Raw genomic sequence first — 115,343 nt, 5'->3', positions numbered from 1 at the left:
TGCGTGTCGTAGGAGGCGACCATGACTTCCTTCAAGGTGATCACCAAGTATTCCACGCTATTATCGCCTCCAGCCTTGCGCACCACGATGCGCGCCTCGGGATAATGCTTGCCGGTTGCGCAAGCCATCATCAGGTTGGGCGAGGATTTATCCAGGGTCTTTTCAATCGCAATATTGGCCATATCAACCTTGCCAGCACCACCGCCTGTGCCACTGTGCATCGAGCCTGACTGGGTCATCCTCCAGCCCCAGCGGGAAATATCGATTTCATCGCGATGCGCCTGGTCCCTGGACTCGCCCTTGATGTCCCCCAGCTTCAAAAACATATCGGTTGCCATGTCCGCTCCTTGTCTTGTCATCCGCCGGTAGTGGCGCGGGGCGTACTTTTCCGATTCCGACGATTGACCGCAAGACGCTAAGACGAGAACGGGAAGTGTCTGTCCACAAAAAGGAAACTTTCCGACATTCTTGCCAGATATTGATTCTTTACGCTCTGCGCTCTTGTGAATTCAGGAGTTAAGGAATGGCGACCAGTATATTGAAGGACGGTTTCCCCAGTGCCCACCTCACTACGCGTGAACGGGTGGAAAGCAGCATTGATCTACGCCGGTTGTTTGCGGCTATCGACGCCGATCCGGCGATTGCCGGGGCGGGGGTGGTGTATCTCGATTCCAATCTGTGGCCGGTGACGTTGCGTGAGTTTCAACCGATTTGCAGCGTGTTGCCCAAGCGGTTGATCTTGCGGGAAATGCCGGCTTCGATGGCAAGGTTGGATTTTGTGCGCAGGTTGGAGCATGAGCCACGAGAGTCGGAGCTTGTATTCGAGGCAATCAATGCGTCCTTGTCTTGCGGGGCGGCGGTGTTGGGTTGGATCGTTGTTTTGAGTGGATCAGTGGCGATTCCGTTTACAGCGGGGGTCAGCAGTTTTGTAGTCGCCGCAGGAGCCGCTGCGGCAATTGCCAGTTCTACCCAATGCGTGATTGGGTCGATTCGAACCTTCAACGAGCAGTACCGTCCGGGCGAAAACGATCATATGGATGATTCCGATTGGTACAACACGGTCACCCCCATACTGGATGGCGTTTCGCTGATAGGTATTGGAGCCAGTACGTTGACGACCGTGCGGCTATTAAAAGCGACGAAGAAAACGCTAGGTAAAAGCTGGTTTGAGCTACTGCGCGGCCTTTCTCGTCAAGAGCGCAAGAAGCTGACCACTGAACTTTTGACCTTGAGGGATCCAAGCTTGACCGCAAAAATACTCAAATTAAAGCGGCGAGCAGGCGTATTGCCGAAAAGTTACAGCGCTGGTCAAATTCGGCATGCAACTTTAACGCAGTTAAAAGACGCTCTGGGCGGCATCTTGGGGCTGGCGGGAAGTTATCAAAATGGTCACGTTGGACATGCAACGACGCTTGTTGTTGGCCTGTACGAGGAAGTTTCAGAGTGAATGAGTCACTTCTCAGTTTTCTCCTCCGCTACTTTCCAGTGTTCATGGGCACGATATTCATGGCTATCTTCTCAACCGCTATGGTGGTCGTGCTGGTTGATGATCACTATTTGGGCAGGCTTGAGCCGTCATTGAGAACCGAATCTACGGGTTGGGGGCTTCTGTCCCTAACGTTTTTTTTCGGGGTTTCCAATTTTATGATTGCGCGAGGCTACCGATGGGCCGCCGGACTCTTTGTGGGCTATTTTGCTTTCTGTCTGATGCTGGTGGTACCAACGATTCAATACCGCCCGCATACAGTGGCGTTTTCTTTGGGCGTTTTGTTTCCAGTGCTGGGGTTGCTACTGCTCAATACCGAACGTCATCGAGAAATGCGGCAAAAACTGTTTGAGGTCCGCATTCAACGAAATGCGGCGAAAGCGATTTACAAAAAACACGTCAGTAGACTCAAGGCTGGAGAGCACAAGGAAAGGTAAGGCTAGCTCCCACGTCAAACACGTGGGAGTCATGCAATGCCAGCCTACCGCTCGATCGACCGACTCCACCGCGCATTCCACTCCGGCCGCGCCTGGTTCACCTGGTCCCAGTCGATCGAAATTGCCGTCTGCAAGTAACCCTGCATCGCTTCCACCCGCGCACGGGTCTTGTCGGTGGTCGGCGTGGTCGGGTTCGACGGAATCTGGTCGCCTTCTTCCAGCGCCGGTGCCTGGGCTTCGGCGGTCAGCAGGAAGGCCGCGAGTTTCTGCGCCAGTTCTGGCTGGTCATTGCGGGCGATCACGCATTCGGCCACGTTCAGCACCACGGCGCCTTCCTTGGGCTGCGCGTATTCCATGGGCACGCCGAGCAGTTTCTGGGTGGCGACCTGGGTTGGGGTCAAAGGAAAGATCGCGGCTTCGTCGGTCTGCACCATCTCGGAGATTTTTGCCGAGCTGGCGATGTATTCCAGCACATTGGGGCCGACGGTTTTTGGCCAGGCCTTGAAGCCGGGCTCCACGTTGGTTTCGTCGCCGCCCTGGATGCGGTTGAACATCAGGAAGCCGTGCAGGCCGAAGGTGGACGACGCCAGGGACTGGAACACCACTTTCTCCTTGAAGCGCGGGTCGCCCAGGTCCATCCACGAGGTGGGCGCGGCCCAGCCTTTTTCCTTGAACATCCTGGCGTTGTAGCCCAGGCCGGTCACGCCGAGGGTCACGGCCACGGCTTCGTCCTTGATCTTCGCCTTGGCCGGGATCTGTTCCAGGGTCGGGCTCGGCGCCAGTTTGTCGCACAGGCCCATGGAGATCGCGCGGTACATGATGCCGTCGTCGAGGAACATCACGTGCATCTGCGGGTTGTCTTTGTTGGCCTGGACCTTGGCGAGGATGTCCGACGAGGTGCCGGGCACGATCACCACCTTGACGTTATTGGCCTTTTCGAACGCAGGTAGCACCTTGTCGGCATACACCCGTTCCATGGTGCCGCCGTTCATGCCCAGGTACAGCGTGGGTGCGGCGTGCGCCGTTGAGGCGAGCAGGGCGAGGGACAAGCAGGACAGCGCAATACGTGGGTTCATGGATGTTTTTCCTCTCAGGCTTGGAAACGACGGATGGAAAACGCTTCGATGGGGTGGCGGCTGGCCCCGGCGCAGACGATCTCTGCCAGGGCTTCACCGACCGCGGGACCGAGCTGGAACCCGGCGCCGGCAAAGCCGAAACCGTGGAGCAAGCCCGGTTGGGTACTGCTGGGGCCGATCACCGGTTCGTGATCGGGGAGGTAACCTTCGGTGCCGCTCCAGGTGCGGATGGCCTGGGCACCTTTGAGAAAGGGGTAGAGTTCGCCGGCGTTGCGCAGGATCTCCAGCACCGCCGCCTGCCCTGGGCGCGCGGTCAACGGGCCCAGGGCAAAGCCGCGACCGCCGCCCAGGATGCAGTTGCCCCGGGCGACCTGGCGCGCATAAATCCCGCCGCCTTCAACGCCGGTACTCACGTTCATCACCACCGGCAACGGCTCGGTGACCAGCATCGCCGGGTGCGCGGAGGTGATCGGCACCGCTTCGCCAAACTGCGCGGCGACGCTTCCGGCCCAGGCGCCGGCGCAGTTGAGCAGCCACGCTGCCTGCAGGTGCAGGCCGTTGGCGCAATGCACCTGGAACCGGCGGCTGTCATGCTCGATGCGGATCACCTCGGCTTGCTCGTACACGGCGGCGCCACAACGCTGCGCGGCACGGGCGAAGGCAGGAGATACCAGGCGCGGATTGGCATGCCCGTCTTCCGGGCACAGCGAGGCGCCCACGGCAATATCGCCGACCCAGGGGAAGCGTGCGCGCAACTCGGCGTAGTCCAGCAACTGCAGGCCCAGGCCAAAGCCGCGCGTCTGCTCGGCATACGCCTGCAACGCGGCGAAGTCGGCATGACTGCGCGCCAGCTTCAAATGCCCGGAGCGCACGTATTCGCCGTCGATGCCGATCAACCCCGGCAAGTCGGTCCACAGTTGATGGGCGCGCTGTGACAAGGGCAGTTGGTGCAGGGGGCGACCCTGGCGTCGCACGCCGCCATAGTTGACGCCACTGGAATGGGAACCGCAGAAATCCCGCTCCACCAGGGCCACGCGCTGGCCTTTCTGCGCGAGCATCAAGGCTGCCGAGGCGCCGACGATGCCGCCGCCGAGGACGATCACATCGATCATGGCTGCACCTCGACGCCAAACGGCAGCGGCTTGATCGGTGCCTGGCCGCGCAGGCGGCCCACCTGTTCAATCCCGCGACCGCTGCGCTCGGCGACGATTTCCGCCGCCGCCAGCCCACACATCCGGCCCTGGCAACGCCCCATGCCAACGCGACAGTGAGCCTTGACTCGGTTGAGCTCCCAGTGGCCCTCATCCACCACCGCGCGTATCTCGCCGACGCTGACTTCTTCGCAGCGGCACACCATCAATGCGTCCGGCGCTTGGGCCGCCCACTGCTCGGGGAAGGGGAACGCGGTTTCCAGCCCATGACGAAAACGCTGGATGCCCGCCAGTTGCTGCTCCAATACGGCGGGGCGGCGCTGATCAATCGCCACGCCCGAATCTTCCAGCACCGCCAGTGCCGCACGCTCACCGGCCATCTTCGCGGCGTCCGCGCCCATGATCCCTGCGCCGTCGCCGGCCAGGTACACACCGTTGACGCTGCTGCGCCCGGCGTTGTCCCGTTGCGGCAACCAGGCACGGTTCAAGGTGTTCCAGGCGAACTCACAGCCGAGCAAGTCCGCCAGTTGGGTTTCACTGCGCAGGGCATGAGCGAAAGCGACGGCATCGCACGCCAAAACATGGTCATCCCAGCGAATACCGCTGACTCGCTGTTCTCCGTCGATTTTCTGCAGCGTGGCACCCTGATGCACGGGAATCCCATGGGCCGTCAGCCAGGCGCGGTAATACATGCCCTTGGCCAGGGTCAGTGGCTGCCCAAGCAGCGCCGGCAACGCACGGCACTGCGCACTGAACGGCGCGCTGTCGAGTACCGCCACCACCTTGGCTCCGGCCTTGGCGTATTGGTAGGCGACCAGATACAGCAACGGCCCGCTGCCGCAGAACGCCACGCGCTCACCGATGGCGCAGCCCTGGTATTTCAAGGCGATCTGCGCCGCGCCCAGGCTGTACACGCCGGGCAGGGTCCAGCCCGGTACTGGCAGGATACGGTCGGTGGCGCCGGTCGCGACAATGATCCTGGCGTAGTCGACGCTCTCGGCACGGCCGTTGTCGAGCAGGTCCAGGCGACCGTCCTCGGCATTCCACACCAGGGTTTGCGGTCGATAGTCGATCAGCGGCGCCAGCTCATCCATCGTGCGGTGCGCGGCTTGCGCCTTGCTCGCTTCAAAGCCATAGATCTGCCTGGCACTGCGCTGAAAGCCCAAGGGTTGCCGCCGATAGATCTGCCCGCCGCCGCGCAGGTTTTCATCGATCAGGCACGGTGTGACGCCATGGTCGAGCAGGGTGCGCGCCGCGCTGATCCCGGCCGGGCCTGCGCCCACAATCACCACCGGCTTCATGGCTGGCGCCCCGGGTCGCGGCTGATCGCCTGGCCTTCTTCCAGCAGCGTCGAGCAGGCGCGCACGCGGCGACCGTCTTCAAGGCGCACCCAGCAATCCTGGCAGGCGCCCATCAGGCAGAAACCGGCGCGGCGCTCGGCGCTGAAGTCACTGCCGCGCAGGTGCTCGGCGCAGGTCAGCATGGCGGTGAGCAGGGTATCGCCGAGCAAGCCGCTGGCGGGTTGGCCGTCCAGAGTGAAGGACAGGGCAGGGCGCGCGGTCTCGGCCAAGCGTTTGAACAGGGCCATCAATGTTTCCCCACCAGCACGCGGTCCAGGCCGTAGACCCGGTCCAGCAGAATCATGGTGGCCGCCGTCAGCGCAATCACCAGCGCCGACACCGCCGCCATCATCGGGTCGATGGACTCGGTGGCGTACACGTACATGCGCACCGGCAGGGTTTGCGTGGCTGGCGAGCTGACGAAGATCGACAACGTCACCTCATCGAAACTGTTGATGAACGCCAGCAACCAGCCGCCAGCGACACCGGGCAGAATCATCGGCAGGGTGATCTGGCGAAACAGCGTAAAGCGGCTGGCCCCGAGGGATTCGGCGGCCTGCTCGGCACTGCGATCAATACCGATGGCGGCCGCCAGCACCAGGCGCAGCACATACGGCGTGATGATCACCACGTGGGCCAGCATCAGCCAGGTAAAGCTGCCGTTGACCCCCATCAGCGCGAACAACCGCAGCATCGCCACCCCCAGCACCAGGTGCGGGATGATGATCGGCGACAAAAACAACGCACTGAAAAAATTACGCCCGGGAAACGAATACCGGCTGATCGCCAACGCTGCCGGCACCGCAATCAATGTGGCCAGGCTTGCCGCAGTGAAGGCCAGCACCAGGCTGTTATAGAACGCCTGGATAAAATCCGCACGCTCGAATACCGCACGAAACCAGCGCAGGGAGAAGCCCGAGGTGGGCAGACTCAAGGTGTTTTCCGGGGTGAACGCCACCAGGCACACCACCACCAGCGGCGCCATCATGAACAGCACCACCAAGCCGTGGAAACCGAGGGCCAAAGGACCGTTTCTGGACATGCGCTTAAACCCCCAGGGACTTTTTATAGCGGCCTTCGACCATGCGGTTCCAGCTCAGCATGATCAGCAGATTGACCAACAGCAGCACCACCGCGATGGTCGCGCCCATGGGCCAGTTGAGTTCCGAGAGGTACTGGTCGTACACCACGGTGGCGACCATTTTCAGGCGGCGCCCGCCAAGCAGGCCGGGGATCGCAAAGGAGCTGGCGGCCAGGCCGAACACGATCAGCGTGCCGGACAGCACGCCAGGCATGACCTGCGGCAGCACGATCCTGCGCATCACTGTGGCCTGGCTGGCCCCCAGCGATAACGCGGCCTGTTCAGCCGACGGGTCGAGTTTTTGCAGGGAGGTCCACACCGGGATGATCATGAACGGCAACATCACGTGCACCAGCGCGATGATCACCGCGAAGGGCGTGTACAGCAGCTTCACCGGGCGCCCGCCGAGCAGTTGGATCAGTTGATTCACCAAACCATCGGCGCCCAAGAGCAGGCTCCAGCCGAAGGCGCGCACCACCACCGAAATCAGCAATGGCGTGAGGATCAGGATCAGGAAGATCGAGCGCCACGGCGTACCCATGCGGCTGAGGATGTAGGCCTCGGGCACACCGATCACCACGCAAAGCAGGGTCACCAGCGCGCTGATCCAGAAGGTGCGCCAGAAGATCTCGTAGAAGTAGGAGTCGCTGAACAATGACAGGTAATGGGCCAAGGTCCATTCATCGGCCTTCACGCCCACCTGGTAGTCGAACACGTTGAACGACAGGACCAGGGTCAGACCCAGCGGTAAGATCAGCAGCCCGGCAAACAGCACCAGCGCCGGCAACGACAGCAGGTAACCACGACTCATGCATGCACCTCGTCGGCTGCCAGCACGCGCAGCAGGTCCGCATGCCAGTCCAGGCCCACCGCCGCGCCGCAGCCCAGCGGTGCGCTGCCATCGTTGCTGCGCACCACGGTGATTTCGCCGAGGTCGGTGTGGACGCGGTACAGCCATTGGCTGCCAAAGAAGTAACGATCGAGCACCTTGCCTTGCAGGCGACCGGCCCCCGCGTCCACCAGGGTGATTTTTTCCGGGCGCAGGCTCAGGACCAGCTCGCCGTCGCCGCCTTGATGCCGCACTTGCGGCGTTCCCAGTGGGTCGTAATCGCCGGCCAGCAGGTTGGCCTTGCCGACGAAGTCCGAGATGAAGCGCGTGCGCGGGTGTTCGTAGAGCTTGTACGGTGCGTCGATCTGGGTCACGCGCCCGGCCTGCATCACCACCACGCGGTCGCTGATGGACAGCGCTTCGGCCTGGTCATGGGTGACCATCAAGGTGGTGATGCCGACGGCGCACTGGATGCGGCGGATCTCGAACTGCATCTCTTCGCGCAGGTTGGCGTCGAGGTTGGACAGCGGCTCGTCGAGCAGCAACACCGGCGGCTCGATCACCAACGCACGCGCCAGGGCCACGCGTTGGCGCTGGCCGCCGGACAACTCCCGTGGGTAGCGCTCGGCGTGGGGGGCCAGGCGCACCAGTTCCAGCACGGTTTTCACCTTGCTGACGATCTCTGCGGCCGGCACTTTGCGCATCTTCAGGCCGAAGGCGACGTTGTCGCGCACGCTCATGTGGGGGAACAGCGCATAGCTCTGGAACACCACGCCCAGGCCACGGCTGGCCGGCTTGGCGTGGGTGATGTCGCGGCCGTCGAGCAGGATCTGCCCGCCGCTCACGTCGACGAAGCCGGCGATCATTTGCAGGGTGGTGGTCTTGCCGCAGCCCGAAGGGCCGAGCAGGGAAACGAACTCGCCTTTTTCCACCGCAAGGTCGGTGGCGACCACCGCGTCGACGGCGCCGTAGCGTTTGCTCAAGGCGTTGAGTTGGAGAAATGCCATGTCTGCGTTCCACCTTTTTTGAGTCGCGTCGAAACGCGCTTTTTTGTTTTGGGCAGATGCGAATGAGGTGTTGCCGGTGCGTTGGCGCTCGATCTTGAGTCGGCTGCCGGTTGTTGTTCATTTCGCCCCTGTGGACGCAGATTAGGACGAAGACTAGGATGGGCGGAAGAAGGAATTTCACTGAACGGACTATTATTTTCAGATTTATTCACTCACCGGAATTTACAAAGAGATTGAGTGTTATGGATTCCACTAATCGAAACGAAAGTAGCAAAGAAGTCGGGGCGGGCGGGGTGTCTCGTCTGTTCGCGCTATTGCGCACCTTGGGTAAAGTGCCGGAGGGCGGCGAACGCGTCACTCAACTTGCGCAACAGGTCGGCCTCTCGCAGCCCACTACCCACCGCCTGCTGCGCAGCCTGATGGACGAAGGCATGGTCGAACAGGACGCACGCAGCAAGCGCTATCGCCTGAGCCTGGAGTTCTTCGCCCTGGCGGCGAACGCGGGCAAGACCGGCAACCTGCGCGACCTGGTGCGCCCGAGCATGCTGCGCCTGAGTGCGTCATTGGGCGACTCGCTGTTCCTGCTGGCGCGCAGCGGTTTCGATGCGATCTGTCTGGACCGCAGCGAAGGCCCGTACCCGATCCGCACCTTCACCGGCGATATCGGCGGGCGCGTGGCATTGGGGGTGGGGCAGGGCAGTTTGGCGATCCTGGCCTTTCTGCCGGAGGAAGAGCGCGAAACCGTGATCCGCTACAACCTGCCACGGCTCAAGGACTTCCACCTGTATGACGAAGTGCTGTTGCGCTCGGAAGTGGAGAACGTGCGCAACCTGGGGTATGCGGCGCGCAATACCGGGGTGCTGGAAGGCATGGCCGGGTTGGCCGTGCCCATCCTCGATCGGGACGGGCACGCGGTGGCGGCGCTCAGTGTGGCGACCATCAGCGATCGCCTGGGGCCGAGCCGGTTGCCGATGGTGGTGGAGTTGCTCAAGCGCGAAGCGGCGGCGATCGGGCCCAGGATCAATCCGTTTGATCCGACGTTACGCAGGCCCTCACAAACCTTTGGTAGGTAGTTCAGATGGCGGTCAACACTACCGACCTGGCCGTCGTGTCGTACTGAACATACACATGGGTGCGAATTAGTTATCCAGCAGGTAAGTTTTTTTGTTCATGTTTAATGGAACTGTCCTTTTACATGTTGCCACAGATGGATGTTGACTTAATGCTAACTGGCGCGTTGGTCGGCTTATTCGCATCAACTATCTGAGGTATTGCAATGACTACTCTTTACGGTTCGTTCATACAAAGTCCCTGCCCTTACTCTAATCTGTTGGACAGGGGCGCCAGGTTTGGTAATGAGCCCGCAATGAGGACCTTACTGGGGACCTCTCAGCTGCCTCCCCCTTCCACAGTTGCACGGGCCTTTGTCGACGCCTTCCCTTATTTCCAGGGAGAATCTGGTTTTGTCACGAGGGCAACGCTTGAGCATGCTGCCAATCGTCTACCGACCGGGGATCCGTATCACGATCGAATGACACAGCTGGCAAGGGACGTTCTTAGCCGTCCAGGAATGTTTGAGTCACTCGATGGTATCAACCATGGCGGCCATGAAGATGGTCTGATCAGCCTGGGTGATGCGCAGGCGGTGGTCTTTGAGTACGAAGACCAGGAGGGAGCGTACATGCTGGGTGGACCGGATGCGTATAACGGTGGCATGCGAGTTGGGCCAGGAGGGAATTATGGTGGTATGCAAGGAGCGCCGGTGAATTATTACGGCGATATGCAGAGCCAGCAAGAGGGGTATTACGGTGGCATGCAGCGCAGTCGTTTTGAAAATGGATATGGCGCCAATGGGGCACGCAATTATTATCCGGCAGCGAGCGGCATGAGCCCGCAGAATGCTGAGGTCGCAAATAATTTCAAACAGGCCAAAGACTCAGATTTAACGACGGAGTTGGGTAATAACTTTGATTACTTCAAGCCAAACGAGCATGGCAAGATCACTCAGAAATCGCTTCGTGAAGTTGCAAATCGTCCTTTGACTGATAACCCTGTGGATGACCGAATGACCCTGTTGGCCAAGGAAATCATCAGTCGGCCGGGGCTCAATAGAAAACTGGATTCCGACCATAATGCTGACATTCCTGACGGGAAAATCGGGCGCGACACTATTGGAAGGGTATCCGAGCGGGATGCAGCGCCAAGCTATAAAAAAATGAGTGATGTTGACCTGCTTCAGGCCCTTGAGGAAAAGTTCAAACAGTACTGGGGGGCGGATAACTACATCAGCTTCGATAGTTTAAAGCGTGAGGCTGAAAAGAGCCCACCGACAGATATGTCTGAACTCGCGGCTGAACTTCTCAAGCGCCCGGGCCTGATGAAGGAGCTCGATATTGGCACTGATGGCAAAGGCGGTAGGGGCGCAGAAGATGAAAGGTTTAACTGGGTCAACGTCGACCACGTAATAAGAGAAAAACAAGCGCATTCGTCGCGTGGTTGATTGTGGGCCGCCACATTCCGTGACCAGTCGGGGCTGATCATTCTTTCCGGCTGTACCTGTCGCTCATACTCTTCGGCGGTGATCAGTCCCAACTGCACCGCCGTCTTTCGGGTAATTTGCGCCACACAGTCATAACCCAGCAGCGGATTCAGCACTGTCGCTATCAAATCATCCGCCAGTATCGTGATGAGGATGGCGGGCTGATTGCGGTGTCGGAAACGGTCTATCCAGCATGCCGTTTCACCTGACCCTGCAAATGAAGCGCGACAACCTCTGACCCATACGACAATAACCTTGCATCTGGTAAAACTTTGGCTAATATGATCCGGGTAAAACACATATCACCCGGGTAATAACCATGCCTACGCACCCCCTTCCTGCTTGCACAGCCTTTGTTCGCCACCAACGTGTGGCGGCAGGTTCCTATGCCGACGTCGCCACGACGCTCGCCGAGCTTGACCAGCCCGCGGGCAGCTTCCTGGTCTTCGACGATGCCACCGGCAACCAGGTCGACTTTCCCTGGCCTGAGGGCTATGCGCCCGAACCACCTGCCCAGGTCGACATGACTGACGAGCCTCCCGCTCCCCCCTCGGTCGGGCGCCCGAAGCTGGGGGTGGTCGCGCGGGAAGTCACGCTGTTGCCGCGTCATTGGGAATGGCTGGGCCAGCAACGCGGCGGTGCTTCGGCGGCGTTGCGGCGGCTGGTGGATGAAGCGCGCACTGCCCATGCTTCCCGTGACCGGATACGCCAGGCCAAGGAAGCCGGCTATCGGTTCATGAGCGCCATCGGCGGTGACCTGCCCGGCTTCGAAGACGCCTCGCGTGCGTTATTTGCCTCTGATGCGGCGGATTTTTCGAGCAAGATCGCGCACTGGCCGGTAGACGTGCAGGCCTACCTGGCCTGGCTGTCGCGCGACGCGTTCCCTGTCTGATAACAACTCCTGGATCCGAACCCTCATGGAAGTCACCCAGCAACGGCCGTTGTGGCAGATCTACCTGATCTTTCTGGCACCGATGGTGCTGTCCAACTTCCTGCAAAGCTTTTCCGGCACCCTCAACGGTATCTACGTCGGGCAGATGCTCGGCACCCAGGCGCTGGCGGCGGTATCTGGGATGTTTCCCATCGTGTTCTTTTTTATCGCCCTGGTGATCGGCCTGGGGGCGGGCGCCTCGGTACTGATCGGCCAGGCCTGGGGCGCACAGGAAACCGCGTTGGTCAAGGTGATCACCGGCGCCACACTGACTCTGGGGGCGTTGGTGGGGGTGATCGCTGCGGTGCTCGGCAGCCTGTTTGCGCGCCCGGCCTTGCAGGCACTCGGCACGCCGGTCGATGTGCTCGACGACGCCGTGGGTTATGCACAGATGATGATGTTGATCATGCCGCTGCTGCTGGTCTTTATCCTCTACACCCAATTGCTGCGTGGTGTCAGCGACACGATCTCGCCGTTGCTCGCGCTGATGGTTTCGACCCTGGTGAGCCTGCTGCTGACACCGGCGCTGATCCGCGGCTGGATCGGCCTGCCGCCCTTGGGTATCCAGAGCGCGGTGTACGCCGGGTTGGTGGGTAACGCGGCAGCGATGCTGTTTCTGATAATGCGGCTGCGCCACAAGAACCATGTGATGGCGCCGGACCGTGAATTGTTGGCGGCCCTGCGCCTGGATCGGATCATTCTCGGCAAGGTCCTGCGCATCGGCTTGCCCACGGGCTTGCAGATGGTGGTGTTGTCGCTGTCGGAGCTGGTCATCCTCGCGCTGGTCAACGGTCACGGTTCCCAGGCCACGGCGGCCTATGGCGCGGTGACGCAGATCGTCAATTACGTGCAGTTCCCGGCGCTGTCGATTGCCATCACCGCATCGATCCTCGGGGCCCAGGCGATTGGCGCCGGGCGTCTGGAGCGCATCGGCCCGATCCTGCGCACCGGCCTGCTGATCAACACCTGCCTGACCGGTGGCCTGATTGTGCTGGGTTATGTCCTGTCCCACTGGCTGCTCGGCCTGTTCATCACCGATGACGCGGCCCGGGTCAATGCCGAACACCTGTTGCACATCATGTTGTGGAGCATTTTGGTATTCGGCTTCCAGGCCGTGATCGGCGGGATCATGCGCGCAAGCGGCGTGGTGTTGATGCCGGTGGCGATCTCGATCTTCTGCGTGCTCTGCGTGGAACTGCCGATGGCGTACCTGCTCAACGCCCACTTCGGCCTGGAAGGGGTGTGGATGGCATTTCCGGTGACCTACCTGGCCATGCTGGCGTTGCAGACTGCGTATTATCGGCTGGTGTGGCGACACAAGCAGATCAAGCGGTTGGTGTGATAAAAGGTTGCGCACCTTAAGGACAGAAGGTTTCTGAGCCATGGCAAACCCTTACGCCGAATTGTTCCAGGTCCCTGGCGCCCGGGCTTTTGTACTGGCGGGGATGCTGGCGCGCATGCCGGTCTCGATGACGGGGATCGGCTTGATCACCATGCTCTCGCAGGTGCACGGCGGTTACGGACTGGCGGGCTCGGTGGCGGCGGTATTTGCCCTGGCCACGGCGTTTTGCGCGCCGCAGGTATCCAGGCTGGTGGACCGCTACAGCCAAGGGCGGGTGTTGCCGGTTGCCGCGTTGATCGGCGGCGGGGCGTTGCTGATGTTGCTGCTGTGCACCCGCTTGCAGGCACCGAACTGGACGTTGTTCCTGTTCGCCGCCCTGGCCGGTTGCATGCCCAACATGTCGGCCATGGTGCGGGCGCGCTGGACCGAGTTGTACCGAGGCCAGCCCAAGTTGCAGACCGCATTTGCCCTGGAGTCGGTGCTGGATGAGGTGTGCTTCATCATCGGCCCGCCGATCTCGGTGGGTTTGTGCGTGGTGCTGTTCCCGGAAGCCGGGCCGCTGGTGGCTGCGTTGTTGCTGGCGGTGGGCGTCACCACCTTTGTGTTGCAGCGTGAGACCGAGCCGCCGGTGCACGCGCATCACGGGCATCACGGTCGCTGGCTGATCGCCTCGCCCTCGGTGCTGATCCTGATGATTCTCCTGCTGGCCATGGGTGTGATCGTCGGCGTGGTAGATGTGGTCAGTGTCGCCTTTGCCCAGCATCAAGGCCAGCCGGCGGCTGCCAGTATCGTGCTGTCGGTGTACGCCATCGGTTCGTGCCTGGCGGGGCTGGCGTTCGGCACCCTCAAGCTCAAGGCGCCGTTGCCCCGGCAGTTCCTGTTGTGCGGCATCGCCACGGCGTTGACCACTTTGCCGTTGCTGCTGGTGACCAACATCGCAGGGCTGGCGGTGGCGGTCTTTGTCTCCGGGCTGTTCTTCGCCCCCACACTGATTGTGTCCATGGCCCTGGTGGAACAGGTCGTGCCCGCCAGCCGACTGACCGAGGGCATGACCTGGCTGATCACCGGCCTCAGCATCGGCGTGGCCATAGGCGCGGCCAGCTCCGGGTGGATGATCGATCACTTTGGCGCCACCAGCGGGTTCTGGGTGGCGCTGGCGGCGGGGGCGGTCGTGTTGGGGGCTGCGGTGTCGGGGTATCGGCGGCTGGGATGATCAGTTGATCGCAGGGCAAGCGTCTGCGCTGTGATGCTGCAGAAACTCGTTCAACGCCTGGCGCGTCAGGTCGTTGAGCGTCACTTTCTTGCGCGTCGCCTCAAGGGCGGCAGCAAGATGCAGATCATGGCCGACCCGGACGTTGAAGGAACCTTTGCAAGGTTTCTCTGGTGCATGCCCCAGGGTCTGGCAGGTGGCGAGGTAATCATCCACCGCCTCCCGAAAGGCCTTATCCAGTTCGGCGACGGTTTTCCCTTCGTAGCTCACCAGCGCCTTGATGAACAAGACCTTGCCGAACAGGCAGTTGTCTTCGAGGCTGGCTTCGATGGAGCCGATGTAGCCGTTGTGTTTCAGTTGGTTGTTCACTGAATCAGCTCTCCTGATTTCAATTGTTCGATGATCTGGCGCCGAATGTAGTGTTTCAACTCGTTGCCAGGGTGAGGCTTGTGCAAGGTGATCATTGCACTGGGGTCGCCGATGTCGCATTTGACGCGGCTTCCAGCCCCTTCAATCTGCGTGTAGCCCAGTCGTCGCAGCAGCGTGACGAGCTCGGGCCAGGTAAATGTCATTTGCTCGTTGAGCAGTTTGGCCAGCAGCTTTTCATTTTTAGACACGGCGTTCCCTGCGTGTAACTAAATGTAGTTGCAAAAAGTAGTGTTCTTCAATGCTAGCTGCTGTTCGGGTGGTCTTCCCGAGATTGATGTAACCCTTGATGACACTGTGCGCCGCGCCTCCCATCCCCCGCTAATTTTTCCCTCTCCGGTTCGTTTTATAGGGACGACGTGCCTTTGTGCTTCCTGCCTACTGCTCCGGACTCCAAGAAATGAATGCTGAAGACTCCTTGAAACTTGCTCGCCGGTTTATCGGGTTGCCCCTGGAAAAACGCCAATTGTTCCTGCAGGCCCTGCAGAAAGAAGGCGTGGATTTTTCCCGGTTCCCCATTCCGGCGGGGGTGGAAGTGGAGGATCGCCAAGCGTTGTCCTACGCGCAGCAACGCATGTGGTTTCTTTGGCAATTGGACCCGGCCAGCGGCGCCTATAATCTGCCGGGAGCGGTACGGCTCAAGGGGGCGTTGAGCCTCGGCGCGTTGGAGCAGGCCTTTGCCAGCCTGGTCGCGCGCCACGAAACCCTGCGCACAGTATTCCAGCGCCAGGCGGACGAGCGCCTGATGCAGGTGCCGGCAGACACGTCGTTGACCGTCGAGCACCTGGACCTTAGCCACCTGGTCGCCGCCGAGCGCGAACAGGCCGTCAACGAGGCCGCGACCCGTCAATCGCTGCTGTCGTTCGACCTGGAAAACGGTCCGTTGCTGCGCGTGCAATTGCTCAAGCTCGACGCGCAGGAACACGTGCTGCTGTTGACCCTGCACCACATCGTCTCCGATGGCTGGTCGATGAATGTGCTGATCGACGAGTTCATCCGCTGCTACGACGCCCACGAGCGCAACGAAACCCCGCAACTGCCGGCCTTGCCGATCCAGTACAGCGACTACGCCCTGTGGCAGCGCCGCTGGCTGGAAGCGGGGGAGCAGACGCGCCAACTGGATTACTGGCAAGCACGCCTGGGCGATGAGCACCCGGTGCTGGAGCTGCCCACCGACCGCCCGCGTCCGGCGATGCCGAGCTACCAGGGCACGCGCCACAACTTCATGATTGAACCTGAGCTGGCCATACAGTTGCGTAGTTGCGCGCAAAAACACAACGTCACCCTGTTCATGCTGTTGCTCGGTGCTTTCAACGTGTTGCTGCATCGCTACACCGGGCAGGGCGATATCCGCGTCGGTGTGCCGATCGCCAACCGCAACCGCACTGAAGTCGAAGGGTTGATAGGCTTCTTCGTCAATACCCAGGTCTTGCGCACCGAGCTGACCGGGCAAACCCGCATCACTGAGCTGCTACACAGCATCAAGGAGCACGCCCTCGGTGCCCAGGCTCATCAGGAATTGCCCTTCGAACGCCTGGTGGAAGCCCTCAATGTAGAACGCAGCCTGAGCCATACGCCGCTGTTCCAGGTGATGTACAACCACCAGCCGGTGGTGGCCGACATTGCCAGCGTCAGCACCGCCTCCGGCCTGGAGCTGGCGCTGGTGGAATGGCAAGGCCGCACCACCCAGTTCGACCTGACCCTCGACACCTATGAAAAATCCGGCACCCTGCATGCCGCGTTGACCTACGCCAACGACCTGTTCGACGCGCCAACCATCGAGCGCATGGCCGGGCATTGGCTCAGCCTGTTGCAGGCCATGGTGGCCGACGGTGAACAGCGCATCGGCGAATTGCCGATGTTGGCGGCGGATGAGCGGCAGGTGCTGGTCCACGCATGGAACCAGACCGCCGAGGCGTACCCGACCGAGCGCGGCATTCATCACCTGATCGAAGACCAGGCGCAGGCCACGCCGGATGCACCGGCGCTGGTGTTCGGTGCAACCACGCTGACCTACGCCCAGCTCGACACCCGCGCCAACCAGCTGGCCCACGCCTTGCGCGAGCAGGGCGTCGGCCCTGACACGCTGGTAGGGATCTGCGTCGAGCGCTCCATCGAAATGGTGGTCGGCTTGCTCGCCATTCTCAAGGCCGGCGGCGCCTATGTCCCGCTGGACCCTGAATACCCCCGGGAACGCCTGGCCTACATGATCGACGACAGCGGCATCCAGTTGCTGCTCAGCCAGCGCGACCTGTTGCCATTGCTGCCCACCGAGGGCATCCAGGTGATTGCCCTGGACCAGCCCGCGAGCTGGCTCGACGGTTACAGCCGTCAGTCGCCACGCGTCGACCTGCAGGCGCTGAACCTGGCCTACGTGATCTACACCTCCGGCTCAACGGGCAAGCCCAAGGGGGCCGGCAACAGCCACCGTGCGTTGGTCAACCGTTTGTGCTGGATGCAGCAGGCCTACGGCCTGGACGCCAGCGATGCGGTGCTGCAGAAAACCCCGTTCAGTTTCGACGTCTCGGTGTGGGAGTTCTTCTGGCCGCTGATGACCGGCGCCCGCCTGGTCGTCGCTGCGCCCGGTGAACACCGCGAACCGGCGCGGTTGATCGAGACCATCGGGCAACACCGCATTACCACCTTGCACTTCGTACCGTCGATGCTTCAGGCGTTTATCCATGAGCCGGGCGTGCAAGCCTGCAACACGCTGCGACGCATTGTCTGCAGCGGCGAAGCCTTGCCGCTGGATGCGCAGTTGCAAGTGTTCGCCAAGTTGCCACAGGCGGGCTTGTTCAACCTATACGGCCCGACCGAAGCCGCCATCGACGTGACCCACTGGACCTGCGTCGACGAAGGCGCCGACAGCGTGCCCATCGGTCGACCCATCGCCAACCTCGGTACGTACGTGCTCGATGCCCAGATGAACCCGGTGCCTGCGGGCGTCAGCGGTGAGCTGTACCTGGGCGGCGCCGGCCTGGCACGCAGTTACCACCGGCGCCCGGCACTGACCGCCGAACGTTTCGTGCCAAGCCCGTTCGGTGACGGTGTGCGTCTGTATCGCACTGGTGACCGCGTGCGCCAGCGTGCCGATGGGGTGATCGAATACCTGGGTCGCCTCGATCATCAGGTCAAGCTGCGTGGCCTGCGTATCGAGCTGGGCGAAATCGAAACGCGCCTGATGCAACACCCTTCGGTGCGCGAAGCCGTGGTGCTGGTGCAAGGCGGCAAGCAACTGGTGGCCTACCTGGTACTGGCCGACGAAACGCCTGCCGACCTCAAGGCCTGGCTGCTCGAAAGCCTCCCGGAATACATGGTGCCGACCCATCTGGTGCACCTGGCCAGGCTGCCGGTGACCGCCAACGGCAAGCTCGACCGCAAGGCCTTGCCATTGCCGGATGCTGCGCCCCAGCAGGCTTATGTCGCCCCGGAAAGCGACGTGCAAAAAGCCCTGGCAGCAATCTGGAGCGATGTGCTCGGTGTGGAACACGTCGGCCTGGAAGACAATTTCTTCGAACTGGGTGGCGATTCGATCATCTCCATCCAGGTAGTCAGCCGTGCGCGCCAGGCGGGCATTCGCCTGAGCCCGCGGGACCTGTTCCAGTACCAGAGCGTACGCAGCCTGGCGCTGGTGGCGACCTTCGAGCAGGCGACCCTCATCGACCAGGGGCCGGTCACCGGCGAGGTGTTCCTCACGCCAGTGCAACACAGCTTTTTCGAGCAGGCGATCCCGGCGCGCCAGCACTGGAACCAGTCGTTGCTGCTGACTCCGCGTGAGGCGCTGGAGCCCATGCGCCTTGAGGCCGCCTTGACCCGCTTGATCAACCATCACGACGCCTTGCGCCTGCGTTTTGTGCAACAGGCGGACGGTTGGCGCCAGGCCCACGCCGAGCCGGTTGCATCGGCTTCGTTATGGCAGTCCCAGGTCGCCGGCGAGGCTGAGTTGGCCGCACTGTGCGACGAGGCTCAACGCAGCCTTGATCTTGAACAGGGCCCGCTGCTGCGTGCGGTCCTGGCAATGATGGCCGACCGCACCCAGCGCCTGTTGCTGGTGGTGCATCACCTGGCAGTGGACGGCGTATCGTGGCGTATCCTGCTCGAAGACCTGCAACAGGCCTACGTCAACGCCGCATTGCCGGCCAAGACCAGCGCCTACCAGCAGTGGGCGCATCGGTTGCAGGCCCACGCGCAGACGCTGGACGCGCAACTGCGGTATTGGCAGGCACAGACCGCAAGCGCTGACCTGCCGTGCGACAACCCCCAGGGCGGCCTGCAAAATCGCCTGGGCAGTACACTCGAAATCCGCCTCAGCGCCGACCACACCCGCCAACTGCTGCAAGACGCTCCGGCGGCCTACCGCACCCAGGTCAACGACCTGCTGCTGACTGCGTTGGCGCGGGTCATCAGCCGCTGGAGCGAGCAACCTGCCGCACTTATCCAGCTGGAAGGCCATGGTCGCGAAGACCTGTTCGACACGCTCGACCTGAGCCGCACCGTGGGTTGGTTTACCAGCCTGTTCCCGGTGCGCCTGCAAGCCGAGGGTGAGCTGTCGGCTGCGATCAAGTCGGTGAAGGAGCAACTGCGTGCGGTGCCGCATAAAGGTATCGGCTATGGCCTGCTGCGCTACCTCGGCGCACCCGACGCACGTGAGGCCTTGTCCAAACAGTCCATGCCGCGCATCACCTTCAACTACCTGGGGCAGTTCGACCGCCAATTCAACGAGGCGGCGCTGTTCGTTCCGGCTGACCAGGGCAGCGGACAGGCCCAGGACCCCGAGGCACCGCTGGCCAACTGGCTGACGGTGGAAGGGCAGGTGTACGGCGGTGAGCTGGCCCTGCGGTGGGGGTTCAGTCGTGAGATGTTCGAGGTGGCGACCGTCCAACGCCTGGCGGATGACTATGCCGCTGAACTCCAGGCCTTGATTGAACACTGCTGCGCCACGCCGGCGGGGCAGGTCACGCCTTCGGACTTCCCCCTGGCGCGCCTGACCCAGCAGCAACTGGACGCCTTGCCCATCGCCGGGCCGGCGATTGCCGATCTCTATCCGTTGTCGCCGATGCAGCAGGGTATGTTGTTCCATACCCTGTATGCGCCCGAGGCCGAGGCTTACATCAACCAGTTGCGCCTGGACATTGAAGGCCTGGACTTGCTCGCATTCGGCCGTGCCTGGCAAGCCGCGCTGGATCGCCATGACATCCTGCGCAGCAGCTTCCACTGGCTCGGCCTGGACAGTGCCCATCAAGTGATTCAGCGTCATGTCGATGTGCAGTTGCAAGTGATCGAAGATGTCGATGCTGATTTTGATGCATTCGCCGCTGCCGAACGCGAGAAGGGATTTGCGCTGAATGCTGCGCCGCTGTTTCGCCTGATGCTGGTGCGCGGTGCCGGCGGTGCCTGGCACCTGATCTTCACCAGCCACCACATCCTCATGGACGGCTGGAGTAACGCCCAGTTGCTCGGCGAAGTGATCGCCCATTACGCCGGGCAAACCGTGCCGGTGCCGCAGGGGCAGTTCCGCGATTACCTGGGCTGGCTGCAACAGCAAGCGTCGGGCGAGGCGTTCTGGAAGTCTGCGCTGGCGCCGCTGCAAGCGCCAACCCTGCTTGCGCAGGCGCTGCGTGTGCCGTTCGAAGGCAAGGGCATGGCTGACCATCAGGTCGTGCTGAGCGACGACTTCACGCGTGCCCTGGGTGAGTTTGCCCGCCACCACAAAGTCACCCTCAACACCTTGCTCCAAGGCGCATGGAGCGTGCTGCTGCAACGCTATACCGGGCAGGACTGCGTGGCCTTTGGTGCCACCGTCGCGGGACGCTCGGCACCATTGCCGGGGATCGAACAGCAGTTGGGCCTGTTCATCAACACGCTGCCGATCATCAATGCAGCGTCGCCGGCCCAGCCGGTGGCCGACTGGCTGAGTGAGCTGCAAGCCCTCAACCTGAGCCTGCGCGACCATGAACATGTGCCGCTCTATGACATCCAGGGATGGGCAGGACAGCAGGGCAGCGCGCTGTTCGATACCTTGCTGGTGTTCGAAAACTTCCCGGTGGCCGAGGCCTTGAAGCAGGGCGCGCCTGCCGGCCTGACGTTCGGCCGCCTGCATAACCACGAGCAGACCCATTATCCACTGACCCTGGGCATTGAGCTGGGCAGTTGCCTGCGCCTGGAGTTTGGTTATGACCAGGCGTGCTTCAGTGCTCGGCAGGTCGCTCAATTAAGCCGCAACCTGCACCACCTGCTGGTGCAGATGCTCGCGGATGCCCAGGCGCCCATTGGCAACCTGCTTCTGCTCGACCAAGCCGCACGGCGCGACATGCTTGCCCTCAGCCAGTCGCCCAGCCAGGCCCAGCGTCACCTGCGCGTGCACGAGCGTATAGCCGCCCAGGCCAGCGCCACACCCGACGCGATGGCCGTGCAGGCGGGTGAGGCACGCCTGAGCTACGCCCAGCTCAATGCTCGCGCCAACCGGCTTGCCCATCGCCTGCTGGAACTGGGCGTTGGCCCAGGCCAGCGCGTCGGCCTGGCGGCACGACGTGGTCCGCAGTTGATCGTCAGCCTGCTGGCGGTGCTCAAAAGTGGCGCCGCCTATGTGCCGCTGGACCCGAACTACCCCGCCGAACGCCTGGCCTACATGCTGACAGACAGCCGGCTCGACCTGCTGCTCAGCGAAACCGGGCTGCTGGCCGACCTGCCGTTGCCCCAAGGGCTGGCGCGCGAGAGTTTCACCGCGTCCGGCGAAGAACTGGCAGGCTACCCGTCGACCAATCCAACCAATCATGCCGCCGCTGCCGACCTGGCCTATGTGATCTACACCTCGGGCTCCACCGGGCTGCCCAAGGGTGTGGCCATCGACCATGCCGCCCTCGGCCAGTTCTGCGACAGCGCCGAGGCCTATAGCCGGTTGAGCGCGGCGGATCGCGTGCTGCAATTTGCCACGTTCAGCTTCGACGGCTTTGTCGAGCAATGCTACCCGCCGCTGTGTGTGGGCGCAGCGTTGGTCATGCGCGGCGATGAGCTATGGGATGCCGGGCAATTGGCGCGGGAAATCGTCGAGCAGGGCGTGACCCTCGCCGACCTGCCCGCCGCCTACTGGTATTTGCTCGCCAAGGAGTGCGCCCTCGACCAGCGCACCCTGGGCAACCTGCGTCAGGTGCATGTCGGCGGCGAGGCGATGTCGGTGGAAGGGCTGCGCGCTTGGTACGCCGCCGGGTTGGGTGACGTGCGTTTGGTCAACACCTACGGGCCCACCGAGGCCACCGTGGTGTCCAGCGTGCATGACTGCCAATTGGTGGATGCCAGCGATGCGTTTGGTGTGCCGATTGGTCGGGCCATCGACGGTCGCTCCTTGTATGTGCTGGACAGTGGTTTCGAATTATTGGCCACCGACGGCGTGGGCGAGCTGTGCATCGGCGCCGAACACGGTTTGGCCCAGCGTTACTTCGATCGCCCGGCGCTGACCGCCGAGCGCTTTTTGCCAAACCCGTTTTCCGCCGTGCCCGGCGCGCGGCTTTACCGCAGTGGCGACCTGGCGCGCTATAACCAGGCGGGTGCGCTGGAGTATGTCGGGCGCATCGATCATCAAGTGAAGATCCGCGGGTTCCGCGTGGAAATGGGTGAGATCGAAGCCAGCCTGCAAGCCTTGCCGCAGCTGCGTGAAGCGGCCGTCATCGCACAATCGAGCCCGACGGGCACGCAATTGGTGGCATATGTGGTCGCCGCCAACGGGCAAAGCGTGGGCACCCCGGCATTGGCGGCCACCTTGCGCCAGTCCTTGCCGGATTACATGGTGCCGGGGCACTGGGTTGTCCTCGACGCCTTGCCGTTGAACAACAATGGCAAGCTTGACCGTCGCGCACTGCCGGCACCGGACCTGAACCAGGCGCGCCAGGCTTACCGGGCGCCGCAAACCCCGCTGCAAACGCGCTTGGCCGCCATCTGGCAAGCGGTGTTGCAAGTGGATCAGGTGGGGCTCAATGACCACTTCTTCGAACGTGGCGGTCATTCGTTGCTGGCGACCCAAGTCATTTCGCGGGTGCGCCACGCACTGCAACTGGAAGTGCCGTTGCGCACGCTGTTCGAACAACCGACGCTGGAAGCGTTCGCAGCCGCTTGCGCCGGGTTGCAGACCGCCAGGGAGCTGCCGCTGGTGGCTGTGACGCGGGACCAGCCGCTGGCGCTGTCGTTCGCCCAGGAGCGCCAATGGTTCCTCTGGCAACTGGACCCCACCAGCGCGGCTTACCACGTGCCGAGTGCAATGCATCTGCGCGGCCCCTTGGACGTCGCGGCGCTGGAGCGGGCGTTCCAGGCCCTGGTACAGCGCCATGAGCCGCTGCGCACCACCTTTGTAGAAGAGGACGAGCACACCTGGCAAGTGATTCATCCGCGCATGGCGATGCCGATCGAACACCAGCGGGTCGCGGCCTCGGTGATCGAACAAGCGGTGGCGCAGGAAATCCAGCGCCCGTTCGACCTGGTCAATGGCCCGCTGATGCGCGTCAACTTGCTGGAGGTCGAGGTCGAGCACCATGTGCTGGTGATCACCCAGCATCACATCATCTCCGACGGCTGGTCGATGCAAGTCATGGTCGACGAACTGGTGGCGCTCTATCAGGGCCAGTCCCCGTTGCCTGCGCCGCCGATCCAGTACGTCGACTATGCCCAGTGGCAACGTGACTGGATGGCGGCCGGTGAAAAACAGCGCCAACTCGACTACTGGCGCACCCGTCTGGGCACCGAGCATCCGGTGCTTGAGCTGCCGCTGGATTACCCGCGGCCGGCGCTGCAAAGCCATCGTGGCGCACGCCGCCAAGTCCAGCTCGACAACGCGCTGGTCACTGAGCTCAAGGCCCTGGCCCAGCGTCAGGAGGTGACTCTGTTTGTCGTGCTGCTGGCGTCGTTCCAGACCTTGCTGCATCGCTACAGCGGCCAGTCCCGGATCCGCGTCGGCGTACCGATCGCTAACCGTAATCGCCTGGAAACCGAGCGTCTGCTGGGCTTCTTCGTCAACACCCAGGTGCTGCAAGCCGACGTGCACGGGCAGATGGCCTTCGATCAATTGCTCGCCCAGGTCAAGCAGCACGCCCTGGACGCCCAGGCGCATCAGGACCTGCCGTTCGAACAACTGGTCGAAGCCCTGCAACCGGAGCGCAGCCTCAGCCATAACCCGCTGTTCCAGGTGATGTTCAACCACCAGGACAACCTGCGTGCAGCCCCGCTGCAGTTGCCGGGCCTGGACCTGCAAGCGGTGGATTGGGCCGGGCACAGCACCCAGTTCGATCTGAACCTGGAAACCGAAGAGTCCGCCGAAGGCCTGTGGGCGTCCCTGACCTACGCCACCGACCTGTTCGACGCCACGACCGTCGAGCGCCTGGCCGAGCACTGGCAGAACCTGCTGCGCGCCGTGGTGCACGATGCATCCCAGGCTGTGGATGAGCTGGCGATGCTCAGTGCGCCGCAATGGCAACAGATGGTCGAGGCCTGGAATGACACGTCGGTTGATTACCCCCGCGAGCGTTGCGTGCACCTACTGTTCGAGGCCCAGGCCCTGGCACACCCGGACGCGCTGGCGCTGCAGTTCAATGGCCAGGGTCTCAGCTACGGCGAACTCAACCGTCGCACCAACCGCCTGGCCCATCGCCTGATCGCGGCGGGCGTAGGGCCGGACGTACTGGTGGCGGTGCATGTCGAGCGTTCGCTGGACATGGTGATCGGCCTGTTGGCGACCCTCAAGGCGGGTGGTGCCTACGTGCCGCTCGACCCGCAATTCCCGGCGGACCGCCTGGCCTTCATGCTTGAAGACAGCCGTGCGCAAGTCTTGCTGACCCAGCCGCACTTGGACGGCAGCTTGGCGCACTCGCAGGGTGTGCAGGTGCTGATGGTCGAGGCGGATGACAATGCCGCCGAGCACAACCCCCAGGTCAACGTCACGCCGGAACACCTGGCCTACGTGATCTACACCTCCGGCTCCACCGGCAAGCCCAAGGGTGTGATGGTGCGCCACCAGGCGCTGTGCAGCTTCACCTGCGGCATGGCCGGCACCCTGGACATCGGTGCTGACGCCCGCGTGTTGTCGCTGACCACCTTCTCGTTCGATATCTTCGCCTTGGAGCTGTACGTGCCCCTGATGGTGGGTGCCACGGTACTGCTGAGCGGCCAGGAGCTGGCCCTCGATCCGGAAGCGATCATCGATCTGGTCCACAGCCAATCGGCCAACGTGCTGCAAGCCACACCGTCGACCTGGCGCATGCTGCTGGAAAGCCCACGCGCCGAGCTGCTGCGCGGTATCAAGAGCCTGTGCGGCGGCGAAGCGCTGCCGGCCGACCTGGCGCAGCGCATGCTCGACCTGCAAGGCCCGCTGTGGAACCTCTATGGCCCCACCGAAACCACCATCTGGTCGGCTGCCCATCGCCTGCACGAAGCACGGCCATTTGTGGGGCGGCCTATCGCCAATACCACGTTGTTCATCCTCAATGCCGGTTTGACGCCCAGCCCGGTGGGGGCCGCCGGTGAACTGCTGATCGGCGGCGTCGGCCTGGCTCGCGGTTACCACGAGCGCCCCGCGCTGACGGCCGAGCGCTTTGTGCCCAACCCGTATGGTGCGCCGGGAGAACGCCTGTACCGCACCGGCGACCTGGCCCGCTACCGTGCCGATGGCGTGGTGGAATACATCGGCCGCGTCGACCATCAGGTCAAGGTGCGTGGGTTCCGCATCGAACTCGGCGAAATCGAAGCGTGCCTGCGCGAGCGCGCCGGGGTGCGCGAAGCCGTGGTCCTGGCCGACAACGACCGCTTGATCGCCTACCTGGTCAGTTCCGCACCCGACACGCCAGAAGTCTACAGGGCGGCCCTGCGCGAGCGCCTGCCGGACTACATGGTGCCGGCGCACCTGGTGTTCCTCGATAGCCTGCCCCTGACCCCCAACGGCAAGCTCGACCGCAAGGCATTGCCGGCGGTGGACGCGGCGCTGTTGCGCACAGGTCATGTGGCGCCCGTGACGCCGCGTGAACAGCAGGTCGCGGCGATCTGGGCCGAGGTGCTGGAGCTGCCGCAGGTCGGCCTTGACGATCACTTCTTCGAACTCGGCGGGCATTCGCTGCTGGCCACCCGTGTTGTCTCGCGGGTTCGCCAGGTGCTGGCGCTGGAAGTGGCGCTCAAGACTCTGTTCGAACACCCGCTGCTGGGTGACTTCGTGCAGGCCTTGGGCGAGGAGGGAGTGGTTGCGCCGGCCTTGCTCAAGGCCGACCGCCACCAACCGCTGCCGCTGTCCTATGCCCAGGAGCGCCAATGGTTCCTCTGGCAACTGGACCCGCAAAGCACGGCGTATCACATCCCCAGCGCATTACGTTTGAAAGGGCCGCTTGACCTGGCCGCGCTGCAATGCAGTTTCGACACCTTGCTGGCACGCCATGAAAGCCTGCGCACCTATGTGCGCCAGGACGCTGGCGGCGCAGTTCAGGTGATTGAAGACTCGGGCCTGATCGAGATCAGCCTGCTCGACACCGAAGAAGACAGCCTCAAGGCGCGGGTCGCAGAAGTGGTTGCGCAGCCATTCGACCTGCTGCGCGGGCCGCTGTTGCGGGCCAGGTTGCTGCGCCTGGCTGTTGATGAGCACGTACTGGTGCTGGTGCAGCACCACATCGTCTCCGATGGCTGGTCGATGCAACTGATGGTCGAGGAACTGGTGCAGCTGTACGCCACCTTCAGCCAAGGCCACGTGCCAGACTTGCCAGCCTTGCCGATCCAGTACGCCGACTACTCCCTGTGGCAGCGCAACTGGATGGAGGCCGGCGAGAAGGCCCGCCAACTGGCGTACTGGCAGGCCCAGTTGGGTGGCATGCAGCCGGTGCTGGAGTTGCCTTTCGACTACCTGCGCCCCGCGGTACAAAGCCACCGTGGCGCCCGCCTGGGCATTGAGTTGCAAACGCAGCTTCTGGCCGGTTTGCGCCGCTTGGCGCAAGCCGCCGGTGTGACGTTGCCGATGGTACTGCTGGCGTCCTACCAGGCGTTGCTGCACCGCTACAGTGGCCAGGAAGACGTGCGTGTCGGCGTGCCGATTGCCAACCGCAATCGCCTGGAAACCGAAGGGCTGATCGGCTTCTTCGTCAACACCCAGGTACTCAAGGCCGATATCCACGGGCAGATGAGCGTCGTGCAACTGCTGCAACAGGCACGCCAGCGTTCCCTGGAGGCCCAGGCCCACCAGGACCTGCCGTTCGAGCAACTGGTAGAAGCCCTGCAACCCGAGCGCAGCATGAGCCTGAGCCCGCTGTTCCAGGTGCTGTTCAACCATCGCGTGACCTCGGCCGCCAATCACTTGCAACGCCTCGCCGAACTGGATGTCGAGGTGCTGGGTTGGGATGAAGGTGTGGCGCAGTTCGACCTGGCGCTGGATGTGGAGGAAAGCCAGGCGACGCTGCGTGCGTCCCTGAGTTATGCCACTGATCTGTTTGCCCCAGCCACGATCGAGCGCATGGCCGGCCACTGGCAGAACCTGTTGCAGGCGATGGTTGCCGATCAACAGCAACCCATCAGCCAACTCAACCTGCTGGGCGAGGATGAGCAACAGCACATCCTGCAATTGTGGAACCAGACCGATGCCGGCTTCTCGGCCGAACGCCTGGTTCACCAGTTGGTGGCCGACCGCGCCCGGGAAAACCCGGATGCAGTCGCCGTGAAATTCGACGCACAAACCCTGAGCTATGGCGAACTGGACCGCCAGGCCAACCGCCTGGCCCATGCGCTGATCGCCCGTGGCGTCGGCCCGGAAGTGCGCGTGGCGATTGCCATGCCGCGCAGTGCCGAAATCATGGTGGCGTTCCTGGCGGTGATGAAGGCCGGTGGCGTCTATGTGCCGCTGGATATCGAATACCCGCGTGACCGCCTGCTGTACATGATGCAGGACAGCCGTGCCCAGTTGCTGCTGACTCATAGCAGTGCCTTGCAGCAACTGCCGATTCCCGAGGGTCTGGACAGCCTGGCGATTGATCGCACCGAGGAATGGTCCGGTTACAGCGACACGGCGCCTGATGTGAAACTGGACGGCGACAACCTCGCCTATGTGATCTATACATCCGGTTCCACGGGTCTGCCCAAGGGCGTGGCGGTATCTCACGGTCCACTGGTAGCCCATATCATCGCCACCGGCGAGCGTTATGAAACCTCGCCCGCCGACTGCGAACTGCACTTCATGTCGTTCGCCTTCGACGGCTCCCATGAAGGCTGGATGCACCCGCTGATCAACGGCGCCAGTGTGTTGATCCGCGACGATAGCCTGTGGCTGCCGGAATACACCTACCAGCAAATGCACCGCCACAACGTGACCATGGCGGTGTTCCCACCGGTGTACCTGCAACAGTTGGCCGAGCATGCCGAGCGTGACGGCAACCCACCGAAGGTGCGCGTGTACTGCTTCGGTGGCGATGCCGTGGCGCAAGCCAGCTACGACCTGGCCTGGCGCGCACTCAAGCCGACCTATCTGTTCAACGGCTACGGCCCGACCGAAACCGTGGTCACGCCATTGCTGTGGAAAGCGCGCAAGGGCGACCCGTGCGGTGCCGTCTACGCTCCCATTGGCACGCTGCTGGGCAACCGCAGCGGCTACGTGCTGGATTCACAACTCAACCTGCAACCCATCGGCGTAGCCGGTGAGCTGTACCTGGGCGGCGAAGGCGTGGCCCGTGGGTATCTGGAACGTCCGGCACTGACCGCCGAGCGCTTTGTGCCGGACCCGTTCGGCAAACCGGGTAGCCGCGTGTATCGCAGCGGTGACCTGACCCGTGGGCGCCCGGATGGCGTGGTGGATTACCTGGGGCGCGTCGACCATCAGGTGAAAATCCGTGGTTTCCGTATCGAGCTGGGTGAAATCGAAGCGCGTCTGCGCGAACAGGACAACGTCGGTGAAACCGTGGTGGTCGCCCAGGAAGGCCCGACCGGCAAGCAGTTGGTGGCTTACGTAGTGCCCGCAGACGGCAGCCTGATCAACGAAACCGAGTTGCGCGACACCCTGCGCCGCGCCCTGAAAACCCACCTGCCGGACTACATGGTGCCGACACACTTCATGTTCCTGGCGCAAATGCCGCTGACCCCCAACGGCAAACTCGACCGCAAGGGCCTGCCCGAGCCGGATGCGAGCCTGCTGCAACAGGCCTATGTGGCCCCCGAAACCGAGCTGGAACGGCAGATCGCCGCGATCTGGGCCGATGTCCTGCGTCTGCCGCAAGTGGGTCTGAACGACAACTTCTTTGAAGTGGGCGGCCATTCCCTGCTGGCGATCCAGATCACCTCGCGGGTCCAGGCCGAACTGGGCCTGGAAGTGCCGCTGGTGGAAGTGTTCCAGACCGAAACGCTGCGTGCCTATGTGCAGGCCGCCGCCACCTTCCGCGCCGGCAGCGCGGAAGACTTTGATGATCTTCGTGACTTTTTGAGCGAACTAGAGGCGATTTGACCCATGCTTTCCAACCCTAATATCGATCTGGTTTCGCGCTTTCTTCGCCTGCCTCTGGAACAGCGCCAGCAGTTTTACCAGCGCCTGCAAAGCCGGGGCATGAGCTTCGCCCAGCTGCCGATTGCCTCGATCCGTGAGGACGGCCAGAGTCTGCCGTTGTCCTACGCCCAGGAGCGCCAGTGGTTTCTCTGGCAACTGGACCCGGACAGCGCTACTTATCATATTCCCGGCGCACTGCGTCTGCAGGGCCGACTGGACCTGGCGGCCCTGCAACGCGCGTTCGACAGCCTGCTGGTCCGCCATGAAAGCCTGCGCACACGCCTGGTACAGGACGGCGAGCGCCTGCTGCAAAACGTAGCGCCCGAGGCGCGCATCGAGATACACCAGGACGTTTCCGACGAACACCAACTGATCGCGCGCATCGAAGCCGAGATAGCCCGGCCTTTCGATTTGCAGGCGGGGCCGTTGTTGCGCGTGACCTTGCTGCAACTGGCCGAAGACGAGCATGTGCTGGTGATGGTGCAGCACCACATCATTTCCGATGGCTGGTCGATGCAGGTCATGGTCGAGGAACTGGTGCAGTTCTACGCCGCGCACAGCCAAGGCCAGGAGGTGCAATTGCCGGGCTTGCCGATCCACTATGCCGACTACGCGCTGTGGCAGCGCAGCTGGATGGAAGCCGGGGAGAAGGCCCGTCAATTGGCCTACTGGCAGGACCTGTTGGGCGGTGAGCAACCGGTGCTGGAGTTGCCCCTCGACTATTCGCGCCCGGCGCAGCAAAGCCATCGCGGCGCCAGCTTTCAGGTGCATCTGCCGGCGGACCTGGTGGCTGGTATCAAGCGCCTGGCCCAGCAAGAGGGCGTGACCCCGTTCATGCTGTTGCTGGCCTCGTTCCAGACCCTGCTGTTTCGCTACAGCGGCCAGTCGGACATCCGCATCGGCGTGCCGAATGCCAACCGCAACCGCGTGGAAACCGAGCGGCTGATCGGCTTTTTCGTCAACACCCAAGTACTCAAGGCCGACCTCGACGGGCAGATGAGCTTCGCCGAACTGCTGCAACAGGCCAAGCGCCGCGCCCTGGAAGCCCAGGCGCACCAGGACTTGCCGTTTGAACAATTGGTGGTGGCGCTGCAACCTGAACGCAGTCTGAGCCATAACCCGCTGTTCCAAGTGATGTTCAACCACCAGACCGACGCCCAGGGCGGGCGCGATGACCAGCCATTGCCTGGCCTGCGGGTGGCGGAGCTGAATTGGGAGAGCCGGACCACGCATTTCGACCTGAGCCTGGACACCCATGAGTCCGGCAAGGGCCTCTGGGCGGCGCTGACCTACGCCACCGACCTGTTCAAAAGCGCAACCATCGAACGCTTGGCGCAGCATTGGCAGAACCTGCTCCAGGCGGCAGTGAGTGCACCACGCAGCCGTCTTTGCACGCTGTCGATGCTCGATGCACCCGAACAACAGCGGATGCTCAAGGACTGGAATGCCCCCGCCACCGTCGCCGCACCGCATGCCGTGCACCAGTTGTTCGAGGCGCAGGCCCGCGAACATCCGGCGCGCCAGGCACTGGCCTTGGATAAGCAAACGCTCAGCTACGGTGAACTGAACCGCCAGGCCAATCGCCTGGCGCACTACCTGATCGCCCAAGGCGTAGGCCCGGAAGTGCTGGTGGGGATCGCGGTCGAGCGCTCTTTTGCCATGGTGGTCAGCCTGTTGGCGGTGCTCAAGGCGGGTGGCGCCTACGTGCCGCTTGACCCTGAATACCCGCGTGAACGCCTGGTGCATATGCTCGACGACAGTGGTGTGCGACTGGTGTTGACCCAATCCCACCTGCGCGACCGCTTGCCATTGCCGGCCGATCTGACGGCGCTGGACATCGACCTGGCCGACGCGCAGTTGGCGCAGTGTGCCGAGCACAACCCGCCTACCGCGTTCGAGCCCCGCAGCCTGGCGTATGTCATCTACACCTCCGGCTCCACCGGCAAGCCAAAAGGCGTTGCCATCAGCCATGCGGCATTGAGCGAATTCGCCGGTATCGCGGCCGAGTATTCGCGCCTGGTCGCGGACGACCGCGTACTGCAGTTCGCGACCCTGAACTTCGATGGTTTTGTCGAGCAGCTGTACCCGGCCCTGACCCTGGGCGCGACGGTCGTGTTGCGCGGGCCGCAGTTGTGGGACGGCGCTGACCTGTACAGGCAGATTATCGACCAAGGCATCACCCTGGCCGACTTGCCCACCGCCTATTGGAAACTGTTCCTGCAGGATTGTCTGGCAGCGGGGCCACGGCCCTATGGCGCATTGCGGCAGGTGCATATCGGCGGCGAAGCGATGCCGCTGGACGGCCCGGTGTTGTGGCAGCGCGCGGGGCTGGGGCATGTACGGCTGCTCAATACGTATGGGCCGACCGAGGCCACGGTGGTATCCAGCGTGCTCGATTGCAGCGACGACAACGCCGTGATTGGCGCCACTGCCAGCCCGATTGGCCGCGCGTTGCCGGGGCGCGGTCTGTATGTGTTGGACCGTGACCTTAACCTGTTGCCGGTTGGCGCCGTGGGTGAGCTGTACATTGCCAGTGCCAGTGGCTTGGCCCGTGATTACCTGCAACGCCCGAGCCTGACCGCCGAACGTTTTGTCGCCGACCCGTTCAGCACCCTGGGTGAGCGTCTTTACCGCACCGGTGACCTGGCGCGTTATCGCGCCGACGGGGTGATCGAATACGTCGGTCGCGTCGATCATCAGGTCAAAATCCGCGGTTTCCGAATCGAGTTGGGTGAGATCGAAGCGCTGCTGTTGGCCCAGGAGGCGGTGCGCGAAGCCTTCCTGCTGGCGGCCGACAACCAGTTGGTGGCTTACCTTGTGCCAGCCCAGCCGTTGTCCGCCGCCGAGCATGCGGCAGCGGGCGAAACGCTCAAAGCCACCTTGAGTGAGCAACTGCCCGATTACATGGTGCCTGCGCACCTGATCTTTCTCGACCGCATGCCGTTGAACCCCAACGGCAAGCTTGACCGCCAGGCGCTGCCCAAACCCAATGGCAGCGCGGTGCAACAGACCTGGCAGGCACCGGTTACGCCACTGCAACAGCAGGTTGCGGCGATCTGGGCCGATATTCTTGGCGTCGAGCGTGTGGGCCTGACCCACCACTTCTTCGAACTGGGCGGGCATTCGCTGATGGCCATGCAAGTGGTCTCGCGCATTCGTCAGGCATTGAAGCTCGAAGTGCCGCTCAAATTACTGTTCGAAAAGCCGCGCCTGGAGGGGTTTGTCGCCGCACTGACCACCCAGGCCCCAGGCGCGCCGAACGCGCCCGCGCTGTTGCCGGTAGGGCGGGACCAGCCGTTGCCGCTGTCCTACGCCCAGGAGCGCCAATGGTTTTTATGGCAACTGGAGCCGCAAAGCGCCGCGTACCACATCCCCAGCGCCTTGCGTTTGAAAGGGCAGCTTGACCTGGGTGCCCTGCAACGCAGTTTCGATACCTTGCTGGCCCGGCATGAAAGCCTGCGCACCCATTTGCGCCAGGAGCGCGACCGCACGGTTCAAATCATTTCACCGCAGGTGTCGTTGCCGATAGCGCACGCCGAGGTGCAGGAAGCGCAGCTCAAGGCGCGGGTCGAGGCCGAAATAGCCCAACCCTTCAATCTGGAACAAGGGCCTTTGCTGCGGGTTTCGTTGCTGCGCATCGCCGCTGATGAACATGTATTGGTATTGGTGCAGCATCACATCGTGTCCGATGGCTGGTCGATGCAGCTGATGGTTGAAGAGCTGGTGCAACTGTATGCGGCCTACAGCCAGGGACAGGTGTTGCAATGGCCGGCGCTGCCGATTCAGTACGCCGACTACGCCGTATGGCAGCGCAACTGGATGGAGGCGGGCGAGAAGGCCCGTCAACTGGCGTATTGGCGCGACATGCTCGGCGGTGAGCAGAGCGTGTTGGCGTTGCCGTTCGACCACCCGCGTCCTGCTGTGCAAAGCCATCGTGGCGCGCGCCTGGCATTCGAACTGCCCGGCGCGTTGACTAAAAGCCTCAAGGCCTTGGCCAAGCAGCAGGACGTGACCTTGTTCATGCTGCTATTGGCCTCGTTCCAGACGTTGCTGCATCGCTACAGCGGCCAGGAAGAGATCCGTGTCGGTGTGCCGATCGCCAACCGCAATCGCAGCGAGACCGAGCGTCTGATCGGCTTCTTCGTCAACACCCAGGTGCTCAAGGCCGATCTCCACGGGCAGATGAGCGTCGTGCAACTGTTGCAACAGACCCGGCAACGGGCGCTGGACGCCCAGGCTCACCAGGACCTGCCCTTCGAACAACTGGTGGAAGCGCTGCAACCCGAGCGCAGCCTGAGCCACAACCCGTTGTTCCAAGTGATGTTCAACCACCAGACCGACGTGGGCCAGGCTCAGGTTCAGCAGCAACTGACGAATCTTTCGGTAGAAGGGCTGGAATGGGAAAGCAAGACGGCGCATTTCGACCTGGACCTGGATATCCAGGAATCCACCGAAGGTATCTGGGCCACGCTCGGCTATGCCCAGGACCTGTTTGAGGCGAGTACCGTGCAACGCATGGCGCGACACTGGCAGAACCTGTTGCAAGGTATGGTTGCCGACCCACGGCAGAATCTCAGCCAATTAAACCTGCTGGACAACGCCGAACGGCAACAGATTCTTCAACTGTGGAACCAGAGCGACGCCGGCTTCTCGGCCAAGCGCCTGGTGCACGAGTTGGTGGCCGACCGCGCCGGGGAAACCCCCGAGGCGGTGGCGGTGAAATTTGGCGAGCAACAGCTGACTTACGGCGAGCTGGACCGCCAGGCCAACCGCCTGGCCCATGCGTTGATCGCCCGTGGTGTCGGCCCCGAAGTGCGCGTCGCGATTGCGATGCCGCGCAGCGCCGAGATCATGGTGGCGTTCCTCGCGGTGATGAAAGCCGGTGGCGTCTACGTGCCGCTGGACATCGAATACCCGCGTGATCGCCTGCTGTACATGATGCAGGACAGCCGTGCCCGGTTGCTGCTGACCCACAGCAGTGCCTTGCAGCAACTGCCGATCCCCGACGGCCTTGATTGCCTGGCGATTGATCGTACCGAGGAGTGGGCAGGCTTCAGCGACACGGCGCCGCAGGTGAAACTGGACGGCGACAACCTCGCCTATGTGATCTATACATCCGGTTCCACGGGGCTGCCCAAGGGAGTGGCGGTATCTCACGGTCCACTGGTAGCCCATATCATCGCCACCGGCGAGCGTTATGAAACCTCGCCCGCCGATTGCGAACTGCACTTCATGTCGTTCGCCTTCGACGGGTCCCACGAAGGCTGGATGCACCCGCTGATCAACGGCGCGAGCGTGTTGATCCGCGATGACAGCCTGTGGCTGCCGGAGTACACCTACCAACAAATGCACCGTCACAACGTGACCATGGCGGTGTTCCCGCCGGTGTATCTGCAACAGTTGGCCGAGCATGCCGAGCGTGACGGCAACCCGCCGAAGGTGCGGGTGTACTGCTTCGGTGGCGATGCCGTGGCCCAGGCCAGCTATGACCTGGCGTGGCGCGCGCTCAAGCCGACTTATCTGTTCAACGGCTACGGCCCGACCGAAACCGTGGTCACGCCGTTGCTGTGGAAAGCGCGCAAGGACGATCCCTGTGGTGCCGTCTACGCGCCGATCGGCACACTGTTGGGCAACCGCAGCGGCTACGTGCTGGATGCGCAACTCAACCTGCAACCCATCGGTGTGGCCGGTGAGTTGTACCTGGGCGGCGAGGGCGTGGCCCGGGGTTACCTGGAGCGTCCGGCCCTGACCGCCGAACGCTTCGTACCGGACCCGTTCGGCAAGCCCGGCAGCCGGGTGTATCGCAGCGGCGACCTGACCCGTGGCCGCCCGGATGGCGTGGTGGATTACCTCGGCCGTGTCGACCATCAGGTGAAAATCCGTGGCTTCCGTATCGAGCTGGGCGAGATCGAAGCGCGCCTGCGCGAGCAGGACAGTGTCGGCGAAACCGTGGTGGTGGCCCAGGAAGGGCCGAGTGGCAAGCAACTGGTCGCCTATGTGGTGCCGCTGGACCCCTTGCTCGTCGACGACGCAGTGGCGCAGTCGACCTGCCGCGAAGCCTTGCGCCGCGCCCTGAAAACCCGTTTGCCGGACTATATGGTACCCACGCACCTGATGTTCCTTGAGCGCATGCCGCTGACGCCGAACGGCAAGCTCGACCGCAAGGGCCTGCCGCGCCCGGATGTCAGCCAGATGCAGCAGGTGTACGTGGCGCCACAGAGTGAGCTGGAGCAGAAGATCGCGGCGATCTGGTCCGACGTGCTGCGTCTGCCACGTGTCGGTTTGCACGATAACTTCTTCGAGTTGGGCGGTGACTCGATCATCTCGATCCAGGTGGTCAGCCGTGCCCGCCAGGCCGGTGTGCGCTTCACGCCCAAGGATCTGTTCCAGCACCAGACGGTCCAGAGCCTGGCGGCCGTGGCCCGGGAAGGCGAGGGCGCGGTGGTGATGGATCAGTCTGCATTGACCGGCGAGTTGTTGTTGCTGCCCGTCCAGCAGGCGTTTTTTGCCGATGACATTCCCCAGCGTCACCACTGGAACCAGTCGGTGGTGCTACAGCCACACCAGGCGTTGCAGGCGCCGCTGCTGGTGGCGGCGCTGCAGGCGTTGATCGTGCATCACGACGCCCTGCGCATCGGTTTCGTCCAGGGCGCGGCAGGCTGGAGCGCGGCGTATCGCGGGCCGCAGCAGCATCAGGCCGAGCAGGTCCTGTGGCAGACCACCTTGAATGCAGTCGAAGAGTTAGAGGCCCTGGGTGAGGAAGCCCAGCGCAGCCTCGACCTGAGCGAAGGGCCGCTGCTGCGAGCAGTGCTCGTCGACCTCGCCGACGGCTCCCAGCGCCTGCTGCTGGTGATTCATCACTTGGTGGTGGACGGTGTGTCCTGGCGCATCCTGCTGGAAGACCTGCAAACGGCTTACCGCCTGCTTGCCCAAGGTGCCACGGTCGTGTTGCCCGCCAAGACCAGTGCGACCCGTGCCTGGGCCGAGCGTCTGCAAACCTATGCACGCAGCGCCGCACTGGCGCAGGAACTGGCCTGGTGGCAGACGCAGTTGCAAGGCAGCCCTACCGGACTGCCGGGGGCCGATCCAAACGCCAGCTTGAGCAACCGGCATGCGCTGAGCGTGACCACCCATCTGGATCAGGCCTTCACGCGGCGTCTGTTGCAGGACGCCCCCAGTGCTTACCGCACCCAGATCAATGACCTGTTGCTGACTGCACTGGCTCGCGTCGTTGTGCGCTGGACCGGTGACGCGTCGATGTTGATCCGCCTGGAAGGCCATGGCCGTGAAGACCTGTTCGACGAGATCGACTTGACCCGTACCGTCGGCTGGTTCACCAGCCTCTACCCGGTGAAGCTGGTGCCGACCGATTCGTTGGGCGGCTCCCTCAAGCAGATCAAGGAGCAGCTGCGCGCGATTCCCGACAAGGGCCTGGGCTTTGGTGCCCTGCGTTACCTGGGGAATGCCGACGCTCAACAGGCCCTGAGTGAACTGCCGCGCCCACGCATCACCTTCAACTACCTGGGGCAATTCGATGGCAGTTTTGACGGCGGCGAACAAGAAGGCTTGTTCGTCCCCTCCGGTGATGGCAGTGGTTCCGAACAGAGTGCCGAGGCACCGCTGGGTAACTGGTTGGAAATCAACGGCCAGGTCTACGCCGGTGAATTGAAGTTGAACTGGAGCTTCAGCCAGCAGATGTTCGATGAAGCGACCGTACAACGCCTGGCGGATGACTACGCGACGGAACTCAAGGCGTTGATCGAGCACTGTGGTGTCAACCGGGGTGTCACGCCCTCGGACTTCCCGTTGGCGCGCTTGTCCCAGGCGCAACTGGACAGCTTGCCGGTGACGGTGGCTGATATCGAAGACGTTTACCCGCTGTCGCCGATGCAGCAAGGCATGTTGTTCCAATCGTTGTACGGCGAAGGCTCGGGTGACTACATCAACCAGATGCGCATTGATGTCGAGGGCCTGGATGTACCGCGCTTCCGCCAGGCCTGGCAGGCGGCGCTCGACAGCCATGAGATCCTGCGCAGCGGTTTTCTCTGGCAGACCGAGCTTGAGCAGCCGTTGCAGGTGGTCTACAAGCAGATGCAAATGCCGTTCGCCGAGCTGGACTGGCAAGGTCGTCCTGACAGCAGTGTGGCACTCGATAGCCTGGCCGAGTCGGCGCGGGCCCAGGGGTTTGTGCTGGAGCAGGCGCCGTTGCTGAGCCTGACGGTAGTCCGTACGGGGGCGTCCCGTTATCACTTGATCTACACCAACCACCACATATTGCTGGACGGCTGGAGTGGTTCGCAGTTGTTTGGCGAGGTGTTGCAGCATTACGCCGGTGAACCGCTACGTGCGCCCATCGGGCGTTACCGCGATTACATTGCCTGGCTGCAGGCGCAGGACAAGTCGGTCAGCGAGGCATTCTGGAAAGAGCAACTGCTCAACCTGCAAGAACCAACCCGCCTGGCCCGTGGCCTACAGGCTGCGCACAGCGAGGCGCTGGCCGTCAACGGCGAGCATCGTCTGAACCTCGACGCCAGCCAGACCGCTCAGCTCAAGGCCTTCGCCCAGCGCAATAAAGTCACCCTCAATACGCTGGTGCAAAGCGCCTGGCTGCTGCTGTTGCAGCATCACACCGGGCAGTCCACCGTGGCGTTCGGCGCCACCGTGGCAGGCCGTCCGGCGCAATTGCGCGGTATCGAACAACAGGTCGGTCTGTTCATCAACACCTTGCCCGTCGTGGCCACGCCGGATGCACAGATGACGGTCAGCCAGTGGCTGCAGCAGATCCAGGCGCAAAACGTGCGCTTGCGTGAGCAGGAGCATACGCCGCTGTTCGAGATCCAGCGTTGGGCCGGGCTGGGTGGCGAGGCGCTGTTCGACAGCATTCTGGTGTTTGAGAACTACCCGGTGTCCGAAGCGCTGGAGCAGGGCGCACCTTCGGGGCTCACGTTTGGCGCCGTCCACAGCCTGGAGCAAACCCACTATCCGTTGACGGTCTTGCTGGGCATCGGTGACACCTTGGGCCTGGAGTTCAATTACGACCGCCAGGCATTCAGCGCGGCGCATATCGAACGGTTGGCCGAGCACTTCCAGCAGGTGTTGCAGGCATTGGCAGTGGATGGCGCCCAGCGTCTGGCAACGTTGCCTTCGCTGGCCCGTTCCGAGCGCGAAACGGTCCTGCATGCCTGGAATGACACGGCCACGGACTACCCGCTGCACCTTCCGGTGCATCAGTTGATCGAAGCCCAGGTGGTGCGCACGCCGGACGCACCGGCGCTGGTATTTGCCGGGCAGGTATTGAGTTACGCCGCGCTTAACCGCCGGGCAAACCGCCTGGCGCATCGCCTGATGGCGGCCGGCGTGGGGCCGGATGTCCTCGTGGGGCTGGCGGTTGAGCGTTCGATTGAAATGGTCGTTGGCCTGCTGGCGGTACTCAAGGCAGGTGGCGCTTATGTGCCGCTGGACCCGGAATACCCCCGCGATCGATTGGCCTACATGCTGCAAGACAGCGACGTGAAGCTGTTGTTGACCCAGGCGCATTTGCTGGAGCAACTGCCGATTCCAGCGGGCTTGCACAGCCTGGTGCTGGAGCAGGGCGATGAGGGGTTGCAGGCCTACGCCGAGCGGAATCCGCAGGTCGCCGTCGATGGCGAAAACCTTGCCTATGTGATCTACACCTCGGGCTCCACCGGCCAACCCAAAGGTGCGGGTAACCGCCATTCGGCGCTGACCAACCGGCTGTGCTGGATGCAGCAGGCGTATGGCCTGGACGGCAGTGATACGGTCTTGCAGAAGACGCCGTTCAGTTTCGACGTGTCGGTGTGGGAGTTCTTCTGGCCGCTGATGACCGGTGCGCGCCTGGTGGTGGCCGCGCCGGGCGACCATCGTGACCCGGCCAGGCTGGTGAGCCTGATCAACGCCGAGCAAGTCACTACGTTGCACTTTGTGCCATCCATGCTCCAGGCCTTCTTGCAGGATGCCGGCGTCGGCGCCTGTCACAGCCTGCAGCGCATTGTGTGCAGCGGTGAAGCGCTGCCGGTGGATGCTCAGCAACAGGTGTTCGCCAAACTGCCGCGTGCCGGGTTGTACAACCTGTATGGGCCGACCGAAGCGGCAATCGACGTGACGCACTGGACCTGCGTCGACGAAGGGGGTGACGCCGTGCCGATTGGTCGGCCGATCGCCAACCTGGGCTGCTACGTGTTGGACGGCAACTTGGAACCGGCACCCGTTGGCGTGTTGGGTGAACTCTATCTCGGCGGCGTCGGCCTGGCGCGCGGTTATCACCGTCGGCCGGCGCTGACCGCCGAACGCTTTGTGACCGATCCGTTCGGCAGTGGCACCCGTTTGTATCGCACCGGGGACCTGGCGCGTTATCGCGACGATGGGGTGATCGAGTACGCCGGGCGCATCGATCACCAGGTCAAGCTGCGTGGCTTGCGCATCGAATTGGGTGAAATCGAGGCCCGCCTGCTGGAGCACGCGTGTGTGCGTGAAGCGGCGGTGCTCGCCGTGGACGGCACGCATCTGGTGGGCTACCTGGTGCTGCAGGCGCCGAGCGAGGATTGGAAAGCACAGGTGGCGATGCACCTGGCGGCGCAGTTGCCGGACTACATGGTACCGGCGCAGTGGGTGGTGTTGACACAGATGCCGCTGAGCCCCAATGGCAAGCTGGATCGCAAGGCGTTGCCTAAACCGGAGGCGCAAGGCGCGGACGCTTATCAGGCCCCGCAAAGCGCCGTCGAGCAGCAAGTCGCGGCGATCTGGCGTGATGTCCTCGGTGTCGAGCGCGTAGGGCTGAACGACAACTTCTTCGAGTTGGGCGGTCACTCCTTGCTGGTGCTGATGCTCAAGGAGCGTATCCGTAAAGTCATCGGTGTCGGCTTATCCGTCAGCCAGTTGATGCTTAACCCGACGGTACGCAGCCAGGTCAACTGCTTGAAGGGCGACGCGCGCAGCTCGTTGATCGTCAAGCTCAACAGCCAGACCGAAGGCACACCGTTGTTCATGTTCCACCCAAGCTTCGGTTCGGTGCATTGCTACACTGCGATTGCCCTCGCGCTCCGGGAGCTGCGTCCGGTGTTCGGGGTGATTTGCCGTGCATTGGCCGAAGACGGTGCAGCGGTGCCCCAATGGCAAGCCATGGTCGAGGATTACGCCGAGCAACTCCTGTTGGCCCAGCCCCAGGGCCCCTTCCGCCTGGCAGGCTGGTCGTTGGGTGGCAACCTGGCGATGGAAGTCGCCTACGTGCTGGAGCAAGCGGGACGCGACGTCGAGTTTGTCGGCTGGATCGACTCCGCGCCGCCGCAGTGGCTCACGCCCTATTGGCAGGCGGTCGTCACCGAGGATGACCGTGAAGTCTCGGCGAACGAGCGGCGTGCGGCGTTGTTGGGCGTGATGTTCCCGGCGTTTGCCGAGCGGATTCAGGCGGCCTGGCAGCAATGTCAGCGCGATGCCCAAGACGAAGATGGGCAATGGCAAGGGTTTATCGCCTGGGCCGAGCAGACCCTGGGCGACACCTTTACCGGTATCAAGAACGAGTTGCTGCGTGGCAATGAGGCGCAGATTTCCTGGGAGGTCGACCGCGCGCTCAGTGAGCGTCTGTCGGCGGCGGACTTCAAGCCGATCAAGGCCCCGGTCAGTTGCTGGTGGGCGTCCATGAGCCGCGCCGGGCAGTTCAAGGAGCTGATCGAGCAGCACATGGCAAGCACCCTTGTTCAGGGGCGGATCGAGCGTTCAGTGGTGATCGAGACTGATCACGACGGGATCATCGACAGTGCCGAGTTCATTCGTAGCCTGGTGGCCGCCATGGAATAACACCTCAAGTGATGAACACTGAACCTGTGTCGAGGGGGCAAGCTCTCTCGCCACAGGGGACTCGCCACAGGGGAGGGCGGGGCACAAAAAAGCCCGATGAAAGCAGCGCTTCCATCGGGCTTTTGGTTGATCGCCGCCAGGGCGATCAAGGCATCACATCAGAAGTCCCAGCGGGTGCTGAACATCACGTTGCGCGGCTCGCCATAAGCGGCCGAGTTATAGAAGCCCACGTTGGTGTAGTAGGACTTGTCGAAGATGTTGTTGAAGTTGACAGTCGCCGAGAGGTTCTTGGTGACCTGGTAGCGGGTCATCAAGTCCACCAGCCAATAGGACTCCTGGGTGATGTCCTGGTTGGTGTTGAGCGGCGAGTTGTAGATTTCATTCCAACCCTTGCTCTGCCAGCGCAGGCCGCCACCGATGGTGAACTTGTCGAGGTCGCCCTTGAGTTTGTAAGTGGTGTTCAGGTTGACCTGGTGCTCAGGTTCGAAGGTGGAGATCTTCTTGTCGTCTGCGTCCCGCACGATCTTGTGGGTGTAACCGCCTTGTACTTGCCAGCCGGGCGCCAGCTCACCTGAGATTTCTGCTTCGTAACCCTTGGTGACGGCCTTGGAGCTCTTGAACGCATAGTTTTGCGGGGAAGGAGTCTGGTTGTTATAGGCATCGTCCGGGATGGCACGGTTGTCTTCATGCACTTCGAAGTAGGCAATGCTGGTGTTCAAGCGACCGTCGAGAAACTCGCCCTTCAGGCCCAGCTCGTAGTTTTGGCCTTCGTCTGGTTCCAGCAACGTCTGGTTGCGGTCTTTGTACGTGCTTTCCTGGGGTTGGAAGATATCGGTGTAGCTGGTGTACACCGAGAGATTGTCGTTCAGGTCGTAGATCACGCCGGCATACGGCACGAACCGGCCGGTTTCCTTGTAGGAAGGGTTGATACCGGTGACGTGGTAGTTGGCGACGCGCCCACCGAGGATCACGTGCAGGTCATCCATCACGTTCAAGCGTGTGGTCACGTAGTAGCCGGTCTGGCGGATGGTATCGTCGATGTATTGCTGGACAGGGCCGTAGATCGGCTTGGCAATGTGGCCATTCCAGTTATAGAAATCGACTTTGTTGCCGCCTGGCCATTCCGGCGACCAGTACCCCTTGCCTTGCCAGCGCGACGTGCCGATCGAGCCGCCCACCACCAGTTCATGTTCGCGGCCAAACAGGCTGAAAGGCCCGGTGGCGTAGAGGTCGGCGGAGGTGCTTTTGGTTTCGCCGGTGTATTTCTGACCGTTGACCTCGGCGGTGCCATCGGCTGCCGGCTGGACAAACTGGATCGAACCGAGGTCGGCATGGTAGCTGTTGATCTTGTGGTCGAGCTGGAATTTGGTGACCCAGCCGTCACCCATATCATGCTCAAGCATGGCAAAGGCGGTGCGGGTGTTCTGTTCCCAGGAGCTCCAGGTGGCGCCGTTGTTGTAGGAGCGTGGCATCTTGTTGATGCTGCCGTTGGAGTTGACCAACGGGAACGAACCGGACCAGCTGGAGCCTTTCGGAATATTGTCCTGATAGTCGAAGCCGACGGTCAACATGGTGTCGGGGGACAGGTCGAACTCGGTAATGCCGTAGTAGGTTTCGGTCTTGCGCGAGTAGTGGTCCATGAAGGATTTTTTGTCCTGGTACGCCGCCACTGCACGGCCCCGGACATTACCGCTGTCGGTCAACGGGCCGCTCACATCCACTTCGCTGCGATAGTTGTCCCAGGAGCCGGCGCCCAGTTGCACATGGCCCTTGAACTCCGACGTCGGCTTCTTGCGGATCAAGTTGATGGTCGCGCCCAGGGAGCCGGCGCCGTTGAGCAGGCCGGTGGCACCCTTGAGCACTTCGACGCGGTCATAGATCGCCATGTCGCTGAGGGTATTCCCGGCCGAGTAGCCGACGTTGCGCACGGTGGACGGAATACCGTCGTACTGGAAACTGTTGACCGAGAACCCCCGCGAGTAATAGTTGGTACGGTCGGTGTCATAGGCCGATACGGTGATGCCAGGCGTGTGGCGCATCACGTCATCGACGTTGTTGAGGCCGAAGTCCTCGATATGTTGGCGGGTAATCACCGTGATCGACTGCGGGGTTTCCCGCGGGGTCAGGGTCAGCCGCGTGGCCGTGGCAATGGTGCCCGGCGTGTAGGAGCCGGAGCCCTCGGTGATGTTGCCCAGCACGTTGCCGGTCACTTGGGTCGGACTCAACTCCAGCCCGGCGGACGCGCCGGCGGCGGTAACAGTCAGCGCGTTGCCACTGAGGCTGTGAGTGGTCGAAGTGCCTGCCAGCAAGGTGTTGATCGCCTGCTGCGGATCCAGTTTACCTTTGATCGCCGTGCTGTTTTTTCCCGCCACGTCGGTCGGGCTGTACAGCACCTGCAGGTTGGCCTGGCGGCCGAATTCCTGCAGTGCACTCCCCAGTGCCTGTGCTGGAATATCCAACTCGATCTCCTGTGCCTGCACATAGCCGGCAACCGGCAGCGATACCGCTAGGGTAAGCGCTCTCGGCAGAAGGTTGATGTTCAGGGCCCTGGTTAGCGCTTTGCTCAGTGGGCTGAGACCGAGTCGTGCTGACATGGATGGTTTCTCTTCTATGTTTTAAGTGGGCAAATTCTGATGTTTATTGAGGTTAGTTCTCATTACCACTAGTGAGACGTTCCTACCTCGGAAAACCGGAAAAGAAAATTTCATGCAGGCTCCATTTCATGCACTACCTGGCCGGCGCGCAGCCGTACCAGTTGATCGGCGATGTGGAAATAGCGGTCGTCATGGCTGATCACGATGATGGTTTTGCCCAGGCGCTTGAGGTCCGGCAGCAGCTCGGTATAGAAAATCCGGCGGAAGGCCGGGTCCTGGTCGGCGGCCCATTCGTCGAACACCAGCACCGGGCGTTCTTCCAGCCAGGCGTTGACCAGTGCCAGGCGCTTGCGCTGGCCGGTGGACAGGTCGGTGGTGCTGAACACACCGTCCTTGACGCTGACCTTGTGCGCGATCTCCAGGCGTTCCAGGTATTTAGTGGCGCTGTCCAGTGACTGGGTGGCGCTGCCCTGGACCAGGTCGTCGAACAGGTAGTAGTCGGCGAATACCGTGGTGAACAATTGGCGATAGTCATCGCGCTCGGGGTCGGTCACGGCCTCGCCGTTGAGCAGGATTTCGCCGGACTGCGGCGGGTAGAGCCCCAGCAGCAATTTGATCAGCGTGGTCTTGCCACTGCCGTTTTCGCCGACGATAAATACGATGTCGCCTTGGGCAATGCTCAGGTTGATCAGCCCCAGGTGAAACGGCTCGCTGCCTTCCACGGCCGGAGGGCTGTAGCTTACGTTTCGCAGCTCAAGGCTGTTGACGATCGGTGTCGGCGCCTCGCTGTCATCCATCAGCAGGTGCGGTTCAGGAGAGGAGAAGCGCTCCGACAACTCGCTGATACGCCCGAAGGCAATCTTCGCCTTGCCCACCACGGGCAGGTAACCCAGCAGGTGTTCCAGCGGGCCTTTCATGTACAACAGCACCAGCACGAAACCGGTAATCACGGTCGGGTCCGGGTTCGGGTTATAGGCCTGCATCGCCAGGGCCAAGCCGATGACCACGAAGAACAGCATTGAGCCGAAGGTCTTGGCGAGGATGTAGATGTTGACCGAACGCACCTGAATATCGCTGATGCGGTCCGCCGTTTCCTGGATACGGTGGGTGTTCATGCGAAAGCGCCGTGGCCGATGCATGCGCAGTTCCTTGGCGCCGGACGCGATGGCGTTGTAATAACGCTGCAATTCGTCTTCATGGCTGCGTGCGAGGTCGAAGCCTTGGATACCTTTGCCGCCGGCGATGAACTGCACGGCGCTGCCAATCACGATGGCGACGACCATCATCAGGAACATCGGCACCGACAGGTACGCCAGGTAGCCCAGGCAGCCCAGCGTCACCGTGGCGGCAATGGCCAAGGGCGTGAACGCGAAGGAGAAGTCGCTGATGGTGTCGACATCGTGGGTAAGCACCGGGATCAGTCGGTGGGAGCGGTAGCGCTCGATTTGCCCGATGGGCGCCGACAGCACCTTTTCACCCAGCTCTTTGCGCAGGGCGGCAATGATCCGTTGGCCGACGTAGTTGGTGCCGATGTCGGAAATGATCGAGCTGACCAGCGCCAGCACGCACAAGGCTGCAAAAGTCAGGATCACGCCCTGGGTCATGCCTTGTGGCGAGTGCAGGGCATTATTGATCGTCGCCAGCAACAACGTGATGGCCAGGCCGCCGGCCATGCCCAGGGCGACGGAGACGGTCACGATGGTGCGAAAAGGCCTGAGCAATGCGAGCAAACCTTTGAAGGCGCCGCGCTTGGGGTCGGTCATAAATACTTCCCGGAAAGTGAACAAGAGGGGGCTGGGCACACAGACCCTTACCCATGACAAACGAAAGATTGGCGCGACTATTTAGCGCGGCGCGCCCGGCGGTGGCGCGCGGATGGATAAATTAGGCGGGGCCTGGTTCGTTCTTGTGGAGTAGCCGCACGCGTTTTGGCGCGTGCCTGATCTATCCAGCGAGAGCGAAACAATGACGAAAAGGAATCTGGTGTACGTGTGGTCACTGCGCAATGCCGCCGCCGACAAGGCCGGGCAGCCAGTGGCCTACAAGGACCACGAACGCTACATGATGTCGGTGCTGGAATCCCTGGCAGGGGCGCTGAACGACACGCCGCTGGGCGAGGCCTACAACCTGGTGGGCGTGGTGTACGACGATGACGCGCAGAATCCGCGTGACCAGCAACTCGTCCGCGACTACGGCTTTGCCTACCAGCCGGGCCGCCAATGGCTGTACCCGGCCGACCTGCGCGTGCAGGGGCGGCTGGTCAATGACCTGCTGCTGAGTGTGCCGTCCACCTACCGGCGCTTGCCACGGGGCAGCGCAGAACACATTGCCGGCAAGCAGGACTTCGAGCGCCGCCTGCACGACACGCTGGTGGAATTGAAGGCGGACATCGTGGTGCTCGACGGCCTGCTGGTGATCCTGGATGAACTGGTGCGCCCTGGCGCGCCGTTTGCCGGCCGCATCATGAACATCCATCCCGGCATTACCCGCATCGAATCGCCGTACGAGCGCCGTGGCGCCTATGCCACCTGGAACGCGCTGTACGGCGCACGGGGGCTGACGGTCACGGATTGGTCGACCAAGGCCACCACGCCATCCGAGCCGCTGTACCTCACCGGTGCCTCGTTCCACTACGTGGACAACGGCATAGATTCGGGTGAAGTGTTCCACGACGTGCTCAAGACCGAGATCGCGCCGGACGACACCATCCTTGAGTTGCGCTGGAACAACTTCAACAACAGCCTGTTCCCGGCGTTGCATGAAGGGTTGGCGTTGTTGGCGCAGAAGGCAACCTAAAGCAGGCACGGATAAACATGTGGGAGGGGGCTTGCCCCCGATGGCGGTAGTGACTGATACACCGCCATCGGGGTGCAAGCCCCCTCCCACAAATGGATTTCCAGTGCGGTTAGAGGTCGCGCACCACGCGAAACCCAATCCAATCCCCCCGCGTCTGCGGGTAGATGTTGTTGCGGTTGCCCGAGCGCGAAAACACCGGCGCCTCGCCCCAGTCATTGCCGCGAATCATGTAGCCCTCGCAGTTCGGCTCCATCCACGCACTGCCGTCGGTGGGCGCGCCGATGTAGTTGGGGTGTTCGCAGTCGGCCACGCGCTCGTAGACGTTGCCATGCATGTCGTACATGCCGAAGGCATTCGGCGGGTAGCTGCCCACCGGCGATGAATAGCTGTAGCCATCGGCCGGACCATAGGTGTTGGCGTGCTTGGCGATGCTGTAGCCCTTGCCCTCATCGAACGGGAAGGGGAACGGTCCGGTGGAGCCGGCGCGCGCGGCGTATTCACGTTGGGCTTCGCTGACCATGTGGTACTGCTGGCCGGTTTTCTTCGACAGCCAGGCCACGTACTGCTTGATATCGTCCATGTCCATGCACACTGCCGGCTGGCGCGGGCCCTGGGGGTAGCGCGGCTTGCTGGCGATGCATTCGCGGCCGGGGCGGGTATCGCCGTCGGCGATCTTCACGCCGGTCTGGCGGATATAGCTGTCCCACTCGCCGGCGGTGATGTGGAAGCGGCTCATGGCGAACGGCTTGGCGAAGGTCACCTCGTGCATCGGGCCTTCATCCGGCTCGCGGCCGACTTCATCCTCGGGGGTGCCCATGGTAAAGGTGCCAGCCGGCAGCACCACCATCTCCGGGCAGTCCTTGCAGTCCTTGAACACTTTGCCAGGTTGCGGCGTGGCGGCGTGGGCCGGGTTGGGCAGCAAGGCGCCGCACAGGGCGGTGAGTGCCAGTGCCGTGAGGGGTTTGTTCATGGGGGCCTCTCATTCAAAGTGGAAAAGCGGTGCGTTACACCCGTTGGCCCAGCACCGTCATGAAGCGCTGGATCTCATCGGAGGAATTAAGCAGGCCGGGCGAGGTGCGGATCACCGGGCCGACATCACGGTCCACCGCGTCGATCACCACGCGGTTTTTCATCATGTAGGCGGCCACGGCATCGCTGTCCTGGCCCTTGACCCGGAAGAAGGTGAAGCCGGCCGACAGCTCGGGACTGCGTGGGGTGACCAGTTCGATCTGCGGATGCGCCAGCAGGTGGTCTTTCAGTTCGGTATTCAGGGCGTGGATGCGCGCCTGCACCTGCGCCTTGCCCAGTTGCAGATGCAGCTTGAAGGCCTCATCCGCCGCCCAGCGATGCTCGAAGGCGTGAAAGCCGCCCGGGGTCATGGTGGTGGCGAAGTCCTGGTCTTCGGAGAAGGTCGGCACCATCGGGGTTACGTACTGGTTTTGCGGGTCGCGGGCGCACACCAGTCCGGTGCCTCGCGGGCCGAACATCCACTTGTGGGTGCCGGCGATGAAAAAGTCGCAGTGCATGTCCGGGAAGTCGAGGTTTTCCACGCCGAAACCGTGCACACCGTCCACCACATAGAGCATGCGGTCCCTGTCGTCTCGGTTGCGGTTGTGTTCTTCCACCAGCTTGCCGATCTCGCTGATGGGCAGTTTCACGCCGCTGCCGGACTGCACCCAGGTCATGCCGAGCACGCGGGTGTTGGGGCGGATATTGCGCTGGATATTGCCCAGCACCTCGTCGACGGACACGCGATTGGCGTTTTCAAACAAGCGAATCTTGCGGACCTGGGTCTGCTCCTTGCGCACCCGGAAGTCCAGGCTGAACTCGGTGGCGTAGTGTTCGTGGACGGTAGTGAGGATCTCCTGGTCGGGTCGTACCTTGATTCCGCCATAAATCATCGCCAGCCCCTCGGAGGTGCTGCCGGTGAGGGCGATCTGCGCCGGCGTGGCCTTCAGGTAGCGGCCGGCCCACTCGCGTACCTGGCCTTCACGCTTCCAGGTTTCCTGTAGGCCCCAGTCCATGGCCAGGCCTGGGTTGCGGTCGATCTGTGCGCGATAGCGCTGGATGGCTTCGCGTACCGGCTTGGGGTGCGTGGCCACCAGGAAGTTGGAAAAGTGCAGGTAGTCCGGGTCCTGGTTGAACAGTTGCTTGAAACCCGTCCATGGGTCATTCGATGCAGGGGCGGCGATGGCCTGGGGCAGCAGGGCGGCGCCCAGTGGCAGGCTGGCGGCAAACACCCCGGCCTGCTTGAGGAACGTACGGCGGTCGGTCATGGACTGGCTTCTGGATGATTAACGGTTGGCCAACGGCTTGGCGGCTTTTTGTACCTGGTCCCACACCCGCAGGAAGTTGCCGCCCCACAGCTTGGCGATATCGGCTTCGGAGTAACCGCGCTGGATCAGTTCGGCGGTGACGTTGCGGATTTCACCGACGTTGTTCCAGCCCTGCACGCCGCCGCCGTCGTTGAAGTCGGAGGCGAGGCCGACATGGTCGATGCCGATCTTGCGCACGGTGTAGTCGATGGCGTCCCCCAGGTCCTTGAGGGTGGCCTTGGGTTCTTCATCGAGGATGCCGTACAGCGCGCTGGCGTATTCGCCGAATTTGTGTTCCGGCCAGGCGGCGATGATCGCGTCGCCCGGCATCAAGGCCACGGCCAGGTTGGGCAGGGGCGGCAGGTCGAAGCGCGCACGCAGGGCGTTGAGCTTGTCCCGGGTCGGCTGGCTCAGCGGGCGCAGGTAGGCGGAGAAACCCACGATCTGCACCACGCCGCCACTCTGCTTGATCAGTTGCAGCTCTTTGTCGCTCAGGTTGCGCGGGATATCCACCGACGCGCGCGGCGCCGAGTGGGACGCCACCATCGGCGTGCGGCTCAACTGCGCGACCTGCTCCAGGGCCTTGGTCGACATCTGCGATACATCGATGATCACCCCCAGGTCATTGAGGCGGTGCACCGCTTGTTTGCCGATGTCCGACAAACCGTCGAGAGCGTCGGTGGAGTCATTGAAAAACGGCAGCGGGCGCGACGAGTCCGACCAGGCGTTGTTGCCCACATAGCTGAAGCCGAACATGCGCATGCCGCGCGCCGCCCACAGGTCCAGCAGGTTCAGGTCGTTGCCCAGCGGGTAGGCGTTGAGCATGCTGATGAAGATCGCGAACTTGCCTTCGCCATGCAGGCGCCGGAAATCATCCGGGGTGTAGGCGATGGCGACCTGGTTGGGGTAGTCGCGCACCATGCCGCTGATGATCTTGTAGCGCACTTCCTGCTCGTTGCGGGCTGCTTCGACAAAACCATCGGTGGGCTTGTGCGGGGCATTGGGGCCGTTCCAGATTTCCGGCCAGCCGAAAATCGTCAGTGCCGCACCGGACAGGCGCCCGCGTGCCGCCTTGGCCAGGTCGAACTGGCCGCTGCCGTCCTTGTCCGCCTCGTTGCCGGCGGTGCCGAAATCGATGGGCACGGTGATATGGCTGTCGAACGACAACAGCCGGTCCTGCATTTCATTGGCCTGCTTGATCACCTCCAGCGGGTAACCGGCATTGCCCTTGAACCAGTGATCCCAGACCAGGAAACCGGCCCCGGCACCGATGGCCAGTGCCAACGGCAAGCCGATATACAGCGCCTTTTTCGAACGTGGTTTTGTCATTGCCATCTCAGTCAGTTGAGGCCTTCGCTATCAGGGAGGAACGAGTGATGGGCGGGGAAATTTAGGCGGGCAGGGCGCGCCGGTAAATTTCCCCGGCGTGCAAACGTTCTAGCTCTGATAAAGCCGTTTCCTAAGGTAGACAATGACCATCTCTCGACGTGGGTTCATCGCAGGCCTGGCGCTGACCGGCGCCGCTGTGCCGGCCGCCTTCTATGCCCATCGCGAGTTGACGCGCGAAGAAGAATTGCCCATCACTCCCGGCGAAGCCACGGTGGACCTGGCCGACACCGCCGGCCAGCACCTGGCGAACATGCTGCGTGGGGTGTGGAGCCTGCGCCTGGAAGGCCGCGACGCCGGCCTCAAGGGCCTGCCGTTGGAAGGTCTGGAGCTGCTGCTCGACATCGCCCCGCGTGGACGTGGCTTGCGAGGGTACCTGGACACCGCTGGCAACCTGCGCGCCGAGGGCGAGCCGCGTTACCGCGTGCTGGGTGATCTGCTGACAGGCGAGAGCGCCGTGCTCTACTGGCGCCTGATCGACCGCGACTCGATTGACGGCGCCCCGGCCTATGAATTCAAGATGACCCTTGACGAGGTCTGGGCGGATTTTGCCAATGCCGGCAGCAGCACGCTCAGCGGGCAGATCCTTGACCTTGCTCGGCCATTGGCGCTGGTCGAGCGCGACAACCGCTTCATCGCCCGCAAACAGTGGTTCCCCGAGGCGCGGCAACGCATCGGCCTCAACCCGACCCTGCTGGCCTGGCTGATTTCCCCCGAACACCGTCTGTTCCACCAACTGTGGCACGCTACCCGTGACCAGTGGCACAAACTCTCCGAAGAAAAGCGCGACGCCCTGCGCGGCATCGGCTGGCAACCCGGGCCACGGGGCCAGGAACGCGACGCCCGGGGCAAGCGCAAGGACCGCAACGGCTCGGGCATCGATTTCTTCTTCATGCACCGCCACATGCTCGGCACCGCGCGCTCCATGCAGGACCTGCCCTCATGGCCGCAATTCCCCGAGCCGCAACCGGCCCTGGAGCGTGATCGCCTGGGCTTTCTGCGCTATTTCGACAACCACGACGGCTTTGCGCTGCCGCCGACCTGGTCGGCGCCGGACGACAGCGACTACACCCAGTGGGTCAGCGACATCAAGAGCGCTGAGACCTACCACAGCAACTTCCAGGTGTGGGAGTCGCAGTACCGCGACCCACGCTACCTGGCCAGATTCACCCTGGGGCAGCTCGGTTCCGAAATGGAGCTGGGCCTGCACGACTGGCTGCACATGCGCTGGGCCTCGGTGCCCCGCGACCCGTCCAACGGTGCGCCGGTGCCCATGGCCCGTGACCCCTCCGACTTTGCTGCGCGCTGGTACGCGGCGGAAAACGATTTCCTCGGCGATCCGTTTTCCTCCCACGTCAACCCGGTGTTCTGGCACTTCCACGGCTGGATCGACGACCGCATCGAAGACTGGTTTCGCGCCCATGAGCGTTTCAATCCAGGGGAAGTCCGCCGCATGGAAGTCAACGGCGTAGCCTGGTTCGCGCCGGGCCGCTGGGTGGAAGTCGGCGATCCCTGGCTGGGCCCGGATACCCATGGCTGCAGCACCACGCCGGGGTTGCAGATGGGGCGTTCGATGGAGATGGATCCGGAGACCATGAAGCTGGCGTTGCGCATCACTTTCGGTGAAGACGAGAACATGCTGCAGGGGCTGTTCAAGCGGGTGCCGAGACGACCGTGGTATGCCCGTCACCTGAAACTTGCCTGAAGCTGGAGTGAGCAGGCTTGCTGTGGTGAATGGGGCTGTTGTGGTGAGCAGGCTCGCCACAGCAAGCTAAATTGAACCAACCCCCTCCCGCCTTGTCCCCGCTTCCCATGTCACCCCCCGTCCGCCAAATCCCGTAATTTTCCAAGCCTGCCGGAAGCCTCTCCAGGCCCCCGGCTGCGCCCGCTTTTTTTAATGGCGGGCGTCCAGCAGACCCGATCCAAGCGGCAGCTGAAAACGGACTTTCTCCTCAACCGTGACTTATCAGGCAGGTTACCCCCATGCAGTTCAGCGAATTATTGGCAGCGATTTCCACCCATGCGATCCGTCTGCAACGGGAAGAAGGTGACCTGGTCATCCTGGGTGACGACGAGGCGCTGGACGATGCGCTGTGGGACCAACTGATCGCCCACAAGCCGCGCCTGCTGGAGCTGGTCGCCGAACATGGCGGTGACTGGCTGAGCCCGGCCTACCGCATCACGCCGGCCATGCTGCCGCTGGTCAGCCTCGACCAGGCGGCCATCGACCGTATCGTCGCTGCCATCCCCGGTGGCGCGGCGAATGTGCAGGACATCTACCCGCTGGCGCCGCTCCAGGAGGGCATGCTTTACCACCATCTGTCGGCGGAACAGGGCGATCCCTACGTGCTGCACGCGCAGTTCGAGTTCGATAGCCACGCACGTTTGCAGGCGTTTGCCGAAGCCTTGCAGTGGGTGATCGATCGCCACGACATCCTGCGCACTTCGATGGTCTGGGAGCGCCTCGACGAGCCGTTGCAGGTGGTGTGGCGCAAGGCGACCCTGGCGTGCGAGGCCGTTGGCTTCGAGGCGCGCACCGATCGCATGGACCTGGGCCAGGCACCGCTGCTGCGCCTGGTGTATACCGCAGATCCAGCGGACGGGCGTGTGGCGGCAACGTTGCTGTTTCACCACACCATCCTCGACCACACCGCCCTTGACGTAGTGCGCCACGAGATCCAGCTGTACCTGGCCGGCGAGCAAGCCCAGGCCGGTGAGCCGGTGCCGTTCCGCAGCTATATTGCCCAGGTGCGCCATGGCGTCAGCGAGCAGGCCCATGAGGCGTTTTTCCGCGAGATGCTGGCGGATATCGACGGGCCGACCCTGCCGTTCGGTTTGCAGGATGTGCAGGGCGATGGTCTGGGCATCGACGAGGCACGGGTCCCCGTCGACAGCGCACTGAGCCGCCGTCTGCGCACCCTGGCCCGCCCGCTTGGCGTGAGCGTGGCGAGCATGATGCACCTGGCGCTGGCCCGCGTATTGGGCGTGGTCGCCGGGCGTGATTCAGTGGTGTTCGGCACCGTGATGCTCGGGCGCATGGGGGCGGGCGAGGGCGGTGAACGGGCCTTGGGCATGTTCATCAACACCCTGCCATTGCGCGTGGATGTGGGCGAGCAGGGCGTGCGGGCCGGGGTCAAGGCCACCCATGAGCGCCTCACGGCATTGCTCAACCACGAACACGCGTCCCTCGCGCTGGCCCAGCGCTGCAGTGGCGTGGCGGCACCGACGCCGTTGTTCAGCGCCATGCTCAACTACCGCCACAGCGCCGCCACGGACATGGCCGAGGTGATCGAGGTGGCCGAGGGCATCCGCGTGCTCAGCGCCGAGGAGCGCACCAACTACCCGCTGACGGTCAACGTCGACGACCTGGGTGAAGATTTCGCGCTGACGGTGATGGTCGATGCCTCCATCGGCGCCGAACGTGTCGCCACCTACCTGCACACCGCCCTGGAAAGCCTGGCCGACGCCCTTGAGCAGCGACCGGATATGCCGCTCAGCGGCCTGAACATCCTGCCTGACGCCGAACGCCATACCCTGCTGCACGGCCTCAACCACAGCGCCACGCATTACGCCGATACCGCGCTGATCCACTCTCAAGTCGAAGCCCACGCCGCCGCCCAGCCTGACGCCATTGCGCTGCGCTTCGACAATCAGCGCATCAGCTACCGCCAACTCAACGAACGTGCCAACCAGGTCGCCCATCGCCTGCTGGCCCAGGGCATCCGCCCGGATGATCGCGTGGCGATCTGCGTGGAGCGCGGCCCGGAGATGATCATCGGCCTGCTGGGCATCCTCAAGGCCGGCGCCGGCTACGTGCCGATCGACCCGGCCTACCCGCAGGAACGCATCGCCTACACCCTGGCCGATAGCGCACCCTTGGCGGTGCTGGTGCAGGCCAATACGCGCCACCTGGTCGGCGACCTGCCGCAGATCGACCTCAACGGCTTGCGCGGCGAATCCATCGTCAACCCCCGCGTCGACCTCAGCCCGGCCCACCTGGCCTATGTGATCTACACCTCCGGCTCCACCGGCCAGCCCAAGGGCGTGATGATCGAACACCGCCAGGTCGCGCGCTTGTTCACCGCCACCGAACACTGGTTCGGCTTCAACCGCAACGACGTCTGGGCGTTGTTCCATTCCTTTGCCTTCGACTTCTCGGTATGGGAAATCTGGGGCGCGCTGATGCACGGCGGCCAGTTGCTGATCGTGCCGCAACTGGTCAGCCGCTCGCCGGACGAGTGCTACACGCTGCTCTGCGAAGCGGGCGTGAGCATCCTCAACCAGACGCCCAGCGCCTTCCGCCAATTGATCGCCGCGCAAGGCCAGAACCCCCGGTCCCATTCCCTGCGCCAGGTGATCTTCGGCGGCGAGGCGCTGGAACCGGGCGTGCTGAAGCCGTGGTACGCCCGGGCGATCAACGCCGGCACGCAACTGGTGAACATGTACGGCATCACCGAAACCACCGTGCACGTCACCTATCGCGCCCTGGAAGCGGCGGATGCGCAGTTGGTCGGCGTCAGCCCGATTGGCGTGCGCATTCCCGATTTGCAGTTGTATGTACTCGACGCGCGCCGCGAGCCGTTGCCGCTGGGCGTAGTCGGCGAGCTGTACGTGGGCGGTGCCGGGGTAGCGCGCGGTTACCTCAACCGTGAGGCGCTCACCGCCGAGCGCTTCCTGGTCGACCCGGCCAGCGGCCAGCGCCTGTACAAGACCGGCGACCTTGGCCGCCTGCTGGCCGACGGCAGCGTCGAATACCTGGGCCGCAACGATGACCAGGTGAAGATCCGCGGTTTCCGTATCGAGCTGGGCGAGATCGAAGCGCACCTGGCCAGCGCCGAGGGCGTGCGTGACGCGGTAGTCATCGCCCGGGAAGACCAGCCGGGCGACAAGCGCCTGGTGGCCTACGTGATAAGCGAGGGCGAGCTGCGTGTGGCCGATCTGCGCGACCATCTGTTGCAGAGCCTGGCCGACTACATGGTGCCCAGTGCCTTTGTGCAACTGGATAAATTGCCGCTCACCACCAACGGCAAGCTCGACCGCAAGGCGCTGCCCGCACCCGATGCCGATGCCCTGGCGCGCCGGGGTTATCAGGCGCCCCAAGGCGCGGTGGAAACGGCCATCGCGGCGATCTGGCAAGACCTGCTCAAGCTTGACCGGGTGGGGCGTGACGACAACTTCTTCGAACTCGGCGGCCACTCCCTGTTGGCGGTCAAGCTGATCGAGCGCATGCGCCAGGTCGATCTCAGCGCCGATGTGCGCGTGCTGTTCGGCCAACCGACGCTGGCGGCGCTGGCCGCCGCAGTGGGGGGGCAGCAAGAGGTGCTGGTGCCGGCCAACCGGATCACCGCCGCCACCCAGCACATCACCCCGGACATGCTGCCCCTGGTGGAGCTGGACCAGGCCAGCCTCGACCACATTATCCAGGGCGTGCCCGGCGGCATCAGCAATGTGCAGGACATCTACGGCCTGGCGCCGTTGCAGGCCGGCATCCTGTATCACCACCTGGCAACCACCGAGGGCGATCCCTACGTGTTGCAGGTGCAGTTCAGCTTCGACGACCAGGTGGCGGTGGACGCGTTTGTCCATGCGCTGCACAGCGTGATCGAGCGCAATGACATCCTGCGCACCGCGATCCTCTGGGAAGGCCTCAACGAGCCGGTGCAGGTGGTGTTGCGCCAGGCGGCGCTGACCGTGGAACGTATCGACGAACCGCTGGCGCAGTTGCAGCAACGCTTCGACCCGCGTCACTTCCGACTGGACTTGAGCCGTGCGTCGCTGATGCGCTTTGTCTACGCCGAAGAGCAGGGCCGGTTTGTCGGCATCCTGCTGTTGCACCATATCCTGCTCGACCACACGGCCTTGCAAGTGCTGGTGGAAGAAATGAGCGCCAGCCTGGCCGGCAACAGCGCGCAACTGCCCGCCGCCGTGCAGTACCGCAATTACGTGGCCCAGGCGCGGCTTGGGGTCAGCCAGGCCCAGCACGAAGCGTTCTTCAGCGAGATGCTCGGCGATATCGACGAGCCGACCCTGGCCTTCGGCCTGCAGGACGTGAATGGCGATGGCAGCGGCATCATCGAGGCCCACTTGCCCCTGGAGCCGGCACTGAGCCTGGGCCTGCGCGAACAAGCGCGGCAACTGGGCGTGAGCAGCGCGAGCCTGGTGCACCTGGCCTGGGCGCAGGTGCTGGGGCAGGTGTCCGGCCAGCAGTCGGTGGTATTCGGCACCGTGCTGCTGGGGCGCATGCAAGGCGGCGAAGGTGCCGACCGGGCGCTGGGGATGTTCATCAATACCTTGCCGCTGCGGGTCAGCCTCGGTGCCGTGGGTGTGCAAGCCGGCGTGCGCGCCACCCATGCGCGCCTGGCGCAGTTGCTCGGGCATGAACATGCGTCGTTGTCCCTGGCCCAGCGCTGCAGTGGCGTGCCGGGTTCGCTGCCGCTGTTCAGCACCTTGCTCAACTATCGCCACAGTGCGCCGGGGGACGCGCCGGGAGACAACCCGTTCGCGGCCTCCGGCATTCAGATCCTCAGTTCCGAGGAACGCAGCAACTACCCGCTGGTGCTCAACGTCGATGACCTGGGCACAGGCTTTGCCCTGACGGTACAAGGCGTCGCGAGCCTGGATGTGCAGCGCGTGGGGGACTATATGCTCACCGCGCTGCGCCACCTGGTGGCGGCGTTGCAACAGGCACCGACCACGCCGTTGCAGGCCGTGTCGATCCTGCCGGCCGCCGAGCGTCATCAGATACTGGTGGACTTCAACGCCACCGCCCGTGAGTACCCGGCGCACCTTACCGTGCACCAGTTGTTCGAAGCCCAGGCGCTGGCCCGTCCGGAAGCGGTCGCGGCAGTGCAGGGCGCATTGTCCCTGAGTTACCGCGACCTCAACCGGCGTGCCAACCGCCTGGCCCATCACTTGCTCAACCAGGGTGTGCAACCTGGCGAGAGCGTGGCGATCGCGCTGCCGCGCTCGCTCGACCTGCTGATCTGCCAACTGGCGATCCTCAAGTGCGGTGCGGTGTATGTACCGCTGGACATCAACGCGCCGGTCGAACGCCAGGCATTCATCGTGCAGGACAGCGGCGCGCACCGGGTGCTCACGACCCTGGCCGACTTGAACCTGGACACATTGTCGCCGCGCAACCCTGAGCTGCCGCAGTCTGCCGAAAGCGTCGCCTATATCCTCTACACCTCCGGCTCCACCGGCGCGCCCAAAGGCGTGCAAGTGCCGCACCGCGCCATCTCGCGCCTGGTGATCAATAACGGCTATGCCGATTTCAACGCCCGCGACCGCGTGGCCTTCGCCTCCAACCCGGCATTCGACGCCAGCACCCTCGACGTGTGGGCGCCCCTGCTCAATGGCGGTTGTGTGGTGGTGGTCGAACATGCGGTGCTGTTGTCCCAGGCCGCGTTCGCCGCGTTGTTGCAGGAGCAATCCGTCAGCGTGCTGTGGATGACCGCCGGGCTGTTCCACCAGTACGCTGACGCGCTGTTGCCGGTATTCGCGCAGTTGCGCTACCTGATCGTCGGCGGCGACGTCCTCGACCCGCAGGTGATCGACCGGGTGCTCAGGCACGGCAAGCCCCGGCACCTGCTCAATGGCTACGGGCCCACCGAAGCCACCACGTTTTCCACCACCCACGAAATCACCCGGGTCGGCGAGGGCGGCATCCCCATCGGGCGCCCGATCGCCAATGCCCAGGCGTACGTGCTGGACCCGCGCCAGCAACCACTGCCGTTGGGTGTGGTCGGCGAGCTGTACATCGGCGGTGCGGGCGTGGCCACGGGGTATTTGAACCAAGCGCAACTCACAGCCGAGAAATTTATCCCGAACCCCTTCGGCGAGGGCCTGTTGTACCGCACCGGTGACCTGGCCTGCTGGCAGGCCGACGGCACCTTGCTGTACCAGGGGCGCAATGACCTGCAGGTGAAGATCCGTGGTTTCCGTATCGAACCCGGCGAGATCGAGACCTGCCTGGCCAGTTTCCCGGGCGTGAAGGACGTGGTGGTGCTGGTCCGCGAAGACCAGCCCGGTGACAAGCGCCTGGTGGCCTACTACACGGCCAGTGTGGCGCTGGAGATTGAAGCCCTGCGCGCTCACCTGCAAGGCCAGTTGCCGGACTACATGGTGCCGTCGGCGTATGTGTGGCTGGAGCTGCTGCCGCTCACCGCCAACGGCAAACTCGACCGCAAGGGCCTGCCGGTGCCGGACCAGAGCGCGCTGCTCAGCCGCGGCTTCGAGGCGCCGGAAGGCGAAGTGGAAACCCAGCTGGCGCAGATCTGGCAGGACGTGCTCAAGCTGGAGCGGGTTGGCCGTCATGATCATTTCTTCGAACTGGGCGGGCATTCGCTGCTGGCGGTCAGCCTGATCGAACGCATGCGCCAGGTCGGCCTGAGCTGCGACGTACGCGTGTTGTTCAGCCAGCCAAGCCTGGCGGCGCTGGCCGCTGCCGTGGGCAGTGGCCGGGAAATCGTGGTGCCGGCCAATGGCATCCCCAAGGATTGCACCCGGATCACGCCGTCGATGCTGACGCTGGTGCAACTCGACCCCGCAGCCATCGAACGTATCGTCGCGAATGTGCCGGGCGGCGCGGCGAATGTGCAGGACATCTACCCGCTGGCGCCGTTGCAGGAAGGCATTCTTTATCACCACATCAGCGCCGAGCAGGGCGACCCGTACCTGCTGCAATCGCGCATGGCGTTCGACAGCCTGGAGCGTTTGCAGGGGTTCATGGGTGCGCTGCAACAGGTGGTGGCCCGCCACGACATCCTGCGCACTGGCATGGTCTGGGAAGGCCTGGACAGCCCGGTGCAAGTGGTGTGGCGCGAGGCGAAACTGATCGTGCAAGAGGTCGACCTGGACCCGGCCGAAGGCGACATCATCGAGCAGTTGCATGCACGCTTCGATGCCCGTCACTACCGCCTGGACATCACCCAGGCGCCGTTGCTGCGCATGGTGTATGCCCAGGATCCGGCGAATCAGCGTGTGGCGGCGATCCTGCTGTTCCATCACCTGGCGCTCGATCACACCGCCATGGAGGTGGTGGGCCAGGAAATGCGTGCGTTCATGTTCAACCAGGCCCAGGACTTGCCCGAGGCGGCGCCGTTTCGCAACTACGTGGCTCAGGCTCGCCTTGGCGTCAGCGTGGAGGAACACGAGGCGTTCTTCCGCGACATGCTCGCCGATGTGGATGAGCCGACCTTGCCGTTCGGCGTGCAGGACGTGCAGGGCGATGGGCGCGATATCGAGGAAGCCGAACAGGCCGTGGATGCCGCGCTGGCCCAACGGGTACGCGAGCAGGCCCGGCAACTGGGCGTCAGCGCCGCGAGCCTGATGCACCTGGCCTGGGCGCAGGTGCTGGGGCTGGTATCCAGGCGTGACGACGTGGTGTTCGGCACCGTGTTGATGGGGCGCATGCAGGCCGGTGACGGCGCGGACCGTGCGCTGGGCATGTTCATCAACACCTTGCCCTTGCGCGTGGACGTGGCAGCCACTGCCGCCGCTGCGGTCAAGGCCACCCACGGGCGCTTGAGTGCCTTGCTCGGCCATGAACACGCGTCCCTCGCGCTGGCCCAGCGTTGCAGCGGCGTGGCAGGTGCATCGCCGCTGTTCAGCGCCTTGCTCAACTACCGTCACAGCAGCCCCGGTGAAATGGCCCGCGACGGCCACGGCATCTGGGAAGGCGTGCAATTGCTCGGCGGCGAAGAACGCAGCAACTACCCGCTGACCTTGAGCGTGGATGACCTGGGTGAAGGCTTTGGCCTCACGGTACTGGCGCTGCCGCAGATCGGCGCCCAGCGCCTGTGTGCCTATATGCATAACGCCGTAGAACAGTTGGTGGCCTGCCTGGAAAACGCACCGAAGACCCTGCTCAACCAGCTGACGATCCTGCCGGCGGCAGAGCGTGAAACCCTGCTGCGTGATTTCAACGCCACGGCCGAGGATTTCCCGCAGGGGCACACCGTCCACGGTGCCTTCGAGGTGCAGGCCGAACGCCAACCCCAGGCTATCGCGGTGATGCAAGACGGTGAGGCGTTGACCTACGAACAGCTCAACCGGCGCGCCAACCAACTGGCCCATTACCTGTTGACACTCGGGGTACAGCCCGACGACCGAGTAGCCCTGTGTTGTCGTCGCGGCCCGCAGATGCTGGTGGGTTTGCTGGGCATCCTCAAGGCCGGTGCCGGTTACGTGCCCATCGACCCGGCGTATCCCGCCGAGCGCATCGCTTATTTGCTACACGACAGCGCGCCGGTGGCGGTGCTGGCCGAAGCCAGTACCCGCGACCTGTTGGGCAACATCGCCACGGTGGACCTGCACGACCCATGTCTGCAGCAGCATGCCGTCAGCAATCCGCAGCTCAGCCTCCTGACCCCTGCGCACCTGGCCTACGTGATCTACACCTCCGGCTCCACTGGCCAGCCCAAGGGCGTGATGGTGGAACACCGCAGCGTGGAAAACCTGGTGCACTGGCACTGCGAGGCCTTTGGTCTGGATGCGACGAGCCACACCAGCAGCGTCGCCGGTTTCGGGTTTGACGCGATGGCCTGGGAAGTCTGGCCGGCGCTGTGTGTGGGCGCTACCTTGCACCTGCCGCCGGCCGATGTCGGCAATGAAAACATCGACGAACTGCTGGCCTGGTGGCTGGCACAACCACTGGACGTCAGCTTCCTGCCGACCCCGGTGGCCGAATACGCTTTCGGCCAGCAGTTGCAACACCCGACCTTGCGCATCCTGCTGATCGGCGGTGATCGCCTGCGCCAGTTCACCCAGGAGCGGCGCTTTGCCGTGATCAATAACTATGGCCCCACCGAAGCCACGGTGGTTGCCACCTCTGGCCGCGTACGCGCCGGGCAGGTGCTGCATATCGGGCGGCCCATCGCCAACGGCCGTGTCTACCTGCTGGACGCGCACTTGCGTGCGGTGCCGGTGGGCGTGGCGGGCGAGTTGTACGTGGGCGGCAGCGGCGTGGCACGGGGTTACCTGAACCGTCCGGACCTGACCGCCGAACGCTTCCTGCAAGACCCGTTCAACGCCGGTCGCATGTACCGCACCGGCGACCTGGCGCGCTGGTTGCCCGATGGCAATATCGAGTACCTGGGCCGTAACGATGACCAGGTCAAGGTGCGTGGCGTGCGGGTTGAGCTGGGGGAGATCGAAAACTGCCTGGCTGCCGTGGAAGGCGTCGGCGAAGCGGTGGTGCTGGTGCGTGAAGGCCGCCTGATCGCCTGGTTCACCGCACGGCAACCGCTGGCTATCGAGACCCTGCGTGCCGACCTGCAAGCCCGGTTGCCCGAGGCCCTGGTGCCGGTCGCCTATGTGCAGGTGCAGGCACTGCCCCTGACCGCCAACGGCAAGCTGGACCGCAAGGCCCTGCCGGAGCCGGATCAGGCCGCGCTGCTGACCCGCGAATACGAAGCCCCCCAGGGCGACGTGGAAACCACTCTGGCGCGCATCTGGTCCGAAGTGCTGCAGGTTGAACGGGTGGGTCGCCATGACCACTTCTTCGAGCTCGGCGGCCATTCATTGTTGGCCGTCAGTCTGATCGAACGCATGCGCCAGGTCGGCCTGAGTGCCGATGTGCGCGTGCTGTTCAGCCAGCCGACCCTGGCCGCTCTGGCCGCCGCTGTCGGCAGCGGTCGCGAAGTGCAGGTGCCGGTTAATCGCATTCCCGCCAACTGCCGGCGCATTACGCCGGACCTGCTGACATTGGTGGAACTCGACCAGGCAACCATCGATCAAGTGGTCGCGCAAGTGCCCGGTGGCGTGGCCAATGTGCAGGACATCTACCCGCTGGCGCCGTTGCAAGAGGGCATCCTCTACCATTACATCACCGCTGAGCAGGGCGACCCGTACCTGCTGCAAACGCACCTGGCGTTCGACAGCCTCGACCGCCTGAATGCCTTTGCCCAGGCGTTGCAGCAGGTGATCGATCGTCACGACATCCTGCGCACCGGTGTGGTCTGGGAGGGGTTGGCGCAACCGCTGCAAGTGGTGTGGCGCACCGCCGAACTGCAGGTGCAGGCGCTGCACCTGCAAGGCGATGTACTGGCCGGCCTGCACCAACGTTTCGATGCACGACGCTATCGCCTGGACATCAGCCAGGCTCCGCTGATCCGCCTGATGTACGCCCAGGATCCCTCCCACCAACGGGTGGTCGCGGTATTGCTGTATCACCATATCGTCCTCGACCACACCGCATTTGACGTCGTGCTGCGGGAAATGCAGGGCTTCCTGCTCGGCCGGCAAGTGCCCGCGGCTGCACCGATGCCGTATCGCAACTACGTGGCGCAGGCGCGGTTGGGCGTGAGCGAACAGGAGCACGAAGGCTTTTTCCGCGCCATGCTCGGCGATATCGACGAGCCGACATTGCCCTTCGGCTGGCAGGACGTGCGCGGCGACGGCAGCGCCGTCGAGGAACACAGCCTGCGCCTGCACAGCGACCTCAACCGCCGCTTGCGGGCCCAGGCCCGGCTGATGGGGGTGAGCACGGCGAGCCTGTTTCACCTGGCGTGGGGCCAGGTGCTGGCGGCGACATCGGGCCGCCACAGTGTGGTGTTCGGCACCGTATTGGTCGGTCGCCTGCAAGGTGGCGAGGGCGCCGACCGCGCCCTGGGGGTATTTATCAATACCTTGCCGCTGCGTCTGGATATCGACGGTCAAGGCGCACGTGCCGCCGTACGGGCGACCCACGAACGGCTCAGCGCCTTGCTTGGCCATGAACACGCGTCCCTGGCGCTGGCCCAGCGTTGCAGTGGGGTCGCTGCCCCGGCCCCGCTGTTCAGCTCAATGCTCAATTACCGTCATCGTGGCACGGCCACCCGCTCGCAGGAGGCGCAGCAGGCCTGGGAAGGCATGCAGACCCTGGCCAACGACGGACGTACCAACTATCCGTTGACCTTGAACGTGGACGACTTGGGCGACGGTTATGACATCACCGCCCTGGCACGCGCCGATGCGCAACGCGTGTGCGAGTACCTGCACACGGCGTTGTCGGGCCTGGTCGAGGCGTTGGAGCACGCGCCGCAACACGCGCTCGATCGTTTGCCGATCCTGGGCGTCGAAGAGCGCAATAAGCTGCTGGTCGAATTCAACTCAACCGAGGTGCCGTACGATCTCGATCAGACCCTGCAGGCGCTGTTCGAAGCCCAGGTCGAGCGCACGCCGGAGGCGGTGGCAGTGATTGCCGCCGAGCAACGGCTGACCTACCGGGCACTCAACGAACGCGCCAATCGCCTGGCCCATCATCTGCGTGAGCACGGCGTCCAGCCGGATACACGGGTGGGGATCTGCCTCGAGCGTGGCCTGGACATGGTGGTCGGTCTGTTCGCCATTCTCAAGGCCGGCGGCGCCTACGTGCCGCTGGACCCGGCCTACCCCCAGGAGCGCATCGCCTACATGCTGCAGGACAGCGCGCCGGTGGTGGTCCTCGCGCAAGCGACCACCCGTGCGCTGCTGGGCGACGTGCCGGTGATCGAGCTTGATCACGTCACGTGGCAACGCCAGCCCGCGACCAACCCCCAGGTCCCGGGCCTCACCGCTCGCCACGCCGCCTACGTGATCTACACCTCCGGCTCCACCGGCGAGCCCAAGGGGGTGATCAACGAGCACGCCGGGGTGGTCAACCGCTTGCTCTGGATGCAGGACGCCTACGGGCTCAATGCTGAGGATGCAGTGCTGCAGAAAACCCCGTTCAGTTTCGACGTGTCGGTGTGGGAATTCTTCTGGCCGCTGTTCACTGGCGCACGCCTGGTGATGGCGCGCCCGGGCGGGCACAAGGACCCGGCCTATCTGTGCGAAGTGATCGAGGCGCAGCGGATCACCACCTTGCACTTCGTACCATCGATGCTCGACGTATTCCTCGCCCATGGCGATGTGAGCCAGGCCGAAGGGTTAGTGCGTGTGATGTGCAGCGGCGAAGCCCTGCCGGGCAGCCTGGTGCGGCGCTTCAAGCAGCAATTGCCGGGCATCGGCCTGTACAACCTGTATGGCCCTACCGAAGCGGCGGTGGACGTGACCGCCTGGAACTGTGCGCGGCCCGAGGTGCCGGACAACACACCGATTGGCAAACCCATCGCCAATACCCGCATGTACGTGCTGGATGCACAGTTGCAACCGGTGCCATTGGGCGTGGTGGGCGAGTTGTTCATCGGCGGGGTGCAAGTGGCGCGGGGTTACTTGAACCGTGCGCAACTGACGGCCGAGCGCTTCCTCGAAGACCCGTTCACCGGCGGGCGCATGTATCGCACAGGGGATGTGGGTCGTTACCTGCCCGATGGCAATATCGAGTACCTGGGGCGTAACGACGACCAGGTAAAAATCCGTGGCCTGCGTATCGAATTGGGGGAAATCCAGGCGCGATTGACCGAGCACACATCAGTCAAGGACGCCGTGGTGGTGGCCCGCGACGAGCGCCTGGTCGCCTACTACACCGGAGAACATGCGCCCGTCGAAAGCCTGCGTGCCCAACTGCTACTGCACCTGCCGGACTTTATGGTGCCCGCGCTGTTCGTGCACCTCGACGCGTTGCCCTTGAGCCCCAACGGCAAACTCGATCGCAAGGCCCTGCCGGCACCGGGCATGGAAGCACGGCTGGTACGCGCGTTCGAAGCCCCCGAAGGGGAGACCGAAATCCTGCTGGCCCGGCTCTGGGCAGAACTGCTCAACGTGGAGCGGGTAGGGCGCCACGACAATTTCTTTGAACTGGGCGGGCACTCGCTGCTCGCCGTCAGCCTCATCGGGCGCTTGCGCCAGGAAGGCATGGAAGCCGACGTGCGCGCGTTGTTCGAACAGCCGACCCTGGCTGGCTACGCCGCATTGACTGAACGAATGGAGATCGTCCTGTGAGCATCAACCAACTGCTGGCGACGCTGAAGACCAAGGACATCCAACTGGCGCTCAAGGGCGAACAGCTATCGGTCCAGGGCAACAAGCAAGCCTTGAGCGACCCGGCGATCCTCGCCGCCCTGCGCGAGCACAAACCGGCGTTGATCGAGCTGATCAAGGCCGGTGAATACTCGGCGACGAAGGCGGGCGTAGTCGACGTACCCGCCAATGGCATACCGGCGGACGCCGAGCGCATCCTGCCGTCGATGTTGACGTTGTCGACGCTGAGCCAGGATGAGGTCGACCGCATCGTCGCCAGCGTCGATGGCGGCGTGGCGAATATCCAGGATATCTACCCGCTGGCGCCCTTGCAGGAAGGCATTCTGTTCCACCACGTCAGTGCCGAGCGGGGCGACCCGTACGTGATGCAATCGCAGTTTTCCTTCGACAGCCTGGAGCGGTTCGAGGCGTTTGCCCAGGCACTGCAAGCGGTGATGGACCGCCACGACATCCTGCGCACAGGAGTGGTCTGGGAGGGTGTGCAGCAACCGTCGCAAGTGGTGTGGCGCCGCGCGCGCCTGCCGGTGCAGGCCTTGGCGCTGGACCCGGCCGACGGCGACATCGCCACGCAACTGCGCGCGCTGTTTGATGCCCGCCACTATCGCCTCGACGTGTCCCAGGCGCCGTTGCTGCGTCTGGTGCGGGCCGAGGACGTGGCCAATCAACGTATCGTTGCCAGCCTGCTGTTCCACCATATGGCCCTTGATCACAGCGCCCTGGAAGTCGTGTGCCACGAGCTGCAGGCCTGCCTGTTGGGGCAGGGCGCGACGTTGGGGCAGGCCGTGCCGTTTCGCAACTACGTGGCTCAGGCGCGGTTGGGGATCAGCGAGCAGGCACACGAACACTTCTTCCGCCAGATGCTTGGCGACATCAGCGAACCCACCTTGCCGTTTGGCTTGAGCGATGTGCAGGGCGATGCGCGGGGGATTACCGAGGCACACCTGGCGCTGCCGGCGGCGTTGTCGCAACGGTTGCGAGCACAGGCACGGCAACTGGGGGTCAGCGCAGCCAGCCTGTTTCATTTGGCGTGGGCGCAGGTGCTGGGGGTGTTGGCGGGCAAGGAACAGGTGGTGTTCGGCACGGTATTGATGGGCCGCATGCAGGGCAGTCATGACACAGACCGGGCGCTGGGTATCTTCATCAACACCTTGCCGTTTCGCGTGGACGTGGGCCGCGAGGACGTGCGCACCGGGGTCAAGGCGACTCATGCGCGGCTGACGACGTTGCTGCGGCATGAGCACGCACCGTTGGCGCTGGCCCAGCGGTGCAGCGGCGTGGTGGCGCCGACGCCGTTGTTCAGCGCCTTGCTCAATTATCGCCACAGTGCCTCGGCGGCCAGTGACGAAGCGATCTCCGCCTGGCAGGGCATCGCTGCGCTGAGCGCCGAGGAACGTACCAATTACCCCTTGACCCTGAGTGTCGACGACTTCGGCGATGACTTTGCCCTGAGTCTGCTGGCCAGCACCCTGGTGGATCCGCAGCGCGTCTGTGCCTACGTGCAGACCGCCTTGGAAAACCTGCTGACCGCGCTCGAACAGGCGCCAGACACTGCGCTCAACCAGGTGTCAGTGCTTCCGTTCGCCGAGCAGCAGTGGTTGTTGGAACACTTCAACTCCACCCACACGGATTTCCCCCAAGGCACCACGCTGCACGGGCGCATCGAAGCCCAGGCCGCGCTGAGCCCCGACGCCATTGCCGCCGTGCATCAGGGCCGCCAGCTCACCTATGCCGAACTCAACCAGCAAGCCAACCTGCTGGCCCATCATCTGCTGGCGCTGGGGGTCAGGCCTGACGACCGCGTCGCCATCGTCGCCCGTCGCGGGCTGGATACCCTGGCCGGCCTGCTGGCGATTCTCAAGGCCGGCGCCTGCTATGTACCGGTGGACCCGTCGCACCCGGCCGAGCGCCTCAACTACCTGCTCAGCGACAGCGCCCCGGTGGCGGTGTTGACCCAGCACGCCTTGCTCGAGCGCCTGCCGGCCCTTGACGTGCCGGTGATCAACCTCGACCGCTACACCTGGCAGCACCATTCGGCGAGCAACCCGAAGGTTGCGGTCACGCCGTCCAACCTCGCCTATGTGATCTACACCTCCGGCTCCACCGGTCTGCCCAAGGGCGTCATGGTGGAGCACCACACCGTCGCCAATCTGATTGACTGGCATTGCCACGCCTTTGACCTGTGCGCCGGGCGCCACACCGCCAGCGTCGCCGGGTTCGGCTTTGACGCGATGGCCTGGGAAGTCTGGCCGGCGCTGTGCGTGGGCGCGACCCTGCACCTGCCACCGGCCCATGACGGCACCGAGGATGTCGACGCACTTCTGGCCTGGTGGTGCGCGCAGCCGTTGGACGTGTGCTTCCTGCCCACGCCGGTGGCCGAGTACGCATTCAGCCAGCAGCTCGAACACCCGACGCTGCGCACGCTGCTGATCGGTGGTGATCGCTTGCGCCAGTTCGGTCGCGCCCAACGTTTCGACCTGATCAACAACTACGGGCCGACCGAAGCCACGGTGGTCGCCACCTCCGGCAAGGTCGAGGCCGGCCAGCCGTTGCACATCGGCAAACCCATCGCCAATGCCACGGTGTACCTGCTGGATGAGCAGCAGCGGCCGGTACCGCTGGGGGTGGCGGGGGAGTTGTATGTGGGCGGTAAAGGCGTGGCGCGGGGTTATCTCAACCGTGCGGAGTTGACGGCCGAACGTTTCCTGCAGGACCCATTCAACGCCGGGCGCATGTACCGTACCGGCGATCTGGCACGCTGGCTGCCGGACGGCACTATCGAGTACCTGGGGCGCAATGACGACCAGGTGAAGATCCGTGGCATGCGCATCGAACTGGGCGAAATCGAAGCCCAACTCAACCAGTTGGCGGGTATCCAGGAAGCCGTGGTGCTGGTGCGTGAAGAGCGGCTGGTGGCGTATTTCACCGAAAACCGCCAGCTCGACCCGCTGGTTGTAGCCGAACTCCGCGCCCACCTGGTGGCGCACCTGCCGGACTACATGGTGCCGGTCGCCTATGTGAAGCTGGACGCGTTGCCCCTGACCGCCAACGGCAAGCTCGACCGCAAGGCCCTGCCGGCGCCGGACATGGCCGCAGTGTTTACCCGCGAGTACGTGGCTCCCGAAGGTGAAATCGAAACCGTACTGGCGCAGATCTGGGCCGATGTGCTGCAGGTGGAGCGGGTGGGGCGTCGCGATCATTTCTTCGAACTGGGCGGGCATTCCTTGCTGGCGATGCGCATGGTCTCGCAGATCCGCCAGCGCCTGGGTGTGGAGTTGCTGCTCGGCGATTTGTTTGCCAATGCCGAGTTGGCGGCGGTGGCCGAGGTGCTGGCCCAGTCCGGTCGCAGCACCTTGCCAGCTATCCTCCCGGCCAATCGTGATGAGCCCACGCCGCTGTCCTTCGCCCAGCAGCGCCTGTGGTTCCTGGCGCTGATGGAAGGCGCCAACACTGCCTACAACATTCCCATCGGGCTGCGTCTGCGTGGGCAGTTGCATGTGGAGGCGCTGCAACGGGCGCTGGCGCGCATCGTTGCGCGCCACGAAACCCTGCGCAGCCGCTTTGCCCAGCGCGGCGACGAGGCCCAGGTGGTGATCGTGCCCGCCGAAGACGTGTTGCCCCTGCAAGTGCAGGACCTGCGCCGCCACCCGCAACCACAGCAGGCGCTGGACGCGTTGATCCATGGCGAGGCCTCGGCGCCGTTCGACCTGGAGCGCGGCCCGCTGCTGCGCGGGCGTCTGGTGGTAATGGCCGACGATCACCATGTGCTGTTGCTGACGCTGCACCATATCGTGTCCGATGGCTGGTCCATGGGCGTGCTCACCCGCGAACTGATGGCGCTGTACCAGGCCTTCAGCCACGGCCAGCCCGACCCCTTGCCGGCGCTGCCGATCCAGTACGGCGACTTCGCGGTATGGCAGCGCCTGTGGCTCAGCGGTGAAGTGCTGCAGCGCCAGAGCACCTTTTGGCAACAGGCGCTGGCCGGTGCGCCGGCCTTGCTCACGCTGCCCACCGACCGCCCGCGCCCGGCGCAGCAGGACTACGCCGGCAGTAGCGTCGAGGTGCGCCTGGACGAACGCCTCACCGCCGGGCTCAAGGCCTTGAGCCAACGCCACGGCACCACGCTGTACATGACCTTGATGAGCGCGTGGGCCTCACTGCTGGCACGGCTCTCCGGGCAGCACGATGTGGTGATCGGCTCACCCGTGGCCAACCGCACGCGCAGCGAAGTGGAAGGGCTGATCGGCCTGTTTGTGAACACCCTGGCGGTGCGCATCGACACCTCGGGCGAGCTGAGCACCGAAGCGCTGTTGGCGCGGGTCAAGGCCCAGGCCCTGGAAGCCCAGGCCCACCAGGACCTGCCGTTCGAACAAGTGGTAGAGATCACCCGGCCACCGCGCAGCCTGGCCCACAGCCCGCTGTTCCAGACCCTGCTGACCTGGCAGGACAGCAGTGCGCCGACCCTGGCCCTGGGCGACCTGGCCTTGGAAGGCATCGTCGAGGACAGTCACTTCGCCAAGTTCGACCTGTCCCTGGACCTGTCGGAAGTGCAGGGCACCATCATCGGCGCGCTGGAATACGCAGTGGCGCTGTTCGACGCATCGACGGTGCAGCGTTACGCCGGCTACTTCACCCGCGTGTTGCAGGCCATGGCGGATAACGACCAGGCGGTGCTGGAACAGGTGTCGCTGGTGGATGAGCGTGAGCGCCAGCACCTGCTGTTTGATTTCAACGCCACCGAAGTCGCTTATGACCTCGAGCAGACCTTGCATGGCCTGTTCGAAGCGCAGGCGACGCGGACGCCGGACGCCATTGCCGTCAAAGCCGATGACGGCGTGTTGACCTATGCCGAGCTGAATGCGCGGGCCAATCAACTGTCCCGCCACCTGCTGGAATTGGGTGTGCAGCCGGATTCACGGGTGGCGATCTGCGTGGAGCGCGGCCTGGACATGGTCATCGGCCTGTACGCGATCCTCAAGGCCGGTGCCGCCTATGTGCCGCTGGACCCGGCGTATCCGCTGGAGCGCATTGCCTACATGCTGGAGGACAGCGCACCGGTGGCGGTGCTGGCCCAGGGGGCGACGCGGGCATTGCTGGGGGAGGTGCCGGTGGTCGATCTGGACCAGCCGAGCTGGCAGCACCAGCCTGTCGACAACCCTCACGTGCCAGCCGTCAGTGCCTACGTGATCTACACCTCCGGCTCCACCGGCCAGCCCAAGGGCGTGATCAACGACCACCCCGGCGTGGTCAACCGCCTGCTGTGGATGCAGGACGCCTATGGCCTGCAAGCCCATGACCGGGTGCTGCAAAAAACGCCGTTCAGCTTCGACGTGTCGGTGTGGGAGTTCTTCTGGCCGCTGTTCACCGGCGCCTGCCTGGTGATGGCGCGCCCGGGCGGGCACAAAGACCCGGTGTACCTGTGCGAGGTGATTGCCGCCGAGCAGATCACCACGCTGCACTTCGTGCCGTCGATGCTGGATGTGTTCCTGGCCCATGGCGATGTGAGCCAGGCCGAAGGGTTAGTGCGTGTGATGTGCAGCGGCGAAGCCCTGCCGGGCAGCCTGGTGCGGCGCTTCAAGCAGCAATTGCCAGGTAGCCAATTGCATAACCTGTACGGCCCGACCGAAGCCGCTGTCGATGTGACCGCATGGAACTGCGCCGGGCCGGTGACGCCGGACAACACGCCGATCGGCAAACCGATCGCCAACACCCGCATGTACGTGCTCGACGCACAGATGCAGCCCGTGCCATTGGGCGTGGTCGGCGAGCTGTTCATCGGTGGCGTGCAAGTGGCGCGCGGCTACCTGAACCGGCCGGAACTGACCGCCGAACGCTTCCTCAAGGACCCGTTCACCGATGGGCGCCTGTACCGCACCGGCGACGTTGGTCGCTACCTGGCGGACGGGACGATCGAGTACCTGGGGCGCAACGACGATCAGGTGAAAATCCGTGGCCTGCGCATCGAACTGGGGGAAATCCAGGCGCGCCTCACCGACCACCCGCAGGTCAATGAAGCCGCGGTGATCGCCCGCGACAATCGCCTGATTGCCTACTACACCGGTGTGTCCAGCGAGATCGACGCCTTGCGCACGCATCTTTTGCAGCATCTGCCGGAATTCATGGTGCCGTCGATCTTCGTGCACCTGGATAACTTGCCCTTGAGCCCCAACGGCAAGCTTGACCGCAAGGCACTGCCCGCGCCGGGCCTGGACTCGGTGGTGGTGCGCGAGTACGAAGCGCCCCAGGGCGACACGGAGATCGCCCTGGCCAGCCTGTGGGCCGAGCTGCTCAACGTGGAGCGCGTGGGCCGTCACGACAACTTCTTCGAGCTGGGCGGCCACTCGTTGCTTGCGGTGGGCCTGATGGGGCGCATGCGCGGCCTCGGGTTGTCGGCGGATGTGAAAGTGCTGTTTGGCCAGCCGACTTTGTCGGCCCTGGCGGCGGCCTTGGGCGCAGGGCGTGAAGTGGCGGTGCCGGTCAATGGCATTACGGCCGATTGCACGGCGATCACCCCGGACATGTTGCCGCTGATCCAACTGGATCAGCCGGCCATCGAGCGTATCGTCGCCTGTATCCCCGGCGGCGCGGCGAATGTGCAGGACATCTACCCGCTGGCGCCGTTGCAGGCCGGCATGCTCTATCACCATCGCGCCGCGCAGGGCGGTGACGACTATGTGCTACGGGCGCAGTTTGCATTCGACAGCGCCCGGCGACTGGAGGCATTTGCCCTGGCCTTGCAGGCGGTGATCCAGCGTCACGACATCCTGCGTTCGTCGTTCCATTGGGACGGCCTGGAAGAACCGGTTCAGGTGGTGTGGCGCGAGGCTTCGCTGCGGGTCGAACACGGGCCGGTGCCGGAGCGTCTGGACCTGTCCCAGGCACCGCTGATGCGCCTGGTGGTGTGTGACGGCAGTGCCATCTTGCTGTTCCACCACCTGGTGATGGACCACATCGCCCTGGAGATTTTGCAGCACGAAATGCAGGCGTTTCTCTCGGGCACGCCACACACCCTGGGCGCGCCGGTGCCGTATCGCAACTATGTGGCCCAGACCCGCTTGGGGGTTGACGATCACGAGGCATTCTTCCGTGAGATGCTGGGCGAGATCGACGAGCCGACCCGCCTGGAAACCCTTGGCGGCAATGAGCAGGTTCACTGCACCCTTGACCTGGAGCTGAGCCAACGCCTGCGCACCCAGGCCCGGCAATCCGGGGTGAGCGCCGCCAGCCTGATGCACCTGGCCTGGGCGCAGGTGCTGGGCAAGGTCTCGGGTCGGGAGCAAGTGGTGTTCGGCAGCGTGATGCTTGGCCGGCTGCAAGGCGGCGAAGGGGCCGAGCGGGCCATGGGCGTGTTCATCAACACCCTGCCGCTGCGGGTCGACCTGGGTCGGCACAGCGTGCGCGACGCGTTGCGCGCCACCCACGCACGCCTCACTCAATTGCTCAGCCATGAGCAGGCGCCGTTGGCCTTGGCCCAGCGCTGCAGTGGCGTGCCGGTGACCACGCCACTGTTCGATACGCTGTTCAACTATCGCCACAGTGCGCCGCAGGTGGCGAGCGAGGCCTGGCAGGGCATCCGGTTGCTCAAGGCCGAGGAACACAGCAACTATGGCCTGTCGGTGAGCGTGGATGACCTGGGCGCGGGTTTCTCCTTGAAAGTCGTGGGGCAGGGCGCCCGTCGCGTGTGCGACTACCTGCACATCGCGGTGGAGCAACTGGTACAGGCGTTGGAACAGGGCGGTACGCTTGCCATCGCCTATGTGCCGATCCTGCCCGCCGCCGAACGCCAGCAATTGCTGGACCTGAACGCCACTACCCGGGCATTCCCGCGTGAACATACGGTGCAACGCCTGTTCGAAGCCCAGGCTCATGCACGGCCGGCTGCGCTGGCGGCGCTGCAGGGCGAGCAGTCACTCAGTTATGGCGAGCTGAACAGCCGCGCCAATCGCCTGGCCCATCATTTGCTGGGCCTTGGAGTACGCCCCGGCGATCATGTGGCGATCCTGTTGCCGCGTTCGCTGGACCTGCTGGTCAGCCAGTTGGCCGTGCTCAAGTGCGCCGCCGCCTATGTGCCGCTGGACATCAACGCCCCGGCGGAGCGCCAGGCGTTCATGGTGCAGGACAGCGGCGCGGCCTGGTTGTTGACCGGCAGCGAGCGTGCCGTCGACTGCGCCGTGCAACGCCTGGACCTCGACACCCTGGCCCTCGATCCGCAACCGAGCCACAACCCGGACCTGTCGCAGTCCTCGGACAGCGTGGCGTACATCATGTACACCTCAGGCTCCACCGGCACGCCCAAAGGCGTGTTGGTGCCCCATCGCGGCATCACGCGCCTGGTGCTGAATAACGGCTACGCCGACTTCAACGCCAGTGACCGCGTCGCCTTCGCCTCCAACCCGGCGTTTGACGCCAGTACCATGGACGTGTGGGGGCCGTTGCTCAATGGCGGCCAGGTGCAGGTGATCGACCACGCCACCTTGCTCGATCCGGCTGCGTTTGGCCTGGCGTTGGCGGATGCGACGGTATTGTTCGTCACCACGGCGTTGTTCAACCAGTACGTACAGCTGATTCCCCAGGCCCTGGCGGGCCTGCGCATCCTGCTGTGCGGTGGTGAACGGGCCGACCCGGCGGCGTTCCGCAGTCTGTTGGCCCAGGCACCGGCATTGCGCATGGTGCATTGCTACGGGCCGACCGAAACCACCACCTACGCCACCACCTACGAAGTGCGGTCGCTGGCCGAAACGGCCGACAGCGTGCCCATCGGCCGGCCGATCTCCAATACGCAGGTGCATGTGCTGGATGCGCAGTTGCAACCGGTGCCCGTGGGCGTGACCGGTGAAATCTGCATCGGTGGGGATGGCGTGGCCAAGGGGTATCTGAACCGTCCTGAACTGACCGCTGAAAAGTTTGTGCAGGACCCGTTTATCCCAGGCGCCTTGATGTACCGCACCGGCGACCTTGGCCGCTGGACGGCGCAGGGTTTGCTGGAGTGCATCGGGCGCAATGACGACCAGGTGAAGATCCGTGGTTTCCGTATCGAACTGGGTGAGATCGAAGCGCGCCTGGCCAACGTTGCGGGTATCCAGGATGTGGTGGTGCTGGCCCGCGAGGACGCCCCAGGGGACAAGCGCCTGGTGGCGTATTTCACCTGGGGCGACACGCCTGTCGGCATCGACAGCGTGCGGGCTTGCCTGCAAGACCAGTTGCCGGACTACATGCTGCCGTCGGCCTTTGTGCCGCTGGAGTCCCTGCCGTTGACAGCCAATGGCAAGATCGACCGCAAAGCCTTGCCGGTGCCCGCCCTGGAAGCTCTGCACCGCCGCGAGTTTGAAGCACCGGTGGATGCGTTGGAGCAGACCCTGGCAGCGCTGTGGGCAGAGGTATTGAAGCTGGAACAGGTCGGGCGTCACGACAGCTTTTTCGAACTGGGCGGGCATTCACTGCTGGCGATCCGGTTGGTCAACCTGATGGAGGAAGCGGGTTTGTCCGTGTCCCTGGCGGAGTTGTTCCAGCATGCCAGCGTGGCCTCCGTCGCCGCGATGCTGCGTCAGCGCACTGATGAGCCTGTGCGCGATCCTGCGGTGATCACGGTGCGCAGCAGTGGTTCGCAGGCGCCGCTGTTCCTTGTGCATGAATTCAGTGGCATGGATGTGTATTTCCCGGCGCTGGGCCAGCATCTGCCCGGCGACTACCCGATTTACGGCCTGCCGGGCCTGGCGCTCGGCGAGCCGCACCTGGACACCATGGAAGGCCTGGCGGCGCGCCTGGTCGGGTTGATCCGGGGTATTCAACCCCATGGGCCTTACCGGGTCGCCGGCTGGTCGTTTGGCGGGGTGCTGGCCTATGAAGTGGCGATGCAACTAGTGGGGCTGGATGAACCGGTGGCATTCCTCGGTTTGATCGACAGCTACGTGCCGCGTATGACCGACCAGGGCAAGGCGCGCTGGAGTGGGCCGGACGCGCTCAAGCGGCATTTGTTGCTGCAGTGCACGGCGTATTGGAAAGCACAGGGCGGTGTGGATGAACTGGCGAACGTTGGGCAGTTGGCGTCGCAGATTGAACAGCTGGACTTTGCGGGCCTGCTGCAACGCTGTCGCGATCAAGGTCTGCTATACGCGCAAATGGCGGCGGCTGCGGAGGCGGACCTCTTGAGCTTTATCGAACGGGAAGTGGGGCACGGGCATGCGCTGGCGCACTACAGCCTGTTCCCGTTGCCCGTGGCGGTGCACCTGTTCAGCGCGGATGAGCGGCCGACCGAGTTGTCGCGGCGCAGTGAGTCCTTGGGGTGGCATGAGGTATTGGCGCCAGGCCAGTTGCGCCAGGTACAGGTGCCGGGGGATCACCAGAGCATGATGCAAACGCCGCATATCCAGGCACTGGGGCGAGCGATGAGCGAGGTGCTGGCGACCTGTTTGCCGCAGGCCCAGGCGCCGCATCTGCCGTTGTTGCGCATTCAGAGTGGCCGGACGGGGTATGCGCCGGTGTTCTGCGTACCGGGGGCAGGGGACAGTGTCACCGGGTTCGTCGGCTTGGGCGAGGCACTGGGGCGTGACTGGCCTTTGTTTGGCTTGCAGCCGCGTGGGCTGGACGGCGAAGCGGTGCCCCATAGCCAGGTGGAAGCGGCGGCGGCTTGTTACTTGATGGCCTTGGAGCAGGAATGTCCGCACGGGCCGGTGCATCTGGTGGGGCATTCGTTCGGGGGCTGGGTCGCGCTGGAGATGGCGCTGCGGTTGCAGGCGGCCGGGCGGGAGGTGGCGTCATTGACGGTGATCGACAGTGAGGCACCTGGGGGGACCGCGAAGGTGTACACCACGACGGCGGCGTTGCTGCGGTTGATCGAGGCGATGCAGTTGTCGGCGGGCAGGTCGCTGGGAATTGATCCTGGAGATTTTGCCGCGTGTGATGAGGAGGCGCAGCGGCAGCGGTTACATGCCGGCATGGTCGGGGTGGGATTGTTGCCGGGGCGTTCTGCGGTGGATGCGATGGAGGGGCCGGCGCGCACTTATGCGGCGGCGTTGCGTACGGCGTATCGGCCTGGTGCGCGGTTCAAGGGCGTGGTGCGGTTGGTGTTGGCTGAGGATCCGGCGCTGGATGCGGCGGGGAATCAGCGGGAGCAGGGGATGATGGTCGAGGGGTGGCGGCGACAGGGGAGTGGGTTGCAGGTTTGGTATGGCGGGGGGAATCACTTTACGTTGCTCAAGGCGCCGAATGTGGCGGCGTTGGCACGGTGGTGGCTGGGGGGCGTGGTGGTTGGGGAGGTGGTTTCGTGAGTGGATTGTCGGTGTACATATCCGTTGCTTCGGTAACGGCTAGCCCGGCGGCCTCAGGGCCGACCGGTATTGTGTTTGTCGAGCGCGGCTCAAATGGGGAAGGAGGCCTGCCCCCGATGGCGGTGTGTCAGTTGATGCATCTGTGGCTGTCCCACTGCAATCGGGGGCAAGCCCCCTCCCACAGTTTGATCTCCATACATCAGGTAGATATCAGCCTGCTTTTGATCTGCTGGTGATCTGGCTTTTGCTCTCAGACGCCCCGTCAAACACGCTGGCATGCGTTCGGGCACACCGCGCCTAAGCGAGGTGCCGAGTGTTGGGGCAAGAGCCTTTTGGTCACTTTTGGGCTCTTTTCAAAAGTGACCCGCCGTAAGGGCGGAACCCCTATCAGCCGTTACCCAAGTAACGGATATGTACTCGATCAAAGGCCACCCATGGAAAAGTCAAAGTTACGCAAACTAGGAATGCTCACAGTAATCACAGTCGCCATCGGCCTGATCATCTACACGGTCCAGGCCCCCGCCGACGCCCCCCAATACCTCACAGCCACCGCTCAACGCGGTGACATCGAAAACGCCGTGCTGGCCACCGGCCTGCTCGAAGGCATCAAACAGGTCGACGTGGGCGCCCAAGTCTCCGGCCAATTGAAGTCCCTGAAAGTAAAGGTCGGCGATAAAGTGAAAAAGGGTCAATGGCTCGCCGAAATCGACCCACTGGTCCTGCAAAACACCCTGCGCAAGGCCCAGGTCGACGAAGAAAACCTTCAGGCCCAACGCCGCGCCACGGCGGCCCAGCTCAAGCAGGCCAAGTCCGTGTACGAGCGCTATAAAGGCCTGCAGATCGACGAGTCGGTATCCCGTCAGGACTTCGAAGACGCCGAGTCCAACTTCCAGGTGCAACAGGCCAACCTGCTGTCCCTGGATGCGCAGATCAAAAGCGCGCACATCCAGATCGACACCGCCAAGGTCAACCTGGCCTACACTCGCATCGTCGCGCCCATCGACGGCGATGTGGTGGGCATTGTCACCCAGGAAGGCCAGACCGTGATCGCCAGCCAACTGGCGCCGGTACTGCTCAAATTGGCGGACCTGGACACCATGACCGTCAAGGCCCAGGTCTCCGAGGCGGATGTGATCCACATCAGCCCCGGCCAGCAGGTGTACTTCACCATCCTCGGCGAGGCCGACAAGCGCTACTACGCCAAGCTGCGCGGCACCGAGCCGGCGCCGCAGAATTTCCTGGAAACCCAGACCGCCGGTACGCCAAAGCAGAACACCGCGGTGTTCTATAACGCGCTGTTCGACGTGCCCAACCCCGATCACCGCCTGCGTATCGCCATGACCGCCCAGGTGCGTATCGTGCTCGACACCGCCCAGGCCGCGTTGATGGTGCCGGTGGCGGCGCTCGGTGTGCGCAACAACGATGGCAGCTACCCGCTGCGGGTGCTGGATGCCAAGGGCAAGGCGGTGTCGCGGGATGTGAAGACCGGGATCAACAACAACGTCAAGGTGCAGATCCTCGAAGGCCTGGCCGAAGGTGACAAAGTGGTGATCGGCGAAGCCACGCCGGCTGTGGCGGGGAACTGACGGATGACCCAGCCACTGTTGGAACTCAAGGGCATCACCCGCAGTTTCATGGCCGGCGAGCGTGAGTTCATTGCGCTCAAGGGCATCGACCTGACGATTCACGCCGGGGAAATGGTCGCGATCATCGGCGCCTCGGGCTCGGGTAAGTCCACCCTGATGAACATCCTCGGCGGCCTGGATTACGCCACGGCCGGCAGCTACAAGATCAATGGCATCGAAACCCGCTCATTGGGCGACGAGCAATTGGCCGAACTGCGCCGCGACTACTTCGGTTTTATCTTCCAGCGCTACCACTTGCTGGCGCACTTGAGCGCGTTGCACAACGTGGAGATGCCGGCGATCTATGCCGGTACGCCGGAGACCGCGCGCCATAGCCGTGCGCGGGAGTTGCTGGCCCGCCTGGGCTTGGCCAGCCACACCACCCATCGTCCCAGCCAGCTGTCGGGCGGGCAGCAGCAGCGGGTGAGTATTGCCCGTGCGTTGATGAACGGCGGTGAAGTGATCCTGGCCGACGAACCCACCGGCGCCCTCGACACCCACAGCGGCAAGGAGGTCATGCGTATCCTCGCCGAGCTGCACGCTGCGGGGCACACGGTGATTATCGTGACGCACGACCCCAAGGTCGCGGCGAACGCCCAGCGCATCGTCGAGGTGTGCGATGGCGAGATTGTCAGCGACAAGGCCAACGACAGTGTCGGCCTGGCGCTGCCCGGCGAAACGCCCATCGAACCCAGGCGCAGTGGCGCCAGGCGTCTGGTGGCGAGCCTGGGGTTGTTCAAGGAAGCGTTCAACATGGCCTGGGTCGCGCTGGTGTCCCATCGCATGCGCACCTTGCTGACCATGCTCGGTATCGTCATCGGTATTACCTCGGTGGTGTCGATCTCGGCCATCGGCGAAGGCGCCAAGCGTTATGTGCTCAAGGACATTCAGGCGATCGGCAGCAACACCATCGATATCTTTTCCGGCACCAGTTTCGGTGACAGCCGCGCCTCGGCCATCGAGACGTTGATGCCCTCGGATGTCGACGCGTTGAACCAGCTGTATTACGTCGACAGCGCCACGCCGGTGGTGGGCCGCAACCTGTTGCTGCGCTTTGGCAATATCGACCTGGATGCGCAGGTCAACGGTGTGAGTGACCGCTATTTCAAGGTCAAGGGCCTGAAGCTTGAAGCCGGCATCGCCTTCAGCGAAAGCGACGCACGGCGCCAGGCCCAAGTGGTGGTGATCGACCACAACACCCGCCATCGCCTGTTCGGGCCGAACGTCGACCCGCTGGGCCAAGTGATCCTGGTGGGTAACCTGCCGTGCACGGTGATCGGCGTGACGGCCGACAATAAAAACATGTTCGCCGCCAGCAAGGCATTGAATGTGTGGGTGCCCTATGAAACGGCGGCGGGGCGCCTGTTGGGGCAGCGCCATCTGGACAGTATCACCGTGCGCATCAAGGACGGTCAGCCAAGCAAGGTGGTGGAAGACAACGTCAACAAGCTGATGCTGCAACGTCACGGCACCAAGGATTTCTTCACCAACAACCTCGACAGCATCATGCAGACGGTGCAGAAAACCAGTCGCTCCCTGGCGCTGTTGCTGTCGTTGATCGCGGTGATTTCGCTGCTGGTGGGCGGTATCGGGGTGATGAACATCATGCTGGTGTCGGTGACCGAGCGTACCCGCGAGATCGGTATTCGCATGGCGGTAGGCGCCCGGCAATCGGACATTCGCCAGCAGTTCCTGGTGGAGGCGGTGATGGTGTGTTTGATCGGTGGGCTGATCGGAATCTCGCTGTCCTATGCCCTGGGCTTTTTGTTTTCAGTGTTCGTGAAGGAATGGGAGATGGTGTTTTCCCTGGGCTCGATTCTGACCGCGTTTGCCTGTTCGACATTGATCGGCATCGTGTTTGGCTTTGTGCCGGCGCGGAATGCGGCGCGGCTCGATCCGATCGAGGCCTTGGCAAGGGATTGAGTCCTGCTTGTCAATGAGAACCCAATGTGGGAGGGGGCTTGCCCCCGATTGCTGTGTATCAGCCACAATTTCGGTTGCTGACCCACCGCCATCGGGGGCAAGCCCCCTCCCACATTTTGATCGGTGTGAGCTTAAAGCCCCGTACTTTCCTCGGTGGCATACATCCACCGCAACAACGAATGCCGCCCGCTGATCCCCAGCTTGATCGCCGCACGTTTGAGGTAACTCTCGATGGTGTTGACCTTCAATGCCAATTGCTCCGCCAGCTCCGGCGCCGTGCGCCCGGCCAGCAGGCCGACGCACACTTCGAGTTCACGGTTGGAGAGGGTCAGCCCCGATTGCACCAGGCGTTCCTCGATGCGCCGGCGCAGGGTTTCGAGGCCCTGGTTTTCCGCGGTCACCGGCTCGCTGTCCTGGCGGCAAGGCTGGATCGCGGCGATGTGTTTTTCGACCATGGGCAGCAGCAGGGTGGAGAAGTCCTGCAGCATGCTGCGCTCCTGCGGCGAGAAATTTTCGGACTGGTGTGAGCGATACACCGACAACACATAGCGCACGTCGTCGCGGCGGCGGGTGAGGTGCAATTGTGCGGCAGGTTGCTCTTCGCCCAAGGCTTCTACCGAGTCGGTGTAGACCGGGCTGATCTTGCGCCGGACCTGCCCTTCGGCACTCACCTGCAGTTGCGTGATATGGGTGGCGTCCACGGCCAGTTGGGTGAGGATCAGGTCATGCAGCATGCGCGGAAAATGGCGGCTGCCGGTGCTGGCGATGACCTTGCCAATATGCGGAAACAACTGTGAGTTCATCAATTCATCCATGAGGCGTGCAGGTATTCGGCCTTATAGCAGCGGGGATTAAGATGCAAGCCAATGCGAATAACCTACCGTGATAGTCCTTCCCGCCGGAACCTATGCTAGTACAGCCTGGCGGCGGGAAGGGGATCCAATCTTAAAAAATCGGATTTAAAGACTCACGAGCCTGGAAGGACGTTGCAGCGTGCGCGTGCATTTGGCCAGTGCCTGCTGTACATCCGCCAGCAGGTCGGCGATGTCTTCAAGCCCCACCGACAAGCGCACCAACCCCTCGCTGATGCCGTGTGCGGCCCGCTCTTCCGGGGTGTAGGTGGAGTGGGTCATGCTCGCCGGGTGCTGGGCCAGTGATTCGGCGTCGCCCAGGCTGACCGCGCGGGTAAACAGCTTGAGTGCATTCATGAAGCGCCGGCCGGTTTCGATCCCGCCCTTGAGTTCGAAGGCGATCATGCCACCGGGCATTTTCATCTGGCGTGTCGCCAGTTCGTATTGAGGGAAAGAACGCAGGCCCGGGTAAGTCACGCGCTCCACGGCCGGGTGCGCCTGCAAGGCTTCGGCCACGGCCTGGGCGTTGCTGCAGTGGCGGTCCATGCGCAGGGCCAGGGTCTTGAGGCCGCGCATCAACAGCGAGGCATCCTGGGGCGACATGACGGCGCCGGTCAGGTCCTTGAGGCCTTGCAGGCGAATACGCTGGGCCAGCGCCTGGCTGCTCACGGCAATGCCCGCGGTGATATCGCCGTGGCCGCTGAGGTATTTGGTGGCCGAATGCACCACCACATCGGCGCCCAGTTCCAGGGGGCGTTGCAGGTAGGGCGTGCAGTAGGTGTTGTCGACCACTACGGTGACATTGGGCTGGTGGTGGGCGAGGGTGGCGACGGCGGCGATATCTACCAGTTGCAGGTTGGGGTTGGCCGGGGTTTCGCAGTAGATCATGCGCGTTGCGGGGCTGAGCGCGGCTTGCAGGGCCGCCAGGTCCGTGAGGTCGACATGCCGCACCTTGATGCCGAACTCGCCGATGCCGTGGTGCAGCAGGGCGAAGGTACAACCGTACAGCGTCTGGCTGACGATCACCTCGTCGCCGGGGCGTAGCAGGGTCCAGAACGTCGCGGCAATCGCCCCCATCCCGGAACTGAAGGCCACCGCCGCCTCGCCGTTTTCCAGGGTCGCCATGCGTGACTCCAGCAGCGCCAGGGTCGGGTTGGAAATGCGCGTATAGAAGTGGCCGCTGGCTTCGCCGGCAAAACAGGCGGCGCCGTATTCGGCGGTGGGGAAGGCAAAGGTGGCCGACAGATAAATCGGCGGGACGAGCGCGCCGTGGTGGTCTTTGGGGTCGTAGCCGTGGTGGATGGCGCGGGTGGAAAAGCCGAATGCATTGTGTTTATTGTTCATGTCGGACGCTCCTTATTTCCTACAATGCTATGCTCATAACCAGAGATGAACTTTGCAATATTTGCCGGTAATTCCCGCGTCCCGGGATAAAAACCTCATAAAAATAACGAATAGAGGCACGTTATGCCCATCCGTCTGGATCGCACCGATAAAGCGCTTTTAAACGCGCTGCAAGGCAATGCCCGCCTCACGGTGGCTGAATTGGCCGACCGCGTCTCCCTGACCACCTCGCCCTGTTGGCGCCGGGTGCGCAACCTGGAGGAGAGCGGGGTGATCAGCGGGTACCAGGCGATTCTCTCGCCCAAGGCGCTGGGGTATGGGGTGACGGCGTTTGTCAGCATCATGATGGAGAGTCATACCCAGGAAATTGCCCGGGCATTCGAGCAGCGGTTGTTGGCGATTCCCGAGATCGTGGCGTGCCATAACGTGTCGGGGCGGTATGATTTTTTGTTGGAAGTGGTGGCGAGGGATCTGGAGTCGTTTGGGGAGTTTGCGCGGGAGGTGTTGCAGACGTTGCCTTGCGTCAAGGAGATTTATTCAAGTTTTTCCTATAAGTCGGTGAGGGGGTTGCGGGTGATTCCGGTGCCGGGGTGATGGCGGGGTGGTGTCGTGTTGTGTACATATCCGTTGCTTCGGTAACGGCCACCTATGGTTCCGCTCTTACAGCGGCTCACTTTTGGAAAGGCCGGAAGCCGGCCCAGCCAAAAGTAAGCAAAAGGCCTTCGCCCCAACACTCGGTGCCTCGTTTAGGCTCGGCATGCCCTCACTCCGGCCAGCGTGTTTGACGGGGCGCCCAAGATCAAAAGCAAGAGCGCGGCGACCTTAGAGCCGACCGGATTGTATGGCCGGTACTCGGTCAAAGTGTGGGAGGGGGCTTGCCCCCGATGGCAGTGGGTCAGTCGCTGATGAGTTGGCTGACACACCGCCATCGGGGGCAAGCCCCCTCCCACAGTTTGATCTTCATGTATCAGTTGAAGGGTGGTTTGCTCTGGCTCTGGCTTTTGATCTGCTTTTGATTTTGATGTTAGGCGCCCCCCCCCCAAATCCCTGTCGGATTACGGGCACACCGAGCCTAGGCGAGGTGCCGAGTGTTGGGGCAAGAGCCTTTTGGTTACTTTTGGGCTCTTTTCAAAAGTGACCCGCCGTAAGGGCGGAACCAATATCCGCCATCACCCAAATAACGGATATGTACTCAGCACACCCCCCCCCCAAACAGCACGTACATCCAATTTTCCCCACCCCATCCCCCCTCAAACTCCCTCATCGCTGAATCTTCACGGCAGAGGGATACCCCATGGACCCAACCACAAAACCAGGCCCCGACGAAGTCGTCACCCTGGTGGTCAAGCACCTCATCAAACCCGGCCTGGAGGCTGACTACGAAGCCTGGCTGCGCCGCATCGTGCGTATCGCCGGCGCCCGTGCCGGCCACCTCGGTGTCGACGTGGTACGCGGCAAACAGGGCAACCTGGCGCTGTTCACCTGTGTGTTGCGCTACCGTTCCACCGATGACCTGCAAACCTGGCTCGACTCCCCCGAGCGCAAAACCCTGATCGCCGAAGCCGCGCCCATGCTCGCCGACGGCGACAACACCGAAATCAATGGGGTCAACGAATTCTGGTTCAACCCCGAAACCCCAAACGCCGCCAAGCCGCCGCGCTGGAAGCAGGCGGTGGTCACCCTGTGCGTGATCCTGCCGCTGACCCTGCTGGTGCCGATCGTATGGGGCCCGGTGCTGCGCCTGCACCCGTTTCTCTCCAACTACGTGGTCGCCACGTTTCTGGTAACCGTGACCATCGTCGTGCTGGTGGTCTACCTGCTGATGCCGGCGGCCACCCGCCTGTTCGCTCCCTGGCTCGAAGCCTCTGTAAAGGAAACCCTATGAACGCCGACCTGATTCTGTTCAATGGCCAGTTCCACACCGTGGACCGTGAAAACCCGCGCGCCACGGCCGTCGCCATCCGTGAGGGGCGGTTTGTAGCCGTGGGCACCGACGGTGAAGCCATGGCCCTGCGCGGCAGTGGTACCCAGGTCATCGACCTCAAGGGCCGCACCGTCATCCCCGGCCTCAATGACTCGCACCTGCACCTGATCCGTGGCGGCTTGAACTACAACCTCGAGCTGCGCTGGGAAGGCGTGCCGTCCCTGGCCGATGCCCTGCGCATGCTCAAGGACCAGGCCGACCGCACGCCGACCCCGCAATGGGTGCGCGTGGTGGGGGGCTGGAACGAATTCCAGTTCGCCGAAAAACGCATGCCGACCCTGGAAGAGTTGAACCAGGCCGCGCCCGATACGCCGGTGTTCGTGCTGCACCTGTACGACCGCGCCTTGCTCAACCGCGCAGCGCTGCGTGTGGCCGGCTATACCAAGGACACGCCGAACCCGCCGGGTGGCGAGATCGTGCGTGACAGCAACGGCAACCCCACCGGCATGCTGGTGGCGCGGCCGAACGCGATGATTCTGTACTCGACCCTGGCCAAGGGCCCGAAACTGCCGTTGGAATACCAGGTCAACTCCACCCGCCAGTTCATGCGTGAACTCAATCGCCTGGGCCTCACCAGTGCCATCGACGCCGGCGGCGGCTTCCAGAACTACCCCGATGACTACGCAGTGATCGAGCAACTGGCCAAGGACCAACAGCTGACGGTGCGTATCGCCTACAACCTGTTCACCCAGAAGCCCAAGGAAGAACTCAGCGACTTCAAGAACTGGACCGGCAGCGTCACCCTGCACCAGGGCGACGATTACCTGCGCCACAACGGCGCTGGCGAAATGCTGGTGTTCTCGGCCGCCGACTTCGAAGATTTCCTGGAACCGCGTCCCGACCTGCCGCTGACCATGGAGCAGGAACTGGAGCCGGTGGTGCGCCACCTGGTTGAACAGCGCTGGCCGTTCCGTTTGCACGCCACCTATGACGAGTCCATCTCGCGCATGCTCGACGTGTTCGAGAAGGTCAACCGCGACATTCCGTTCAATGGCCTGCCGTGGTTTTTTGACCACGCCGAAACCATTACCCCGAGAAATATCGAGCGTGTACGTGCCCTGGGTGGCGGTATTGCGATCCAGGACCGCATGGCGTTCCAGGGCGAATATTTTGTCGAGCGCTACGGCGCCAAGGCCGCCGAAGCCACGCCACCGATCAAACGCATGCTGGCCGAAGGCGTGCCGGTGGGCGCGGGCACCGATGCGACGCGGGTATCGAGCTACAACCCGTGGACCTCGCTGTACTGGATGGTCAGCGGCCGCACCGTCGGTGGCCTGGAACTGCATGCCGAAGGCCTGCCGCGCCTGACCGCGCTGGAACTGTTCACCCACGGCAGCGCCTGGTTCTCGTCCGAGCAGGGCAAGAAGGGCCAGATCAAGGTCGGGCAGTTGGCGGACGTGGCGGCGCTGTCGGCGGACTTCTTCAGTGTCGATGAGGAAGCCATCAAGTGGATCGAGTCGGTCCTCACCGTGGTCGGCGGCAAGGTGGTCTACGGTGCCGGTGACTTCGAAGACTTCGCACCCCCGCGCGTGCCGGTACTGCCGGATTGGTCGCCGGTGGTCAAGGTGCCAGGGCACTGGCGTCCAGGCTCGCCGTTGCAGGCGCAGGTGCACCAGTGCAGCGGCCCGTGCGGCGTGCATGCCCACAGCCACGAAAAAGCCCGCCATTCCAGCGTGCCGGTCAGCGACTTCCAGGGTTTCTGGGGTGCGTTCGGCTGCTCGTGTTTTGCGTTTTGATTACCCATCCCCCCGTAGGAGTTGAACCATGGCTAGCCCTCGTTTGAACAAAGATGACGCCGTTGTACTGTTGGTCGACCACCAGACTGGCCTGATTTCCCTGGTGCAGGATTTCTCCCCCAACGAATTCAAGAACAACGTCCTGGCCTTGGCCGATGTGGCGAAGTTCTTCAACCTGCCGACCATCCTCACCACCAGCTTCGAAAGCGGTCCCAACGGCCCACTGGTGCCCGAACTCAAGGCACTCTTCCCGGACGCGCCGTACATCGCCCGCCCTGGCCAGATCAATGCCTGGGACAACGAAGACTTCGTGAAGGCCGTCAAGGCCACCGGCCGCAAGCAGATCATCATTGCCGGCGTGGTGACGGACGTGTGCGTCGCATTCCCGACCTTGTGCGCCCTGGAGGAAGGCTTTGAGGTGTTCGTGGTCACCGACGCCTCCGGCACCTTCAACGAAACCGTACAACAAGCCGCCTGGGCGCGCATGACCGCCGCCGGTGCCCAACTGGTGAACTGGTTCGCCGTGGCTTGCGAACTGCAGCGCGACTGGCGCAACGACATGGAAGGCCTGGCCAACCTGCTGTCGCCACGCATCCCCAACTACCGCAACCTGATGAACAGCTACTCGGCGTTTACCAAGTAACTGGCTCTCAAGTCTGTAGGTGATCCCTGTGGGAGGGGCGGTGCGACGATTCGACTTGCCCCCGATAGCGGTGTGTCAGTCACACTGCCATCGGGGGCAAGTCGAATCGTCGCACCGCCCCTCCCACATTTGATTTGTGGTGTGGCGACATACCCGTTATAAAAAACACCAAATGTCCACCGAGAAGCGACAATGAACCCCTTCGAAGACATGCGCCTGTTCTGCCAAGTCATGGAATCCGGCAGCTTCACCGCCGCCGCCGAACAGTTGGGCCTGTCCAAGCAATTCGTCAGCCGCCGCCTGATCCAGCTGGAAGATCGCCTTGGCGTACGCCTGCTCAATCGCTCCACCCGCCGCCTGGATGTCACGCCACTCGGCCAGAGTTACTACGAATCCGCCTTGCGCCTGCTCAGTGAAGTCGAGCAAGTGGAGCAGGGCATTGCCGGCCAGAACAGCGAACCGCGCGGCACCATTCGCCTCAGCGCGCCGTTGTCGTTTGCCATGGCCCATCTGGGTTGTCTGTTGCCGTTGTTCCTGCAGCGCCATCCCCAGGTGGCGGTGGAGGTCGACTTGAGCGACCGCCCCGTGGACCTGATCGGCGAAGGCTACGACCTGGTCTTGCGCATCGGCACCCTGGAAGATTCCACCCTGATCGCTCGGCGTATCGCCAGCATCCCCCGGGTGTATTGCGCCAGCCCCGACTACCTGGCCTTGCGCGGCACCCCGCAGAAACCCGATGACCTCGCCGACCACGATTGCCTGCCCTACGGCCATGGCCGCCAGGTGCAGTGGCGCTTCAAGGGCAAGTTGCAGGCGCTGAGCGTGAGTGGGCGCATGCGCGTGAACAATGGCGACCTGCTGCGCGATACCGCCATCGCCGGCCTGGGCGTGACCTACCTGCCGACCTTTATCGTCGGCGAGGCGTTGAAGGATGGCCGCCTGGTCACGGTGCTGGATGAGTTCGCCCCCGAAGACCTGACACTGTCGGCGGTGTACCCCCAGCACCGGCAAAGCTCGCGGCCGGTGCAGGCGCTGGTGGAGTTCCTGCGCGAACGCCTGGCTAGCGGCTGTTGAACAGCTGGCGGATCAGGTTGGGCGTACTGCCGGTCCAGCGCTTGAACGAACGGCGAAAGTTCGCCGCATCGTTGAAGTTCAGGTACGCCGCCACTTCATCATTGCTGTAGCCCTTGACCTGGTACAGGTGCAGCGCCACCTGCTTGCGCACGCGGTCCACCTGCTGCTGAAAGCCGGTGTCATGCTTGTGCAACTTGCGCTTGAGGGTCGCCGGGCTCATGGCGAAGGCCTGCGCGGCCTGTTCCAGGCTGGGCGGTTGGCGTACCTGTTCGCGCAGGTAGTCGTAGAGGCAGTCGAGAAAGCTGCTGGCAAAGCCCAGCTGTTCGATCTGTTCGCGGGCCTGCTGGCGTGCGACCTGGCCGGCGGTGGCCGAGGCGCCCGGCCACGCGCGGGTGAGGTACTCGCGGGGGATGCTCAGCATATCCAGCGGCCGTTCGAAGCGCGTCTCTTCGCCCAGGTGCACCCAATACTGCTCGATGTAGCGCGGTTCGGCATGACTGAAACAGCACACCCACGGCAAGCGCTCGCCACTGAGCCACTGGCTCATGGCAACCAGCGAGGTCATGCTGGCTTCCAGTAAAAACCGCCAATGCTCGCCGGCGCCGCAACTGTCCCGCCAGTACAGGTAGGCATGGTGCGCATCCAGTTCCAGGTGCAAGGTGACCAGCGGGCTGAGCAGCACCTGTTGCTGGATCAGGATCTCCAGGGCCTGGTGCAGGTTCTGTGCATGGCCCAGGGCATGGCTGGCCGCGCCGTAATAACCGGGCAGGAGTCGCTGGCCGAACAGAAAGCTGCTGTCGTCGGCGTCGAGCAATTTGCGACTGTTGCCGATCAACCCGAAAAACTGCTGCGGGCTCAACCGCGCCGTACCGGCCAGGATGTCCTCGTGAAACAGTCCCGTGCCGCGCAGCAGGCGATGGCTGTCGATGTCCCGGGACAAGGCCAGGTCGATCAGCGTGGCGGGTTGGCAGTGCCCTGGTATGAAGCGGCTGTCGGCTTCATACCAGCTGGTTTTCACGGCCATCTCAGGCGCTTTTCGCCAGGGGTTGCTTGGCCCTGGCCAGCGCCAGGTTGAGGCGTTTGAGCAAGTCCTGGGGCGGCTCGTCCAGGGCCATGACCACGGCGGTGGTCGCTACCAGTTGCAGGCGTTCCCCGTGCAGCCGGGTCTTGTGTGCGAGGCCGCGCACCGCCTGCTGCAACTCCAGCGCCAGCTCCTTGGCCTGGCGCTCACCGGTGTTGGGCAGCAGCACCACAAAACGGTCGCCGGCCAGGCGGCACAGCAGGTCCTGGCGACGCAGGTTGAGCAACAGCAAATGGCTGAGGGCCTGCAACACCGCATCGCCTTCGGCATGCCCGTAGGCCTGGTTGATGGCGGCGAAGTGATCCAGGTCCAGGGCCAGCAGGGACAGTGGTTGCTGCTGGGTCTGGCTGTCTTGCAGGCTGTCGGCCAACTGGCGCTTGAGGTAGTCGGCGCCGGCCAGGGGCGTGAGTTTGTCGAACAGCCGATGCTCGCGGAACAACCGTTCGCGTTTCTCCATCTGTGCGCTGATCGCCAGTTGTTCGCGGTGCCAGTGGTAGATGCCAATGGTCAGCAGAATCATGCCCACCGGCATCGGCCCGGACTCCAGCCAGTGGTCCCAGGTGATGCTGTCGGGCAGGCGGATGAATTCGTCGAGGCTGTCGATCCACCAGGAGAAGAAGATGCATGACAGGCCCAGCGCCAGGTAGTTGGTCACGCGCCCGGCCGGTCGGCTTTTCAGCACCAGCCCCAGCCAGACCAGGGCGAGCAGGGCGGAACCGCCTTCGCCGAAGATATCCAGCCATGCCCACTCGCTGACGCTTTTCAACTCGCCGCAGGCCAGGTGCAGGATCAGCCCCAGGTTGGCCGCGATCAGCAGCAGGGAGAGTTTCCAGCGGTGGGGTTTGAGCACGGAAAACATGGCCGCGAGTCCTTGCAAGGTTCAGTCGTGGGCGCCAGCACAGCAGATGGATGTGACGGTTGCATGACGGTAGGGGAGGGTCGAATCAGCTCATCCCGCCGACAATGAAAAGCAGAAAATGTGGGAGGGGGCTTGCCCCCGATAGCGGTGCGTCAGTGAGAAACCAGGGGCTGACCCACCGCTATCGGGGGCAAGCCCCCTCCCACAGTTGATCTTCACAGGTCATTTCAGCTCATTCCAACTCAGGATCCTGCTCAAACCCCCGGTTTACGGGCCTTCCTACCACACCCTGTCACAGAACCGTCATCCCCCACCCCTAGCGTGCCCTCCCAGTTGCCGGGCCTCTTGCCTGGCGCCAACGGACTCTTGGGGAGGATTGCATGTACAAGCGCACCGGGCTCGTCAGCTTTACGCTAACTGCCTTGGCCCTGGCGATTGCCAGTGAGCGGCTCAACGCGGCCGAGGCGGCCAACACTGAGCACGTCGAAGTGGTCGGCCAGGCAGCGGCCATCGACCAGGCGCTCAAGGAGCAACGCAATTCCGACAGCATCAAGAGCGTGGTGCATGCCGACGGCGTGGCCCAGCTACCGGATGAAAACGTCGCCGAAGCGGCGCAGCGCTTGCCGGGTATCAGCGTGGAGCGCGACCAGGGCGAAGGGCGCTTCGTCAGCGTGCGTGGCCTGGGCCCGGACCTCAACAGCGTGACCATCAACGGCACCCTGGTGCCTGCCCCGGAGAGCGCCCGCCGCGCCGTGGCCCTCGACGTGCTGCCCGCGGAATTGGTGCAGTCGCTGTCGGTGATCAAGACCCTCACCCCGGACATGGACGCCAACTCCCTTGGCGGCACCGTCGATGTGCAAAGCCTGTCGGCCTTCGACCACAAGGGCCTGTTCTACACCGGCAGCACCGAGGCCAGCTACGACAAGAACACGAGCCAGACCAGCCCCAAATTCTCCGGCGCGGCCAGCAACCGTTTCAGCCTCGGCGACGGCATCGACAACTTCGGCGTCGCCGCCGCGCTGAGCTGGCAGAAGCGCGACTTCGGCTCGGACAACGTCGAGACCGGCGGCGCCTGGGACTTCACCGACGGCGCCCGGCTCAACGAGTTCGAACAGCGTGACTACGACATCAGCCGCGAACGGGCCGGTGGCGGCCTGAACTTCGATTACAAGCCCGACGACTTCAGCAGCTACTACCTGCGCACTCTCTACAGCCGCTACAAAGACACCGAAACCCGCAACTCCACCAGCCTCGAATTCGCCGACCCGCAGGCCCCCGGCCAACTGGGCGATGCCGAGGGCAAGCGCAAGCTGAAGAACCGCGAAGAGACCCAGGAAATCCAGTCCTACGTATTCGGCGGCGAACGCATGCTCGGCCTGTGGACCCTGAGCGGCCAGGCCGGCTTCAGCCAATCCAGCGAAGACAGCCCGGCGCACATCGCCGGTGCCACCTTTGACGGCGGCGACTTTGCCAACAGTGGTTTCCATGACAAGGACAAGCCACGCCCGATCATCGGCAGCGCCTTCTACGACGCGCGCAACTTCAGCCTCGACAAAGTCGACTGGGAAAAACAGAACACCCAGGACACCGAGAAAAACCTGCGTCTGGACCTGGCCCGCGACTACGACCTGAACGGCTATGCGTCCCAGGTCAAATTTGGCGGCAAGGTCAGCCGCCGTAACAAGGACAACGACCTGGAGGCCTGGGTCTACAAAGACTTCGACACCCTCGGCTTCACTGCCGACCAGCTCAATCTCAGCCAGTTCCAGAAGGGCACTGTCGACTACCGCCTGGGCAGCTACGGCCCCGGCATCAGCCCCAGCGCGATCAAGCAGCTGATAGGCGGCCTCAACCCGGCGGACTTCTACGACGAGACCGAATCCCGGGTCAACGACTTCACCATTCGCGAAGACATCAACGCCGGCTACCTGATGAACACCGTCGACATCGACGACTGGCGCTTCATCGCTGGCCTGCGCTACGAAGGCACCGAGTTCGAAGCCAAGGGCACCGGCGCCACCGATGGCGTGTTCACCCCGACCGACACCCAGCGTCGCTATCACCATTGGCTGCCGGGCCTGCATGCGCGCTACCAGATCGACAAGAACACCCAGGTGCGCGCGGCCTGGACCAAGTCCGTGGTCCGCCCGACCTTTGGCCAGTTGGCGCCGGGTTTTGTGATCGATGATGACGAAGCCACCTTCGGCAACCCGGACCTCAAGCCCCTGGAATCGAGCAACCTGGACCTGGGCATCGAGCACTTCATGGGCCGCGCCGGCACCGTCTCGGCGTTCGTGTTCTACAAGGACATCAAGAACTTCGTCTACAACACCGACCTGGCCGGCACCGGCGCCTGGACCAACTTCGCCGAGGCCCACACCTACGCCAACGGCGACAGCGCCAGGCTCTACGGCCTGGAGTTGGCCTACTCACAGAAATTCGACTGGCTGCCCGCGCCGTGGAACGGCCTGCTGATCGGCGCCAACACTACGTTCAGCCGCTCCAGCGCCGACATCGAAGGTTTCGACAGTGCCAGTGGTACGAACCGCAAGCGCCACATCAGCCTGCCCAACCAGTCCGACACCGTCGGCAACCTGATGCTCGGTTGGGAAGACGACACGCTCAGTCTGCGCCTGTCGGCCAACTACAAATCGGCCTACCTCTTTGAGCTGGCGTCGATCAACGACAAGGCCCACGACCTGCATGTGGACGCGCAGACCTTTGTCGACTTCAGCGCGCGCTACTCGCTGACCAAGAACCTGCAAGTCAGCTTCGAAGCGCAGAACCTCACCGATGAGTCGTACTTCGTCTACACCGGCCACCGCAGCTACAACGGCCAATACGAAGAGTACGGCCCGACCTACAAGCTGGGCCTGACCTTCACCCACTTCTAACCCACACCTCCATTCCAATGTGGGAGGGGGCTTGCCCCCGATGGCTGTGGCCCAGCTGGCATCTGTGTTGACTGACACACTGCTATCGGGGGGCAAGCCCCCTCCCACATTGGATCTCCATTGTTTTTGACGGATTGAGCCGTACATGAAGATTTCCAAGCTGTACCTACTAATAGCCTTGACCCTCTGTGCGCCGGCAATGGCCACGGACCTGGCCCTGACCCCTTGGGCACCCAGCCTCAATGCCGAGGCCATGGCCGTGCTGAGCAGCACCGAGCGCCTCACCGCCAGCACCCGCAACGGCCTGCAACTGCTCGACGCCAAAGGCACCGAACTCGCCCGTTTCAACGGCAACTTCAGCAGCCTCGACACCCGCGCTGCAGGCACCCAGGTACTGGTCGCCAGCCTCGACAACGACCGCCAGCAAGCCGTGCTGATCAACCTTGACGCGTCCGCCAAAACCTTTGGCACACCGCTGTACCTGCCCGCTCGCGACTACCCGGTAAACGGCCTGTGCCTTTATCGTGACGGCGCCGCCCACCTGTTTGTGTTCCTGGTGGGTGAAGAGGGCAAGGGCGAGCAATGGCTGGTGGGCAATGGCGCCACACTGCTCAGCGAACCCCAGCGCGTACGCGGTCTGCCGTTGCCGCCGTCGGCGCAGTTCTGCCAGGTGGATGACACAACCCATCAGTTGGTGGTGAATGAACAAAACGTCGGCTGGTGGGCCTACCCGGCGCACCCGGAAGCCGAGGTCAAGCGCACGCCGGTAGCGCTGTTCGACAACCCCAGGCGTGAAGCGGGCGCCATGGCGCTGGTGCCGGGCGGGATGGTCGCCCTCGATCCGAAGACGGCCCAGTTGCACCTGTTCCAGCACACCGGCAAGCGCTGGGTCGAACAATCGAGCCTGACGCTGCCAGGTCTCAAGGAGCCGGAACAACTCAGCGTCAACGGTCAGCAACTGCTGGTGCGCGATGACGACAATGGCAAGCTTTACCAGGGCAGGCTCGACTGGAAAGCCAAACCCGTGACGGCTGGACCGGTACTGCCGGAAGTCGCCGCTGTACGCCAGACCGACCCGGTCGGTCGCCAGGGCGACGCGGCGGATGACCCGGCGATCTGGGTTCACCCCGCGCAACCGGAAAAAAGCCGCGTACTCGGCACCAACAAGAAGCAGGGCCTGCTGGCCTACGACCTTGACGGCAAGCTGTTGCAGGAGCTGGCGGTGGGCCGTCTCAACAATGTCGACGTACGCCCCGACTTCAAGCTCGGCGCGCAGACTGTCGACCTGGCCGTGGCGAGCAATCGCGATCACAACAGCCTGAGCCTGTTCAGCATTGACCGCCAGAGCGGCGAACTGCGCGAAGCCGGTGAAGTGCCGACACCGCTCAAGGAGATCTACGGTATCTGCCTGTACCAGCCCGCCAGTGGCGAGATCTACGCGATCGCCAACGGCAAGGACGGCACCTTCCTGCAATACCGCCTCAGCGCACCGGATGGTCGTGTGCAGGGCGAGTTGGTGCGCCAGTTCAAGGTCGACAGCCAGCCCGAGGGTTGCGTGGCCGATGACCAGCGCCAGCGTCTGTTTATCGGGGAAGAAGACGTCGGTGTCTGGGCGGTGGATGCGCGTGCCGACCAGCCGGCCACCCTCACCAGCGTGATCAAGGTTGGCCCGCAGCTGCACGCCGATGTCGAGGGCCTGGCGTTGTACCAGAGCGACAAGCGCGACTACCTGGTGATCTCCAGCCAGGGCAATGACAGCTACCTGGTGCTGGATGCCGAGCCGCCGTTCGCGACCCACGGTGCCTTCCGCGTCGGCCTGAATGCGCCGGCCGGGATCGATGGAGCCTCGGAAACCGATGGCCTGGAAGTCACCGCCCTCAACCTCGGCGGGCCGTGGAGCCAAGGCATGCTGGTGGTGCAGGACGGGCGCAAGCGCATGCCCGAGCAGACCCAGAACTTCAAGTTGGTGCCCTGGGTCGAGGTGACTCGCGCGCTGAAGTTGCCCTGAGCCGTCATCACCTGGTCATCACTTTTTTATCGAATAGGAGCTTCACCATGCACGCGACGATGGAACATATGACGATCTGGGGCTTGATCAGCGACGCCAGCCTGTTGGTCAAGGCGGTGATGATCACCTTGCTGCTGGCCTCCTTGCTCAGTTGGTACCTGATCATCCAGCGCGGCAGTGTGCTGCGGCGCCTGGAGCGCCAGTTGAATGGCTTTGTGCAGCGCTTTCGTGCTGCGCCGGACTTGCAACCGCTGTACCGCGACACCGTGCAGGCGGGCGAGGGCGGTATTGCGCCGATCTTTATCGCCGGCGTTCAGGAATACCAGCACCTGCACAGCCATGATCCGGCGGTGCTGGACGGTGTCGAGCGCGCCGTGCAGGTGGCGATCACCGAGCAGGAAATCGAGTTGGAAAAAGGTCTGCAATTTCTCGCGACAGTGGGTTCGGTCAGCCCCTACATCGGCCTGTTCGGCACCGTATGGGGCATCATGAATTCGTTCATCGGCCTGTCCCAGGTGCAGCAGGCCACGCTGTCGACGGTCGCGCCGGGCATCGCCGAAGCGCTGATCGCCACGGCTATCGGCCTGTTCGCGGCCATCCCGGCGGTGATCGCCTACAACCGCTTTGCGGCACGCGGCCAGACCTTGCTCACCCGTTACTACGCCTTCGGCAACGAACTGCAAGTACGCCTGCACCGCACGCTGCGCGGCACGTCGAGCCACCTGGCCGTGGCCGCCTGAACAGGAGCGATTTCATGTTAGCAAGGCCGCAACGCAAGCACGGGCCCAAGGCCGAGATGAACGTGGTGCCCTATATCGACGTGATGCTGGTGCTGCTGGTGATCTTCATGGTCACCGCACCGATGCTCACCCAGGGCGTGAAGATCGAGCTGCCCAAGGTCGCCGCCGAGGCACTGGCCACCGACACCCGCCAGCAGATCCTCACGCTGTCGGTGAAGGCCGATGGCGGCTACTACTGGAACCTCGGCGGTGAACTCGACACCCGGCACCAGACCGACAGCGCGGTGACCCTCGACGAAATGGGCGCCAAGGTCATGCAGGTGGTGGCGGCGCGCAGCGACACCCAGGTGTACATCCGCGCCGACGATAACGCCGGTTACGGCCGTGTGGTCGCGGCCATGGCGGTGTTGCAGAAGGGTGGGGTGAGCAACCTGGGGCTGGTGACCGAGGCCCCGCAATGACGGCGATGATCATGCACAGTCCGACGCTGACGATGCCTTCCCGGAGGCCTTCCGGATTCTGGCGAAACAGTTTGGCGGCCAGCCTGGCGGTGGCGCTGCATGTGGGGGTGTTGGCCGCATTGATGCTTGGCTGGTCCACGGAAGTACCGCCAGTGGAGGCCCCCAGGGTGATGCATACCCAACTGGTGATGCTGCCGGCGGCGACAGCTCCAGCTCCAGCTCCAGCGCCTGAACCGGTGGCCGTCACACCCCCGGAGCCCGTCGCGGTTCCCGTACCGGTAAAGCCCACGCTCGATCCGCAGATCCAGGCGCGCAAACTCGAAAAGGCCGCCCTGGCGCGCAAACGCGTCGATGAAAAACAGCAGGAGCAGCAACGGCTGGCCACTGAACAGCACAATCGTGAGCAGGCACAACAGCGTGCTGACCAGCAGCGCCTGGCCGCTGAAACAGCGCGGGCCGCGACACCGGTTGCGGCACCGGCGTTCGACAGTCGCCAGTACCAGCCCTTGAGCAAGGAAGCGCCGGACTACCCCGAGCGTGCCCTGGACAAAAACATCGAAGGCGATTGTTCGGTGGAGTACACCGTCAACACCCAGGGCCGCGTGGAAAACCCCAGGGTGCTGGACGGCTGCCATCCGCTGTTCATGCGGCCATCACTGGCCGCGGCGAATACCTTCCGTTACCAGCCGAGGATCGTCGATGGCAAGGCTGTTGCGGTGCCGGCGGTGCGCAATACCTTTCATTACCGCATCAAGTAAGCGGCGATCAATTGGCACGGTTGTACAGCTCAACATTGGCAGCATACCGCGCCAGGTTCGCCAGGAACGTATCGGCGATTTCCTCCTTGCTGCGGGTGGAAATCGCCGAGGTGTGCGGCGACAGCCTTACCCGCGGATGGGTGTACAACGGATGCCCCAGCGGCAATGGCTCCGGCTCGGTCACGTCCAGCGACGCCAAACCAACCTGCCCATTGTCCAGCGCTTGCAGCAACGCCTCCTGATCCAGCAACCCACCCCGTGCGATGTTGATCAGGTGCAACCCCGGCCTGGCGCTGGCGAGGACGTCGCGGTTGATGATATGCCGCGTGGCCTCGGTCAGCGGCGCCGCCACCACCAGGTGATCGGCTCTGGCGAACAGGTCGTGGATGTCCCTGGCGGCTTCCACGCCTGCGCTGAACGGCGCCGGGCTTTGACGCAGCGCCACCACCCTGATGCCCAGGGCCAGGGCCTTCTGCGCCAGGCGTTCGCCAATCGCTCCAAACCCCAGGATGCCCAGTGTGGTGCCCTTGAGCGGGCGCAGCGGGGTGAAGTGCCACTGGTCATCCTTGACCCAGATGGCCGGCAGGTGCTTGGACGCGGCAAAGATCGCCGCCAGGGCGAATTCGGCCAGGTTGTCGGCGGCGCTGCCACGCGATGTCGTCACCGGAGGGCCGTTGAACAGCCACTGCGGGTAGAAGTCGATGCCCGACGACACCAGGTGCACCCACTGTGCGCCATAGGGCCAACCGGGTGGCGGAGTGTCCGGGGCGGTATAGCCGCGCACGTTGATCGGGCGCAGCAGCAGGATATTCGCCTGGGGCGGCAGGTCGCTGGGCACCCCGACGGGCACCCCGATCACCTGGGCTTCGGGATGGATCGACGCCAGGCGCTGGCGGATCACCTCGTTGTAATCCTCGTCCAGCTGGCTGGCGATAATCACCTGGCTCATGTGCGCTCCTTGTGGCGTTGGGCGAAGGCGGCCTTGCCGACACCTTGTAATACCGCGTCGTTCTGTGGGGTATGCACGCGGCTGCACAACACGTCGCGGTAGTGCCGTTGCAGCGGGCTATGGCGCGACAGGCCAGGGTTGCCCGAGGCTTCGATGGCCAGCTCCACGGCGCGGATCGCGTTGTTCGTTACCAGGTACTTCAATTGCGCGGCGTTGGCGGCCGGGGTGTGGCCCTCGGCAGCAGCGTCGAGCAGGCTGCGATTGGCAAACAGCAGGGTGTCGATATGGCCAACGGTTTCCTGGAAGCGTGGCAGGGTCGACAGCGCCGCACCGAGGTTGGACGGTTGGCGCTCCTCCAGCCAGTTCACCAGCCAGTCCCGGGCGGCCTGGGCCACGGCGTCGTACACGGAGGACAACAACACTGACATCCACAGGAAGCCCTCGGGGTCCAACTCTGGCGCCGGCGCACTCCAGGGGCTGACGCTGACAGCGTGGTCCAGCGGCACCAGCACGTTGTCGAGCACCACTTCATGGCTACAGGTGGCGCGCATGCCCAGGTGGTCCCAGGTGTCGATGATGCTCACGCCGGGGCTGGCCTTGGGCACCAGCCAGGCGCCCACCAGCGGGTCGGCGTCGTCACTGCGGGCCCACACGCTGAACCAGCTCAGGCCGTGGCTGCCGGTGGAGTAGATCTTGCGCCCGCTGATGCGCCAGCCCTCGGCAGTGCGCACGGCGGTGGTCGCCGGCAGCCCGCCACGGGCCGGGGTGCCGAGGTCGGGTTCGACGCGCAGGGCGTTGATCAAGGCGCCATTGCGCACCGCGTCTACGGCCACTTGCCTGCGCAGGTGCGCGGGCCAGGTCTTGCTGTCTTGCAGGCGGGTGTGTTGCAGGTATTGCATCACCAGGATCAGCGCAGTGGACGGCTCGCCCTTGGCAATCGCACTGATCGCCTTGCGTGCCTGGGACAGGCTGGCCCCGCCGCCGCCCAGGGTCTTGGGCACGGTGAGGGCGAGCAGGCCGTGCTCGTGCAGCAACTTGAAGTTGGCGTGAGGGAAGGCGCCGCTCTCGTCGTAGAGATGGGCGGTGCTGGTCAGCTCGGTGGTGAGGCGTTCGAGCAAGGCGTCGAAGTGGGCGACTTCCACGGAGCGCAAGGAGGGCTGCGAGGATTGGCTCATGCCAGCGCCTCTTGCTGCGCTTCAACCTCGGCGGCGACGCTGTAGCGGTTCACCGGCACCTCCAGGCCCAGGTTGTCGCGCAGGGTCTGGCCGCTGTATTCGCTGCGCAGCAGGCCGCGTTGTTGCAACACCGGCGCCACCAGTTCGGTGAAGTACTGCAAGCCATCCGGCAGCACCGAGTTGATGATGAAACCGTCACTGGCACCGCGCTTGAACCAGGTCTGGATCGCATCGGCGACCTGTTCCGGGGTGCCGACAAAATCACGTTTGGGCCGCGAGAAACGCAGGGCCACTTCGCGCAGGGTCAGGCCTTCGTCCCTGGCCAGTTGCTTGATGCGGTCGGAGCCGCCTTTCTGGCTGTTGGACCCCAGGTCCCCCAGTTCCGGGAACGGCGCGTCCAGCGGGTATTGGCTGAAATCGTGGTCATTGAACGGGCGGCCGAGGGCGACGATGGCATCTTCCACGGTGACCAGCTCCACGGCCTGCTGGTAGCGGCTTTCCACTTCGGCCTCGTCGCGGCCGACAATCGGGCGGATGCCCGGCAGGATCGACAGGCTTTGCGGATCGCGGCCAAAGCCCTTGGCGCGGCGTTTCAGGTCTTGGGAATAGGCCAGGCCTTCTTCGATGCTGTCCACGTGCACAAAGATCGCATCGGCGTTCTGCGCCGCGAAGTTGCGCCCGTCTTCCGAGGTGCCGGCCTGGAAAATCACCGGCTGGCCCTGGCGCGAACGCGCGATGTTCAGCGGGCCTTTCACCGAGAAGAAATCGCCCTTGTGGTTGAGTGCATGCAGCTTGCCTGGGGCGAAAAATTCGCCGGACTGTTTGTTGTAGGTGAAGGCATCGTCTTCCCAGGAGTCCCACAGGCCCTTGACGGTATCCAGGTGCTCCTTGGCGATGCGGTACCGCACGGCGTGGGGCGGATGCTCGGCCTTGCCGAAGTTGTCGGCGGTGCCGCTGAGCCACGAGGTGACCACGTTCCAACCGGCGCGACCGCCGCTGATATGGTCCAGGGACGCGAACTGGCGCGCCACCTGGTAGGGCTCGGTGTAGCTGACGGTCACCGTGGCGACGAGGCCGATATGTGTGGTGATTGCGGCGAGTGCCGACAGGATCGTCAGTGGTTCGAAGCGATTGAGGTAATGCGGGCTGGACTTGGCGTGGATATGCAGGCTGTCGGCGATGAACACGAAGTCGAACTTGGCGGCTTCGGCCAATTCAGTCTGCTGCTTGTAGAAGCCGAAGCTGGTGCTGGCATTCGGTTGGGCCTGCGGGTGGCGCCATTCGCCCCAGCCGTGACCGACGCCATGGACCATGGCTCCCAGTTTCAAATGACGTGGCTTGCTCATGTGCTGCTCCTTTTAGCGCGAGGCTTGGTTGAAGGGGACACGCTTGGCGTTGAAGCTCTTGTCGAAGCCCTGCGACACGTCGATGTGCTTGAGCAGCAGGCCTTCCTGTTGATAGGTGTCGGCGGTCGCTTGCAGGCCGCTGATCACTGCGTCGTCGATCGTGACCGGGTTCAGGCGGGTGTCCTTGGCTACCGTCACGTGCACATCCAGCGGCAGGCCGGTGATCCTGGCCTGGGCGGCGGCGTATTCATCGGGGTGGGTGTTGGCCCAGGCATAGGCGCGGTCAACGCGGGCGACAAAGTCGTCGAGCTGCGGGCGCTTGTCGGCGATGGCCTGGCTGGTGGCGGCAAGGTACAGGTGGTTGCTCAGCAGTTTATTGCCACTGACCAGCACGCGTGCCTGGCTTTGCGAGGTCACTACGGTGGTGTATGGGTCCCAGGTGGCCCAGGCGTCGGCGGTGCCGTTATCCAGCACCAGGCGTGATTCGCTGGGCAGCAGGAAAATGAACTGCACGTCCCGGGTGGTCAGGCCGGCGGTGGCCAGGGCCTTGATCGCCAGGTAATGGCCGATGGAACCGCGCCCGGTGACGATCTTCTTGCCCTTGAGGTCGGCAACGGTCTTGATCGGTGAGTCCTTGGGCACGACCAGGGCGGTGGTGTTGCGCCCTTCGGAGTGGATGATGCTGACCACCTTGAGAGACGCACCGGCACCGAGGGCGAACACGTACGGCGCATCACCGAGGGCGCCGATGTCCACGGCACCGGCGTTGAGTGCTTCGCCCAACGGTGAGGCAGACGGGAATTCCGACCACTGGATTGTGTAAGGCACGTTCCGGGTTTCGCCGGAGGCTTCCAGCAGCGCCTTGATCGTCGATTTCTGGTTGGCCACCCGCAGCGGTTGCAGGTCGGCGGCAGCGGCGCTGCCGATCAGGCCAAGGGCGAGGGCGGTGCCCAGGAGCAGGCGTTTGAAAGGGAGGGTAATGACCATGGGATGCAGGCTCCAGGCAGATCAAGTCAGGGTTCGATTACCTCCGCCTGGAGAAGGGGTCGGTGAGTGATTTAACACTATTCCTATAAAAAACTGATGTGAAGTTCTTTTTGGTTATATCGTAATTATTGAAAAAGCTGATGACATTTATTATTTATTATTTTTATCATGCATTTTATATTCGGATTTTCGGGTGGCATACACTCGAAAATAAACGGCAATTCGCAGGCCTGCGGTGATGCGCTTGAGGCTGCAGTGGGGAACGGTCCCGGGGAGGAGAAAGATGTACCCGCATGGCCCAAGCACATTTTGAGCATGCGGATCGCCCACGAGGCAGGCATCGCTAATGGCGACAAGGTGTGCTGACAATGCGCAGCCCTCAGTACCGCTTGCCAGGAGCTGAGCGACCTGGTCCGCCTGTCTGGGCCAGATAGTCAGTGCTGCGTCGTCCGGGATCAGCACATCGTCCAGGTAGACCCCTATGATCGCGGTCGGCAGGTCTGGGTGTTGCGTCAACGCGCCCTGTTCAAGTCCGTCCAGATGAGGTGAGGTAGCCAGCCCTGCGGGTTCGCGCACGGCGATTTGCGGGCGGCCAAACGAGCGCTGTTCATCGAGATGGGGAAGCACCGGTCGTAGTCGTTCCTGTACCAGATGCTGTAATCGATTGAGTGGGGTTGTGTCGTGCAAGCCGCGCCGCCAAGCTTGACTGCTGATGTCCACCAGCTCGCGACAGGCTGTGGTGTAGGCGACTTCCCGTCGTTGGGCAGGCGTTGCGCCAAGGGAATAGTGCTCGACGATCTCTTGGCGCAGCGCCTGGACAACGTCGGCGGGTACGCGCTCACCCAGGACAGAAAACGGATTCGACCCGGTAGCCATAAGCGGCCCTCATTTTGTCGTTCCAGTGCCGATCTGGTTAACGAAAGTCATCAGCTGCCGGGTGAAGGTCTCGGCAGATAACCAGCTTTTATCCAGCGCACCAAGGTAATGGTAGGCGCTGCGAATCAATCCCGGTTGTGTGAGAAGGGCGGCCACTTCATCGAGGTGCTCGTAGAAGAGCGGATAGTCGATGCCGAGGTATTCTTCGAGAGCGGGATGTCGGTTGACTACGATAGGAGTATTGCGCGCGATGGCTTCAATGACGGTGTTGCTGGCGGAAACATCCAGGTATTCACAGAACACCAGGTTGTGGGCGAGCAAGCTATCGTAGGACGGATTGTCGAGCGGCTCGATCACCTGGACATCACCGATCAGCGGGCGGTGTCGGGTCGGTGACAGGTTGTCGATTCGTTGCAGGGCGTTGTGTACCCAGGGGCGATCTTGCAGTAGATGCACCTTTTTGTAGTCATCCGGTACGCGCAGCTGATAAATCGCCAGGCTGTTGCGGCAATACCAGCCCACTTGCACGATGGTCTTGGTCGCCTGCTGTTCCCATTGGTTGATGGAAAACTGTTGGTCGGGAATTTCAGTGGGGTGCTTGAGTACCTTCACTGGAACGACCAGCTCCTTTGCCAGCCAATCGCCGAGGGTGGTACTCAACGTCACAGCGCCGGCCAGGTGCTTGAGGCTGTTGCGAAAGGTGGTTTTTTGAAAGATCACCGATGGCACGGCGCTGGGGTCGTACCAGTGGGGCACGTGGCGTGGGTGATGAAAAATTCCGATCCAGGGTTCGTGCCACTCCTGCGTGGAGCCTGGGTGTTGGAAGGTGCGCTCGACAAAGTCATCCAGCAGCATGCCGGCAGGTCGTTGGCATTGGCGAAGATGATCCATGACATGGCGCCAACCCGAGCGGTGACCGCAATGTTCGGGAGCACCCATCTGTTTCAGGTGCAGAGGTAGTTTGATACCGAGATCATTGTTCTGGATGCTGAAGAGCGCTGGGGTGTCCGCGCAGTGCAGGTGTGCGGCGGCGGGCTTTGCCTGTTCTGACCTGTTCATTGATCAATGCTCCATGCCAATCATCCTGTTTCGCTTCCTACACTAGTATCTCCCGATGGACTTGGAAAGGTGTGAGAGGGGGGGCAGCCCCGGCCACAAGGGATCGCGTGCTCATTGGTCGCCGGGGTGACCTTGCACGCTTGAGGCTGCGCGGTGGGCGGGTCAGATCACATAGAAACCGTGGGTGCCGTCGCGTGCCAGCTGGTCGACCAGGCCGAATTCCCAGTCAAGATAGGCCTGCATGGCTTCCCTGGGGTTGTCGGTGCCTTCGTACGGGCGGCGGTAGCGGTCGATACGCGGCGAGGCCAGGTGGGTTTCGCCTTCTTCCAGCGGCAGTTGCGCGTTGATCCAGCCGGCGGTGCCGTCCTGCAGCAGGAACACTGGCTTGCCGGTAAGGGCTTCGACTTCAGCCACCGCCAGGCGCGCCAGTTGGCTGCTGCCGCAGGTCAGCACGTAGCGCTGGGCGGCGGGCACCTTGGCCAGAGCCTGGGGCAGTTGCGCACGCAGTACCCACCAGGCTCCGGGGATATGGCGCTTCACGTAGTTGGCGCTGGCGGTGAAATCCAGTACCGCCGTGTCGCCATGGGCCAGCCAGTCGGCGAGGGTAGTGGGGCTGATCGGTTCGGCCTGGGGCGGCGCCGGCACCGGCGCGACCCAGGCACCTTGCTCGCTGAAGTGCTCCGCTTGCAGGTCATCCAGCACATGCACTTCCCAGCCCAGTTGGGCCAGCCAGGACGCAGACATGTTCGCGCGTACGCCGTCGTCATCCGCCAGCACCAGCCGCGCACCGCGTACGCTGGCAACGTGATCGGTTTCCTGCACCAGTTGCCCGCCCGGTGTGGAGCGCGCGCCTGGCAGGTGGCCGGCTTCGAATTCTTCCGGGGTGCGTACATCGAACAGGTAGGTGGTGCGTGTGGTGTCCTGCTGCCAGGTACGCAGGTCGCTCAGGGTGGTACGGCCAACGCGGGCCTTGTCGGCCACGCGGCGTGCATCGATGGCGGCGGCCAGGCGATGCTCCTCGCTGGTCGGCGCAAAACGTCGAGATTGGCCATGGGCAAGCTTCTGCCCGGCCAGGGTCCAGCCGATGGTGCCGTTGCGCAGGGCCGACACCGGGTTGGCCACGCCGGCATTGATCAGCGACTGGGTGCCGATAATGCTGCGGGTACGCCCGGCGCAGTTGACAATGATGCGGGTGGCCGGGTCCGGCGCCAGTTCGCGGGCGCGCAACACCAGTTCGGCCCCCGGCACGCTGATGCCGGTGGGAATGCTCATGGTCTGGTATTCGTCGAAACGCCGGGCGTCGAGCACCACTACGTCAGCCTGGCTGTCGAGCAGCGCCTGCACCTCTTCAGCGGCCAGGGACGGCGTATGGCGTTCGCTTTCCACCAGTTCGCCGAACGCCTTGCTCGGTACGTTGACGTCGATGAACAGCTCGCCACCGGCCTTGCGCCAACCGTCCAGGCCTCCTTCAAGCAGGCTGACCTGGGTGTAGCCCAAGGCAACCAGGCGTTCGGCAGCGCGGGCAGCCAGGCCTTCACCATTGTCATACACGGTGACCTGGGTATCGCGCCGCGGAATGCGCGCATACACCTCCAGTTCCAGCTTGGACAGCGGGAGGTTCGCGGCAAACAGTGGATGGGATTCGGCGAACGGCGCTTCTTCGCGCACATCGATCAGGGCGACTTCTTCTTGGTCCAGCAGGGCTTGGCGAATCCGCGCAAAGCTGCGGGTGGAGAGGGTGGTCATAGGGCAGGGCTCTTTTCTTTGGACAAATCCCAGATATTCGGGAGAAAGGCGTTGGAATAACCGGAGATAAACAGTTTCTCGCTGCCGTCGGGCTGGTACACCGCGCGGCGCACCGCACCGATATTGGCGCCGTACACATGGATACTGATGGACACCTGGTCGCTATGGGCGTTGCTCACCTGGTGGATGTCGCCGACCTTGGGCGACACCGCTTCAACCTGGCCCGGCACCAGCCGTATCGGCTTGCCTTCAGCCACCAGGCTGCCGTCAGGGGCGCGTTCAAACCCTTGGGAAAACTCTGAGCCGCGCAGCATGCCAATCAGGCCCCATACCCGGTGGTCATGGATCGGTGTGCTTTGCCCCGGCCCCCACACAAAGCTGACGATGCTGAAACGCTGGCGTGAATCGGCATGCAGCAGGAACTGCTGGTAGCGCTCGGGATCGGGTTGGGCGAATTCGTCGGGAAGCCAGTCGTCATGGCTGACCAGTTGCGCCAGCAGCTTGCCGCCACGGTGCAGCAGGTCGCCTTCGCGTGGATTACCGTCGATCAATTCCGCCAGGGCGCCTATGAAGGCTCTGAGTCTCTCGGGGTGTCGGGCCTGGGTCATGACAGTTCCATCGTGTGGTCGGTGGTGATGGGTTTATCTAAGCATAATGTTTATAGTTAATATGCTATTTTTTAATGATTAGCTTATAGCTGAAGGTAATTTAGAACTGGTCTGAATAGCGTTAGACGTTATCGATCACAGCGCGGGCTATCCAGGCGGCATTCCTGCAACTATGCTTCGCACACATCTTAATGACTGTTCTCTATGTGCGGCCCAAATGAAAATTGACGATATCGATGCCTTTGTCGAAGTGATTCGTTGCCAGTCCATCAGCCACGCCGCCGAGTCGTTGCAATTGACCCAGCCGGCCATTACCCGTCGCGTGCAGAACTTCGAGCAGGCATTGGGGGTGGAGTTGTTCGACCGCAACACCAAGCCCCTCAAGCCCACGTTGATCGGCACCCGCGTCTACGAGCAGTGCCGGTTGATCCTGCGCGAGATGGACGCGCTGCGCGAATTGGTAGCCACCGATGCACCCCCCACTGGCCTGTTGCGCCTGGGCGTGCCGCAGACCATCGGCGACGTGGTGCTGCTGGATGCCCTCAAGCACCTGCGCACCGAATACCCCGACCTGCGTGCCCAGGTCGCTACGGGGTGGGGCAGCCAACTGGTGGGCAAGATCGAGCGCGGCGAGCTGGATGCGGCGGCGGCGTTGTTCCCGGCGGGCAAGATTTTCCCGGACAACATCGTCGGCGAGTCCATCGGCAAGATGGAACTGGTGGTGGTGTGCGCCAAGGCGCAGTTGCCGAAGAAACCGTGCAAGCTGGCGGATGTGTACCAGAACGGCTGGGTTCTCAACCCGGATGGTTGCGGCTTCCGCGCCGGTCTGCAGCGCACCTTGTCTGACCAGGGCCTGGCGTTGCGGGTCAACCTGGAAACCTTCGGCACCGAGCTGCAATTGGGCCTGGTGGCGGACGGCCTGGGCCTGGGTTTGGTGCCGCGACCGTTGCTGGAGCGCAGCGCCCATCGCGAACACCTGGCGGTGATGCCGCTCAAGGACTTCAAGCCGGTGATGGACCTGTGGCTGATCTATCCGCACTTCCTGGGCAACCTGCAGGGGCCGGTGGATGCGTTTGGCAAGCTGGTCGCTGCCTCGTTGCACAAGATCAAGGAGGCTGCATGATATGAAAAAAAATAATAATTAGCTTAGATTAAAATGTGCTTTTTATTATTTTTTTGCATCCCCTAGGCTTGCCTGGAAGTCCTTAAGGCCATCCAGGAAGTTTTGCCATGAGCAGCGTCACCTCGATTTCCAGCGTTTCCAGCAACACCGTCCGACAACGCGTCACGCCAGAAGAATGGGAAGCACGCGTCAAGCTGGCCGCCGCCTATCGTCTGGCGGCCTTGTACAAGTGGACCGACCATATCTATACCCACTTCTCCGCCCGTGTGCCGGGCCCGGAGGAGCATTTCCTGATCAATGCCTTTGGGCTGCTGTTCGATGAAATCAGTGCGTCCAACCTGGTCAAGGTCGACCTCGACGGCACTATCGTGGATGACCCGACGGGCCTGGGCATCAACTACGCCGGCTATGTGATCCACAGCGCCATCCATGGCGCGCGTCACGACCTGCAAGCCGTGCTGCACACCCACACCCGCGACGGCATTGCGGTATCGGCGCAAAAAGACGGCTTGCTGCCGATCTCCCAGCACTCTATCGGTTTTTCCGGGCGCGTGGCCTATCACGGTTATGAAGGGATTGCCCTCGACCTTGACGAGCGCGAGCGGTTGGTCGCCGACCTGGGCGACAAAAGTGTGATGATCCTGCGCAATCATGGGTTGTTGACCGCGGGCGTCAGCGTAGAGCATGCGTTTCAGCAACTGCAGCAACTGGAGCGGGCCTGCAATATCCAGATTGCAGCCCAGGCAGCGGGGAATGCGCAATTGATCTTCCCGCCGCAGGAAGTGGTAGGCAAAGTCGAGCAACAGGCCAAGGCGCACGCCAGCGGCGAAGGTCCGGGCGTGGCGCGGCATTGGAATGCGCTGGTCCGGCAGTTGGAGCGCAGCGATACCGACTACAAAAACTGATCTTGATGTGGGAGAGGGCAAGCCCCCCCTCCCACATTGGTTTTTGTGTTTTTCTCAGGCTACTTGTTGTGCCTGTTCGCGTTCTGCGATCAATTGGCGGGTGAGGGGGATCAGGCGCTTGCCGTAATCGATCGCATCATTGAGCGGGTCGAACCCGCGAATCAGGAACGTGGTGATCCCCAGGTCGTAGTAATCCACCAAGGCTTCCGCGACCTGCTCAGCGGTGCCCACCAGCGAGGTGGAATTGCCCTGTGCACCGAGCAACCCGGCAATCCCGGTCCACAAGCGCTTATCCAGCCGGGCACCTTGAGCCGCCGCGGCGAGCAGGCGGCGCGAGCCTTCGTTGGGCGGTTCACGCCGCACAAAGCCGTTTTTCTCGGCCAGCTCGGTCGCCTGCTGCAGGATGCGCTCGGCCCGGGCCCATGCCAGCTCTTCGGTCTCGGCGAGGATCGGCCGCAACGACAAGCTGAAACGGATCGTACGCCCATGCCTGTCTGCTTCGGCGCGTACCTGGGTCACGATCTCGCGCACCTGCTCGTAGGTTTCGCCCCACAGCGCATACACGTCGGCATGCTTGCCCGCCACTTCGATTGCGGCTTTGGACGAGCCGCCGAAATACAGCGGGATATGCGGCTGCTGCGGCGACTTCACCGTGGAGTGCGCACCTTCGACCTGATAGTAGGTGCCCTTGAAGTCGAAGGGCTGTTCGCTGGTCCATTCCTGGCGTACCACGCTCAGGTATTCGTCGGTGCGGGCGTAGCGTTCGTCCTTGCCGATATGGCTGCCATCGGCGCGCAGTTCGCGGTCGTCACCGCCGGTGATGATGTGCACCGCCGTACGCCCACCGTTGAATACATCAAGGGTGGTGAATTGGCGCGCGGCCAGTGTGGGCTGGGCGAAACCGGGGCGATGGGCGATGAGAAATTGCAGCCTGGTGGTCACGCTGGCGGCGTGGGAGGCGATCAGCGTGCTGTCCGGGCTGTTGGAGTGGAAGGCCACCAGGGCACGGTCGAAACCGGCCTCTTCGTGGGCGCGGGCCACGCTCTCGACATAGTCGGGTTGCAGGATAGGGCCGCTGCGCGGATGGATCTCGGAAGCGTGATGGCCGCCAATGTAGCCGATGAATTCGATGCTCATGGTCTGTCCTTGTCTTGGGTGTGATTACCACCTCCACCGGGCAGGGGGTCGGTTATTCGCGTCCAAAGTAGGGGCAGGGGCGGGGTCTGTAAAATGCCGATTGGTTCTAACCTAATTATTAAAGTGTGGAATTATCCAACTGATTGGATATCAATTAATTGCATTTTTAATGTCCGGGCGAATTATCCACCGGTTTTGCATGCGCCAAGGCTGACCTTGGATAACGTTGTATTGTCCCCGGCACTGAAGGCCTGGATCTTAACGGGTCGGTGTCGCCTATTCGGTGGTCGCGCCGATCAGGTCCATTAAGCGCCCGCAGACGAAAAAAAACCGGCTGATCAGGCCGGTTTGGGGTTCCCGCAAACAGCGCGGGATTATGCGTTGTTGCCTTGCAGACGATCAGCACCGCCTTCGGCCAGGCCACGTTCCTGCAGGCGATCAGCACCACCTTCGGCTACGCGGTTACCTTGCAGACGGTCAGCACCACCTTCCGCGACACGGCGTTCCAGCAGGCGATCCGAACCACCTTCGGCAACACGGTTGCCTTGCAGGCGGTCGGCACCACCCTCGGCGACGCGGCTTTCAATCAGGCGATCCGAACCGCCTTCAGCCACGACCGGGTGGGCAAAAGCATTGGCAGCGAGTACCGAGAAAGCGAGGCTAAGCAAGATTTGGCGTTTCATGAGAGTGTGCTCCGAGTGTGTTGGTTGGGGTGTTGCCTGGTATGGGGTTGATGTTACGCGTTGCATTTTTCAAGAGAACTTCATTGGGCTGATGGTGACTATCGACGCCAGCGATGGCTCGTTTTTGCGAGCCATCGCGGGGCCGGTCATGGCATCTGCGGCAGTTCCTGCGGGCGCAGGTCGAACACCAGCACCTCGGCATCTTCACCGTGGCTCAAGCGGATCTGCCGCTCATCCCGCACCCGGGCGCCGTCGCCTTCGCGCAAGCGCTGGCCGTTGATTTCAACGCTGCCCCGGGCCATATGGAGGTACACATGGCGATCGGGCGGCAGGTCCAGGGTCGCGGTTTCATCACCGTTGAACAGCCCGGCATACACCCGTGCGTCCTGGCGCACGCTGAGGGAACCATCGGCACCGTCCGGCGAGATGATCAACTGCAGGCGCCCACGCTTCTGGGCCTCGCTGAAGTGTTCCTGCTGGTAGCGCGGTTCGGCACCGGCCACGGCAGGCACGATCCAGATTTGCAGGAAGTGCACGCCACGGGTCTGGCTGTGGTTGAACTCGCTGTGGGCCACGCCGCTGCCGGCGCTCATCAGTTGCACATCGCCGGGGCGGATCACCGAGCCGGTGCCCAGGGTGTCCTTGTGTTCCAGGGCGCCTTCGAGCACATAAGAGAAGATCTCCATATCGCGGTGTGGGTGCTGGCCGAAACCTTTGCCGGCGGCGACACGGTCATCGTTGATCACCAGCAGATCGGAAAACCCTTGTTCGTTCGGGTTCCAGTAGTTGGCGAACGAGAAGGTGTGGAACGACTTCAACCAACCGTGATTGGCGGCGCCGCGTTCGGAAGCTTTGCGAAGGGTCAGCATGGTCTTGTCCTCAAGTGAGAGCGGGCTGCGGCATGCAGGGCTCTTGCGTTGAGAAGAAGGTTAATGGTTACTGGAATATTCATTAAGAAGATGAAAACTGAATTACTGTCGCTTTAAAGTTGACAGTTTCAAGCGTGTCATAATGCCTGCCGTACTCCTTCCCGATGGACCTTTCCCGCTATGAAAACCGTGGCCATGGCGCTGTTTCCGGACTTTCTCCTGCTCGATATGGCAGGGCCGCTCGAGGTGTTTTCCATTGCCAACCGTTACCTGCCGGCGTCGGCGCACTACCAGATCCTCACCCTCGGCACCGAGCCCGGTCCATTGCGCGCCTCCAATGGCGTAGCCGTGCAGACTGACCTGCTGCTGGACCAGGCCCAGGATGCCTACGACCTGCTGCTGGTACCCGGCGGCCCCGGTGCCTATAACGAATGTCATCCGGCGCTGCTGCCGTGGCTGAGGGCCGCGGCTCCGCGGGCGCGGCGCTTCGGCTCGATCTGCACCGGGGCCTTTGTGCTGGGGCATGCCGGGCTGCTGGACGGTCACCGCGTGACCACGCACTGGCACTACACCGAGCGACTGATCAAGGCGTTTCCCAAGGCAATGGTCGAAACGGATCGCATCTACCTGCAGGACGGGCGCCTGATCACTTCGGGCGGCGTCACGGCCGGCATCGACCTGGCGCTGTCGGTGGTGGCCCAGGACCATGGCAAACAAGTCGCCGTGGACGTGGCCAAGGTGTTGCTGGTGGTGATGAAACGCCAGGGCGGCCAGGCGCAGTTCAGCCCGATGACGGCGGCGGTGGCACCGCAGGAAACCACGATTACCCGGGTACAGAACCATGTGCTGGCGCATCTGGACCAACCGTTCACCATCGAGTCCATGGCTGAGTTGGCCGGCATGAGCGCCCGCCATTTTGCGCGGCTGTTCGCCAAGGAAGTGCAGATGACGCCCATGGTCTTCCTGCAAGGCGCGCGCATCGACCGCGCCCGGCAATTGCTGGAAACCACCGACCTGCCGCTCAAGACCGTGGCTTTTCACGCAGGCTTCGGCAGCGTGCGGCATATGCGCTTTCTGTTCAGTGAAAAACTGGGCCTCAACCCGACCCAATACCGACAGCAGTTCAGTTAACGACAGAATGTCCGTCTCGCGCACCCGAATGTCCGTATCGCTCCCTGTGCCAGCATTGTCCTGTCACGGGTAGCTGGCAAGATAGCGTCAAGCCCACGGAAAAGGATGCGCAAACGCCCAGGGCCGGGTGTTTCAGCGCTATTGCACACATGAACAATCCTCAGGCGATTGACGCTGATGGCACGGTACGCTTCGGTGCCTATGTGTTTCACCGGCAGCAGCGGTTGGTCAGCAAATCGGGTTGGCCGGTGCCTGTGGGCGGGCGTGCGCTGGATATCCTCACGGCGCTGCTCGAAGCGCCCGGGCAGTTCATCAGCAAAGCCACCCTGATCGAGCGGGTCTGGCCGAACAGCGTGGTGGAAGAAAACAACCTGAGGGTGCACATCGCCGCACTGCGTCGCGTGCTCGATGGGCAGCAGTTCATTCTTAATGACCCTCTGCGCGGCTACTGTTTCGCAGCCCCGCTGCAGGGCGCGCTGCCCGCCGCGCTGCCTCGGCACAACCTGACGGCGCGGCTCAGTGCGGTGGTGGGCCGTGACGAGGTGTTGGGCGTGCTGGTTCGGCGTCTGTCCGGGCAACACCTGATGACCCTCACCGGGTGCGCCGGTGTCGGCAAAAGCACCCTGGCCCTGGCATTGGCCCAGCGCGTGTTGTCGCGCTACCGGGATGGCGTGTGGTGGGTTGACCTGGCCACGGTGGAAGCACCGATGACCATGCTGCGCCACCTGGCCGCCGCGCTGCACCTGGAACCCTGCGCCCACGCCAGCGAGCTGTGCCGTCAATTGGCCTCGCGCCAACTGTTGCTGGTGCTCGACGGCGCAGACCTGCTGCTCGGCGCCTGCCGGCATCTGGTGCGTGTGCTGCGCGAAACCGCGCCTCAGGTCAGCGTGCTGGTGACCAGCCGTGAAAGCCTGCAAGTCCCCGGTGAATGGGTACAGCGTGTGCCGAGGCTGGCGATCCCGGCGCCGGCGGCCATGGGCAGTATCGAACAGGCGATGGCTTACCCGGCGGTGCAGTTATTTGTTGCGCGGGTGCGTGCCAGCCAGCAAGGGTTCGCGCTGCGCCTCCATGACCTGGCGCCGCTGCGAGACATCTGTCGGCGTCTGGACGGTATCCCACTGGCCTTGGAGTTGGCCGCCGCCCAAGTGGATGCACTCGGTGTGCGCGGTTTGCAGCAGCAGTTGCGCGCGGGCTTGCAGGTGCTGACCCGAGGCCGGCGCACCGCGGTGGAACGCCACCAATCCCTGACGGCGGCCCTGGACTGGACCTACCAGCGCCTGAGCCTGCCGGAGCGCTGGCTATTCCTGCAATTGGGTTTATTCAAGATGGCCGTGACCTTGCCCACCTTGAGTGAACTGGTCGCCGGGACCAAGTTGGAACACGCCGACCTGTCCTACCTGCTGGGGCGCTTGGTGGGTACGTCGCTGCTGACCCGAGAGCCGGGCCCAGGCAGCCCGCGTTACCGCCTGCTCAATTGCATGCGCAGCTACGCCCTGGCGCAACTGCGCGACCCGTTGCAGGTGGCGCGTTTGCAACAGGGCTACGGGCATTACCTAGGGCGGTTTTCAGGCCGGCCGTTTGTCCTGCAACTGGTCGAGCAGGCTGCGTACGCGGACTAGGTCCTGGGTGGCAAAGCCTTCGGTGAAGCGGGCGTAGATCGAACCCAGCAAATCGCGCGCCGCCTGTACGCGACCTTGCGTCTGCCACAGGCTTGCCAACGAGGTTGCACTGCGTAATTCCCAGGCCAGCGCGCCTTGCTGGTGCGCCAGGCCCAGGGCTTCCAGCAACAGGGCTTCTGCCGCACGGCTGTCGGCCAGGCTTTCGGCGCGCACTCGCAGGATTTCCGGGGTGCACCAGCCGGCTGCGCCACTTCTGGCGCGCTCGAAGGCCGCGTCACTGACCTCGATTGCATTGAAGGTCACCAGGATATCCTCGACCAGGCCCAACCCCTGCACATCCGCGATGGGCAGCGTGCCCTCATAACAACGCGCCCAGGTGTGAAACAACTGCACCGAGTGCTTTTGCGCCTGCTGCAGCAGTTGATCCTGGTGTTCGTGGGCCATGGCGCTGTCGCCGTTGTAGCGAGCGATGACCACCCCGGCCAATGCCAGGGTGTAGCAGATCGACGTACCGTGATTGATTTGCAAGGCCAGCGCCAGCGCCTGGCTCGCCGTACGCCACGCACGCTCCGGATAACCGCGCAGCCACAGGATGCGTGCAAGGATGGTCAGCGAGGCGACGCTCTGGTCGTACTGCACGCCAAAGCCATGGGTAAAGCGGTTGAGATGGCCGCTCTGGGCCATGCGCTGGATCACTTGCTCGGCATTGTGCTGCGCGAGGGCCTGGTGACCGGCGAAGTGCTGCGCCAACACCCGCAGGCGCTGGGCACTGAGGGACAGCAAAGGCTCGGCACGGGGGCCGAGCTGGTCGAAGTGCAGGCTCTGCGCCAAGGCCTCCCGGTAGTTGCCGCAGCACAGGTTTACCGCCATGTGCCCCGACACCGCACGCAGCTGGCCGGCCAGGTCCTTGCCGGCTTCCGCCAGGCGCCGCGCGCAACTGAATGCTGCAATGGTCTGCGGCGTGCCGCCCTGGGTGTGATAGGAAAAACTGCCCAGCGCCAGTTGCAAGGCCATGTTCAAGCGTTGGCTCGGGGCATTGGATTGTCTCAGTCGCGCCAGGGCCTTGCCCACGTACAAGCCATGTTCGCGCAGCAGCGACAGCTCCTGCCACAACGGCATCGCACTCACCGTCAGGCGAATGCCCAGCAGGTGCGCACCCTGGTCGCTCAGGCCCCAGTCGAGGGCGGCGCGGATGTCTTCGCGCAGCGGCGCATAACGGTCGATCCAGGTCTGGGTTGCGATCAGCTCCCAATCGTCCTGGGCCTGGTTCATCAGCGCCAGGCAGCGCTCGGCGTGGCGCTGGCGGGTAGCGTGGAGTTCTTGGGCGACGCTGAGTTTTTCCAGGGCATAGGTGCGGGTGATGTCCAACAGGCGGTAGACCATCTCGTCATCGCCGGCTTCCACATTGAGCAAGGACTTGGCGACCAACTGGGTGATCGAACCCAGCACTTCGTGTGGTGCAATCTGCTCCCCGGCAATCACCGCCGCTGCGCTGGCCAGGCTGAACCCACCGCGAAATACCGCCAGGCGACGCAGGCAGATCTGTTCGCAGGCGGTCAGTAGCGCAAAGCTCCAGTCCAGGGTGGCGCGCAGGGTTTGATGACGGGGCAGGGCGCTGCGCCGGCCTCGGGTGAGCAGGCGAAAGTTGTCTTCCATTTGCACCAGCAGTCCGGGCAGGCCGAAGCGTTCGATCTGCGCCGCCACGAGTTCGATGGCCAGGGGAATGCCGTCCAGGCGCTGGCAGATATCAATCGCCAGCGGCAGCTCGGCCTCGCTCAGTTCAAAGCTGTCCTGATGGGACATGGCCCGCTCGATCAACAATTGCAGGGCCGGGTAGCCCAGCGCCTGGGCGCGGTTGCCGGTGGCGGGCGGGCAGGCCAGGGGCTCCAGGCGCTGCACGTGTTCGCCCTCGGCGCGCAATGCCTCGCGGCTGGTGGCCAGGATGTGCAACCGGGGCGCGTGGCGCAGCAGGGTTTCACTGATCAGGGCGATGTCGTCGAGCACGTGTTCGCAATTATCGATCACCAGCAACAACTGGTGCTCCTGCAAGCGCCGCGCAAACGTGGGCAGGGCTTCGTGCTCAGCGTGGGTAAGGTCGAGCAGGGCGGCGAGGTTGGGCAGGATCATCGATGGCGCGCTCAGTGGCGCCAGGTCCAGCAAGCGGATGCCGTCGCGGTAGTGCCCGATCAGCAATTCCGCCACCCGCAGGGCCACCGTGGTCTTGCCGATGCCGCCGGCGCCGGTCAGGGTGATAAAGCGTTGCTCGGGCAGTTGCTGCACCAGGCTGTCGATCAGGGCCTGGCGACCGAGCATGCGCGTACGGCGCAGCGGCAAATTGTGGCACGGGCGTTGGGGGGCACCTTCGGTTGGCAGGGTCATCGGCTCGATGCTCAGTGGCGCAACAAAACTGTAGCCCCGCTGGGCTACGGTCACGATATAGCGCTGCCCGGCCTGGCCATCGCCCAATGCCTTGCGCAACGCCGCCATGTGCACCCGCAGGTTGCCGTCTTCCACCACGCTCCTGGGCCAGACGCGGGCGATCAGTTCCTGCTTGCTCACCACATTGCCGGCCTGTTCCAGCAGGATCAGCAGGATATCCACCGCACGTCGGCCCAGCCGCAACGGTTGACCGGCCTCCAGCACCAGGCGCTGGCGCGGGTGGATGCGGTAGGGGCCGAAATGCACGGCCTGGTCGCTGAGGTCGTTCATGGGTGGCCATGCTCGGAACGGGATGAGCGGCCAGCATAGGCCAGGCAGGCCAGG

At 63.4% G+C, this 115,343-nt stretch carries 60 protein-coding genes (1 of these 60 running past the window's edge); 29 read left to right on the top strand and 31 right to left on the bottom strand.

What is annotated here, in order from left to right:
* A protein-coding gene (locus BM110_RS14595; protein ID WP_093513681.1) for an Hcp family type VI secretion system effector crosses the window boundary here: on the bottom strand, nucleotides 1-338 show its 5' portion. 151 nt of this gene lie to the left of the window's left edge; only the first 338 of its 489 coding nucleotides appear in the window; it begins with the start codon at nucleotides 336-338; the stop codon falls past the left edge of the window.
* 185 nt (nucleotides 339-523) lie between these two features.
* Between BM110_RS14595 and BM110_RS14590 the strand changes: the two genes are divergently transcribed.
* On the top strand, nucleotides 524-1,447 hold the full coding sequence (locus BM110_RS14590) for an Ssp4 family T6SS effector (protein WP_093513680.1): 924 nt from the start codon (nucleotides 524-526) through the stop codon (nucleotides 1,445-1,447).
* A complete protein-coding gene (locus BM110_RS14585; protein ID WP_256575412.1) occupies nucleotides 1,444-1,923 on the top strand; it encodes a hypothetical protein in 480 nt (159 codons plus the stop codon). Before BM110_RS14590 ends, BM110_RS14585 begins: the two co-directional genes overlap by 4 nt.
* A gap of 44 nt (nucleotides 1,924-1,967) precedes the next feature.
* Here the strand turns inward: BM110_RS14585 and BM110_RS14580 are convergent, their stop codons facing one another.
* Genes BM110_RS14580 through BM110_RS14550 form a run of 7 tightly spaced genes read right to left on the bottom strand, consistent with a single transcriptional unit; the run spans nucleotide 1,968 to nucleotide 8,407 of the window.
* Nucleotides 1,968-2,999, bottom strand: a complete 1,032-nt coding sequence (locus BM110_RS14580; protein WP_093513679.1) for an ABC transporter substrate-binding protein — start codon at nucleotides 2,997-2,999, stop codon at nucleotides 1,968-1,970.
* A 14-nt stretch (nucleotides 3,000-3,013) separates the two neighbouring features.
* Nucleotides 3,014-4,111 carry an NAD(P)/FAD-dependent oxidoreductase gene (locus BM110_RS14575; protein WP_093513678.1) on the bottom strand — a complete coding sequence of 366 codons (1,098 nt, stop codon included), beginning with the start codon at nucleotides 4,109-4,111 and terminating at the stop codon, nucleotides 3,014-3,016.
* Nucleotides 4,108-5,451 carry an FAD/NAD(P)-dependent oxidoreductase gene (locus BM110_RS14570; RefSeq protein WP_093513677.1) on the bottom strand — a complete coding sequence of 448 codons (1,344 nt, stop codon included), beginning with the start codon at nucleotides 5,449-5,451 and terminating at the stop codon, nucleotides 4,108-4,110. Before BM110_RS14570 ends, BM110_RS14575 begins: the two co-directional genes overlap by 4 nt.
* Nucleotides 5,448-5,738 carry a (2Fe-2S)-binding protein gene (locus tag BM110_RS14565; protein ID WP_093126731.1) on the bottom strand — a complete coding sequence of 97 codons (291 nt, stop codon included), beginning with the start codon at nucleotides 5,736-5,738 and terminating at the stop codon, nucleotides 5,448-5,450. Before BM110_RS14565 ends, BM110_RS14570 begins: the two co-directional genes overlap by 4 nt.
* Complete coding sequence (locus tag BM110_RS14560; RefSeq protein WP_092245774.1) at nucleotides 5,738-6,532, bottom strand: ABC transporter permease; 795 nt, start codon at nucleotides 6,530-6,532, stop codon at nucleotides 5,738-5,740. Before BM110_RS14560 ends, BM110_RS14565 begins: the two co-directional genes overlap by 1 nt.
* Nucleotides 6,533-6,536: 4 nt before the next feature.
* A complete protein-coding gene (locus BM110_RS14555) occupies nucleotides 6,537-7,382 on the bottom strand; it encodes an ABC transporter permease (RefSeq protein WP_092245769.1) in 846 nt (281 codons plus the stop codon).
* Nucleotides 7,379-8,407 carry an ABC transporter ATP-binding protein gene (locus BM110_RS14550; protein ID WP_092245766.1) on the bottom strand — a complete coding sequence of 343 codons (1,029 nt, stop codon included), beginning with the start codon at nucleotides 8,405-8,407 and terminating at the stop codon, nucleotides 7,379-7,381. The genes BM110_RS14555 and BM110_RS14550 overlap by 4 nt, the downstream gene beginning before the upstream one ends.
* Before the next feature lie 242 nt (nucleotides 8,408-8,649).
* Between BM110_RS14550 and BM110_RS14545 the strand changes: the two genes are divergently transcribed.
* The 5 genes from BM110_RS14545 to BM110_RS14515 all read left to right on the top strand — a co-directional run bounded on the left by BM110_RS14545 (nucleotide 8,650) and on the right by BM110_RS14515 (nucleotide 14,432).
* Entirely contained in the window at nucleotides 8,650-9,480 is an 831-nt protein-coding gene (locus BM110_RS14545) for an IclR family transcriptional regulator (RefSeq protein ID WP_093513676.1), read from the top strand.
* A 293-nt stretch (nucleotides 9,481-9,773) separates the two neighbouring features.
* The gene (locus tag BM110_RS29595) at nucleotides 9,774-10,907 is read left to right on the top strand and encodes a hypothetical protein (RefSeq protein ID WP_175538847.1); all 1,134 of its coding nucleotides are present in this window, start codon (nucleotides 9,774-9,776) and stop codon (nucleotides 10,905-10,907) included.
* Between the two features lie 358 nt (nucleotides 10,908-11,265).
* Nucleotides 11,266-11,838, top strand: coding sequence for a DUF2239 family protein (locus BM110_RS14525; RefSeq protein WP_093513673.1), 573 nt, complete (start codon nucleotides 11,266-11,268; stop codon nucleotides 11,836-11,838).
* Nucleotides 11,839-11,863: 25 nt separating this feature from the next.
* Nucleotides 11,864-13,219 (top strand): MATE family efflux transporter, encoded by a 1,356-nt coding sequence (locus BM110_RS14520; protein ID WP_093513672.1) that lies wholly within the window; start codon nucleotides 11,864-11,866, stop codon nucleotides 13,217-13,219.
* A 40-nt stretch (nucleotides 13,220-13,259) separates the two neighbouring features.
* A complete protein-coding gene (locus BM110_RS14515) occupies nucleotides 13,260-14,432 on the top strand; it encodes an MFS transporter (protein WP_093513671.1) in 1,173 nt (390 codons plus the stop codon).
* Here BM110_RS14515 and BM110_RS14510 read toward each other — a convergent pair whose 3' ends face one another.
* A complete protein-coding gene (locus BM110_RS14510) occupies nucleotides 14,433-14,798 on the bottom strand; it encodes a type II toxin-antitoxin system HicB family antitoxin (RefSeq protein ID WP_092245743.1) in 366 nt (121 codons plus the stop codon).
* Nucleotides 14,795-15,046 (bottom strand): type II toxin-antitoxin system HicA family toxin, encoded by a 252-nt coding sequence (locus tag BM110_RS14505; RefSeq protein ID WP_093513670.1) that lies wholly within the window; start codon nucleotides 15,044-15,046, stop codon nucleotides 14,795-14,797. Before BM110_RS14505 ends, BM110_RS14510 begins: the two co-directional genes overlap by 4 nt.
* Nucleotides 15,047-15,255: 209 nt before the next feature.
* Here BM110_RS14505 and BM110_RS14500 point away from each other — a divergent pair, with 209 nt between their 5' ends.
* Both BM110_RS14500 and BM110_RS14495 read left to right on the top strand, forming a co-directional pair.
* Nucleotides 15,256-29,295 (top strand): non-ribosomal peptide synthase/polyketide synthase, encoded by a 14,040-nt coding sequence (locus BM110_RS14500; RefSeq protein WP_093513669.1) that lies wholly within the window; start codon nucleotides 15,256-15,258, stop codon nucleotides 29,293-29,295.
* A gap of 3 nt (nucleotides 29,296-29,298) precedes the next feature.
* Nucleotides 29,299-41,148: a non-ribosomal peptide synthetase gene (locus BM110_RS14495; protein ID WP_093513668.1), complete on the top strand. Its 11,850-nt coding sequence runs from the start codon at nucleotides 29,299-29,301 to the stop codon at nucleotides 41,146-41,148.
* A gap of 158 nt (nucleotides 41,149-41,306) precedes the next feature.
* On the opposite strand, the gene BM110_RS14490 is transcribed toward BM110_RS14495, so the two are convergent.
* Nucleotides 41,307-43,742, bottom strand: coding sequence for a TonB-dependent siderophore receptor (locus BM110_RS14490; protein WP_093513667.1), 2,436 nt, complete (start codon nucleotides 43,740-43,742; stop codon nucleotides 41,307-41,309).
* A 110-nt stretch (nucleotides 43,743-43,852) separates the two neighbouring features.
* Nucleotides 43,853-45,505, bottom strand: a complete 1,653-nt coding sequence (locus tag BM110_RS14485) for a cyclic peptide export ABC transporter (RefSeq protein WP_092245732.1) — start codon at nucleotides 45,503-45,505, stop codon at nucleotides 43,853-43,855.
* A 202-nt stretch (nucleotides 45,506-45,707) separates the two neighbouring features.
* On the opposite strand from BM110_RS14485, the gene BM110_RS14480 reads away from it, so the two are divergent.
* Nucleotides 45,708-46,538 (top strand): formyl transferase, encoded by an 831-nt coding sequence (locus tag BM110_RS14480; protein ID WP_093513666.1) that lies wholly within the window; start codon nucleotides 45,708-45,710, stop codon nucleotides 46,536-46,538.
* Nucleotides 46,539-46,647: 109 nt separating this feature from the next.
* Here BM110_RS14480 and BM110_RS14475 read toward each other — a convergent pair whose 3' ends face one another.
* The 3 genes from BM110_RS14475 to pvdM are packed head-to-tail and all read right to left on the bottom strand — an operon-like array spanning nucleotide 46,648 to nucleotide 50,182.
* Entirely contained in the window at nucleotides 46,648-47,508 is an 861-nt protein-coding gene (locus tag BM110_RS14475; protein WP_093513665.1) for a dihydropyoverdine dehydrogenase, read from the bottom strand.
* Nucleotides 47,509-47,542: 34 nt separating this feature from the next.
* Nucleotides 47,543-48,814, bottom strand: coding sequence for a pyoverdine-tailoring periplasmic protein PvdN (locus BM110_RS14470; protein WP_093513664.1), 1,272 nt, complete (start codon nucleotides 48,812-48,814; stop codon nucleotides 47,543-47,545).
* Between the two features lie 18 nt (nucleotides 48,815-48,832).
* The gene (pvdM, locus tag BM110_RS14465) at nucleotides 48,833-50,182 is read right to left on the bottom strand and encodes a pyoverdine-tailoring dipeptidase-like protein PvdM (protein ID WP_093513663.1); all 1,350 of its coding nucleotides are present in this window, start codon (nucleotides 50,180-50,182) and stop codon (nucleotides 48,833-48,835) included.
* 142 nt (nucleotides 50,183-50,324) lie between these two features.
* Here pvdM and BM110_RS14460 point away from each other — a divergent pair, with 142 nt between their 5' ends.
* From BM110_RS14460 to BM110_RS14440, 5 genes are all read left to right on the top strand, one after another.
* A complete protein-coding gene (locus BM110_RS14460) occupies nucleotides 50,325-51,944 on the top strand; it encodes a pyoverdine maturation tyrosinase PvdP (protein ID WP_093513662.1) in 1,620 nt (539 codons plus the stop codon).
* Nucleotides 51,945-52,222: 278 nt separating this feature from the next.
* Complete coding sequence (locus tag BM110_RS14455; protein WP_093513661.1) at nucleotides 52,223-65,083, top strand: non-ribosomal peptide synthetase; 12,861 nt, start codon at nucleotides 52,223-52,225, stop codon at nucleotides 65,081-65,083.
* Nucleotides 65,080-76,386 carry a non-ribosomal peptide synthetase gene (locus tag BM110_RS14450; RefSeq protein ID WP_093513660.1) on the top strand — a complete coding sequence of 3,769 codons (11,307 nt, stop codon included), beginning with the start codon at nucleotides 65,080-65,082 and terminating at the stop codon, nucleotides 76,384-76,386. The genes BM110_RS14455 and BM110_RS14450 overlap by 4 nt, the downstream gene beginning before the upstream one ends.
* A gap of 434 nt (nucleotides 76,387-76,820) precedes the next feature.
* The gene (gene macA, locus BM110_RS14445) at nucleotides 76,821-77,972 is read left to right on the top strand and encodes a macrolide transporter subunit MacA (protein WP_093513659.1); all 1,152 of its coding nucleotides are present in this window, start codon (nucleotides 76,821-76,823) and stop codon (nucleotides 77,970-77,972) included.
* Nucleotides 77,973-77,975: 3 nt separating this feature from the next.
* Nucleotides 77,976-79,934, top strand: coding sequence for a MacB family efflux pump subunit (locus BM110_RS14440; RefSeq protein WP_093513657.1), 1,959 nt, complete (start codon nucleotides 77,976-77,978; stop codon nucleotides 79,932-79,934).
* Between the two features lie 131 nt (nucleotides 79,935-80,065).
* On the opposite strand, the gene BM110_RS14435 is transcribed toward BM110_RS14440, so the two are convergent.
* Entirely contained in the window at nucleotides 80,066-80,737 is a 672-nt protein-coding gene (locus BM110_RS14435) for a helix-turn-helix transcriptional regulator (RefSeq protein ID WP_170856082.1), read from the bottom strand.
* Nucleotides 80,738-80,893: 156 nt separating this feature from the next.
* The gene (locus BM110_RS14430) at nucleotides 80,894-82,129 is read right to left on the bottom strand and encodes a methionine gamma-lyase (protein WP_092245702.1); all 1,236 of its coding nucleotides are present in this window, start codon (nucleotides 82,127-82,129) and stop codon (nucleotides 80,894-80,896) included.
* A 123-nt stretch (nucleotides 82,130-82,252) separates the two neighbouring features.
* Here BM110_RS14430 and BM110_RS14425 point away from each other — a divergent pair, with 123 nt between their 5' ends.
* The 5 genes from BM110_RS14425 to BM110_RS14405 all read left to right on the top strand — a co-directional run bounded on the left by BM110_RS14425 (nucleotide 82,253) and on the right by BM110_RS14405 (nucleotide 87,566).
* Entirely contained in the window at nucleotides 82,253-82,723 is a 471-nt protein-coding gene (locus BM110_RS14425; RefSeq protein ID WP_092245699.1) for an Lrp/AsnC family transcriptional regulator, read from the top strand.
* A 700-nt stretch (nucleotides 82,724-83,423) separates the two neighbouring features.
* Nucleotides 83,424-84,014: an antibiotic biosynthesis monooxygenase gene (locus tag BM110_RS14420; protein ID WP_092245696.1), complete on the top strand. Its 591-nt coding sequence runs from the start codon at nucleotides 83,424-83,426 to the stop codon at nucleotides 84,012-84,014.
* Nucleotides 84,011-85,849 (top strand): amidohydrolase, encoded by a 1,839-nt coding sequence (locus BM110_RS14415; protein ID WP_092245694.1) that lies wholly within the window; start codon nucleotides 84,011-84,013, stop codon nucleotides 85,847-85,849. The genes BM110_RS14420 and BM110_RS14415 overlap by 4 nt, the downstream gene beginning before the upstream one ends.
* Nucleotides 85,850-85,877: 28 nt before the next feature.
* A complete protein-coding gene (ycaC, locus tag BM110_RS14410; RefSeq protein WP_071490108.1) occupies nucleotides 85,878-86,492 on the top strand; it encodes an isochorismate family cysteine hydrolase YcaC in 615 nt (204 codons plus the stop codon).
* Between the two features lie 192 nt (nucleotides 86,493-86,684).
* Nucleotides 86,685-87,566 (top strand): LysR family transcriptional regulator, encoded by an 882-nt coding sequence (locus BM110_RS14405; protein ID WP_058425557.1) that lies wholly within the window; start codon nucleotides 86,685-86,687, stop codon nucleotides 87,564-87,566.
* Here the strand turns inward: BM110_RS14405 and BM110_RS14400 are convergent.
* Both BM110_RS14400 and BM110_RS14395 read right to left on the bottom strand, forming a co-directional pair.
* A complete protein-coding gene (locus BM110_RS14400; protein ID WP_092245691.1) occupies nucleotides 87,553-88,590 on the bottom strand; it encodes an AraC family transcriptional regulator in 1,038 nt (345 codons plus the stop codon). The two genes, BM110_RS14405 and BM110_RS14400, sit on opposite strands and share 14 nt — an antisense overlap.
* Nucleotide 88,591: 1 nt before the next feature.
* On the bottom strand, nucleotides 88,592-89,506 hold the full coding sequence (locus BM110_RS14395) for a GGDEF domain-containing protein (protein ID WP_093126833.1): 915 nt from the start codon (nucleotides 89,504-89,506) through the stop codon (nucleotides 88,592-88,594).
* 380 nt (nucleotides 89,507-89,886) lie between these two features.
* Here BM110_RS14395 and BM110_RS14390 point away from each other — a divergent pair, with 380 nt between their 5' ends.
* The 5 genes from BM110_RS14390 (at nucleotide 89,887) to BM110_RS14370 (ending at nucleotide 96,367) form a co-directional block, all read left to right on the top strand.
* Entirely contained in the window at nucleotides 89,887-92,400 is a 2,514-nt protein-coding gene (locus BM110_RS14390) for a TonB-dependent receptor (protein WP_092245685.1), read from the top strand.
* Between the two features lie 145 nt (nucleotides 92,401-92,545).
* A complete protein-coding gene (locus BM110_RS14385) occupies nucleotides 92,546-94,408 on the top strand; it encodes a phytase (RefSeq protein ID WP_093513656.1) in 1,863 nt (620 codons plus the stop codon).
* Nucleotides 94,409-94,455: 47 nt separating this feature from the next.
* Nucleotides 94,456-95,148 carry a protein TolQ gene (gene tolQ, locus BM110_RS14380; RefSeq protein WP_092245680.1) on the top strand — a complete coding sequence of 231 codons (693 nt, stop codon included), beginning with the start codon at nucleotides 94,456-94,458 and terminating at the stop codon, nucleotides 95,146-95,148.
* 14 nt (nucleotides 95,149-95,162) lie between these two features.
* On the top strand, nucleotides 95,163-95,609 hold the full coding sequence (tolR, locus tag BM110_RS14375) for a protein TolR (RefSeq protein ID WP_071490102.1): 447 nt from the start codon (nucleotides 95,163-95,165) through the stop codon (nucleotides 95,607-95,609).
* Nucleotides 95,606-96,367: an energy transducer TonB gene (locus BM110_RS14370; RefSeq protein WP_093126846.1), complete on the top strand. Its 762-nt coding sequence runs from the start codon at nucleotides 95,606-95,608 to the stop codon at nucleotides 96,365-96,367. The genes tolR and BM110_RS14370 overlap by 4 nt, the downstream gene beginning before the upstream one ends.
* Nucleotides 96,368-96,374: 7 nt before the next feature.
* Here the strand turns inward: BM110_RS14370 and BM110_RS14365 are convergent, their stop codons facing one another.
* From BM110_RS14365 to BM110_RS14330, 8 genes are all read right to left on the bottom strand, one after another.
* Nucleotides 96,375-97,316, bottom strand: coding sequence for a D-isomer specific 2-hydroxyacid dehydrogenase family protein (locus BM110_RS14365; RefSeq protein ID WP_071490100.1), 942 nt, complete (start codon nucleotides 97,314-97,316; stop codon nucleotides 96,375-96,377).
* A complete protein-coding gene (locus BM110_RS14360) occupies nucleotides 97,313-98,491 on the bottom strand; it encodes an acyl-CoA dehydrogenase family protein (protein ID WP_093513654.1) in 1,179 nt (392 codons plus the stop codon). The genes BM110_RS14365 and BM110_RS14360 overlap by 4 nt, the downstream gene beginning before the upstream one ends.
* Complete coding sequence (locus BM110_RS14355; protein WP_093513653.1) at nucleotides 98,488-99,837, bottom strand: LLM class flavin-dependent oxidoreductase; 1,350 nt, start codon at nucleotides 99,835-99,837, stop codon at nucleotides 98,488-98,490. The genes BM110_RS14360 and BM110_RS14355 overlap by 4 nt, the downstream gene beginning before the upstream one ends.
* Nucleotides 99,838-99,849: 12 nt before the next feature.
* A complete protein-coding gene (locus BM110_RS14350; protein WP_092245671.1) occupies nucleotides 99,850-100,824 on the bottom strand; it encodes an ABC transporter substrate-binding protein in 975 nt (324 codons plus the stop codon).
* 150 nt (nucleotides 100,825-100,974) lie between these two features.
* Nucleotides 100,975-101,700: a hypothetical protein gene (locus BM110_RS14345; RefSeq protein WP_093513651.1), complete on the bottom strand. Its 726-nt coding sequence runs from the start codon at nucleotides 101,698-101,700 to the stop codon at nucleotides 100,975-100,977.
* Between the two features lie 9 nt (nucleotides 101,701-101,709).
* Nucleotides 101,710-102,591: a hypothetical protein gene (locus BM110_RS14340; RefSeq protein ID WP_139220335.1), complete on the bottom strand. Its 882-nt coding sequence runs from the start codon at nucleotides 102,589-102,591 to the stop codon at nucleotides 101,710-101,712.
* 330 nt (nucleotides 102,592-102,921) lie between these two features.
* A complete protein-coding gene (locus BM110_RS14335) occupies nucleotides 102,922-104,505 on the bottom strand; it encodes a rhodanese-related sulfurtransferase (protein ID WP_093513649.1) in 1,584 nt (527 codons plus the stop codon).
* The gene (locus BM110_RS14330; protein ID WP_092245660.1) at nucleotides 104,502-105,113 is read right to left on the bottom strand and encodes a cysteine dioxygenase family protein; all 612 of its coding nucleotides are present in this window, start codon (nucleotides 105,111-105,113) and stop codon (nucleotides 104,502-104,504) included. Before BM110_RS14330 ends, BM110_RS14335 begins: the two co-directional genes overlap by 4 nt.
* Nucleotides 105,114-105,330: 217 nt before the next feature.
* On the opposite strand from BM110_RS14330, the gene BM110_RS14325 reads away from it, so the two are divergent.
* A complete protein-coding gene (locus BM110_RS14325) occupies nucleotides 105,331-106,236 on the top strand; it encodes a LysR family transcriptional regulator (RefSeq protein ID WP_071490094.1) in 906 nt (301 codons plus the stop codon).
* A 107-nt stretch (nucleotides 106,237-106,343) separates the two neighbouring features.
* Nucleotides 106,344-107,141 carry a class II aldolase/adducin family protein gene (locus BM110_RS14320; protein ID WP_093513647.1) on the top strand — a complete coding sequence of 266 codons (798 nt, stop codon included), beginning with the start codon at nucleotides 106,344-106,346 and terminating at the stop codon, nucleotides 107,139-107,141.
* 54 nt (nucleotides 107,142-107,195) lie between these two features.
* On the opposite strand, the gene BM110_RS14315 is transcribed toward BM110_RS14320, so the two are convergent.
* The 3 genes from BM110_RS14315 to BM110_RS14305 form a co-directional block, all read right to left on the bottom strand.
* On the bottom strand, nucleotides 107,196-108,278 hold the full coding sequence (locus BM110_RS14315; protein ID WP_093513646.1) for an LLM class flavin-dependent oxidoreductase: 1,083 nt from the start codon (nucleotides 108,276-108,278) through the stop codon (nucleotides 107,196-107,198).
* A gap of 374 nt (nucleotides 108,279-108,652) precedes the next feature.
* A complete protein-coding gene (locus BM110_RS14310) occupies nucleotides 108,653-108,961 on the bottom strand; it encodes a hypothetical protein (RefSeq protein ID WP_093513644.1) in 309 nt (102 codons plus the stop codon).
* 146 nt (nucleotides 108,962-109,107) lie between these two features.
* Nucleotides 109,108-109,830: a pirin family protein gene (locus BM110_RS14305; RefSeq protein WP_093513643.1), complete on the bottom strand. Its 723-nt coding sequence runs from the start codon at nucleotides 109,828-109,830 to the stop codon at nucleotides 109,108-109,110.
* 180 nt (nucleotides 109,831-110,010) lie between these two features.
* Here BM110_RS14305 and BM110_RS14300 point away from each other — a divergent pair, with 180 nt between their 5' ends.
* Complete coding sequence (locus tag BM110_RS14300) at nucleotides 110,011-110,961, top strand: GlxA family transcriptional regulator (protein ID WP_093513641.1); 951 nt, start codon at nucleotides 110,011-110,013, stop codon at nucleotides 110,959-110,961.
* A gap of 149 nt (nucleotides 110,962-111,110) precedes the next feature.
* The gene (locus BM110_RS14295) at nucleotides 111,111-112,580 is read left to right on the top strand and encodes an ATP-binding protein (RefSeq protein WP_093513640.1); all 1,470 of its coding nucleotides are present in this window, start codon (nucleotides 111,111-111,113) and stop codon (nucleotides 112,578-112,580) included.
* Here the strand turns inward: BM110_RS14295 and BM110_RS14290 are convergent.
* Nucleotides 112,527-115,289, bottom strand: a complete 2,763-nt coding sequence (locus tag BM110_RS14290; RefSeq protein WP_093513639.1) for an ATP-binding protein — start codon at nucleotides 115,287-115,289, stop codon at nucleotides 112,527-112,529. The two genes, BM110_RS14295 and BM110_RS14290, sit on opposite strands and share 54 nt — an antisense overlap.
* Nucleotides 115,290-115,343: the final 54 nt, after the last annotated feature.

Source organism: Pseudomonas sp. NFPP28 (genome assembly GCF_900115535.1).
Lineage (GTDB): Bacteria > Pseudomonadota > Gammaproteobacteria > Pseudomonadales > Pseudomonadaceae > Aquipseudomonas > Aquipseudomonas extremorientalis.
The sequence above is the reverse complement of the archived record's forward strand: the minus strand, read 5'-3'. Positions and strand labels throughout refer to the sequence as shown.

Coding starts and splice junctions, on each gene's coding strand:
- BM110_RS14590 (WP_093513680.1), top strand. CDS start 524: ATGGCGACCAGTATATTGAAGGACGGTTTCCCCAGTGCCCACCTCACT.
- BM110_RS14580 (WP_093513679.1), bottom strand. CDS start 2,999: ATGAACCCACGTATTGCGCTGTCCTGCTTGTCCCTCGCCCTGCTCGCC.
- BM110_RS14575 (WP_093513678.1), bottom strand. CDS start 4,111: ATGATCGATGTGATCGTCCTCGGCGGCGGCATCGTCGGCGCCTCGGCA.
- BM110_RS14570 (WP_093513677.1), bottom strand. CDS start 5,451: ATGAAGCCGGTGGTGATTGTGGGCGCAGGCCCGGCCGGGATCAGCGCG.
- BM110_RS14565 (WP_093126731.1), bottom strand. CDS start 5,738: ATGGCCCTGTTCAAACGCTTGGCCGAGACCGCGCGCCCTGCCCTGTCC.
- BM110_RS14560 (WP_092245774.1), bottom strand. CDS start 6,532: ATGTCCAGAAACGGTCCTTTGGCCCTCGGTTTCCACGGCTTGGTGGTG.
- BM110_RS14555 (WP_092245769.1), bottom strand. CDS start 7,382: ATGAGTCGTGGTTACCTGCTGTCGTTGCCGGCGCTGGTGCTGTTTGCC.
- BM110_RS14550 (WP_092245766.1), bottom strand. CDS start 8,407: ATGGCATTTCTCCAACTCAACGCCTTGAGCAAACGCTACGGCGCCGTC.
- BM110_RS14545 (WP_093513676.1), top strand. CDS start 8,650: ATGGATTCCACTAATCGAAACGAAAGTAGCAAAGAAGTCGGGGCGGGC.
- BM110_RS29595 (WP_175538847.1), top strand. CDS start 9,774: ATGAGGACCTTACTGGGGACCTCTCAGCTGCCTCCCCCTTCCACAGTT.
- BM110_RS14525 (WP_093513673.1), top strand. CDS start 11,266: ATGCCTACGCACCCCCTTCCTGCTTGCACAGCCTTTGTTCGCCACCAA.
- BM110_RS14520 (WP_093513672.1), top strand. CDS start 11,864: ATGGAAGTCACCCAGCAACGGCCGTTGTGGCAGATCTACCTGATCTTT.
- BM110_RS14515 (WP_093513671.1), top strand. CDS start 13,260: ATGGCAAACCCTTACGCCGAATTGTTCCAGGTCCCTGGCGCCCGGGCT.
- BM110_RS14500 (WP_093513669.1), top strand. CDS start 15,256: ATGAATGCTGAAGACTCCTTGAAACTTGCTCGCCGGTTTATCGGGTTG.
- BM110_RS14495 (WP_093513668.1), top strand. CDS start 29,299: ATGCTTTCCAACCCTAATATCGATCTGGTTTCGCGCTTTCTTCGCCTG.
- BM110_RS14490 (WP_093513667.1), bottom strand. CDS start 43,742: ATGTCAGCACGACTCGGTCTCAGCCCACTGAGCAAAGCGCTAACCAGG.
- BM110_RS14485 (WP_092245732.1), bottom strand. CDS start 45,505: ATGACCGACCCCAAGCGCGGCGCCTTCAAAGGTTTGCTCGCATTGCTC.
- BM110_RS14480 (WP_093513666.1), top strand. CDS start 45,708: ATGACGAAAAGGAATCTGGTGTACGTGTGGTCACTGCGCAATGCCGCC.
- BM110_RS14475 (WP_093513665.1), bottom strand. CDS start 47,508: ATGAACAAACCCCTCACGGCACTGGCACTCACCGCCCTGTGCGGCGCC.
- BM110_RS14470 (WP_093513664.1), bottom strand. CDS start 48,814: ATGACCGACCGCCGTACGTTCCTCAAGCAGGCCGGGGTGTTTGCCGCC.
- pvdM (WP_093513663.1), bottom strand. CDS start 50,182: ATGACAAAACCACGTTCGAAAAAGGCGCTGTATATCGGCTTGCCGTTG.
- BM110_RS14460 (WP_093513662.1), top strand. CDS start 50,325: ATGACCATCTCTCGACGTGGGTTCATCGCAGGCCTGGCGCTGACCGGC.
- BM110_RS14455 (WP_093513661.1), top strand. CDS start 52,223: ATGCAGTTCAGCGAATTATTGGCAGCGATTTCCACCCATGCGATCCGT.
- macA (WP_093513659.1), top strand. CDS start 76,821: ATGGAAAAGTCAAAGTTACGCAAACTAGGAATGCTCACAGTAATCACA.
- BM110_RS14440 (WP_093513657.1), top strand. CDS start 77,976: ATGACCCAGCCACTGTTGGAACTCAAGGGCATCACCCGCAGTTTCATG.
- BM110_RS14435 (WP_170856082.1), bottom strand. CDS start 80,737: ATGAACTCACAGTTGTTTCCGCATATTGGCAAGGTCATCGCCAGCACC.
- BM110_RS14430 (WP_092245702.1), bottom strand. CDS start 82,129: ATGAACAATAAACACAATGCATTCGGCTTTTCCACCCGCGCCATCCAC.
- BM110_RS14425 (WP_092245699.1), top strand. CDS start 82,253: ATGCCCATCCGTCTGGATCGCACCGATAAAGCGCTTTTAAACGCGCTG.
- BM110_RS14420 (WP_092245696.1), top strand. CDS start 83,424: ATGGACCCAACCACAAAACCAGGCCCCGACGAAGTCGTCACCCTGGTG.
- BM110_RS14415 (WP_092245694.1), top strand. CDS start 84,011: ATGAACGCCGACCTGATTCTGTTCAATGGCCAGTTCCACACCGTGGAC.
- ycaC (WP_071490108.1), top strand. CDS start 85,878: ATGGCTAGCCCTCGTTTGAACAAAGATGACGCCGTTGTACTGTTGGTC.
- BM110_RS14405 (WP_058425557.1), top strand. CDS start 86,685: ATGAACCCCTTCGAAGACATGCGCCTGTTCTGCCAAGTCATGGAATCC.
- BM110_RS14400 (WP_092245691.1), bottom strand. CDS start 88,590: ATGGCCGTGAAAACCAGCTGGTATGAAGCCGACAGCCGCTTCATACCA.
- BM110_RS14395 (WP_093126833.1), bottom strand. CDS start 89,506: ATGTTTTCCGTGCTCAAACCCCACCGCTGGAAACTCTCCCTGCTGCTG.
- BM110_RS14390 (WP_092245685.1), top strand. CDS start 89,887: ATGTACAAGCGCACCGGGCTCGTCAGCTTTACGCTAACTGCCTTGGCC.
- BM110_RS14385 (WP_093513656.1), top strand. CDS start 92,546: ATGAAGATTTCCAAGCTGTACCTACTAATAGCCTTGACCCTCTGTGCG.
- tolQ (WP_092245680.1), top strand. CDS start 94,456: ATGCACGCGACGATGGAACATATGACGATCTGGGGCTTGATCAGCGAC.
- tolR (WP_071490102.1), top strand. CDS start 95,163: ATGTTAGCAAGGCCGCAACGCAAGCACGGGCCCAAGGCCGAGATGAAC.
- BM110_RS14370 (WP_093126846.1), top strand. CDS start 95,606: ATGACGGCGATGATCATGCACAGTCCGACGCTGACGATGCCTTCCCGG.
- BM110_RS14365 (WP_071490100.1), bottom strand. CDS start 97,316: ATGAGCCAGGTGATTATCGCCAGCCAGCTGGACGAGGATTACAACGAG.
- BM110_RS14360 (WP_093513654.1), bottom strand. CDS start 98,491: ATGAGCCAATCCTCGCAGCCCTCCTTGCGCTCCGTGGAAGTCGCCCAC.
- BM110_RS14355 (WP_093513653.1), bottom strand. CDS start 99,837: ATGAGCAAGCCACGTCATTTGAAACTGGGAGCCATGGTCCATGGCGTC.
- BM110_RS14350 (WP_092245671.1), bottom strand. CDS start 100,824: ATGGTCATTACCCTCCCTTTCAAACGCCTGCTCCTGGGCACCGCCCTC.
- BM110_RS14345 (WP_093513651.1), bottom strand. CDS start 101,700: ATGGCTACCGGGTCGAATCCGTTTTCTGTCCTGGGTGAGCGCGTACCC.
- BM110_RS14340 (WP_139220335.1), bottom strand. CDS start 102,591: ATGGATCATCTTCGCCAATGCCAACGACCTGCCGGCATGCTGCTGGAT.
- BM110_RS14335 (WP_093513649.1), bottom strand. CDS start 104,505: ATGACCACCCTCTCCACCCGCAGCTTTGCGCGGATTCGCCAAGCCCTG.
- BM110_RS14330 (WP_092245660.1), bottom strand. CDS start 105,113: ATGACCCAGGCCCGACACCCCGAGAGACTCAGAGCCTTCATAGGCGCC.
- BM110_RS14325 (WP_071490094.1), top strand. CDS start 105,331: ATGAAAATTGACGATATCGATGCCTTTGTCGAAGTGATTCGTTGCCAG.
- BM110_RS14320 (WP_093513647.1), top strand. CDS start 106,344: ATGAGCAGCGTCACCTCGATTTCCAGCGTTTCCAGCAACACCGTCCGA.
- BM110_RS14315 (WP_093513646.1), bottom strand. CDS start 108,278: ATGAGCATCGAATTCATCGGCTACATTGGCGGCCATCACGCTTCCGAG.
- BM110_RS14310 (WP_093513644.1), bottom strand. CDS start 108,961: ATGAAACGCCAAATCTTGCTTAGCCTCGCTTTCTCGGTACTCGCTGCC.
- BM110_RS14305 (WP_093513643.1), bottom strand. CDS start 109,830: ATGCTGACCCTTCGCAAAGCTTCCGAACGCGGCGCCGCCAATCACGGT.
- BM110_RS14300 (WP_093513641.1), top strand. CDS start 110,011: ATGAAAACCGTGGCCATGGCGCTGTTTCCGGACTTTCTCCTGCTCGAT.
- BM110_RS14295 (WP_093513640.1), top strand. CDS start 111,111: ATGAACAATCCTCAGGCGATTGACGCTGATGGCACGGTACGCTTCGGT.
- BM110_RS14290 (WP_093513639.1), bottom strand. CDS start 115,289: ATGAACGACCTCAGCGACCAGGCCGTGCATTTCGGCCCCTACCGCATC.